Genomic DNA, 82,845 nt, shown 5'->3' on the forward strand with positions numbered 1-82,845 from the left:
AGCATAGAAAAACTGTTGATTGCTCCAACCAAGTTCTCCATACATTCGTGGTGATAGTTGTTGGTAAACACTAGTGTTGAATCTTATTTGGTTGTAATTGTATTGAGATTGATCTAGATAACGAATTATATTTCCATCAATTGATGCATTTAAATAAGTTTTAGGACCAAGGCGCAAAGGTGCAGAAGCTAGCGACAATCCTGTATAGATTAAGCCATCTTGTTTTGGATCGACTTCTGAGGAAAAAATATTACTGGTTTGAAAGTAGCCAACTCGACCAAAGAGGAAACCTACTGGTTTTGGTTGAATTATACGCGTGGGTTGGGTTTGGCTTGGAAGTGGTAATTGTTCTAATGGCTTTTCTCGAACCAACAGTCTACCCAATTCTCCATGATCTCCTTCAGATTCTTGATTTTTTTGCAGTCGTTGCTGTAGCCTTTCCAATCGTTGTGTACGTTCTATTTCAGGTGATTGCAGGCGTTGCTCTATTTGCGGTGAACTGGACGGATCGGTAAAATTGCTCGGTTGTCCTTCAAGTTGAGGAGGAGCGACTTGTATATTGATTTCAGGAGATGGCGGTTCTTGAGGTCTTGTCTCTGGTGCAGGTACTTGTGGTGGTTGTGGAGGTGCTGGAGATTCTGGTGGTTGGGTTGTATCTGCTTGTGCTTGTGTGTTTGAACTTAGAACCTCACTGCAATGAAGAACGCAAACTTCAGCATCTCCTACTGTTGAAAGTAGAAATTCTGGAGGCGGCAGTTTTTTTTCAATTTCTTTATGAAAACTTTGTAATTGTTCCTGTGATATGGGTTTCTCACTGGTGTCGTACTTTAAATCAGTTACGCGTATAATCTCTAAAGATGATATCTTTAATACTAGCTTGTGATTCTCATCTTGGGAACGAGAATTTGCAGCCAATGCCGCATCTACTTTGTTGAAACAACACCAGGTTGTACTACTGGCTAGTAGAATCAGAAAGAACAAGTTTTTCCAGCCATTGGGTTGCATGCGAAATCTTTTTTGGCAAAATTAGACCTAAATATGCACTTAAAGTTCCTTGGAGATGTCACTTCTCCTTTAAAACTTTCAGTAACAGTGTGTGATAACGATTACCTATTGTTTCATCAGAAGCTATGAATCGTACAACGTATTGTTTAAGATTTGCTTTGTTCTTAAAAAAACTTAACATTTTCCATCATAATGGTATTTACACGTATTTCATAAAATCTAAATAGTTCATTGGATTTAAGGAAATTTACGGAAAAATGCTATAACAGATCGCAGGTTGAAAACCTTACATTAAAATTCATCCTTATTGGTTTGATTCAGTATAAATATCCGAGGTTCCATAAAGATGTTACGCAAGTTTTATATACTATTGGTGATTAGTCTCATGGAAGTTGTGGTACTGCCTTTGCCAAATCGGGCAAGTGCTGCCACTCCTCTAACTCAGGCTGTCATTCAAGAACTCCGCAACTTAGTACAACTCATTCCCCAGAATCGACCAAAGCGTCAAGCACGTCGCTCGGATGCCATGACGCCCGGTGATGGGTTGTCTACAGGAAGATCTTCTTTAGCAGACTTGCGCTTCAACGACGGTTCTTTGGCTCGGATAGGGGAACAAGCCGTATTTCGCTTCTTACCGAGAACACGTAATTTTAGCCTGAAAAACGGAACCGTACTGTTGCTGATTCCACCTGGAAAAGGTCATACACGTGTAAACACTCCAAATGCCGCAGCAGCAATTCGCGGTTCAGCATTATTTGTGCGTTACGATCCAAGCACTGAAACCACAATTGTTGGTGCATTGACAACTAGCGGCATTGAAGTCCTGAATAAGAATGCTTCTCAACGAAAAGAACTTCAGGCTGGGCAATTGATGGTTGTTGTCAAAGGTAAATTTCAAGGTTTGTATGATTTTGATTTAAGAACTTTTTATGATACGAGCGGTTTGGTTCGGGGACTGGATTTGCCCCTGAGAACTGGTGTACCCAGTACAGATCCAGCGATCGCTAGCGTTCAAGCAGAAACTGCAGCGGCTCTTGCGTCACAGCAACCTATCATCGGTCAAGGGGTTGTAGAAAATCCTTCTTTCTTAAGGTCAAGCACTGCTTCTCAAGATCCTCTAAATAATGCTAGTAGAGAGGATGCTCCTGTTGGTACGTTCATCGAAACAGGGCAAGTTGTATCTAATAATGATGAGCGATCTGATAGTGGAGACGGGAAAGATACTGGTACAAACCCACCCGTAACAAACCCACCCGTAACAAACCCACCTGTAATAAACCCACCCGTAACAAACCCACCTGTAATAAACCCACCCGTAATAAACCCACCCGTAACAAACCCACCTGTAACAAACCCACCTGTAATAAACCCACCTGTAATAAACCCACCTGTAATAAACCCACCTGTAATAAACCCACCTGTAACAACACCAACAACAACACCTTCAACACCTTCAAGTATTCCAGCTACTCCTTCGACTCCACCATCAACTAACCCAACTACACCTAGTTCGTCTCAGCCACAACCTGCTACGCCATCACAACCACCTCCACCAGTGTCAACGACACCAGCACCAGCACCTGTAGCGCCCGCACCAGCACCTGTAGCGCCCGCACCGACACCTGTAGCGCCCGCACCGACACCTGTAGCACCACCAGTGTCAACGGCACCAGCACCTGTAGCGCCCGCACCAGCACCTGTAGCAACACCAGTGATAGAACTGCCACCAGCACCTGTAGCACCACCAGTGATAGAGCCGCCAAGTCCATCGGCAATACAACCACCCCCATCATTGCCAATTTCGAAACCAGAGCAAACTTCGTTAAAGCCAAGCACTTGAACAGAAATGTTGAGCGCAGTCCCTACCGATAATTTTAATTTGGGTAGGGCAATCAATTATTTGTTACTATGCCCCATGCCCTATGCCCTAATCCCTAATCTTTACAGTTGATTGTGAACTTTCGTCAGATATTCCTGACCAAGGTGTAGTGGGGGTATCTGAATCTTCTAGATAAAGGGTATCTGTTGGTAATTCTTCGGGTAACCAGGTTGGCGTTCTCTCAGCTATTTCTACCTCTTCTAACGCCTTAAGTGCCTCTGATGCTGATTGGTAACGTTGTTGAAAATCTTCACGCACCATTTTGCTAAGAAAATTTGCTAGTGAAACGTTGACTTGTGCCTTGTCAACCCAGTTTACTTCTCCATTTGCATCTCTGTCGAGATCGTGAGGAGCCATACCAGTTAGGGCTTTAATGCCAATCATGCCAACTGCATAAATATCACTGCTATATTGGGGACGCCCGTAACACTGCTCGCTTGGTGCATAGCCTTTAGTACCAATGCCGATGGTAAAGGCTGTATGCTCTGAACCGTCAAGCAATTGTGTGGTCATTTCTTTGACGGCTCCAAAGTCAATCAAGACTAGTTTACCATCTGAATTTCGCCGGATAATATTGCTGGGTTTAATATCTCGATGAATGACGTTATTTTTATGGACAAAGGTTAATGTTTGCAATAAGTCCTGTAAAATATGAACAACAGCTATTTCATGAAGAGGTCTGCCACTTGCTAATTCCTGACTGAGAGCATGACCTACTATATATTCTTGAATCAAATAAAATTCTTCTTCCTCTTCAAAGTATGCTAGCAACTTCGGTATTTGCTCGTGATCGCCCAATTTTTGAAGTGTTTGGGCTTCTGAGGTAAATAAACGTCTGGCAATTGTCAACTGTTCTGGTTTACTGTTTGCTGGTTTTAGTTGCTTCACAACACATTGAGGATTCCCAGGAAGTTTAATATCTTCGGCAATATAGGTTTCGCTAAATCCACCTGCACCTAAAACTTTGACAATTTTGTAGCGACCATCCAGGATTTTTCCTGAGATTGCCATTTCTCTTTCCTGGAGTAAGTCTTTTAAGTCCTCTTGCTGGCTGATAATTTCTTGAACGACACGGTGCGAGGAATATTTCCGGAAAATATCGAGCAATTGGCTTCTTCTGGCAATTTCCCTGGCAAATTCGGTTCCCAAATAGCAAAATCCAACACTTATAATTCCCATGACGGGTATAGCTGTGGGCAAAATGAATAGCCCAGACACAAAGCTTGCGTAACCAATTCCTCCCCAGATTATGGCAAGACCAATACTAGACAAAAATCTAGTTGCGCCCCTTTGCTTCCAAGAAATAATTGCAGCAGATCCACCTAATAAACAAAGCACAAATAAACCGCGTCCTTCAGGGCTGGGGATTGCTTGTACGATCGCTTTATTTTCCATAAGAGTTGCGATCGCATTTGCGTGAATTTCTCCCCCCGCCATTTTTTCTGGTTGCAACAAATCTCTAGCCGCCGCCGCAGAATGATAGTCATTTGCCAACTGGGCTGTTGCGCCAATCAGGACAATTTTGTCTTCAAAAAACTTTCCTTGCTGTAAATAACTGTTCCAGTTTTTTGGGTCTAGTACGTACCAAAAAGGGATTTGCTCAAATGTTTCCTGTGGTCCGTAAAAATGTATGCGATCGCCCTTTGGTGGAGGATAATTTACTTGGGCTGCTCTAAGAACAGCTTCATCAAAGGAAAGAACTTTCTCGGTTAAAGTATCACCATTCCCTAACGACTGAGAAAACTCGCTAGCCAATTTGTGAACCTTACCATTTATTTCTATAGGAAAATTAACCGAACCAACTCCCACAGACCCCACTTGAAACATCTGTTGGGGTTGCGTCAGTTGCGTAAACGCGCCTTGATGTGTCGCAAAATTTTCGTAGAGTCCGGCTAAAGTGACCTTGCTGCCATAGATTTGCAATACTTGTTGCAAAGTCTTGTCATCATCTACCCCATAAGGACTTGGCGTATCAAAAACGACATCTACTGCAACAGAACGTGCGCCAGCTTGTACTAATTTTGCAATAACCTGGGCGTATGCGGCACGTTTAAAAGGAAAAGACCTAAGTGGTTCCAAGTAAGAGAATTCTTGGGGATTTGTTTTATAATACTGTTCGCCGATAGATATAGACTGTTCATCAATGGCCAAAATCACGATGTTTTTTGGAGGAACTATCGGTCCCCGTATTAAATAAAACAGGCTTTGTGCTTGGTTTTCCGTGAATAGAGTCAAATTAGTATCAAAAGCTGAAAGCAACGCCGCGCTTATAACTGAAGTGCCAGCCAGCACGTGTCCTAAGCGAGCCAACAGTTTCGAGCGATGTACTGCCAGGGTCGAAGTTGCTTCTCTTAGGCGCGATAAAGGTCTATTGGCAGCAGAGACATATTGTTTATTTGTGGATTGAGGTTCTTCTGCCATACTCCAATGCTGATTAATTTACGTATAACATCAAGCTCTTAGTTTCTGCACCGTATAACCCCCAACGACTACTGTCTTCAAATTCAGAACAGCCAGCAGTGACTACTAAGCTACTTTATACGGAATCATACTTCGCTGTAAATAAGAAAAATCTCTACAAGTGTTTATTTGGGGAGCGCTATATAATTAGACCCAGTAGATGCGATTGGAGGGTATTCTCATAAATCCAGATTAGTTTAGACATGGGAAACAAGCAACTCGATCTTTGTTTTGAAAAAGGGAGTGGGGAGTGGTGAGTAGGGAGTGGGGAAGAGGGATTTTCATAATTGGCGATGAAAAAATTTCATCGCGACTGCCTAACCCCCTAGCAGAACCGCGATCGCTTACTTGTTGCTAAAAAACTCAAGTCTCCCCTTCGCCACTCCCTACTCCCTACTCCCTACTCCCTACTCCCCACTCCCTTTTTCAAGGTAGAGTAGCAAGCGCTCTCCTATATTTTAACTTCTATGACAAAAGCTATCAATCCTGTCTTGTTGATACCTCACGACTCCAGTCTATTTCATACCTCTTTAGGAGTAAACTTAACAGGTATATAGCAAATAATGCTGCTATGCCATCTCTTTTCTTGGTAGATTTTAGATTGCGGGTTCTCCTAAGTGTACTTGTGTAAAAAGGTTAGTACCAGGACCACTAAGGGGCATACCTACTTCAATGTTCAGCAAATTTTCTGATATGCGAGAGGTTAAATAAAAGCTATATATGACAATATATTTTATAGATATTAGCAAGATGACCATTTTATAATTGCTATAATCTATTGTTCAATCTAAATTCTTTTATATTATTAGGTGTCACTTTGCTATGGGTTCCCCGATGAATCGTCTGTCTATATTTGTAGACGGAAACAATATGTTCTATGCTCAGCAAAAAAATGGGTGGTTTTTTGACCCGAGGCGGGTATTGGAATATTTCAAAAACGAACAGTCAGAGACAACGTTAATTAATGCATTCTGGTACACGGGCTTAAAAGATCCGCAGGATCAGCGAGGATTCAGAGATGCTTTAATTAGTTTGGGTTATACAGTCAGAACTAAGATTTTAAAAGAATATTATGATGATTCCTCAGGTCGCTACTCGCAAAAAGCGAATTTAGATATAGAAATTGTAGTCGATATGTTTAATACAGTAGATCAGTATGACAGAGTAGTATTATTTAGTGGAGATGGAGATTTTGAAAGAGCTATTGAGCTACTACGTTCTAAAAACACTCATATTACAGTGGTATCCACAGAAGGAATGATAGCGAGAGAATTACGTAATGCTACTGACAGATATATAGATTTGAATGATATTCGAGACCTAATAGAAAAAGTAGATTCTTAGTATTTATTAACATAGTTAGTAGCAGAAAAAGTAAGAAAGACGGTATTTTAAGCCACAAGGAAAAACTTAACAATAAGTTGCAAATGAAGAACAAACCAGAACGAATAATCATTTTTGACACTACACTCCGGGATGGGGAGCAGTGTCCGGGTGCGACTCTGAACATAGATGAAAAACTAGCTATAGCCAAACAACTCGCTCGTTTGGGTGTAGACATTATTGAAGCGGGGTTTGCTTTTGCCAGCCCTGGAGATTTTGAAGCAGTGAGCAAGATTGCTCAAACAGTGGGAACGGAAGATGGTCCTGTGATTTGCAGTTTGGCAAGAGCGCGGCATGATGATATCAAGGCAGCAGCAGAGGCAATTAAACCTGCTGTAAAAGGTAGAATTCACACCTTTATTGCCACAAGTGATATTCATCTCAAGTACAAACTGAAAAAAAACAAAGCAGAAGTCTTGGCAATTGCTGAAGAAATGGTTGCTTATGCTAAGAGCTTCACAGATGATATAGAATTTTCTCCAGAAGATGCAGGACGCTCCGAAGCGGAATTTCTTTATCAAGTGTTAGAACGAGCGATCGCAGCAGGAGCAACCACAGTCAATATTCCCGACACCGTGGGTTACACAACCCCTAGCGAATTTGGCTCCCTAATCAAGGGAATAAAAGATAATGTTCCCAATATAGATCAAGCCATTATTTCCGTTCACGGGCATAATGATTTGGGCTTGGCAGTTGCCAACTTTTTAGAATCGGTGAAAAATGGTGCAAGACAGTTAGAATGCACAATCAACGGTATTGGTGAACGTGCGGGAAATGCAGCGCTAGAAGAGTTAGTCATGGCATTGCACGTCCGGAGGCAATACTTTAACTCCTTCTTAGGACGGCTAGTTGAATCAGAAGAACCGTTAACAAATATTGACACAAGGCAAATTTACAAAACGTCACGCTTAGTGTCCAATTTGACCGGACTGCTAGTTCAGCCCAATAAGGCAATAGTGGGAGCAAACGCTTTTGCCCACGAATCCGGAATTCACCAAGATGGTGTGCTAAAAAACAAGCTCACCTACGAAATTATGGATGCTCAATTGATTGGATTAACACAAAATCAAATTGTCTTAGGCAAACATTCAGGCAGAAACGCTTTCCGCACCCGCTTGAGAGAATTGGGCTACGAACTCACAGAAACTGAATTAAACAAGGCATTTGTTCGCTTTAAAGAGATTGCGGACAAAAAGAAAGAAATTACGGATTGGGATTTAGAAGCTATTGTTAATGATGAAATTCAACAAGCGCCCGATTTATTCCGTTTAGAACTTGTACAAGTTTCTTGTGGTAGTAATGCCCGTCCTACAGCAACAGTGACCATACGCACCCCAGAAGGAGAAGAATTAATGGATGCAGCCATTGGTACGGGACCTGTGGATGCAGTTTATAAAGCTATTAACCGTGTCGTCAACGTACCGAACCAGTTGATTGAGTTCTCCGTACAATCAGTGACAGCAGGTATTGATGCACTTGGGGAAGTGACCATCCGTCTTAAATATGAAGACCGAGTTTTCTCAGGTCATGCAGCCAACACTGATATTATTGTAGCATCAGCACAAGCTTACGTAAATGCACTGAATCGTTTATTCGCAGCTTTGCAAATTAAACAACAACAGCAAGAAGTTGCGAATAATTAGCGATTGGGGAAACGGGGGTTGGGGAGTATCCCAATTTTGTTAAAATACCTGGCGAATAGAATTCGCAGCTATACAAACGAAGTCCGCCTACGCGGACTACTCCCTTCTCTCCAAAAGATTAGAGCGTGAAGGCTGATAAAATTGTATGATATGTATCCCGACCTTGTTCGGGAAGCACAATCAGCCGTTGATTAATAACATCAGGTTGCAACCCCAATTCTTCCAGTGGAATTAAACCAAGAAGTGGATCTTCTGCTCCTGGCAATTCTGTACAGGTGAATTCGCCTTTTCGACCTTCCACTGTCAGACTTACGCGTTTGAAAAGCTTGGTTTTACATATACCTGTGGGAGTTTTAACATCAATTTCTCCCGCCAAAGGCAAACCTAACTGAGTAATAATATCTGATGGCAGACACAGACGTGTTGCTCCGGTATCTACTAAAACATTCTCAAGAGTTACAGAACGAATTTCTTCTTGAGAAATAAAACCTCGCTCTGCTAAAATTTCATCCACTAGATTTGTAACAGTAATTGTAGTCGTAATGATTCCCATGTTAAGAGTATGTATTTTTAGCATAGTTCACCTCTTAAAAAGAACTAACCGCAGATGAACGCTGATGGACGCGGATAAATTCATACCATAGCAGACTAGAAAACGCTGTATTCTTACTAAGAATTTATAAATAATTGCTCATCATGTCTTGATGGTAAGTCAGAATAGTAACTAATACCATTGTAAGTGTGACAAATGAGGCAGCATAATTTTTAGCGACTGTAGCAATAGAAGAGAGGTCGGTCACATTTAGTTACTCTTCTTAATATTTACTACGCTCTCTCAGCAACAGATTGCAAATTTAACTGATAATTGGGAATAGGTTCTTTAGATACAATAGCGTATAGCACATCTGGGTCTAAATCTGCTCCTGATTGCCATTGAATAGTTCCTACCTCATGATTTACCTCAACTTGAGCGAAGTATTCTTGATTTTGTAAGGGAGCAAAAACACCCGTAAATTTAACAATTTTACTGATATCTACGGTTCCTTCGACACCATCTTCAAATCGAATATATAGTTGATGATTTTCTAGTGGTTGAACTGCGACTATATCTTTTAACATAATTTACTCCAGTGGTAAAATTTTGTTGAGAGGTTGGTTATCCCTTGCAAGTTCCCAATCTGCCATTAATTCAGATTCATGTAAAGTAGCCCATTCTAATACCAGTTTAAAGAGCCTAGAGGTTAGCTCACCTTCTAAAATTTCCAATGTTTCAATACTAACTATAGCTTTTTGTTGATTATAGCGAACATGGAAGTGTGGCGGAGGATGGTCGTTATAGTACATGGTAATAATAATTCCAAAAAATCGGCTAATTTCAGGCATTGGCTTTGCTACTGTGTAATCATGAGACTTTTAATAAGAATTATTGTTCAAACTTTGAGCTAGTCTGTCAATACCCTCCACCAACTGCTGCTCTGTCAGTTCACCATAGCCAAAAATAAACTCACCTTTTGAATATGCTCTCAGATAATGAGGTGCAGCAGACATGATTCCTACACCTGCTCGCTCTGCACGTTGCATAATCTCTTCATCACTAAAAGGTGTCTGTAACCGTACCATCAAATGGATGCCTGCTTTTTCTCCTAATATCGTTGCTTTCTCAGCAAAATTCATGTTAAACGCTTTTACTAAAACTTGACGGCGCTTGTCGTAAACGGCTCGCATTTTTCTAATGTGTCGTTCTAAATGTCCTTCCTCAATAAAGTCTGCAAGCACTTGCTGTTCTAGTAATTGTAAATGGCGATCGCTTAACCATTTTGCCCGAGCAAAAACAGAAACTAAACTTTTTGGTAACACTAAATAGCCAATTCTTAGGGAAGGAAACAGTACTTTTGAGAACGTACCGATGTAGAGAACTGAATCACTTTTATCCAACCCTTGTAACGCAGGAATGGGGCGATCACCATAACGATATTCACTGTCATAATCATCTTCTATAATAAATGCCCCAGTTGCACCAGACCAAGTGAGTAATTCTAAACGTCTTGGTAGGGAAAGTATTGCTCCTGTGGGAAATTGGTGAGAGGGTGTGACATACACAAGCCGAACTTGTTCTTTTGCATGGTTTGCCAAGTCTTCAACCACCAAACCAGACTCATCTACAGTAATGGGTAGAAGTTTTGCGCCTTGTGTTTCAAAAATGAGCCTTGCACTCAAATAACCGGGGTCTTCCAAGGCAATAATTTTCCCAGGCTCAATGAACAAACGCATAATTAAATCAAGTGCTTGCTGTGTCCCGTTCACAACTAGCACTTGGTCTGGATCGCAGTTGACAGCACGGGAACGGGAGAGGTATCGTGCGATCGCTTCTCGCAAAGGCTTGTATCCCAGAATATCTGTTGAATAATCCAGCCATTCTAAGTTAGAGCAACAGTAGCGAGAAAGCTGCTTGCGCCACAGTTCTATGGGAAATTGGTCAAAAGCAGGACGCCCGTAACGGAAGTTAATCAACAATTCTGGTTCGGGAACTCTTGGTACATTCTCCGTCTGAGCCAAACTTACTCCATATTTAGAGAGTTGAACTGGCGGACGGGTTGTTGTTCTGGTAGATTGAACTGGTGCGGAACGCAGCAAATCGTCAGGGAGTTGAGAGCAAACGAAAGTACCGGAACCCACAACAGTCTCTAGATATCCCTCACTTAAAAGTTGATCGTAGGTTTGAGTGACAGTCGTGCGGGAAATGCCCAGAGATTTAGCAAGTTGACGGGTAGAAGGAATGCGTCCACCCGGTAACAATCGTCCATTTAGAATGGCTTGGCGCAGTTCCTCGTAAAGCTGTTGGTGGAGGGGTACTGGGGAATTGCTGTTGATTGTAATGGCAAAATCCATAGCGCCAAGAGTTCTTGTTTGAGCCATTGTTAATTATAGATTTTCATATACCTCATCATCATTACGCTTACCAACGCGAAAAACTTCGATAGCATCCTCTGAAATTGTATAAAGAATGCGATACTCACCTTGGTCAACTCGATACACGCCTGAATAACCCTTAAGTGATTTACAATCTTGAGGCTGCGCGTCTTCTAATAGCTGCAAAATTTTAGTCATCACCTGCTTAAAAAACTTTGGCTGCAAATCGACTAAGTTTTTCCGAGCAGATTTTTTAATACGTAAAGCGCGTTGCTGAGATTCAGTCATTCTGAATATTGTCTACTGTAAAATTGGTACCATGAAGTTCGTTATAATGAGTAATAACTTCTTCCACTGAGTAAGACTCCCCATTACTCTCAGCTACAGCACTTTGAAAATCAGCAATATCTCTTGCATTTTCCAAAGTTTCTAAACGCTTTAAGTCAGCATAGCTGATAACAGCTGCGATAATTTCTCCTTCTGACTCAATGACAATACGCTCTTGTCCTTTTTCCACAAGAGCAAGGAGTTCTGAAAATCTTTCTTTTGCTTGATTTGCTTCCAGTTTTGTCATGTTACCGTTTTGCTGTAGCGTTAGCTATATAATTCTAGTTTTAGTATAGCAGTTTTAAATCTTTACGTAGCCAACCGACACTTTCATAATCTTCTGAAATTTGTAACTTAAAGCCCTGGACTATACGTAAGAATTTATTAGCGATCGCCTTTAAGAAAAACTTTTTAGTTTACTGAATTTAGTCAACCCACTAATTTAAATTAGCTAACCTGGGACTAAATAGGGCTTGCTGAAAAAGTCAGAAAACAGCAAGATAAGAATTGATTAGTTACTCAACAAGGGTCTAATATAAGCAGATGCTATCTATGATTTAAGGACTGATTATTTTCAATAATAGTAAATGGGGAAAAAGGTGTAGTTTTAAAAAATAGACATAAAAAAGCATAAAATAGCCGCGAGAGCTGAGTAGAAAGATTCATCACTAAAAAAGTAATAGCAATTGCAGTTTCAGAAGTATGAGCAAGTTTCGTCATCACGCGATTGAGGCTAAATCTTCTTTTCCCCTGTCCAAATTTTCCCTCAATACAATTACGAATTCTCTCAGATTCTAAATCTTGTTTCTTTTTTTCTTTACTAACATTAGCTGGGGGTCTTCCTAAAGGAGGTCCGCTCATTATAATACCTCTTTCTTTACACCAAGCTCGGTTCTCTCTTGTGCGATAAATTTTATCAACATGAACAGATTCTGGATAGTACCCTGTGTAATTTTTAAAGGCTTCTACTTGAGCTTTTAAGTCTCCTGATTCATTAAAATTATCCCAACTTATATGGTCTAAAAATATATATCCTTCAAAGCAACTAGCAGACAATTTTGCCCCAAATTCTACCGATTTACCAGCTTTCCCTCGGACAATTGGACGGATATGTGGTTGGGTTAAACTGACAATGCGGTCGTCAATACTCTGTTTTTTATTTTCATACAACCAGAGTTGTTGACGGTAGACTTCTGCAACTACAAGCAACATCTTATATTGTCTGTGACTTAAATCTTCCAGAGAGGCTCCTGAAATAATTAGCTGTTCAATATGAGATAAGTTTCTTTTGATATATTGAAGTTGTTTTCTAATTGCTTTTCTCCTGTCTTTTTGGGAAACGCGACGTTTTTTAGCGACTGCTAGATAATCCTTTCTAGCCCTCTCTCTATAGGTTCTTGGTTTTTTCTCTAATTGACCCAAAGTCTGTTCGTAAAGTAAGTCTATAATTTTCTCTGTCTGTTTTCTTGCTTGATTGAGTAGCTCTAAATCTGTCGGATAGCTGATATCACCCGGAGCACAAGTTGCATCTATTATTAATTTTCCCCGATTTTTGGGTGTCTCACCTTCTTCTTCTGGTGATTCTGTTTTTTTTTCAGATAGTTTAGAAGATGTTGCTTCTAGCATCTTCTTCACCATTTCTTGATTCACTTTGTTAACAAGCTCCACACTAATTCTTTCCCGAAAATGTACCAACATTGATGCATCAAATGGAGCTTCATTACTATAATATGACATTCCTATAAAGTACTGTAGATAAGGATTTTCTTTAATTTGCTCTACTGTTTCTCTATCGCTTATCCCCAACTTTTCTTTGATTATTAATGCCCCTAATGCCATCCGAAAAGATTTGGCAGGTGCTCCCATCTCTACTGAGAAAAATGAAGAATATTCTTCTTCAAATTCTGTCCAAGGAATGAAAGCAGCCATCATTACCCAACGATTATCTTCTGATAACTTGCCCTCGAACGGGAGTTCAAAGTTTTCAGTTGGGATTGAAGTTTGTCCCTGTTTTCGGTACATGGTTACTAACAGCATACTTGATGCTGCCGCTCGCAGTGATGCAAGCATTTTTGGCTATTCTACCCTCCTCTCTTGCACCTGAATATACTTCTATAGTCTGAGAATTTAGAGACTGTCTCCTTTTTTTCTTTTTCAGCAAGCCCTAAATATACCAATTATTATTGTCTTAGATAACGCTAGATATCAAAAGTGTCAATTGGTTCAAAATTATGCCAAAAAATTGGGCATACAACTATGTTATTTACCAAAATAAGGAAGAAGGAAGAGGAAAGAGGGAAGAAGGTTGGGATTTTCGTTTATATCTCAAAGTCTAACTCTCTTTCTTCTGACAAATGGGTCAAAAGCCCCTCAATTTATTGATGGATTCATAAAGGTTTTTCACTCTGAAAATCCCCTCAATTTATTGATGGGGATACAACGCACGGTCTTCCTTCTTTCTCCTTACGAGCGTTAACTGACTATTCCTCACAGTTAAATTTGATTGAGCAGTTCTGGAAATTTATTATAAATGAATGTTTATACTCCAAGTATTATGCTAACTTTACAGATTTTAAGGTAGCAATCTCTAACTGCATTGCGACTGCAAATACTGATAAGCAGTCAAAGCTACATAGCTTATTAACTTTCAAATTTCAGACCTTTAAAAAAGTCCAGGTTTTAACCGTTTAGAGTATACCCCATCTTGTGAGCTACGATGTACACACAAGTCAGATTTACCCCCCTTAATCCCCCGCAAACTTAAACTTATTCTCGCTCATCTGGCGTTACTTCACTCTCTAGGTTTGACAGTTCGATAAAATGAAAATCAGCACCTCCGACAGCCTCAGAATTTGCTAGCAGTTCATCCAAATTGTCTGGGAATGTTCCTCTCGCCACCATCTTAGTAAAAACCTCGTAACAGTCATTTTTGGCACCCTCTTTACGAGGAAACCCCAACCACAAAATGACGATGGTTTTTAATTGTGGAGTATCAAACGCCCGAAAAAACAAGCGGTATCTTTCAGGCAAACCCATCTTTTTCACTCGTCCATATCGTTTTAATACCCCCGTTAAGGCAAAATGAGATGCCTTAGGGTCTGACGGAATCTTAGTTTCAATTGCAGTAGTAATTGCCGCAAATAGCTTCAAGGTTGCATGGCGTTTAAACTCTTTCTCTGGAAGTTTTTCTCGCAGATTAGAAACACGGTCAAACAACTCTTGATATTGAGTACCAAATAGTTGTGGGTGAAAATAAATCTCCCAACCGTGACTGACCAACTTAGGCATCTTCTAGCAAATCATCCTCTAATTCCACACCCTCAATCAGTTTATGAGCAGCCTCAGACATTTCCGTAGTATAAGGTTGCAACGTATTATTTTTGAGCGCTTCTGTTAGTGCAAAATCAAGAAACAGCCTCATTAATAGTGAGTCTTCTGCATCATCATCAGATTGAGGAACAATCCGTACAATTGCAGTATCAGGCGACAATACCTCTATCCAACCATTTGCATTAGCGAACTGGGGATGTTCGCGGTAAAACTCGGCGGGTAGACGAAATCCCGCACTATTACCAATTTTTGTACTGCGAATACTGTAAGAGTTGCTCATTGTAGAAGTGTATATACAGGATGTACTTACATATTAGCAGTTCATGCGCTGGCAATCTCTTGATCAACATCTTCCTATGTCCAATTTCCAAGTAACACGTATGGTGCCCAGTAATAGGGTAATTTATAATTGCGCTTCGCCGCATTGGTGGGAGAAATTCTGTAGTGGACTTATATAAAACGACAAAAGTGGCTCTTGTTAAAAACCACTTGGAAAAAGTATGAAGGATAAAGGATGAAAACTTTTAATTTCATCCTTCATACTTCTTTATGCTGATTGAACAACAAATCATTATCAAGGAAGCGACTGCATCACAAGACTTTCTCATTGCCGACCATTTTTATAAAATGTGGTTGGATCTGGGGGTTCCGGATGATGAAATCGCTCCCGATTGGATGAGTCTTACCCTTGAGTTTGTAGAACAAGCCCGTCGGGATTTATCTTATAAAGCTTTTGTGGCAGAAGTTGAAGGTGCAGTTGTTGGTTCTGCCAGTTGTCAACTCTATAGCGGTCTCCACCCAAATATTATCAAGCAACAACACCGCAAATACGGATATATTTGGGGCATTTATGTTGAACCTTCATATCGCAGACAAGGAATTGCCAAGCGACTGACAAGTAAAGCGGTAACCTATTTGAAAGAGATTAGTTGTACGCAGGTACGTCTCAACGCCTCTCCATTAGGAAAACCAGTTTATGAGAGTCTTGGTTTTTCCAGCAGTAATGCCATGCAATTAGACTTGTAAATTCTTTAGAAAGGTGGGGGAATGTCCACTCTACTTCGTTTTCTTGCAATTGGAACACACATTTATGACGACATTAAACAACCAAAACGATAAGCCGGGTAAACAGTTGACTGTGACAAAACGCAATCAAATTAAGCGGGTACCTCAACGCGGACATTACGAATCTCAAGTAATCTATGAAATTTTAGATGAAGGGTTAGTTTGCCACGTAGGGTTTGTTGTAGATAACCAGCCCTATGTTATTCCAACTGCTTACGGTCGAGTTGGAGACGAACTGTATATCCATGGTTCTCCTGCAAGTCGCATGCTTCGTTCTTTAATTCATGGTATCGAAGTTTGTGTTACAGTGACTTTACTAGATGGGTTAGTTCTAGCACGATCTGCATTTCACCACTCTATGAATTACCGTTCTGTCGTCATATTTGGTACGGCGACTCTCGTACAAGATACACAACAGAAGTTAGAAGCATTAAAAGCTTTTACCGAGCATATTGTACCGAAACGATGGGCAGAGGTACGACAACCCAATCATCAGGAATTAGAGGGAACTTTAGTGCTTTCCTTGCCCATAACAGAAGCTTCTGCCAAGGTGCGAACAGGACCACCAAAAGATGATGAGGTGGATTATACTTTACCCGTTTGGGCTGGTGTTTTGCCTTTAAAACTAGTCACAGGAGATGCAGTTCCAGACTCACGTTTGGATACTGAAGTGTCTTTACCAAATTATGTGCAAAAATTACGAGATAGCTAGAGATGTAAACGCACTGTTTCTTAAATCGGTCACATAACGCCTGAGTAGAAGCTTCAATAATTGATAGAAATTGCGTATCACATAACTGATACGCAATTGACATATCTCGGTCAAGATAATTATAGATAGAATATGAGAGCAGGAATATGGTTAATGTCAGAAATAGTTCAGGAGGTAATAGATACTGACATTGTAGGTGTAATTAAGGTATTAGCTATTGATAGAGCCAAGAGCTTTTATTTAAGTATAGGTTTTCAAGAAAATCCTGATTACGAGCGTGAAATGGTTCTAACTCGTGAAGAAGCCAGATTATTTTTGTCAAGATATCAAATATATAAGGAAAATTCATCATGACTTATTCAGCTAACAACAGTTCTACACAAGAAGAAATTAATGCTTGGGTTGAGCAATTGCATGAACTTGAAAGCTCTGCGATGGCTGGGAAAATAATGTCAGACGAAGAATATAATGCTAGAATTCAATCGGTGATAGATGGTAGTTGTTTTCAAAAGTATTTAGATAAAATCTTACAACAAAAGGAAGAAACCCTTAAAAAACTAACTGCGTTGTCAGAAACAGAAAAAATGCTTAGAGAAAAAATTGCAGAAATTAAAAGCCAAAAAGGATGATGCCATCGCGGCCGATTGGTTGAATATTACCCTTGAGTTTGTAGAACCAGCCCGTCGAGATTTATCTTATAAAGCTTTTGTGGCGGAGGTTGAGGATGCAGTCCTTGTCTATAACAGAAGCTTCTGCTATAGGCAAGGATTGTTCTACCAAAAGATGATGAGGTGGATTATACTTTACCCGTTTGGGCTAGTGTTTTGCCTTTAAAACTAGTCACAGGAGATGCAGTTCCAGACTCACGTTTGGATACTGAAGTGTCTTTACCAAATTATGTGCAAAAATACACGAGATAACTACAAATGTGAAGAGACAATTGTTGTACAATAGTTAATAATGAATCACATCTTTTTTCTCTCATGCAAAGACGCAAAGGCGCAAATTACTCCCTTCCCACTACAAGATTACGATTTTCTTTTCCTTTTTCTTCTCTTTTCCTGACGGAGACCCTTCGCGAACGTGTTCTTTGCGTCGTTGTGGTTCATTTAAATAAGTAAACTTCGGGAGACAAAAGACTAAGAAAGCATTCTTTGTGGTCTAAATAAATAAAACTTGCTATCATATTTGATCGAGCTACTTCTTGTAGGATGGGCATCCTTGCCCGTCCTACAAGCTAGGTAGCCAAGGACGCCCCCTGCACACACTTATTTGAAGTAAAAAGTCAACAGATGAAAACAGGTGTTTATGCTCAACAACTAGAACTGTTTCAGTTATTGAACCATAATACTATTATCGTAACTCAATTTAAATTTACATTTGTAGATTTATTTGCAGGAATAGGTGGATTTAGAATTCCTCTGGAGGAATTAGGAGGAAAGTGCTTGGGTTATTCAGAAATTGATAAAGAAGCAATTAAGGTTTATCAAAAAAATTTTATAAAATCTTCTAATTTAGATGAAGTGAATTTAGGAGATATTACTCAGCTAGGTAAGCTTCCGTTTGAAATAGATGTCTTGGTTGGAGGCGTGCCATGTCAACCTTGGTCTATTGCTGGTAAACTACAAGGTTTGGACGATCCAAGAGGTAAGCTATGGGTTGATGTTTTTAGAGTCGTTAAATCCAATCAACCTAAAGCATTTATATTTGAGAATGTTAAAGGTTTGACAGAACCTAGAAATAGACCCAGTTTGAAATATATAATTGATAATCTGACAGAAGCTGGTTACGTTGTTAAGTATGAAGTCCTCAATTCTTATGATTTTGGTCTACCTCAAGATAGAGATAGAATTTTTCTAGTTGGTATAAGAAATGATTTAGATAACTGTTGGGGATTTTCGTTCCCTCAACCTACACATAAGCAACCCAAACTGTATGATGTTATTCCAGATATTCAACGTAGTAGTTTTATAAAGAAAAAATTTCTTCCAGAAATCTTATTTGATGGAAAGATCCCAGCTTCTAGAGGCAGATTTCAAAAAATAGATGAATTAAATGATTTTTTTGTATTTGCCGATATTAGAGATGGGCATACTACTATTCACTCTTGGGATTTGATAGAAACAACGGATAGAGAAAAATTTATTTGTCAAGTTATTCTGAGAAATAGAAGAAAGAAAATTTACGGGCATAAGGATGGGAATCCTTTAAGTTTTGAAGTTTTAGAAACGCTGATTCCTCATTTGAGAGTAGAAGAATTAGAACTATTAGTACATAAAAAAATTCTTCGGTTAGTTGAAGGTAAAGGTTATGAATTTGTGAATTCTAAAATTTCTTCAGGAATTAACAATATTTGTAAAATTTTCTTGCCTCATGCTGATGCTGTTTCTACTTTAACAGCGACTGGAACTAGAGATTATGTAGCAACAATATCTATAGAATGTCAAGAACCAGAAATATATAAACAGTTGTTTCTGCAAAAAATTTATAGGGGAAAAAAATATAAGCCTTTCACTGCACAAGATTACGCTAGATTACAAGGTTTTCCAGAATGGTTTGAATTGGCTAAGAATGAGGTGACTGCGAAGCATCAATTTGGCAATGCAGTTTCAATTCCTGTTGTTTATAATTTAATAACAGCTTTACTGAAAGTTATTTGATAATTTTTACTATGAATGCTATAAGCACTAAAACTCGTGAGATAATCAAAGGATATTTAGAAGGCTTTATCAAAGGTCTTATAGATGAGTATAAAGGGCGAGAAATTGTCAAGCCAGACAATGGAGCAGAGTATTTATCGCGATTGTCCTTGAATGGAGAATTGAAACCTTTTCAAGCATCTCTTGTTCCACCAGAATTAATTCGTATTAACCAATTTGAACGAGGGTTGAGTACTAGATTAGGAAGTTCTATTGAAGAATGTGCTCGTTTAATTGCTATTGAGCATCATCAAGATGTTCGTCGAGGGTACGATATTAGATCTGAAGTTAGTGTTGCAGCTTTTGCTGAAGCTGAACGCCAGAAGGAAAATTACGAATCTGCAGCAAATAGCCATCAATCTAAGCCGTCTTTTAAGCAGATGGTAACAGCAGTACTTAATGCTCGGCGTTCTGACGATTTAGAAACCAAGTGTGTTCGGACAGACCTTTATACTCTTGCAAAGGATGGGAGAGAATATTTTTTTGAGATTAAGGCTCCAAAGCCTAATAAAGGACAATGTTTAGAAGTCATACAACGTCTTTTGAGGTTTCACTTGCTACGTGGAGAAAAACGCCCTGACGTACAAGCTTATTATGCTATGCCATATAATCCTTACGGTTTTACAAAAGCTGACTACAGGTGGTCTTATGCTTTAAATTATATGCCATTTGAAGAAATTGTCGTTATTGGACACGAGTTTTGGAATATCATAGGTGGAGCAACTGCATACGAAGAATTGTTAGAAATATATTTGGAAGTAGGACGTGAGAAAAGTAAATATATGCTTGATGCTTTAGCTTTTGGATTTTAAACGTGAGACTCGTACTCATTCTTGATGTGAAACTTTTCCTATAAATTTCGCGATCGCTCATAAAAAAGTAGTTAAAATTTTTACTCTTTTACGCCCAAAGACTACTATTTAAATGAACTGCAAAGACGCAAAGGACACGTTCGCGAACGCGAGTGCGTGTGCTTTGCACATAGCGTCTCCGTGAGGAGAAGAGAAGAAAGAGAAAAAGAAGATGAATAATCTTGTAGCACTGAAGGGAGTAATCCAAAATCTAAAATCTACAATCCAAAATTGATAAACTTCCGGACTCCGTTCTTCAGTATTAGAAAGTGTATTTGGTTACTCTTTCTCTCGATACTACTTATGAATCACCCTGTCACAACATCATGGAACGAAGTCCGCGCTGCATTTCAAAAAATTTGGGGTTATGAGGACTTCCGCCCACCGCAGGGAGAAATTATTCAAAGTTTGTTGGCGAAAAAAGATGCACTGATTATCATGCCTACAGGTGGGGGGAAATCTATTTGTTTTCAGTTACCAGCATTATTACAAACTGGACTTACGCTGGTAATTTCCCCTCTAGTGGCGTTGATGGAAAATCAAGTACAGGAATTACAAGAACGGAATTTAGCAGCTGCTCTTTTACATGGTGAGTTACCAACGTTTCAACGACGCAAGACTTTGCAAGCTTTGGAAAAACAACAATTGAGACTGCTTTACCTGTCACCAGAAACTTTACTCAGTCCACCCGTATGGGATAGATTGTGTAAACCTGAACTTATGATTAATGCTCTCATTTTAGATGAGGCACATTGTTTGGTGCAGTGGGGAGACACTTTTAGACCTGCTTATCGAAGATTAGAAGCTGTCAGACCTGCACTTCTTAAATCTAAACCAGTGGGAACAACGATCGCGATCGCTGCTTTCACTGCGACTGCTGACCCCACAGCCAAAGCAACAATTCAACAAGTCTTACAATTACACGAACCAACAGTTTTTTGCATCAATCCTTACCGTCCCAATATTAACCCCTGTGTTCGCATAGCTTGGACGCCAAGAGGGAGAAAACAACAAATTTTAAAGTTCTTGAAGGATAAAACACAACAAAGTGGGTTAATTTATGTTCGGACAAGACGAGATAGTGAAGATTTAGCTGCATGGCTGCAACAGATGGGTTACTCTACCACTAGTTATCATGCAGGATTGGGAGCAGAAGAACGCCGCGCTGTAGAAGCAAAATGGCTGAGTGGAAAAATATCGTTTGTTATTTGTACGTCTGCTTTTGGTATGGGAATCAACAAGTCTGATGTGCGTTGGGTCATTCACTTTCACTCACCTTTACTGCTATCAGAGTACGTTCAAGAAATTGGACGTGCTGGAAGAGATGGCAAACCAGCCCAAGCGCTGACTTTGATAAGCGAACCTACGGGATGGTTAGATCCAGAAGACAAACAAAGGCAAAAGTTTTTTGAAAATAATTTGCGATCGCTACAAACTTCCGCTCTGCAACTCATGAAAAAACTACCTTCTACTGGTGAAGTGGCGACAGTCACACAACAATTTCCCGAAGCTGCGATCGCACTTTCTTTACTGCACAGTAGTGGTCAACTCCAGTGGCTTGACCCATTTCATTATAAAATTTTTCCCGGTACAAAAACTCCACCCGTCACCCAATTAGGTGCTACCAAGCAGATGAATCAGTATCTTCTAACAAGGCAATGCCGTTGGGGATTTTTATTGAACGCTTTTGGTTTTAATAAAGAATTAAACTGGCGTTGCGGACATTGTGATAATTGTTAGTAGTCATTAGCGCTCTTCCATCACTTTCGCGCTCATAAAATTTGAAACCCTATTTTTAGGTTAGTCCGCGCAGGCGGACTTTGTTTGTATAGTTGTGACTTCCAGTCGCCTCAATTATTCTCTATCTAGAGTCATAAAAGAGCGTTAGTCATTGGTCATTTGCTAAGGACTAGTGACCAAGGACAAATGAAATTATTAAAATTGCCTTAAGAAACGTAAGTCGCTAGCGTAGACGCGGCGAATATCATCGATTTGGTGGAGTACCATGGCAAAACGTTCTACACCAAAGCCCGCAGCAAAGCCAGTGTATACTTCCGGATCGTAGCCAACAGCTTTGAGTACGTTTGGATCGACCATTCCGCAGCCCATAACTTCCAACCAGCGACCATTCCATTGCAAATCAACTTCTGCAGAGGGTTCTGTGAAGGGAAAATAGCTGGCGCGGAAGCGAATTTGCACGTCACCAAACATTTCTTGTAAAAATACTTTTACAGTCCCTTTGAGGTCGGTAAAAGTTAACCCTTCATCCACTGCTAAAAGTTCTATCTGATGGAAAACTGCTGAGTGAGTCGCATCGACATTGTCTCTCCGGTAAACTCGTCCGGGGGCGATGACTCGAATGGGTGGTTCCTCGGTTTCCATATAGCGAATTTGTACTGACGAGGTATGAGTCCGCAGGAGATTTCCATCTGGTAGATAGAATGTGTCCTGCATATCGCGGGCGGGGTGATCGGGTGGAGTGTTGAGCGCTTCAAAGTTGTAGTAGTCTGTTTCCATCTCCGGACCGTTGGCTACCGTGTAACCCATACCGACAAAGATGTCCAATGCTCTATCGATTATCCCATTGAGCGGATGGACGCGACCTTGAGGACGGTAGATTCCTGGCATTGTCACATCCAAATTTTCAGCTTCTAGCTGTGCTTGGATTTGGGCTTTTTCTAAAGCTGCGTGTTGCTGGTCTATACTGGCTTGTAGGGCATCTTTTACAGTGTTTGCGATCGCCCCAATTTTTGGTCTTTCTTCTGCACTCAGTTGACCCATACTTCGCAACAGCGCCCCTAGCTGACCTTTTTTACCCAGGTAGCTGACTCTTAGTTCCTCAAGGCGTTCTAGTGTATTGGCGGCGGCGATCGCCTGTTCTCCTTCCTCTTGCAGTGCTAAGAGTTGAGCTTCTAAATTGTTAGTCATTTGTTATTTGTCATTGGTCATTGGTCATTGGTCATTGGTCATTTGTTATTTGCAAAGAACGAATGACGTTAGTATGGCATCCACGAGCTAAAGACAGCGGTCAAAGCCAAACTGTTGTTTTCCAGCACCCAGGACTAGACTATTATATGAGATTCTTGCTTAATCAGTGACCAGTGACCAGTGACCAGTGACCAGTGTACGGGCGTAACGCCTTGCGCCCCTACTAACTACTAACAACTAACCACTAACTATGAAATTACTAATTAGTAATGATGATGGTATTTCATCTCTAGGTATTCGTACTCTTGCCAACACCTTAGCAGAAGCAGGTCACGATGTGAGTGTAGTTTGTCCGGATCGGGAACGTTCGGCTACCGGACATGGGTTAACCCTACACCAGCCGATCCGTGCCGAAATTTTGGAATCTATCTTTCATCCAACTGTCAAGGCTTGGGCTTGCGATGGCACTCCTTCTGACTGTGTTAAGTTGGCTCTGTGGGCTTTGTTAGAATCACCTCCCGACTTAGTTCTTTCTGGTATTAATCATGGTGCCAATTTAGGGACTGAAATTCTCTACTCCGGTACTGTATCTGCGGCAATGGAAGGATTAATTGAGGGTATTCCCAGTATCGCCTTCAGTCTTGCTAGCCGCAATAGTAAGGATTTTCAACCCTCTGCTGACTTTGCCAAAATTTTAGTAGGGCAAATTGAGAAAAACCCCCTACCGGAGTTGATGTTACTGAATGTCAATATTCCCCCTGTCAAATGGGAAGAAATTGCCGGAGTGACTCTTACCCGTCAAGGCGTGCGGCGTTATGTCGATGTTTTTGATAAGCGAGTCGATCCGAGGGGGAAAACTTATTATTGGTTAACTGGTGAAGTTCTAGAGGACGTTGAACCACCGACTGGTTTAAATCTTTCTCAGAACATACCTATTGATGTGCGCGTTATCCGTGAAAACTACATCAGTATAACACCTTTACAATACAATCTTACTTATGCAAAGGGACTCAATGAATTATCTCAGTGGGAATTTAAGTTTCCGTAAAGTTTATAAAATGTACGGATAACTCCGTCTAGTTGGCGAAATGCAACTGGGCAAAATTTAGGTTATAAAGTGAGGAGTCGATTTTGAGGATAAACCATAAGATAAACCTTAGAAGATATGAAAATTCAGCTAAAAAGTTTTTCATTCCTAAAAACAAAAACAATGTGTTAGCAGGGTGTGCTGTCTTCCTAAGAAGCCCTTCTTTAGAAAAAGCCTTAAGACAGCATAAACTTAATGATTAAAGTAAAAATTCTTTGTATTGATCGCCCACTCAGTCCAGCAAGCAAAACTCATGTCTAGGATAGAGAATTTATTTTCCGTGTATTTTTGGGGCGTTCGCGGCAGTATCCCCTGTCCGGGACCTGATACCGTTCGTTATGGCGGTAATACCCCTTGCGTTGAGATGCAAGTGGGCGGCAAACGCTTAATTTTTGATGGAGGCACGGGTTTACATGTTTTAGGACAATCTTTGTTGTCCAAAATGCCGATAGAAGCACATATTTTCTTCACCCACTCCCACTGGGACCATATGCAGGGGTTTCCCTTCTTTAGCCCTGGGTTTATTATGGGAAACACCTTTCATATCTATGGTGCGATCGCTCCCGATGGTTCTACCATAGAACAGCGTCTGAATGACCAAATGCTGCATCCAAATTTTCCGGTACCGTTGCAAATCATGCAAGCAAATTTATCATTTCGTGATGTGATACCGGGACACGCAATACATATTAATGACATTACTGTGGAGACTTCCCCGCTCAATCATCCTGGTGAAGCTGTAGGATACAGGGTGAACTGGCGCGGAAGATCGGCTGTTTACGTGACTGATACCGAACACTTTCCTGACAGAATAGATGAAAATGTTCTTAAATTGGCTCGTGATGCTGATATCCTCATCTATGATTCTACTTATACTGATGAAGAATATCATTCTCTAACCAGACCTAAAATTGGTTGGGGTCACTCTACGTGGCAGGAAGCTGTGAAAGTAGCCCAAGCTGCTAATGTCAAAACTTTGGTCATCTATCACCACGACCCCTCTCATGATGATGAATTTCTAGATCGTGTCGGTCAAGAAGCAGCAGAGAAATATCCGGGGGCTGTGATGGCACGTGAAGGCATGGCACTTCAGGTTCCCGTACCCATTACATTATCAGAATCTTTTCGGTGTTAGGAAATTCTTTGTTTAGAAGTGCTCTAAGGGAGCAAAGGTGGATTTTGGATTAGATTGGTGATTAGAAGCTTATGCGCTTTCCGCGCACGCTTTGCCAACAGCCCTTCAGCAAAAAACGGTTAACCGCTCACTGCAAGCGGTTTGCCGATAGCCATCAGTCATCAGCCGAAAATTATAATTAAGCTGATATCTGATAGTTAGAGCGCTGATAGCTGAAACATTCCTAAAATCCCAGAATCGACGTGCTAAATCTGTCTCAAAATGGGTTTTCTGTGTGGGTTACTTCTTCGACCGAACTGGCTCTAACACCAACGTGTGTTGCACTAGGCAAATTTGACGGCGTACATCGCGGTCACCAACGGGTTATTCAACCCATATTGCCTGATGTCACGGCATCCTCACACGCCTACTCAACGGTTGTCACCTTTAATCCCCATCCTCAGGAATTTTTCACGGGTCTTGCCCGTACTTGGTTGACACCGTTGGATGAAAAAATTTTTCAGTTGCGATCGCTTGGGGTAGAACAATTAGTACTGCTACCCTTTGATAAGGAATTGTCCGCGTTAACTCCCGAACAGTTCGTAGAAAAAATTCTCATCCAACAATTACAAGCCAAACGGATTAGCGTCGGGCAAGATTTTTGTTTTGGCTCCAATCGTAGTGGGACTGCCAAGGATTTGCAAGTCCTTGCCGCCAAATTTGACATTCCCGTCACCATTGTTCCCATAGAAACTTGTGCATCTCCTGAAAGAGCAGACAACAGTGATGCTAGCGACTCTTCCATTCACCAGACTCGCATTAGCACTTCACTTATCCGTCAAGTCCTGCAAAATGGTGATATTCGTCAAGCAAATAAACTGTTGGGACGACCTTATACCCTGATAGGTGATGTCATCAAAGGTCAACAACTTGGTAGAACAATTGGTTTTCCCACTGCTAACCTACAGTTGCCAAAAGATAAATTTTTGCCAAGCTTTGGGGTTTACGCTGTTCGTGTTTCCACTCTCAGTGAGACACTGAACGCTCCAGAATATACTTACTTGGGCGTGATGAATATAGGTAACCGTCCAACAGTAAATGGTACGTATCAATCCGTAGAAGTCCATTTATTTGATTGGTCTGGCGATCTATACGGTAAAAAACTAGCAGTACAGCTAGAACAATTTTTGCGACCTGAGGAAAAATTTTCTTCCGTGGAAGCCCTAAAACAACAAATTCAACAAGACTGCATTGCTGCAAGAGCATTTTTGGGCGGTTAGTTGGGAATACTGTAATTGGTTATTGGTTAGTGGTTAGTGGTTAGTTGTTAATTGTGCCATTAACTACTAACTACTAACCACTAACTACTAACAGTTCCCTATATTTATATGAGACAACAAATTGACGCTTTAACACAAAACTTAGGACTAGCGATTGTTGGTAAAGCTGAGGCAATACGTTTAGTACTAGTTGCCCTGCTAGCAGGTGGTCATGCTTTATTAGAAGATGTACCAGGGGTAGGCAAAACCCTCCTCGCCAAATCTTTAGCTCGTTCCATTGATGGGAAATTTCAAAGGTTACAGTGTACTCCCGATTTACTTCCAACTGATATTACAGGGACTAATATCTGGAATCCAAAAAGCGGTGAATTTACTTTTCTTCCGGGTCCGGTATTTGCCAATGTCTTACTAGCAGACGAAATAAATCGTGCCACACCTCGCACCCAATCAGCTTTGTTAGAAGTGATGGAAGAACATCAGGTCACTGTAGATGGGGTTTCTCGTACCGTTCCCACGCCATTTTTCGTCATTGCAACTCAGAACCCAATTGAATATCAGGGTACTTTTCCCCTACCTGAGGCGCAGATGGATCGATTCATGTTGTCCCTGAGTCTCGGCTATCCTACTGAAGCAGAAGAACTTCAGATGTTGCAACGCCATCAAGGTAGAATCAATTTTGCCGATTTACAACCCTGTATTTCTTTAGCAGAAATTCAAGAATTACAACGAATCTGTTCAAAAGTCAAGGTAGATACTTCGCTACAACAGTATATTCTTGAATTAGTGCGAGCAACACGACACGATGAGGAAATCACACTTGGTGCCAGTCCTCGCGGTACTGTTGCCTTACAACGAGCAACTCAAGCCCTAGCTTTTCTATTGGGGAGAGACTATGCCATTCCCGATGATGTAAAATTTTTAGCACCTTATGTTCTTTGCCATCGTCTTATACCCAGTGGAGGACGCAGGGGAAAAACTGTGATGGAACGATTATTACGTTCTGTACCGATTCAGTGACCAGTGACCAGTGACCAGTGACCAATCCAAAATCCAAAATCCAAAATCCAAAATCCAAAATCCAAAATCCAATGTCAAAGATTGTCAAACGTCGATTCCGCAATCAAAAATTAAAGGGAAAGCCGCTTGGGTTCCTCTTAGTTATTCTGGCTTGGAGCTTGGCTATGGGTTGGCTTTTAGCAATGGCAACTCAAGCCCAAGGCGCACCTTCTACTACCTCTTCTCACTGGTCACCGATCACCGGTCACCGGTCACTGGTCACTGGTCACTGGTCACTGGTCACTGATTCTGAAATCGGCACTGTTGATGTCGTTCCCGCACAACAGCGACTTGGGCAAGAATTATATTTGGAAAATTGCGCGTCTTGTCATATTGCTTTACCTCCTGCTGTTTTACCCACCCAAACTTGGAGAAATTTGTTGGAGGACTCACAGCACTATGGAGTACAAATCAAACCATTAATCGATCCGCCACGTATCCTAGTTTGGAGGTATCTTTCCGCTTTCTCTCGTCCCCAATTGCTAGAAGACGAACAAATACCCTATCGCGTTGGGAGTTCCCGTTATTTCAGAGCTTTACATCCCAACGTTAAGCTACCAAAGCCCGTCCAAATTGGTAGTTGTGTGACCTGTCATCCATCCGCCTCAGACTTTAATTTTCGTCGCCTTACTCAGGAATGGGAGTAGGGAATGGGGAATAGGGAATGGGGAATAGGATAAAGATTTAATTCCCACTCCCCACTCCCCACTCCCCACTCCCCACTCCCCACTCCCCAAGGAGGGAAATCGCTACCTCTCCTCAGTTGGGCTTTGGTGCTCCAACTCTGAGCAAAATGATACTATTGAGTCAGTTTACATTTAAGATAAAAATTCAATCCAATCATTGAGAAATCTGATTGGCTGTTAATAATGCTGTTTTTGAGCAAGTTTTCACGACTAACCCATCTCAAACTAAGGCTGGGTTTGGTTAAGTGTTTATAATTAATCCCATTCCTTTAATCTCCGTCCCCCTTAATTCTGTTCAATAATCTGCCATGCTAAAAACTTTGTTGGGCGACCCCAACGCTCGTAAACTTAAAAAATACCAACCTTACATTACAGACATTAACGTTTTGGAGGAAGACATAAAAGCCCTTTCGGATGACGAGTTAAAGGGCAAGACAGCAGAGTTTAAACAGCGTCTTGGCAAAGGCGAAACTCTTGATGACATCTTACCAGAAGCGTTTGCTGTGGTTCGGGAAGCAGGACACAGAGTGTTAGGGCTGCGTCACTTTGATGTTCAAATGTTAGGCGGTATTATTCTCCACTCAGGGCAAATTGCCGAGATGAAGACTGGAGAGGGAAAAACCCTAGTTGCAACATTACCGAGTTATTTAAATGCTCTTACGGCTAAAGGCGTTCATGTGATCACGGTGAACGATTACCTGGCTCGTCGTGACGCGGAATGGATGGGACAGGTACATCGTTTCTTGGGATTGAGCGTAGGGCTGATTCAGCAAACCATGACGCCAACGGAACGTAAGAAAAATTACGATTGCGATATCACTTATGTTACCAACAGTGAAGTGGGTTTTGACTACCTGCGGGACAACATGGCGACATCTATGGCGGATGTGGTACAACGCCCATTTAACTACTGTGTCATTGACGAGGTAGATTCAATCTTAGTTGATGAAGCGCGGACACCGCTTATTATCTCAGGACAAGTCGAAAGACCAACGGAAAAATATCTTAAGGCAGCCGAAATAGCTCTAGCATTGCAAAAAGACGAGCATTATGAAGTAGACGAAAAAGCTCGTAACGTGCTGTTATCGGATGAAGGTTTTGCACAAGCAGAACGGCTTTTGGAAGTTAAAGATTTATTTAACCCAGAAGATCCTTGGGCGCACTTCATTTTTAACGCTATTAAGGCAAAAGAACTTTTCCTGAAGGATGTCACATATATTGTCCGTAACGGCGAAGTTGTGATTGTCGATGAATTTACAGGTCGGGTTCTTCCAGGACGCCGTTGGAGTGATGGACTCCACCAAGCCATTGAAGCTAAAGAACGGGTAGAAATTCAGCCAGAAACTCAAACTCTAGCGACAATTACTTATCAAAATATGTTTTTGCTGTATCCCAAGCTATCTGGTATGACGGGGACGGCAAAGACGGAAGAAGCGGAGTTTGAGAAAATTTACAAACTCGAAGTTGCGGTTATTCCTACCAATAGAACAAGAAAACGTCAAGATTTACCGGATATGGTCTTTAAGACTGAAGCAGGTAAATGGAAGGCGATCGCACAAGAATGTGCCGAAATGCACGTGCTTGGTAGACCGGTTCTAGTGGGAACTACGAGTGTAGAAAAATCAGAACATCTCCGACAACTGTTGAGAGAAATGGAAATTCCCCACGAATTGCTGAACGCTAGACCGGAAAACGTGGAGCGTGAAGCAGAAATTGTTGCACAAGCAGGGCGTAAAGGTGCTGTAACTATTGCGACGAACATGGCGGGTAGGGGTACTGACATTATTCTTGGTGGTAACGCTGAGTATATGGCGCGTCTAAAGATGCGGGAGTACTTCATGCCTCGCGTTGTCAGACCAGACGATGAAGATGCTTTTGGTATCCATAGGGCTGCTGGCTTACCTCCGGCGGGAACAGGTGGCGGTCAAGGTTTTGTACCTGGTAAAAAGGTGAAAACTTGGAAGGCTTCACCGCAGGTATTCCCAACTCAGCTAACAAAAGAAGCAGAAAAGTTGCTGAAAGATGCAGTAGATTTTGCAGTGCGGGAGTATGGGGAACGCAGTTTATCAGAGTTGGAAGCTGAAGACAAAGTTGCTGTAGCCGCAGAAAAAGCACCAACTGACGATCTTGTTATTCGACAATTACGAGAAGCTTACAACCGAGTTAAGCACGAGTACGAAGAGTTCACCAAAAACGAACACGATGAAGTCGTACAACAGGGTGGTTTACACGTCATCGGTACAGAACGTCACGAATCGCGACGGATTGACAATCAGTTGCGGGGACGTGCGGGACGCCAAGGTGACCCCGGTTCGACAAGATTCTTCCTCAGTTTAGAGGATAACTTACTGCGGATTTTTGGTGGCGATCGCGTCTCACGTTTGATGACAGCGTTTAACGTAGACGAAGATATGCCTATTGAATCCGGAATGCTGACCCGTAGTTTGGAAGGTGCTCAGAAAAAAGTTGAAACCTACTACTACGACATCCGGAAGCAAGTCTTTGAGTACGACGAAGTGATGAACAACCAGCGTCGTGCAATTTATGCGGAACGCCGTCGGGTTTTGGAAGGACAAGACCTAAAAGAACAGGTGATTAAGTACGCTGAAAAAACGATGGATGACATCACCGACTACTACATCAACCCCGATTTACCTTCAGAAGAGTGGGAATTGGATAAGTTGGTTGAAAAAGTCAAAGAATTTGTTTATCTGCTAGCAGATTTACAGTCAAGTCAGCTAGAAGATATGTCAATGACGGAGATTAAAGAGTTCTTGCACGAGCAAGTGAGGATTGCTTACGACCTTAAGGAAGCTCAAATCGACCAAATTCAGCCCGGATTGATGCGCCAAGCGGAACGGTTCTTTATTTTGCAAAGGATCGATACTTTGTGGCGCGAACACTTGCAGCAAATGGACGCTTTACGTGAGTCTGTGGGATTGCGAGGTTACGGTCAGAAAGATCCGTTGATTGAGTACAAGAGCGAAGGATACGAGTTGTTCTTGGATATGATGGTTAACATCCGCCGAGATGTAGTTTATTCCTTGTTCATGTTCCAACCACAGCCGCAGCCAATGATGCAAACATCTTCTGAGATGGTTTAGGTATTATAAAGGTGTCCAGATCCCCGATTTCTTGAAGAAGTCGGGGATCTGAGCGGGTCAGAAGCAGAATAGCTGTGTATCCTAAAACACATCTAACCGTTACATCCGTTTGTTATCCGTTGCCAAAGTTATCGCTACACTAAAAACGGTGAATACCTTTAGGAATGTAATGAGTTACCTCGAAACAGCGGCGCAGTTCTACAGTGAAGTTGCTCAAGAACCAGAAGTTGGGCTTTGTTGCGTACAGAGTACACCCCTACAACTACCAGGATTAAAAATTCCCTGCAAAATGCAGGAAATGAACTATGGTTGTGGCACTACCGTTCATCCCACCGAACTTGGCAATAATCAACCAACCGTGCTTTATATTGGAGTAGGTGGAGGCGTAGAAGCTTTGCAATTTGCCTACTTTTCGCGCCGTCCCAGTGCTGTTATTGCCGTCGATCCAGTTTTACCAATGCGGGAAGCAGCAGCACGGAATTTGGAAATTGCCGCTCAAGAAAACTCCTGGTTTGACACCAGCTTTGTAGAAATCAAAGAAGGCGATGCCTTTAACTTACCCATGGACGATAGTTCAGTCGATATCGTCGCGCAGAATTGTCTTTTCAATATTTTTGAACCAGAAGATTTAACTTGTGCTTTGCAAGAAGCATACCGGGTGTTGAAACCGGGCGGTAGATTGCAGATGAGCGATCCTATTGCGGCTCGTCCCATTCCACAACACTTGCAAAAAGATGAGCGCTTGCGAGCAATGTGTTTATCAGGCGCACTCACCTATGAAGAGTACATTCAACGCATTATCGATGTTGGCTTTGGCCAAGTAGAAATTCGCGCCCGACGTCCCTACCGATTGCTAAATTCTGATACTTATAACTTAACAGAGAATCTTCTTTTAGAAAGTTTAGATTCTGTGGCTTTCAAAGTTTCTATTCCTGAAGATGGGGCTTGTGTTTTTACAGGTAAAACAGCAATCTATGCTGGGTCTGAACCATTTTTTGATGATGGAGCAGGTCATCTTCTTCAACAAGGAATACCCGCAGTAGTTTGTGATAAAACTGCTGCAAAATTGGCTAAATTCATGCCAGATAAAATCATGATTACTGATTCAAATTGGCACTATAGCGGCGGTGGTTGTTGTTGAAGAAGGCAGAAAGCTTTCTCAATCCAAAATCCAAAATCCAAAATCCAAAATCGTATTAGATGATACAAACAACCGTAACACCTTTCAAACAGAAACTGACTTCACCTTTAGTAAAAAAAGAAATTTCTGTTTTGCAAATTAATTTGGGAAAGCGCTGCAATTTAGCCTGCAACCATTGCCATGTGGAAGCAGGGCCAAAACGTACAGAAGAACTTTCTCCAGAAATTTGCGAACAGTTAATTGAATTGATTCAGAGATTTCCTCAGATCCAGATTGTTGATTTAACTGGTGGCGCACCAGAAATGAATTATGGATTTAAGCCACTGGTAGAAGCCGCAAGAGCAAATGGTAAGCAAGTCATTGTTCGGTCTAACTTGACCATTTATTTTGAAGATGGGTTTAGTGACTTGCCAGAATACTTTGCTCAACACAAAGTTCGAGTTGTTGCTTCTTTACCTTGCTACCTAGAAGACAACGTAGAGAAAATGCGTGGTGTGGGTGTATATAATGCTTCAATTAAAGGACTTCAGTGGCTGAATCAACTTGGTTATGGAAAAGAACCAGACCTGATTTTGGATTTGGTGTTTAATCCTCAAATGCCTACAGGTGAAAAGTTTTCCCTAACTCCAGATCAAGTGAAACTGGAAAGAAGTTACAAAGAGTTTTTACAAGAACACTTTGAGATTGTTTTTAACAATCTGTTCACCATCACCAATCTACCTGTTGGGAGAACAAAACTCTATTTGGAACGGCAAAAACTCCATACTCCTTATCTACAGTTTCTAGAATCAAATTTCAATTCTGGTACAGTGGAACATCTGATGTGCCGAGATGAGCTTTCCATCGATTATCTTGGTAATGTGTATGATTGTGACTTCCATCAAATGATGAATTTGCCAGCCAAAAATCGTGATGGGGAGAACCTGACAGTTGCTAAATTGCTAGAAATTGGTAGTTTGGATGCGATCGCCGAAGTCCAAACTGCTATTTATTGCTATGGGTGTACGGCTGGTTGCGGTTCCAGTTGTGGTGGGGCTTTGGTGTAAAGACTTTCAGTCGGGAACCACATATGACAAATTTATCCGTTACCAAAATTGTTACGAGCGATCTGTTAATGCTGGTATGAGCTTATCATGATGTTTAGTTAAGTCTCCTCACACCATACTTAAACCGTGGGCTAATGTCAGCTATCACGGTTTTTTATTTTTAACAGTGACCAGTAATCAGTGACCAGCGATCCTTTAAAGTAAGTTCTGTAAATACCGAAAAAAAATTTCGTTACCAAAATTGTTACAAGCGTGTTTCTACGGTAAGTAGCGACTATCATGATCAATAGTTAAGCTCCTCACACTACACCAAAAACCGTGAAACATTGTGTTTCGCGGTTTTTACTTAGGAGATTTATCCCGTAAATTTTCAAAAGTATCATTATTAATGCTTTCTAAATCTACCCTTTGTCTGAAGTTTTGTAAAGCTGACCAAAAATCATTAATCTAGTAGTTGTCGTCAAGTACTTTGGCATAGAAAAAGAATGTATATTGAAGTGTACATTTAATATAGCGTTGTCGCGATCGCTAGTTTCCTCTTCCTTGGCATCGGAACAACTTACTACCTCTATACTCATCTTCCATCTGCGTCCATCTGCGTTCATCTGCGGTTCAAATCAAAATAACCAAGCACCCCCACTGCAGTAAATTAACAATAACCAAATTTACCCAGGAGGATACATGAAAGCAGTCCTAATGACAGCAGCCGGAAACCCCGAAGTTTTGCAACTGCAAGAAGTGCCAAACCCAAGCTTTCCTCTAGGCGAAACAGAACTTCTTATACGCCTACAAGCAGCTGGCGTCAACCCCATAGACACAAAACTTCGCAAAAGAGGCACATTCTACCCAGATAAAATGCCAGCCATTTTAGGCTGTGATGGTGCGGGTGTCGTCGAAGCAGTAGGCGCTGCTGTTCAACGCTTTCGGATCGGCGATGAAGTCTTCTTCTGTAACGGTGGATTGGGCGCACACCAAGGCAACTACGCAGAATACACAACAGTTGACGAACGATTTACAGCCCGCAAACCAACTTCTGTATCCTTCGTAGAAGCCGCCGCCGCACCCCTAGTCCTCATCACCGCCTGGGAAGCACTATACGAAAGGGGACGCTTAGAACCAGGAGAACGAGTATTAATTCATGCAGGTGCAGGTGGAGTCGGTCATGTAGCAGTTCAACTGGCCAAACTCAAAGGCGCTAATGTTTGCACAACTGTTGGTTGTCAAGAAAAAGCCGAATTCGTCAGAAAACTAGGTGCTGACCAAGCAATCTTATATAAGCAAACAGACTTTGTACAAGCAGCTTTAGATTGGACGGGTGGAGAAGGAGTCGATTTAGCCTTTGACACTGTTGGTGGAGAAACACTTCATAAAACTTTCCCAGCCGTGCGCGTATATGGTGATTTAGTGACAATTTTAGAACCGGATGCCAATACGGTGTGGAAAGCAGCAAGGCAACGCAATCTTCGCATTGGGTTAGAACTCATGCTGACACCTATGCTTCAAGGTATTGTGGAAGCACAGCAGCATCAGGCAGAAATTTTAGAACAGTGTGCTAAGTGGATGGATGGGGGCAAGTTAAAAATTCAGGTGAGCAAGACGTTTCCTTTGCAAGAAGCAGCAAAAGCTCATCAATTGCTTGAAACTGGTTCAATGACAGGTAAAATTGTCCTACTGGTTGGAGAGAAGTAGTACGAAAAGTCAGGTCATATCTTGCAGTTTATAAAAGGGGTCTTGCAGTTTATAAAAGGGGTCTTGCAGTTTATAAAAGGGGTCTTGCAGTTTATAAAAGGGGGACGGGCAGGATGCCCGTACCACAAGAAGTTTATTCAATTTGTGGGGTGGGCGTCTCGCCTGCCTTTGAAGTACCACAAGAAGTTTATTCAATTTGTGGGGTGGGCGTCTCGCCTGCCTTTGAAACTAGTGCATCTAAACTTACTAACTTGTATCTGGGAACTTCTAAATAAAAAATATCCCAGATGTGACAATATATTTTTTGCAGTTATCTGCACTATCTTATTATTTTTACTCCCCCTACCGGCATGGGGTTTACCAGCACAACCAGAACGTATTCCCCTAACCCTAGAAATATTACAAGAACGACTTCGTACACCGACCATTCGTGAAGGTAATCTCACAGTGGATTTAAGGGAAATGGTCATAGATTTACGACCGGAAAATGCCAGTTTTCGAGATGCTTTTTATCAAATTTTGCGGAAAGAATTGCAAAAAGCAGGCTCGAAACCTTTGGGATTAGATTTAAGTTATTCTGTCATTCAAGGTGATTTTATTGGCAGAGATTTGGGTTTACAAACACCTCTATACGCTCAAGCTATTGCCCCTATTTTTACAGCCTCCGAACAAGAACAATTAGAACACTTGCGAGATGTTTGCTTGCGATCGCTTGCTCTATCATTACCCAGTTCTAAAGATTGTAAATTTCTTTTGGGAAATCAGTCAACGGCATCGACGGCAATTAGTGTTTTCCGTGGTTCGCTAACTCTAGTGGAAACTCGCTTTAATGGAACTGTTCAGTTTACCAATACGTTTTTTCTTCAACCAGTCAATGCCCAAGGCGCTATTTTCACTCAACTAGCTTATTGGGTAGAAACAAGATTCAGCCGTGCTGCGAGCTTTGCCAATACAAATTTTCGGAAAGATAGTTACTTCCAAGGTAGTGTCTTCTTTGATAAACTGAATTTTAAGCAAACTCAATTTCAAGAAACTGCAAACTTTCAAGACAGTACTTTTGAAGACACGGCTAATTTTACTGAAGCAAATTTTAAGCAGGTGGCAAAATTCAGTCGCATACAATGGCTGGGTAATGCTGATTTTTCAAGCGTGCGTTTTTTTGAACAAGCACAGTTTGCGAAAGATATTTTCGTTCGGCTTCTCCTTCTATCAGAAGCAACTTTTGAGCAATCTGTTGCCTTTCGAGAAGCACAATTTAACCAACCTGTCAACCTGCAAGGTGCAAGCATCCTCAACCAAGCAGACTTTAGTGATGCGGGATTTTCTCCAGAAGCTTATTTAGATGTGTCCGGTCTCCTTTTTAACTCCAACCAAGCCAAAATTTTAGGAAATCCTGGTCAAATTGGTAAGAATATTATAGTGCATGGTTTGCAAGGCAATCAAAGTGTTTTGCGTAATTTGGGGCAAAATTTTCGTCAGTTACAGCAAATTGCTGATGCCAATCAGTTGGAGTATACAAAGCAGGAGTTGCGTCTACAGGAGTTAACACACTATCTGTTTGCTACAAATATCAATAGTGCTTCTCAAAAACGTTTGATCGATCTGGGTTTTTCTGCTGTTCAAGCAGATGCTATTGTTCGTCGCCGTCTGATACAGCCATTTCGCAATAAGAGTGAATTACTGACTTTGGCTGATATTGACTCCGATACCTACGCTCAAGTTATCTCTCACATTGTGGTTGGCAATTCTCCTTCAGTAGGGAATTGGTTGCTACAGGCTTGGAATTGGTTGGCGTTGAGTTTACTGCTGCTGCTATCCGGGTACGGTACAAATTTTTGCTTAGCGATTGGTGTAGGAACGATCGCGATCGCATATTTTGGTGTATTATTTTGGCTGATTGACAGTGTTCGTCGTATTGGTCCAAGACCGATTTTACCCACAGCTTACGAAACAACTTGTATGCTCGTAAGTTTTAGCGTGTTAGTTGTACTGGGCTTACTAGCGATCTTTCGTTCAGCAGAACAACCTTGGCTGACATTGGGGTGTCTGTTTGCTATTATTATTCCTGTTCCTGGAATATTACTGTTCCAACTTTACCAACAAGGACGCTATCACGACCTCTTAGACGTTTCCTACTTTACAGAGGAAGGGAGTTTACGACAGTTACGCCTGCTGATTGGACGTTTGCCAGTGATTCCAAGGTATCAAATGTTTCGCGAGCGTTATTTGCCAATTTTATGCGATCGCCGATGGAACTGGCTCAATTACTATGACTTCAGCCTTAACAACTTATTAAGGCTGGGATTTAATGACATTCGATTGCGAGACGAACACCTTCCTGGCATCATTACGACATTGGCATGGTATCAATGGGTTTTAGGTATACTTTACATTACTCTTGTTTTTTGGACTCTCTCCCGCACCATTCCCGGATTGAATTTATTGATTTATTTGAAGTAAAGTTTGTTGTCTTAGCTGTTGCCTAATCGTAACACTAGCGGCAATGAAAATGCATCGAGGTTTTAGGACATGAGCAAATTATTTGAGATTTTGCAAAAAATTCAAACTAAACCAGGGATGTATATTGGACGTGCTTCTGTCAGCGATTTGTTTCATTTTCTAGTTGGTTTTAAAACTGCTTTGAGAGAATTAGGAGTTGAAGCAACTAAGGAAGAAATGGATTTTTTTCGCGAGTTTCAGCCTTGGATACAAAAAAAATATCATGTGTCAACTTCAAATTCTTGGGCAAAAATAATTATGCTCTATTGTGGAAACGAGCAAGAGGGTTTTAATGCTTTCTACAGATTATTGAATGAGTTTAAAATGAGAAATAAAAGTTTAGGTGGGGATGAGTTGGACACAATAGCAACTGATGAGAACACACAAATTGTAGCGTGATTATTTTAGCGGTAAATCAATCATCTAGACTTTTCATAAAGCTGGTTCTGGTGGATGAAAACGTTGACTCTCTCATCATCTTACTACCTTTTTACCCCTATCCCTCATCATTTCGTTTACAATACAAGAGTTCACTTTTGACTTGCAGTAATAGGTTAACCAAAATGCCAATTAACTGGCGCGAACACATTGTAAGCAGTTCAGATATACTTCGAGGTAAGCCCAGGATCAAGGGAACGCGCATTCCGGTCAGCATAATTTTGGGTTATTTGGCTGCTGGTCAAACCGACGATCAAATTCTCCAAGAGTTTCCAGATTTACAAAAAGAGCAGATCTTCGCGTGTCTGGATTATGCACGCGATCTGGCAAATTTTGAGACGATTGCATCATGAGCTTAACATTTTTCATAGACCAATGCGTCCCAGCTTCTATTGGGAAGTTTTTGTGGGATAGTGGTTATAGTGTGTTAGTTTTGAAAGACTATATTCCAATCGAGTCTTCTGATAAAATTGTGATTGCCAAAGCACAGGAATTAAGTGCAATTTTAGTTTCACTGAATGGAGATTTTGCCGACATTGTCACGTATCCTCCTGGTAATTATCGAGGTATTATTTCAATCCAACTTCGGAATCATCCTGAAATCATTCCTCTACTGATGCAGAGGCTGGTGGATTATTTGTCTAACCACAGTGATATGGAACATTATCAAGGCAAGTTATTCGTTGTTGAAGTAAATAGAATTCGCATACGAGAGTAAGGTTGTATGATCGGACGAGCGTTTGTATAGTCGCGATTTTACTCCCGCTAGGGCAAAAAGCGGTAAAACTCTACTGTCATTCATCCAACAGAAAATCACTGTAAACTGCTGCAAGATATAAATAACGCTCATATCTTGCTTACACATGGAGACAAACAAGTGCAAATTACCAAACGCAATGTTGAATTGAGAGTAGACGAAAGCTTAATGCGCGTATATGTTGCAGCCCCCAAAGCCGCAGGAACTTACCCTGGCATTTTGTTCTACACGGATATTTATCAATTAGGCGATCCCATGATTCGTTTGGTAAACTACTTAGCAGGACATGGCTATGTAGTCGCAGCCCCAGAGATTTTTCATCGAACAGAACCTGTTGGTCTCATTATTGAACCAGACGATCTTGGTCGGATGCGGGGTAATGATAATGCTCGTCGAACACCGATAGCTGGTTATGACGCTGATTGCCGTGCTGCGATTGAATTCCTTAAGGGCGAAGGTTCCGTAGCCTTAGGTCAAATAGGGACTTTGGGTTTTTGCATTGGTGGACACCTATCTTTCCGGGCTGCTTTCCAAAGCGAAATTAAGGCAGCAGTTTGTTGCTATCCTACTGGTATTCCAAGTGGCAAACTAGGTCAGGGGGTAGCCGATACTATTCATCGGGTGAGCGAAATTAAAGGTGAAATGCTCATTGTGTTTGGTACTCTGGATCCTCACATACCACAACAAGACCGCCAAACAATTATCACAGTCCTTGAAAATGCAAGTGTTCCTCACCAAATTTTCTTGTATGAAGCAGAACACACTTTCATGCGCGATGATGGTTACCGCTACGATTCGGCTGCTACAACCTCTGCTTGGTCTGAAATCATAGCTTTCTTGAAACGTATTTTTGCAACCTAAGTAGGTCGTCGCTGGTCACTGGTCACTGGTCACTGGTCACTGGTCGGTCATTTGTCATTTGTCATTTGTATCTGTTTTAGATTGGTTTTAGCGACTTCATTTTGATTTGCCATTTCTTCCTGATAGTATTCTTCTCTAAAGTAGTAGCTGTAGCGGTCATTTTTTGGAATAACGCCATTCACGACTTGTCCTAATATCTTCTGACCAGATTTTTCTAAAAGTTCTTTAGCAAGAGTCGCATTGACAGAATCAACCATCCCCGGACGAACTACCAACAAAACACCGTCAGCCATTTGACCCAGGATAGCAGCATCAGCAGCAACAGTTAATGACGGAGCGTCAATGATGACGGAGTCATAGGTGACTCCAAACTTGTCAATCAAACTAGCCATTCGTTTTGAGTCTAATAGAGAAGCGGGAGAAGGAGGGACGACGCCAGAAGGTAGAACATACAAATTATCCATAACTTTTTTGATAGCTGTCCTGCTATCAGCTTGTCCTATAATGACATTACTGAGACCTCGATTATTGCGTAGTTCCCATATTTTGTGCTGAACTGGATGATGCAAATCTGCATCTATCAGTAAGACATTCCGCTCCATCTGAGCCATTGCTAGAGCTAAATTGGCAGCTACTGTTGACTTACCTTCTCTAGGTATGGAACTAGTGACAACAAGAACTTTTAAATCTCTATCAGCTTTCATAAACTTCAAATTCGCTCTCAGCATTCTGAAGGCTTCGCTAATTGGGGAACGAGGAATATCTTTAACAATGAGCTGCTGCGTATATGATTCAGAATCTTGATTGCCGCGAATATATTTTTTAGACTTGCTAAAAGAAGGAATAACCCCCAATAAGGTCAATCCTACTAATTCCTTCGCCTCGTCAACTGTCTTGATTAATTTATCTGTTGCTTCCAAAAAATATACAGTCGCTAAGGAAGCTAGGATACCTAGTAAACCTGCACTTAGGTAAGAAACTATAGGAGAGGATATAGGCTCTTCAGGAACTTTGGCTTCAGATATGATGCTGGCGTTACCTAAGTTCTGATTTTCCGCTATTCGGCTTTCTTGTAGCTTTTGTAACAAAAGAGAATAAGTAGATTGGGCTGCTTGTAATTTGCGTTCTAACTGGCGCTGTCTCTGCTGTAATTTTGGGAGATTTGTCTGCCGTTCTCTGTAGTTAGCTTCTATATTAGTTAAAGTAGACAATTCACTATCTAGACCCCGACGAGTTGACTCTAATTCCACAAGCTTTGCAGTCAGTTGCTGTTGCAAACTTCCAACTTGAAGATTGCTATTTTGTTTTAATTGAGTTGTTCCTATAACCTGTTTTAGTCGCTGTTGTAAAATTGCTTTCAAGGATTCTAACTTCTGTTCCAAATTAATAATTTCGGGATGGCTTTCCTGAAGAATAATGCGCCTATCTGCAAGTTGCGACTCTAGTTGTTGGATTTCTTTGAGGATATCTTGCACGCCAGGAGACTGACTGAGGGAAGTCATAATCACCGCATCTTCCGGGTTCATGCCTAATTGCTGGCGAATGGCTTGTGATTGAGCCTTGACATCAGCTATTCTAGATTTAATACTGTTAATTTGCTGTTGCAAGTTTGCAATCGTTTCTACAGATTGAGATGCTTCTGGTTCCAACGCTATAATGTTATTCTGTTCGTGAAATAAGCGCAATTCAATTTCTATTTTCCGAAGAATCATTTCAGCATTTGGCAACTGTTTTTCCAGGAACTTACGGGCGGCAGAGGCTTCGGCTCGGTGAGATAGTAGATTTTGCTCTAAATAGATAGCCATCACTGTATTGACAACCTGTGAGGCTGTCTTAGGATGCGTATCAGTGTAGGAAACTTTGAGAATATCGGTTTTCGGTATCTCTACCACGGTTAATCGGCTAAGAAATCCCTTAGGTTTTATGAGTGTTCCTGTTTTGTCTTTCAACTTTACTCTGTCTATCGTCTTTTCTACAATAGGTAGAGAACGTATAACTTCAGCTTCTGTGTGTATAGGACTACCTTTGTCTTGTACCAATGATTCTAACTTACCTATTTCTGTTCCCACTCCTGTTAAAGAAGATATAGTATTCGAACTTTGAAAGAGTAGCGTTCCTTCGGCTACATAAGGAGACTTTTTCAAAGAAGAAGAGAATACTGAAATGGCAAAAACTGGAACAAAGATGCCTAATGCGGGCAAGTAACGGCGTTTCAAAACTTGCCAATATTTTTCATATATAGGAGTTTCTTGTGATTCCATACAAATTTTAAATTTTCTATTTATTGATAGGGCTAACTAATATTGCATCAACAATCCTCGCTATCAGTAAAAAAAGATTGTTTTTTAAGTAAAGCTCCTTTAAAAAACTAATGGAAACAGAGAGTGTAGTCCAATTTTGGCTTGTGCTATATAAAACTCAGAGTTAGTTTGAGCAATTCAATTGTTGCCTACTTATAACAAAACGGTGTGAATTTTTTTACTGTTATGGTGAACTGCCACAATTGCACCAATAACCCGTTCTAAATCTTCTTCTGTTAAATTAGAACCAGAAGGCAAGCAGAGACCCCTTTCAAATAAATCTTCTGCTACTATACCACCAATACATTCACAAGCAGCAAATACAGGTTGTAGGTGTAATGGCTTCCACACAGGACGAGTTTCAATTTGCTGTTCTGCTAGTGCTAAACGGACTTGTTCTCGATTTGCGCCAAAAGCGTCTGGATCGATTGTTAAACAGGTAAGCCAACGGGTAACGTGTCCAAAAATGGCTTCTGGCATAAATTCTATTCCTGGCAAATGTCTTAAAGCCGACTCATAAATTTTAAAGTTGCGTCGTCTAGCTGCAACTCGCTCATTCAGAACGCGCAACTGACCGCGACCAATACCAGCTAAAACATTGCTAAGGCGATAGTTGTAACCAATTTCTGAGTGTTGGTAATGGGGAGCTGGATCTCGTGCTTGGGTTGCTAAAAAACGAGCTTTGTCCACCAGTTTTGCTTCATCGGAAACTAACATTCCACCGCCGGAGGTGGTGATGATTTTATTGCCATTGAAGGAGTAAATACCAATGCGCCCGAAGGTTCCGGGAGAACGCCCTTTGTAAGTGGCTCCCAAAGATTCAGCAGCATCTTCAATTAGGGGAATTTCATAAAGATTGCAAGCTGCCAAAATGGGATCTATATCCGCGCTTTGACCATACAGATGCACAAGCACAACCGCTTTGGGCAATTTCCCAACACGTGCGCGTTGTTCTAGCGCTTCCTTCAACAAGTCGGGATTCATGTTCCAAGAAGTGCGATCGCTATCAATGAATACTGGTCTTGCTCCCAAATAGGTGATTGGGTTGGCAGTGGCAGCAAAAGTCAGGGTAGAACAAAAAACTTCATCCCCGCAGTCAACCCCAAGTAACCGCAAAGCCAAATGAATAGCTGCTGTACCTGAACTCAAAGCAGCTGCATGGGTTGCCCCAATGACTTGACAAAATTCTTGCTCGAAAGCATCCACATGAGGTCCAACGGGAGCAATCCAGTTGGTGTCAAAGGCTTCTTTAATAAATGCTAGTTCCTCATCCCCCATATGTGGAGTCGAAAGCAAAATAGTTTTAGACATAATTAGTTTCCCTTTGAATTTTCATTTAGTATGATTTCCAGAATTTTCTAAAAATTCAATACTATAAAACTGGACAATTGTACTCGTTCAATCAATAACATATGGGTATCGTGTCACGGGTATTTATCGCGAACGATAAGCAGGAAAGAAGTTTGATTGCAGTAATTCTGACGCTGTTACCCCCAGAACTTTCGCTCTTAAGTTTACCAATTGATGATATTTCTCCTCATCAGTTATCAAGCGCAATGTCAAAAACTTATGAGTCAGTTGAGAGAAACCTGATTTGAAAGTATACAAACTATCCTCAGTGGAGCCACCAACTCCACCACCCAAGTGCAAAAATTCATAGCCATGTTCCTGTGCCCAGTATCTTGCATAGTCGGTCTCTAAACTACCTGGTGACAAGTGAACAAACTGGTTTCTTGTTCCACCTAATGTGCTCTGTACAATTCCACAACATACTGTATACAAACCTACACAAGCAATCTGATTTTCGTATTCAACAATGCATAGATGAAGAGTAGATCCTAACAAATCATTCATTTGAGTGAAATATTCGGAACTAAAAGAGTAATATCCCGTCGTTGCATTGACACGTTTCATCGTTTCTTTATAGATTGCAACAAACTCGTCCAAATAATCTTGGAATGAAACCATTTTTGCAACCATTTCGAGACGCTTACACTTATTAATAGTGCTGCGATGACCTTTTCTGGTGTGGCTCCACAAGTTAGCAATCTTCAAATCAACCGAGACCGTTTCTCCGTTTAGTGTAAAAGTTTCCGCTTTAAAGATTTCGGTAAAACTTTCATTTAGAATCGGATGCAAACGAAAGAAAGCAGAGCATATCCCCCGAGAGCGAAATTCCTGCTTCATCCTATCTAAAGCAGCATCTGGAAATCCTGGTGCGTTAATAGCTGCTTCATTTAGCAAGATTCCTGGATAGCCATAGGGAGAAATAACATCAAAAGCATCTGCAGCTTTTCCTTCTTCAAACAGTATGTCATTACATTTTCTTAGTAAATAAGGGACAAAAAACTTTTTGTCACCTTCAGTTATTAAAATAGCTTCAGGAATGCCACCAGTTCTTTTAGATTCTAAATATACATACTCAGGTAAATGATAAAAATCATGACGGATCTCTTGCAGCGTTTGCAACCACAAATCGTTTTCTAATTCAATGACTTGTATATTCATATTATTTCTCCAATTTTGCTATTTCAGAATCTGACTATTTGCTACTTATCTTCTGCAGACCATAAAACAGGAAATACTGATGGATCGGTGTAATCCGGCTCGCCGTTGGGTAGTTTTCGGCATACACGGTCAAGAAAGTGATGTATTTGTTGTCCGTTATTCCAAAAAGGTTGATAACGGTTGTCATAGTCCTGTAAATATAAAGCAAATGCCAAGCGGACTGAGCGGCTGTAATTGGGATAGCTACCGTGAATAGTGTGACTGTGGTGAAAGCTAATCTGACCTTTCTTCAAGATCAGGGGTACTTCAATAATCTCTCGTCGCTGTGAAGCGAATTTCTGTTCTATCTCTTTGAGATTTTGGTTGTTAAAGCAGCGCATATGCTCGTTGCTTGGCCACTTATGACTACCATCGATTACAACAAGTGGTGACCCATCCTTATCAATATCATGGAAGGGAATCCAAGCAGAAAGCATTTTATTAGACGTGCAGTTAGAAGAATAAGAGTAATCGGTGTGCCAGCCAACTACCCCTCCTTCATCACCAATGGCGATTGGTGCTTTGTAAACCAACGTATCTTCAAATAGTCGAATTTCTCTAGTCCTAGCGAGCCTGGCAGCGATCGCACCAATAATAGGTTGAAGCAGGAGCTTACGTAGTTCTTTTTTTCGATAAGAAACGTGTTGATTATTGCGTACAGCGTCTCCATCTCCAGGCTTCCAGTCGCTGTAACCAGTGCTGTAGGGAAGCAATGCGTCTCGCTCTCCATGATAAAACTTTTCGCTACCAACTATCGCTTCATCTATCACCTCGTCAGGGATAACTTTTTTGCTGATAAACCAGCCGTGTTCTTCGTAAAATGCAACATCTTCGTCAGTTGGTAAAAGAGCTAACTGCTCTTGTGACAATTGCTGAGTGTAAGTTTTCATGCTCTGTAATCTCATCACTTTGTAGCTTGAAAATAATTGCGCGATCTCTGATGATAATAGTTTCTTACTTAGCTGTTTCACATAGTATGGATATACAGCCTCTAGCTTTAAACTTTATCAGCATGACTTTTCTGCAATTTGAATTGTGAATGACTTATCATTGCACAATTAGAGAGGGAGTCATTTTGTCATATTTTTTGAAAAAGTCAGCAAATTTTTCTGCCACACGAGAAATATCGTCACCAGAATAACGCTGATCTGTTGGTATTGTTAAAATTCGATTTGACAGATCTATTGCTAAGGGATCGTTGGATGTATTGTCTGACGTTTGTTGCCAATGAATAGCCGGAAAAATATTTTGGCTTATTAGATATTTACGTAAAGCATCTCGAATCTCTGTGCTTTGACAGACTATTATGCTGTTCAATGGAACAGAACCAGCAGGCCATGAAGTAAAAAGGGGCGTCCAATTCGGATGTTTTTCCATTAAACTGTCATTGAAAAATTGTTTGACGTTTGTTTCTCTGCTTCGCCTAAATTCTGTAATATCCAAGCAATTTAGAATCGTCGTGGTGAAGGTAGAAACTGTATAATTCGTTTCCTTATCGAGTTCCTCTTCACTTTCAATTTCTAGTCGTCGATATATCTCTTTAGAGATGTGAGCACCGCTAAGATAAGCTCTTTTTAACAGCATTGCAGTCAATTTTTTGTAACTAGCAGGTGACTCTAAGGAAGAAGCTTTTGGTAACTTCATATTTTGAGGAGACCATATAATACCTCCATTTGGTATTGGCATGGTTTTCCGCAGAGACGCTATAGCATAGTGAGATGTACTTTGCAATGCCCAAGATGAAAAAGGGTCATGGGTGTGGTCTTCAATTAAGATAATATGATTTTGCTGAGATAGCCAATCTTGCCAAATTTTTCCTTGCCTAATTCCAAATAAATTAACTGCTAGAACTAAATCACCTGGCAAAGTCTTTAGAGAGTTAAGATCTGGAGAGTCTTTAGTTGGCAAATCTTGATACCAACATATGTCGAAAACTTTTTGGAGTTTGGCCACAAAATGCATACACAAGAACGATGGTAGATGCAGTCTTAAACGACTTAATTTTTCCTGATTCAACAGACATTCGAGAGATAGTAAGCAAGCTGTGCCAGTGGAAAATAACTCGTATGATTTAGGTAGTAAATTGTTGGTTGCCGCTCCCATCACAAACTCATTTGACCAATCAAATTCAGAACCGACTTCCCATCGTTTGTTCATAGTTATTTTTCTGAAATCAATACGATTTCATCATAAATTTTAACTCTTGAATTCCTAGTACACCGATTCACTAATGCCAAAAACCCGGTTTTCGTCCTCATAAAGACCAATTTTTCGTTAACTAAATTAGAAAAAAATCGGTTGTTTCTTCAAAATTATGAAGACTGAATCGTGTTCTAGATTTTGGGACTTTTAGTTAACTATTCTAATTCTTATTTCCTCCATCATTTACTGCTTTACTCAATCTTTACCTTTCATTTTTTTTCTGCCAATTCTTTATATAAGAAGAATATTCCAATTGTCAATACTTTAAATTTTACACCATATTTATGATATAGTAAATCGCACCAAATTTGTGAGAATTGCTGAGAGTCAGAAACCCAGTTTTGTAGCCGCTACCGGGTTTCTCGTTTCCTACAGATGATTTAGGATTGCTATAAAAACCGCACAAATTCTAGCATAAAGACACGTGCTTGTTTTCAAATCATCACAGCGTATTTATTATCTCGTCATAAAATATTTCGGATGAGAACAAAAGCTTCTGCTGCAAAGCATCCAACTGTACTACCACGTAAAGTAGCCAAGGCTCTGAGAGTCTCCTCTGAACGTTCATGAGGAAAAGGTTTAAGCTGAGAAGCATACATTTGCATAGCTTGGATTTTTGTTTCCAGGTAAGCGGAAATATTAACGAAAACATTAGGGACAAAGTTGGGAGTCAAATAAGGAGCATTCCAGTTAGTCTCTGAAAGTGTTTCGTAAGTGTAGATAGTTTTTGGTGCAAAAGTGTTAATGGGTCTAGCAGCCACTAGCGCGGATAAAAAAACTCTTTGATGATCCAGATGAATATCACCATTGAAGGGAATAAAAAGAGTATCTGGTTGTATGTATTTGCAAACCTCAATAAGTTTACTATTTAAATCTCGATGAGGTATCATATCTAATTCAGCTGGTGGGAAAGAAAGGAAGATAGTTTCCTTTACACCCAGTATCCTATGCGCTGCTAGTGCTTCCTGCTTTTCTTGTTCAATCACATCTTGTTCATCTTCGTCAGATGATTGGGTGACAGTGACCACATAAACTTCAGCATTTTCATCTGCAAATCGAGCAATCGTTCCTCCAACTCCTAGAACTTCATCATCAAGATGAGGAGCAATCACAAGAATTTTTTTATTCAAGATATACCTGCCTTTCCATTAGGGATTGATGTAAAGTCAAAACTTTATTACTATATAACGCACAGATGTCTAGACAATAGGGAGTAGGGAGTTGTAGAGACGCGCCATGGCGCGTCTGTAAGGGAGTAGGGAATACTTCTTTGTTAATAGCAAGGTTATGGGATTGTCTCGTGATTAGTTGACTTGAAAATGGGGCATAAGACATAGTAAGAAATAATTTATTGCCCATTGCCCATTACCCATTGACCTTATTGTTTCGATAAAAGAAGGGTGAGGTTTGGGTTCACCTGTTCTAAAATTTGCTTTTTGAGAGTTTTTTCCATATCTTCCAAGCTTGTGAGTGTGCCAGCAGGGGTGTGGCGATGTAAAATTCTTGCAGCCTCTTTAAGACAAGCTTCCAAGCTTTCTAGTTCTTCTCTAGTGATGGCGTTTTCGGTTTTTTCCAGCAAGTATTCTTCAGGATTAATATCTAAAGTAAGTTGAAATGGGTCTCCTCGACCTATTTGCCAGCCATCTTCTCCATAAACACCTTCTTTTAATAGCACGACTGGAATGGTTCTTAGAAGAATCACTAAATCCAACCACCAAGTCCAGTTCTGTACATACCAAACGTCTAGCTTTATTCGTTCGTCGATGTCATTAAGAGCACCACCGTTAACTTGTTGCCATCCGGTGATTCCTGGGGGCATTAATAGGCGTTGTTTTTCCCAGTCTGTGTAAGTAGGGAGCGCTGGCATGAGAACGGGTCTGGGACCGACTAAGCTCATGTCACCACGTAAAACATTGAAAATTTGCGGTAATTCATCAAGATGATATTCGCGCAAAAACTGACCAATAGGTGTGACACGGGGGTCACCCTTAAATGTAGCTAGACCTGCGCCTTGACGAGCCGCACCATCAATCATTGAACGGAATTTGTAGATCTTAAAAGGCTGACCTAGCCTTCCCATACGTTCTTGAGAATAAAAAATTGGACCTGGAGAAGTTAGCCGAACTGCTAAGGCAATGAGAGTAACAACAGGTAATAAGATAAGACACAATATGCCTGAAAGCAGTATATCAAATGAGCGTTTAAAGGCTAAATGAACTCGAATCCCTTTGCGATCGCTTATATAAGCTTGCTCAACTTCTTTCCACTTTTGTACTGTCCAAAGATTAGTAGACATCTGAATCTCCCATTTGAATATTCCAATTGTTGTCAGAGGCTAGGATGGCGTCATTTTGTAAAGAGAGATTGAAATAGCCAAAGTTTGTTTTTCGACCTGTGGGTGATAAGCCAGCATCTGGAAGCAGGTTAAACAGCGATGACAAAGGAAGCGCCCAGCAAGAGACTCGTTCAACTTGCGATTGAGCAAACTCCTTTAAAGCAGATGCCAATAAGTGTTTTGTTGTTGATGCTTGAGCAATAGGTACTTGCCAGTCCACAATATGACCATAGCGGACGCCCGATCGCACATATTCTTTGAGGACAGCATAACCTTGCATCTTATTCAAGGAACCAACTACCAGCAACTTGTATTTGGTATCAGGATTCTGAAAGAAGCGCCAGTGTAGCCAATCTGGTGTTCTTCTGCCACCAATTCCTTTTTGGTTTTCTTCGTTATTTGGCAGTGATAAACTAGGTACAAACTCCAAGGGAAAATCTGTCCAAATCTGGACTTTGGTGTCTGTTTGGCTATCTGGCAAAAGCAATGGGCCTTCCCATTCTGTCAGTTGCGGTAAAGCTTGCCATCCCAGAACCACCTGTCGAACTTTCCAAGCCACATCGTTAGAAAAGGCGTAGAGAAACAACAAACCGCGCTGGCGACAGATATCGTAAGCAAGGTGAGCCATTTCTACCAGCGTTGTCAAATTCCTAGCGGATGGGTGTACCATTGTCCCAATCGCCAGACCAGCCAAGCAGGGTATCCCATGTAACCAGAAGGGGCGCGGTTGTACGGCATAGTGTCCCACAATCCCCTCATTGTTCTCAGCAACCACGATAATTGCTGGTTCTTCAGGCATCTGTTGATAAACCCATTGCCAGTCTTGGTAAGAAATATCTACATTGAAGACAGCATGATAGAGTGCGAAAATTCCTAACTCGTCCCCAGGACGAAAAGGACGAACTGTTGGCTTTTCCATCATCTAATCCTCACAATGCATTGTGCTGGCGTAACGCATCTTCTAGCCGCGCCACCGATACTAACTCAGCTATTTCAGAGGTTTTGAATTTAACATTGTAACTACGTTCAATATTAAGAACGACTTCGAGGTGCTTGAGAGAATCCCATGCTTCGATAGTGTCACTGCTAGCGTCAGAGGCGATCGCTTCAGGAGCTATTTCTAGTGCTTCTGCGATCGCTTGTCTTAATTTAGAGTCGTACATTAGCTTCTGCCTCAATAATTTTGATCCAAGATGGTTGTTGTAGTAATGAAATCGGCACCTTAAATTCCCAAGATTCACCCTGCCAATCTTGCGGAGGTTCCAGACCATATTTCGACAAAAACCCACGCGTAGGAGCGTTTTTCTGAGTCGGTCGAAAGCATCCAGTTAACCTTGCTCCGTTATTTTCTGCTTTACTTACTAAATAGGCAAAAAAAGCATCTTCAACGCTTCTACCTAAGGCGCGACAACTCATGAGAAAATTTTCTAATTCCCAATAGCCCAATTCCTCACGAATAATGGCTGCTCCCACAATTCCTAAATCCCCGAATTTGTCTTGAAGTTGCAAGCTATAAAGCCGATAGTTGGTAGCGATCGCTAGGGCTTGCACTTCATTTTCGCTATAGCGGCGAGTTGTGAAATTAAATTGGTTTGTACGTTGGCTTAATTGAGCAATTCGGGGAAGAGCAAAGTCACTAGCTTCGCGAATAGTAACAACTATTTCTAGGGAAGAATAAAATTCCTCTAGGGAAGCAGATTGGTTTTGTTCCAAATAAATTTCTCTTTGTACTTGTTGGCGGTACATTTCACCGCGCCGAAGATCCTCATCTGTGAGTGATAGGGTATCGAAGCATTCTAGTTCTAAAAGCTGTGTAACATAGTCTGAAGGGTCATCTGGTACATCTACCACCAGTACTTCTGGCAGTTGATGGCTCACTATTTCACGTTCTACAGGACTGTCATCCCAAAAAACTAAGCTGTCCAGACCGATGTTTAGTTTTTTAGCAATGCGGCGCAGATTTTCTGGTTTTGGTTCCCAGTTAATCTCCATACAGGCAAAATGCTCTGGATGCAATATTGTATCTGGGTGTTCCCGCAAGACTGCCATAGCGTCGTCGGGATTATTCTTACTGCAAACTGCCAGAATGACTCCACGTTGTGAAAGTGCTAGCGCTGCCATCTGAAACTCACGATAGGCTAGCCCTATCCCTTCGTGTCCCAGTTGAATTCCTAACAGTCCATCTTCACCAATCACACCTCCCCACAATGTGTTGTCTAGGTCTAAGACTAAACATTTACGCCGTGGTGTAATGAGTGCAGCAATATAACGAGTATATTCATTGGCAAGGAGATTTGACCCTGTCCTTGCGAGTCGAATGCGGCCAAGATGCCAAAGGCGGCGATCGGACCAAGTCTGCCAACCGTGCTTTGCAACTAATCTCGCGTAGTCGAATAGAAGCAACCGTGATTCTGTCTTGCAGCGATCGCGCAGCTTGCGATTGAATGTTTCTGCGGCAATATTGAGAGAATATCCGGCGTTCCCTTCCAATAAACCCAAAGGAGTTACAGGGGCAACAATTGTATTATGACATAGGACAATACTTTGTGGGGGCAAGTTGTGAAGTAAGTGACTCACAACCGTTTCAACTCTTTGCCAAGCCCTCTCGCCGACTTTTTCAGCTTCTTCTAAAAGAAGAATCGAATCAGAGGGCATCAGATCGGAAAACTCGGCGAACAGTACAACAATATCGGGGGCAAATTGGTAGAGTTCAGAAGATGGATTGAGTGCGTTAGCTTCCCACTGACCGTAGCCACTAAAGTAAAGTTTGATATCGAAGCCACGCTGATTTAGTGTAGCTTCCAATTTACGTGCTATCAGTTCCAAGTTAAATGAACAAAGAATAGCTAGACGCAAGGAACGCATTGTAACGCTCACTAATTATTTCCTCCTTGTTCCAAAAATTCGATAATAGTGCCATGCCAGTAAACAAAAGCGATATGCTTACCTTGGAAGGCAACGGCTGGAACTGGAGTACAAGTAATAATTCCTCCTTGTTCTCGCACATACTCACAGCTAGCGTTAATGTCATCAACCAGGTAGCAAAGGTGATGAAACCCCGGACCGCGCTTCTTGAGAAAATTGGAAACTGGACTATCTGGTTCCGCAGGTTCCACAAGTTCAATTAAGACATTTGACCCGGAATTGATAAACTGAACCCGAACTTTTTGAATGGGGTCGTGGTAGATAGGGGTTGCAGCCTCAAAACCCATTCCTGAGTATAAGTTCCAACCAGTACTAATGCTTTGAACAACTATACCTATGTGATGCAGGGCGAGAGTTTTGCCCCGTACATTAACTTGTTCTTTCCCAAGAGCCTCAGCATACAAATTTTCAGTCATAAATCTATCAGCACTCCATATCACCAAAGTTAAACCCCATTCATGTTTGTCAACATTTTTTAGAAAATTTATGGCAATAAAATTCCTAACTCTTGATAAAATTTCATCAGCCGTTGAAATACCATTTCTTCATCATATTCAGCTTCCACGCGCTCGCGGCTTGCTTTGCCATAAGCTTGTCGCAATTCAGGTTTAGCTAGTAATGTTCCCAAAGCCTCAGCTAACTTTTCACTATTTTTAGGTGGCACAATTAAGCCTGTTCTTCCATGCACGACGGCTTCTCGACATCCTCGAACATCTGTGGCGACAATTGGTAAACTCATTGACATTGCTTCCAAGATAGAGCGCGGTAATCCTTCATTAAAATAAGTAGGCAGCGTAAAGATGTCTAAAAGACCTAAAATCTCTGGAATATCTTGGCGATCGCCCGTGAGGGTAACACGATTCTCTAACCCTTGAGTGTGAATTCTTTCCATAAGTTCTTTCTGGAAAGGTTCAGGGTCAGTGTTCAGTTGACCGCCAATTATCACAACGTGCAAATTAGGAAACTGAGGGAGTAGCTTCGCTGTTGCTTCAATCAGATATCCACTCCCTTTCTTCCGAGTTAAACGCCCAATTGTGCCAATTACCAAGTCAGCAGTTTCTGGGATACCTAAGGATTTGCGTAATTCCTTTTGGTGAGTTGAATCAAGGCGATCGCGATTGAAGCGATGAATATCTATACCATTGCCAAGGTAACAGATTTTCTCTGGTTGACAAAGACCAAATTTCTGAGCGGTGGCAGTATCTTCATAATTTTGACTGAGAATGAGGTCAGTGAAGTTAGCACAAATTTTTTCAACTGTGAAGTAAAAAAGGTATTGACTGGGAGGAGATAGATCGTGGAAGGGAAAACCGTGGCTAGTATAGACAATGCGTTTGATTCCAGCTAGTTTTGCAGCAACACGACCCAACACAGCAGCGATTGGTGTGTGTACATGAACCAAGTCATACTGATGCTGTCGCATTAACTTCATCAGTTGATAAATACTCTTCAAGTTTGATATGGGAGAAATCCGACGGTCAATTTGAATTGGGTGGACTATATATCCTTGTTTTTGTAATTCTTCAACATCTGAGTCTAGGGAGCAAGCGATTTCTACTGATAAATTTTGAGACAAAAAGTAATTGATTTGAGGTAGCAAAAGTATTTTGGCAGTTGCTCCGATGGCACAAAGCTGAAGGATTTTCATTGTTATTATCTTTTCCGTTTGTTTATGTATAGGACAATACGGTAGATGCTCAGCATTTTTTCAGCAACTTAGTTTCTTTTTTCCTAAATATCCTTAACTGAACTGTATTGAGGTATAAGAAATTCTTTCAAATTTTGTTTAGTCAAGATATTTTCGTACAAATTCTCATATTCAGTGACAACAGTTTCTAAAGAAAAGGATTTAATGATTCTGTCTCGTGCTGCTTTACTTATGGCTTCTCTAGCCTCCGAATCTAGTTCGATTAACTCTTTCCAGGCGCGAGCTAAGGCTTCTGGATTCTTTGGAGGTACAACCCGTCCAGTATTACTGACAATCCAACCTGAATCTCCCACGTCTGTTACCACGCAAGGTACACCACAAGCCATCGCTTCCCCTAAGATCATAGGAAATGCTTCACCATATGCAGAAGCAGAAGAAGCAATATCTAGAGCAGCACTGAGGCGGGGTATATCAATGCGCTCTCCTAGCAGATGTGTTTGATGACAAATTGAGAGGTCTTTAATTAACTGACGCAATTCCTGATTTTCTTTATCGACTCCTGTTCCAGCCAAAAGAAAGTGTGTATCTGGATAGTCTTTTAACAAAATTGCAGCAGCACGCAAAAAATTAGCATGGTCTTTCATTGGATGATAACGACAAATCAATCCAATCAAAAAAGTTTTTTCTGGTAAACTAAGCTCTTCTCGAACGCTTAATCTAGCTTCAAATGATGGCTTAAATACCGAAAGATCAGAGCCATTTGGAATCACACAGCTATTCTCACGGTGATAACCTAATGCTTCATGCTGTTTTTGACTAATCTGAGAAACAAAAACAATCTTGCTAGGCAATTTAGAAAGCCAAGCCGACAATCTAATAATAGCTGCTGACAATTTTTTTTCTAAAGCCAGTGAGTAAATAGAATGATGAATATTCCAAACAACAGGTATTTTATATGAGGAAAAAATAACAGATACCTGTGCTGCTAAAATACCGTGATACATCCAGCCTTGAATCAAATCGGGTTTGATTTGACGAACTATATGAACTAATCGCCATAATGCTGCTGGTGTAGGTATTCCTGTTTTCATATCAATCGTGTGAACAGGTATGTCTAAGGCGGCGATGCGATCGCCTAAAGCACCACGATCCATCAAAGAAACTACAATTGGCTCAAATCGCATTCTGTTGGTTTTAGATAGTAACTTGTAAAGCATCATTTCTGCACCACCAATTGAAAGTCCAGTAATGATATGCAATATAACTTTTTTACTTGAATTCATATCAGCGTACACAGCTTTTCCTTCCTATTATTTTCTGATTTTGAGGTTTAACTATGGTAATTTTACTGGCTAAAGATAGTAAGAGAGTAACTGAGAATAATAGTCCTAAATTAGGGAAAATTAATATTCTGGGGTCTCCTGCTGTAAAATAATCTAGCCATATTTTTGCTATAACTATATAAAGAAAAGGTACCCAAGGTATTTCAAAAATATTATTCAGTAAAATGTTTTGTAAATAGCGACCAATCCATCCATATGCAAAACAAACAACAATGAGTCCAAACCAAGACATACTATAGACACCAAATGCTAGAAAGCCAGTTGGTATTTCATATTCATTTGTTCCTATGATGTAATAAGTATTATAATAAGAAATTGTTTTTGGAACTTCAATATCATTTAATAAGCGTTCTGGCAAGAGAGTCACAAAAGCGTATATCCAATCGACAAATAATCGGGGTTCATAATGCGTATAAAAAGCTGCGTCTAGGGAATGAAGGGGGTAAACAAAACTACTCATAAATTTTTCAAAACTAAATCCTTCATCTGGAGAATTGTTGAGAAATTCTTGAAATTTCTCCACCATGGCTCCAAAACCATCAGGGAGTGCAGTCAAGCTGAAAAATAACGGTTTGCCATAGACAATAAAGAGGGATATAAAACAGATAAAAGGAATGACAAAACCCCAAGAGAATTTTTCTGTTTGAAGGACATAAACTAAATAAAATACAATGTAGTAGCTTATCCAGCCTCCTCGAGAGCCTATCATAGTAACTGCAATTGTTGAAAGAACGACTGAAAATATAAAGATAAAATATAAAAAAACTCTTCGAGTTTTAGTTTTTTTAATAAATAGGAAACTGGCGACTAAATAAGATGTTAATTGTGATAAACCCATGAAATGTTTAAAAAAAACTAATGCCCCACCAGTATCAACTATCTCTGCTTGTTGTCGAATTAAATTTGCATTAGACAAAGCATATACAAATCCACCATACTGTGAACTATATAGATGAATTGAAACAATTGAAAGTAAAAGTAAAAAACAAGCTAATAAAATAACACTATTATCTTTACTTTTAATGAAGATATTTTTTCCATTTTTTGGAGATGAAGATGAATAAAAACCAATAACGACAACAAAATATCCAATAAATATTGCTAATCCAGTTTGTATGTTGCTTATGTAAAGGGTTGAACGAAAATTCAATATAGAGCTTGAGCTCCTCGAATCAGCATCCAATATTAATGCTGGTAAGGGATACATGAGGATATAAATTATATTGAATAAGCTTAAAAAATCAATGGCTTTTGCTTTTTTTCGGAAAAATTCCAGAAAAATTATGAAAACTATGAGTCCTAAATAAGCTGTAGCTAACATTTACAACTCCTCTGACAGAGTTTACTTTACTTACTTCGTGAAAAGAAAAATTGAGAATATTTTTTAGGTATAGCCTACAAGCGCCAAATATTTCGAGGCTGCTTGTTCAACAGAAAAATTCATTGCCTGCTTTACTGAAAAATCGCGATTCACAGGAGCATCCAACACTTTTAACATTGCTTTTGACAGTTCTGCTGTATCCCCAACCGATACCAAATTCCCATATTTTCCGGCTTCTAAAATTTCTTTTGGTCCGCTAGGGCAATCTGTCGAAATTACTGGAGAACCACAAGCCATAGCCTCAATTAATACAGTTGGTAAACCTTCCCAGCGAGAGGAAAGTATAAATGCACTAGCGTTGAACATATACGCATAAGGGTTTTCAACAAAACCAGGCAGGGAAACATCATCAGCGATTCCCAACAGATGAATCATTCTTTCTAGTTCAGTCCGGCATTCTCCTTCACCTAAAATCAGTAATCGAGCCAATCTTTGTTTTCTAAGTAGTGCAAAAGCTTGAATTAAAGTTGGGAAATCTTTTTGTTCTGTTAACCGTCCGACAGCCAAAAAGACGGGGGGCGCTCCTTCCTGAAACCAGGGATGGTCTAGAGGAGCTTTTGCTTTCTTCAGCAACTCATTATCAACAACTGGATTGTAGATGACACCAACCTTTCCTGCTGCAAGACCCAGTTGTACTTGTAAATCTTCGGCTACACCTTTAGAAACTCCCACAATAGCATCTGCATTCGGATAAAGCCATTTCATAAACATCGGTACAAATCTAGCCCGGAATAATTTTGATTGCTCGACTGATAAGGTGTTGTGTTCTACCAACACCAATTTGGTTTTTGTGCGAGCAAGTCTTTTAGCTAACACTGCTACTACGTTTGCATGACTCATATGTGACACTAGCGCACATGGTTTGTGTTGTTGTAAATAACGAGACAAAGGCAGTAAAGCTTTTATGACTCGTCCCACCTCTAAGTTCACGACACGCACTTGCTTGGGTATGTTATTCAAATACGGTCCTTCTGCACTAGCTATGACTAAGTCTAAAGACACATTGAGACCTAACATACCATTGAGTAAATTCAGTGTGACACGTTCTGCACCACCGCCATGTAAAGTAGGAATAAAGAAAGCAATGCGTTTCATAAATTAACCATGTAGAATTACAGACAAACGAATTGCGAGCGTGCAATTCTATTTGGAATTAACAGGGAAATTAATAGGATTTGGCTACAGCCGTTCTTTTGAGACTTCTATTATTATTTGCTTTGTTATTTAAAACTTCATCAAATAAGTCTTCCCACATACCTATTATCTTTTCTAGCTTAAAACGTTCCGCCCCAGAAGGAGCCTCGGCAGCTAAACGTTTCCGATCTTGCTCGTTAGACATCAAACGATCCATTGCAGTAGCTAATGATGATACATCTTCATTTGGGACTAAAATCCCATCTACACCTTCACGGATAATTTCTCTTGGTCCACTAGGGCAATCGGTAGAAATGACTGGTAACCCACATGCCATTGCTTCGATTAAAACATTCCCAAAACCTTCAAAACGGGAAGACAACACAAAAAGCTTGGACTGTCTTAATACAGGAAAGGGATTGCTTAACAGCCCTGGTAGAAAGACCTGATGAGTTAAACCTAAAGTTTCTCTAAGTTTCTCAAGATCGGAACGATTTTCTCCTTCTCCTAATATTATAAGTTGCCAATCTAAATGTTGTCGGGCAATTTTTTGGAAGGCGGATAATAAAATATCAAAACCTTTTTGATAAGTCAATCGACCCATAGCAATCACCCATTTCTTTTCTGGATCGGCATCTTTAGGCAAGTTGGTCTTACTTGCTTCACCTTGAACATGGGCTAATGGATTATAGATAACTGCTCTTTTCGTTTTTGGCAACCAATCAAAACAATTATCAACTCCTTTACTTGTGCTCACTATTTTAGCAGATGTCGGATAGGTTATACGTCGTAACTTATCCCACCAGCTTCCGCTTGAACTCATATGGGGATTATTTTGCTCGCTAACTATAACTGGATATTCTGACTTTATTAGTGCAAGCAATGTCAATATATTTGGTCGATTTAGAAAAGAAATAACTAGGTCAGGCTGAAATGAGCAAATCGCCCTTCTCAATATCCAAATTCGATAAACATTATTCCATAAACCATGAATTAGTGTTGGTGAGTTACTTGCAATGTTCAAAGCTACTCTTTGAACATTGCTGGGTAGTTTGTAGAAATCAGCTTGTTCACCAAAGAGCGTAACTACTGAAACTTGATGCCCTTTTTTTAAAAAACCTTCAGCTAGCAAAACCACAGCACGCTCAGCACCACCGCCTGCAAGAGATGAAATTACCAAGGTTAATCGCATTGCTTTTGTCATATCCTTTGTTCTTTAAGTAGATTAACTTTTTTCATTCCTCAACAATTTTCCTTAACACAAATGCTTTTATAGAAATTTATGTAAATTCCTGTTAAAGTACTTCATTGAAAATAGAGTATCGATACAGTAATCCCAAAAACCCGGTTTCTTGAAGTTAAGCCAATGAGATATCAAGCTTTGCACCTAAGCGAGAAACCGGGTTTTTCGTCTCCTGTTGAATACTGAACCGATGCTCTAGGGTGTAAAAGAGCTTTTCGACTGCTCTGTCTATCACCAGTTAAGGCACTTTGCAAGAAATGAGCTTAAGGTACCTTAGTTACGACGCCTAAAAAAAGTATTTCCTGAATACCCGCTTTTTCCTGAGTTTTGCTCAACTACAACGCTAGTCAACAAGGAGTTATAACCTGTGGTTTCTTCCCAAACATCTTCATTAGCAAGCCTGATGGAATACTCTGGGCGTTTATTTAATTTGGGAGATGGATCGGCGAGGTTTAAGAAAACTTGATATTTTCCTAGAGGTACGGATTCGGGAATACCGCTTACAATCTCTACTATCTTGGTCTCATCAGGCATCCACATCCGTGGATCTTCTTTTACAGGCAAATAATATTCATTTCCTGTTTCACTGTTACGTAAAACGATTTCGACTGCGCGTGGATTGTAGGGGCTAGCCCAACCATCATTGATAATTTCAAATTTCATAGAAAAAGTATCGCCTGATTTGACTTTCTCTGGAATTTCTGACTTGAGAAGACGAAAGCGGTAGCCTAAACGGCGTTTAATGTCTGCCATGCAGCCTTGAGTTTCCCAATCTTGTAATATTTCTCTTCCGTCATATACGTCCGCGTTTAATACACTCCAGCGCATTCGTGCTAGTTCTTGTAAAGCATTGGGACAATCGTCATATGGGCTGGGATTGCAAACTTCGCCACCTTGAACCACAAATCGATTATCAAGATTTAAAAAGCTCTTTTGTCTGTCCACTTCCTGCGGATCGATACTGTTATACGTACCCCAATCATCAATATCGGCTAAAAAACAATCGTTATGAGCACCAGTTCTCGCACGAAAAGATGCATTGAAAGCTTCTTTAGGGGTGAGAGGGTTCTCATTATTAAATGCATCCCTTTTATAAGGTGCGTATCGTAGCGAAACCATCCGTTCAGGCGGCAAAACGGATAGGGCTTTAAACAAGATTTCTCGTCTAGCCTCAGGGTTTTCGCGCAACCCGTATGTAGATATATTAGACCACTCTCCCCAATAGCCAATAAAACCCGCCTCCATATAGGCAATTGCATTGTAGTTAGCTTTAAAAATTGGCCGCAATTGCTCAAGATGAGAGAGTATTCTCTCCTTAGGAGCATCGTCTCCACCTCCCCGCCAATTGTAAGTGAACCGGATAATCAGTTTAACCCCGGCTTTGCGAGCGGTTGCAAAGTCTTCTGATATCATGTTCAAAAAAGACTCCGACATCGGTTTATGCCTAAATTCTTCAATCAGATAAATACGACGGACTAACGTTATATTTCGCTCTTTTAGCTTTTGTAAATCAGAAAGCTTTAAGGGAGGAGCAGGAACATTCCCCACTGGACTCGATTTAGCCATAAATCCTCTTTCAGGATTAGGAAAAATTTCATCGCTACCTTGATACACTATGGCTTTTTTGGTAGATGGTTTACAAGCTATTGCTGCACAAGAGAAAACCATAGTTGCAATAATAAACATTGAAACTAAATATTTTTTTGAACGGTCTTTACTGCTTTTTTGTATGTTTCTTGATTTTATCATCACCAACTCCTTTGCTTGATTGTACTGCTTTAAAATATTTTTTAAAAGTTAAACATAAAATCTTAATTTCACCAATATAAACCCTTTCTAAAGAATTTCTTGGAAGAAATAAAAAAGTCAAAACTACTCACATAGATTTTTTTTGTAATACCTGATTTTCTTTGATAGTTTTAAGCGCAAATATCAGGACTGTTAAAAAAGAACATAAATAAATACAACTCGTAGATAAAGCTATTCCTTTTATTCCCATCCATTTTATAAAAAAATAATTTAAGGTTATATTGACGAGAGTGTTTAATGCAGAAATCCACACGAGAATATGATTTTTTTGCATTGATGTAATTAACCTAACAACTAAAATATTAGCGACATAAAAAGGTAATTGTAAGCTGTAACAAGCTTGAATTTGAGCTACTAACTGTGTGTTCTCAACCGTGAACGAGCCTCTTTGAAAAAGCGCCTGAACTATCACTTCAGAAAATATGAATAGAAGCACTGTTAATGGCACAGTAGTTAAAAATATGAGTTGCAGGTATTGCTTAAGTGTATGATTTACCCCCTTCCAATCTTGACAAGCAAGCATTTTTGAAAAATAAGGAATAACAGCAGTGCTTAATGCCGTAGTGATTAGGCTAATTGGAGAGGCTATCACTTTGTTACCGTAGTTTAGTGCTGCTACGCTTCCAGGCGACAACATTGCTGCCATAACTTGGTCAATTGAACCAGCACTACATATCAATAACGATCCTGCAACAATTGGGGCATACTGGTTAACAACCAAGCGCATATGAGCATCAAATCCATACCACTTTGGCAGCAATGAAATGCCTTGTCGATGCAGACCAACTCCTAAAATAACCATTTCCACCACTGCACCGAAGACCAGTGATGCGGCTAAAGCAAAGATACCCCATGACTTAAAACCAACAAGCAAAATAACAGTTATAACTGGACTGATGATTGGGCATATAGCAGCAAGTGCAAAACGTTCTCCTGCATTCAAAACCGCACCCCATATGACGATCATTCCGTTCAGTAGGACAATCGGTGCGAGGGCACATAGGAGACGAAAAGTCAGGTCTAACTTTTGGGAACTAAACCCTAATGCAATTAATGGCAAATACAGTGGTGCAGTGCTGACTACCAATATGGTAGTGATTATTAGCAACCCTAAGCTCCAGACTGTTGCTCCAGAAAACAATTTTTGACCTGCTATTTTTCCTTCCTGCTCTCTTACTTTAATATAGGTAGGAATAAGGGCAGCGTTAAAAGAGGCAGCTACTACGTTAATGATAAAACTGGGAATCACCAAGGCAATTAAAAATGCATCTATCTCATCTCCTGTACCAAACCTCCAAGCAATCACCAATTCTTTACCTACAGACGCCACTTTGACGAATGCCGTTAAAAATCCAACAATCACAGCCGCACCAAAAATTTTGCGATTGATAGAACCGCTTGTCAGCTTTTTCCAATCATCAAGCAATCTTTGCATTTTCCAATGTTTCATAGAGGATCTTCCTACTCCATTGCACTCTCATCTTGCACTCTCATCCACTTTTTTGTGTTTTTCATTTCTTTGCTTTTTACATAAAAAATTCGTTATCCTATTTTCTCCCAGTCCTTATGAGGAGTACACAAAAAATTTCGATACAGTTGCTTTTGATCGGGAACAATCTTATCCATAGCTACTGGACCTTCTGTACGCAAATGAAAAAAGTGATAACCAAACTTTGACAGAATATTCTCTACAGCAAGAACTGGACCATCAGGATTACATTCAACAATTATGGTTGGAGATGAATTGGATAAAACTTGCTCCATACCTTCTAACACTTTATCCTCAAATCCTTCTACATCAAGTTTGATTAAGTCAATCTTTCCAGATTTTGAGCAAACGTCGTCGATAGTTGTCACTGGAATATCAATAATCACACCTTCTTGACCTCTAAAACCTTGGAGATTAAGGCTAGCAGATAATGGTACATCGTTAAAGGGAACATGAAACTTTGTTTCACCCACAATATTCGAGACAGCCTTGTTGTAAATCTGACAGCGTTCTTCCCACCCATTTCTCTTCACATGAGAAACCAATTGCTTATAAGTATTTGGAACAGGCTCAAACGAAAGCACTTGTGAATTTGGATTTGCAGACAATGCCAGCATTGTGAATAATCCAGTGTTAGCACCAATATCCAAAACTAAGTTAGATTTTTGAGCCAATTTATAAAAAACTTCAATTGTTTCTGGTTCCCACGAGGACAGACCACGCCAAAAAAGAGCATTACCGACATAATCATCGGAAGTAGATGAATATTGGAAACTTTTTTGAGCGGGCAGCGAGATGATAAATGTTTTCTCGACAGGTAAACGCTTCCAGATAAATTTAGGTAGCCATCCTGCTCTGGCAAGTTTTAACAAAACTTTATTAGTTAAAACATTTTGATTAAGTACATCTAGTATTGATCTGCAAAAAAATTTAAGTTGATTCACGATATGCAGTCTCCTGTAAATTTTCATCCTTTCAAATAAAAAAGCAGAGGGCAGAGGGTAGAAGCGAATATGTGAGTTTTTTTTGCAAAAAGCAAGTCTTCTGTCCTATGGGCTCATGGAGTTTAATGCCCATCTACTTTTAGAGGATGAAAAGAGTAAAGAACTTTAGATAAAATCTTCCAGATTCTCATACCCTTCTTCTTCATTAGAGTAATCCTCATTTTCAAATTATCAATCATTTATGATTTATGAAAAATTTGAAATACTCTAGGTAGTTGCTCTGCTGCACAAAAGCCTCATGTGGTAGGTTTTAGACCTACGGATCTTTCAAAAATCAAATCATAGTTCTATTGTATTCCTCAATCACTTATTTTTTTTATGCATTTCATGTTCCTAAGTTTACCAAACAATCAATCTTTGAATTGCTTATGCAATTACTATTTTTAAGAACATCCAATGCTTGAGCCTTTTGTAAGGATTGAGGTTTGTAACCTGGTACAAGTTTCTCAAGCCACAATAGGATTGAATTAACATCATTCTGATTTGCTGCTTTACACAAATATTCTATATAAGCTCCTAAATATTCTGGAATAATACGGCTGGCATTTTTAACAACAAACAATTTTTCGTGTTCTGTTGGTTCGTACTCTTCTCCTGAAATAAATAGTTCCTCATATAACTTTTCTCCAGGACGCAAACCTGTAAATACAATATCAATGTCTTTATTGACTTCATACCCAGAAAGGTGAATGAGTTCTTTGGCTAAATCCACAATTTTGACAGGTTCGCCCATATTCATCATCAGCACTTCACCACTGCAACCAAGCACTGCAGCCTGCAAAACCAGTTGAACAGCTTCTGGGATAGTCATAAAATAGCGGCAGATGTCAGGATGAGTCACAGTTACTGGACCACCAGCTACAATTTGTTTTTTAAAAGTAGGTACAACACTCCCACGACTACCCAAAACGTTACCAAAACGAACAGCAACGTAAGCTCTGCCACTTTCTCTTGCGGCTTGCAGCACTAACATTTCAGCAGTTCTTTTACTCGCCCCCATGACATTAGTAGGGTTAACTGCTTTGTCTGTGGAAATCATTACAAAATGTTTAACGTCATATTGCAATGCTAAGTTCAGCAAATTTTTTGTTCCAACTACATTGTTAGTAATTGCTTCTGCTGGATTTAACTCCATTAAAGGGACGTGCTTGTGAGCTGCAGCATGAAAGATGACGTCAGGCTGGAATTGCTCAAAAGCCTGTTTTAGACGTTCTTGGAAGCGAATATCAGCTATGAAGGCAGAAAGATGAGGGGTCTGTCTTTGTTCTTTGTTGTCATTTTTGATGGCTTGGACAGCCTGTTCAAGCTCTTGTTGAATGTTGAATACAGAATTCTCTCCATGTCCTACCAGAATCATTTCAGCAGGGCAACATTTGAAAATTTGACGGCAAAGTTCGCTACCAATAGACCCACCGGCTCCTGTAATTAGTACTTTTTTGCCTTGAAGAAATTGAGATACTCGTTCTATCTCTGTCTGTATTGGTTCTCTTCTGAGCAAATCTTCAATCCTGACATCTCTTATGCTGTCTACTCGCACGCGCCCATTAAGGATTTCATGTATCCCTGGTAAAGTGCTGGTTTGAATTCCTGTGGCTTTACAAATATCTACGATTTCTCGAATGACTTGTCCTCGAACTGTAGGCATGGCAATGATAACCTTATGGATATCAAGAGCTTTGACTGTATCAGGAATTTCATAGCGATCGCCTACCACAGGAATACCCCGGATCCTTGCGTGTAATTTTTTAGGATTATCATCGATGAAGGCAACAGGATAAAAACCCTGTTGAGGATTGCTTTGCATTTCTTCTACCAGAGAAACCCCTCCACTACCAGCGCCAACTATCAGCACGCGTTCTCGTGGATTTATGGTTGCACGCCACAGACTAGCTCTTTCCACAACCCTAATACTAAAACGCAGTGCCACAATGAAAAAAAACGAAAGCATACCATCTATTAATGGCAGCAATGGCGGTATTCCATCGCTCATCAAGTTTGTGTAAACCAAAACATTAAATAATAAGGTTTGGCTCGCTACCGCAACTGCCATCAGCATGGCTATATCTACTAGTTCCTCAATACTGGCATAACGCCAATAACGCCTGTAAAAACCAAAACTCCAAAATACACTAATTTTGGCAAATAAAAATAGTGTGGTTACCAGCGCTAGATCTGATATGTAAGTAGCGATATCAAGATTGCCATCCAAACGCAAAAGCAGAGCTAATAATGGCGTAACAGAGAAAATAGTGATATCGCAAATGAACAAGTGACGGTTTCTAAGTTTCAACAGTGCGCTTAATAAACTGTTTTTTGATTTTTGATTGACAGTGTGAGAAGTCATGAACTACCTTTGCGCGATCGCTTTGACGAGAAACAATATTAACTCTAGCCTTGAAAGTTTTTCTTTCTATAAGGTTAGGTACCTGCATCAACTATGCAAGTCTTTGGAAGATCCTAAGAATGCAAAAACCTAAAACACAGTGACAAAATATCTTCTTCCGACACTAGCAACTCATGCGAATTATAGTAGTCAACTGTGTTTGCACCACACATTCAGTCCCCTTGTAGTTAGCAATAAAAGAGTTCCATCAGGACATTTTTATCTATTACGCTTTGTAATAGATAACTTTTTTGGAGAAATAAAGGCAGGTGTTCTTGGGGATTTTAAGCGATTCAAGAGAGGAGCGGTGGTGCAGCCTCGGCGTTTCTCAGTAGCCAGTTAATTTTCACCCTGTTTTGTGTTTTTAAAACACTCAAGCTACTAAGAGTAGATAGATGTCTAGATGTCGCCGAGTTGTTTACAAAACGTAACCCTGGTTTAAAACGGTTTTGAAATTTACATCTACAGATCAAATTACAATGCTTTGAAATTCTCTCAACAGAACTTTATTAAAACATTAAATGTAATATTGCTATAGACTTACATCAATGCGACTAAACTTTCCTAAACACAAGCCTTTGACATCTTAAATTACTTGTGCTCTTTATGAAACTTTGTAAACAGCCTATAAAGTAAATCCTTATAAGTAGGTAGGCATAAATGATTATCGTTGGAAAAAGGCAGCTATGCTGAGGGCATAAGGGAAGAGGGTTTGAACCGTATTTATGTTTCTCCTTATGAAACTTCTTCTTCCCTACTCCCTACTCCCCATTGCCCCTTATCCCCAGAGGGGGCCCCACCTTCCCCACTCCCCACTAAACCTTGACTTCCAAAGACTTGAGTAGCTCTGTATTCACCCCAGACTCACGAGTCAAAGCAATTTTGCCAGTGCGAGCTATTTCTCTCAACCCAAATTTTTGCAACACCTGCACGATCGCTACCATCTTCCCTGGATCTCCGACAACTTCTAAAGTTAGAGAATCCTCTGCCACGTCTACCACTCTTGCTCGGAAAATCTGCGACAATTCCACAATTTCCGAACGGTTACTGCTTGTAGCATTGACCTTAAGCAACATCAGTTCTCGCTCTACACAAGGAATCTCAGTCACATCCTGCACCTTCAGGACATTGATGAGCTTATAAAGCTGCTTGGTAAGTTGCTCGATTACGCGGTCATCTCCTTGGACAACCATCGTAATTCGGGAAATACCTGATTGTTCTGCCGGACCTACGGCGAGGCTTTCAATATTAAAGCCGCGACGGGCAAATAATCCAGAAATACGGGAAAGAACTCCCGCCTCATCCTCTACAAGTACTGAAAGGGTATGTTTCATTTTTGCTAACTATGGCTAGGAGACTTACTAAAAGGGTAACGAAGACACTAGCCACTGCTGCGCTACCCATATTGCTATTCAAAGTTGTAAATTTAGTCTTTCATTGTAAACAAAAAAGGAACCACTGAAAATAGGAATGGGTTAGTGGTTACTTGTTAGTTGTTACTGGTCACTGGTCACTGGTCACTGAAATCAAGATCCTGTGGAGTATTACAGTTAAAAAGCATTTCTGAATTTGGTAATGACAAAGTAAATACGTGATGCTGTTTCAACCACCCTTGGAACGATCGCCCACCTTCATTGATATATTCCATCAAACTTGGTAAACACCCAGCGCGATAAAAACCGCACAATGGTTCCCAGCCCTTAGCATGGCAGACCAATGCTGCGATCGCATCTTCTTCAACGTTTTTTAGTTCAGCCACCCACACTTGCAACACTTCAACCTGCAACTTAGGTAAATCGCAGGCGAGTAGCAATACCCAAGGCGTTTGCACTTGCACTAATCCTTGAGCAAAGCCAACAAGCGGTCCATGAGGTAGAGATTCGCTTAAAGGCACTTCCTGAATAAACTTGCTTTTGGGAGGAAGTAAGTGTTGATAGCGTTCTTGCCAAGGGGTCACCACATAAACAGTATCAGCACAACTTTCCGCTATTTGACAAACTAATTGCAGGAGGGGTACACCTTGAATTGGAATCAAAGCTTTATCTTGTCCCATACGGGAACTCATCCCCCCTGCTAACACAATTGCACTTAAGGTCATTTGTTATTTGTCATTGGTCATTGGTCACTGGTCACTGGTCACTGATTACTAACCCTCGTTAAACTCTTTTGCAATTGCTGCAAAAATTGCTCTACATTCTCTGGTGCTGGTAAACACTTTAACCCTTGGCAGACTAATCCAACGCTTCCGTGTGGTAGTTTTGATGTTGAGACAAATACTGCACTGGGTAAATAGGTTGGTACAAGAGATTTAATTTGTTCTTCTGATGTGCGGATTAATGTACAATTCCGATACCAGTCTAGGGCAGTAAACAAACTGGGACAAGCTTGGGGAGCACGATTCATCACACTCCTGAAAGCATTTAATGCTTGTTCGGCTAAGTCTAAACAATGGAGATCGTCGGTTAGAAGAGCAAGACGGACAAGGTTTGCGATCGCGACTCCGTTGGCAGATGGTGTGGCATTATCGGCATAACTGCGTTCGCGCACAATCAAATCTTGGCTGGCGTCACTTGATGTATTGAAGTATCCTCCGAGTTCTACACTCCAAAGATATTCATGAAACTCGAATTGTACGGCAATTGCTTTTTCCAGCCAGTAGGAAGGGGAGTGGGGAAGGTGGGGCCCCCTCTGGGGATAAGGGGCAATGGGGAGTTGGGAGTTGGGAGAATTATCCTCTCTTCCCAAGGAGACTTGATGTAAATCGAGCAGTGCTTTTATAAAAAAGGCGTAGTCTTCAGATTGCGCCAGTGTTGTTGGCTGACTTTCATAATTGAGACGATGAAAGCGCCCATCTACAAACTGATTGTTCAAAATAAAATTTGCGGCTCTTGCTGCTAGTTCCAAATATTCTTCTCTTTGGAATACCCCGTATGCCCTAGCTAAACCAGATATCATCAAGCTATTCCAAGCGACAATCATTTTTGTATCTGTCACTGCGGGAATGCGTCCTTGCCAGTTACGAGTTTTTGCTTCTTGATTGTTGCGAGCGGGGGGAAATGTAGCATCAGATTTTGTAGCGGATATATGTAGGGCTTCATCGGTCATATCCGTTGCAAAACCATAACGAGCAACAAACAATTTTCCTAACGCTGTTTTTAAACTTTCACTCAGCTTGCCTTGATGAAGCCTTTGTAAAACGTTCTTATCTTCAAAGTTCCCGTTAGGCGTTACTGTAAACTCTTGTTGTAATTCTGTTAGTTCATCTGGAGCAAGCAGTTGCTGCAATTCGCTGTAACTCCAAACGTAAAATGCCCCTTCCTCAGGTTCTGCATGTGCTGGATTGGTGAAACTATCAGCATCTTGAGCAGCATAGAAGAATCCGTTTGGTGAGATCATCTCCCGCTTTAACCATTGAACAGTCCCGGCGATCGCTTCTTCAAAAGCAGGTTCTTGTATTCCCGCGCTCCACAAATTTGCCAGATACTCCACAATCTGCCCATTGTCGTAAAGCATCTTTTCAAAATGCGGTACTGTCCATGTGGGATCGACAGTATAGCGATGAAAGCCCCCCGCTACGTGGTCGTAAATCCCCCCAAGTGCAAGATCCAGACCCCTTTGGGCGGACACTTGCTTGCCATCATAACGAGATTCTTGCCATTCAAATCGAGTTCCTCGCAATGCCAATTCTGCATAAGGAATCATTGGGAAGCTATTGCCGTATTGATTGGATGTAATAATTCCAGTACAAGTCTCCCAGCCTTTGTGCAATAACTCAATATCTTGAGTTTCTGTTACGCCTCCCGATTCCAACACTGCTGAAGTTAAGAGTGACTCAAGAATAGTGGCTTTGCGATCGCGCAAATCATCTTTTTCTGTATCGTAATAATGGCGGATTGCTTGCAGAACTTGTAAAAAGCCAGGGCGACCGTAGCGTGGTTCTAATGGAAAGTAAGTCCCTGCATAGAAAGGTACTAAATCCTCTGGTGAGATAAACACGTTTAAAGGCCAACCCCCTTGACCGCTCATCATTTGCAAAGCTTGCATATAGATGCTGTCAATATCAGGTCTTTCTTCCCTATCCACCTTAATAGGAAGAAAGTTGGCGTTCATATACTCAGCTATTGCTAGGTCGGAAAATGCTTCTCCTTCCATCACAGTACACCAATGGCAACTAGAATAGCCAATGGAAAGAAATATTGGTTTGTTCTGCACTTTTGCAGTGAAGAGTGCCTCATCACACCAAGACCACCAATCAATGGGGTTTTCAGCGTGTTTGCGTAGGTACAGGCTTTGAGCTTGAGCAAGACGATTAGTCATGAGTGAAGATGCATGAGAAAAAACCCTTATTCGCCTAGTCTAGCTTGTTATAAGTAGAGTCATGCATTCTTCCTCTGGTAACTCTGTCCACAGAACAGGGCGTAAGTCAGAGCAAAGCTTAAATTCTCTATGAGTCAGTCATCTCTACCTAGCAATTTTACCGTGCAGAAAGAGGTAGCGCGTTTGCAATTGGCAATGGAGCGACGGTTGAAGGCTGTTCTACCTTTGTCTCAATAATAGTATTTGGGCTAAGACCTGCAATGAGGTGGAGTAAGAAGGTGATTACGGCAGCTTGTAAAAGTTTTTCGAGCATGGCGGGCTCCTCTGGCTTTAGGGGGATGGCAATTCTTCTTTAGTTTGTTAATTAAACGCACCCTGTATTATGTATCTACTCGTAATGGTAAATCCATTCCGGAAAAGTACTTGTAAAAATGCAGACAAGTTTAATAGTTAGTGGTTAGTGGTTAGTGGTTAGTGGTTAGTGGTTAGTTGTTAGTTGTTAGTTGTTGGTGGTCACTGCCCACTGGTCATTGATAGAATATACGTAAAGTAAGTACAACCAGCTTTCGTCAGCACCCCTGCTTAAAGGCTAGGGGCTTCATGCCTCAAGCTTTTAGGATTAGCAGACCCGATGGCGTGGGAGAGGTTCGTACTCACTATTACCACGCAGCCGTTACAGAGAAGTGTTCAAGTTCTCACCTTCGGATACGTGATGCCAGTCCGTCGCTCTGAAACCAAACAATTAAACAGGTTTATAAGGGTAAGCCAGTGTTGTTTGGAAAGTACCGCTCTGTAACTCGTCTAGGCTCACATTACTCCCGCAAGGGAAGGCATAAAGCGTGCAAAACCATTACGCGTACAGAGGGAAAAATGCCAGTTCATAATTGTCTGAACGAAAGTGCAACACAAAAGCACCCGGCATTTAGTACCTCCAAGGCGGTAATGGACTCCAGTTAAAACTGGACGTGTCGTGTTTCCTATGCAGGGCTAAAGTCACAAAGTTTCCACACTCCCGGAAGTTTTTAGATGATTCCAATTGTTATAGAACAATCAGGTCGTGGCGAACGCGCCTTTGATATCTACTCACGTCTTTTACGCGAGCGCATCATCTTTTTAGGACAACAAATTGATGACACTGTGGCTAACTTGATTGTTGCCCAACTGCTGTTTTTAGACGCAGAAGACTCGGAGAAAGATATATATATGTACATCAACTCTCCTGGTGGTTCGGTAACGGCGGGAATGGGTATGTATGATACTATGAAGCACATCCGCCCAGATATCTGTACAATTTGTACAGGATTGGCGGCAAGTATGGGCGCTTTCCTCCTCAGTGCTGGTACAAAAGGTAAGCGGATGAGTTTACCTCATTCCCGAATTATGATTCACCAACCATTGGGTGGTGCTCAAGGACAAGCAACTGATATTGAAATTCAGGCACGGGAAATCCTTTACCACAAGCGCAAGCTAAATGAATATTTAGCCGAGCATACCGGTCAACCATTAGAAAAAATTACTGAGGACACAGAAAGAGACTTCTTTATGTCACCTCATGAAGCAAAAGACTATGGCTTAATCGACCAAGTGATTGATCGCCATTCTGCTGGTAGCCGCCCAATGGCTGTGGTTAGTCAGTAAATGATGCCCTCACCCTAGCCCTCTCCCAAAGGGAGAGGGGACAAGAATTCTGTCTCCCTTCTCCCTTTGGGAGAAAGGATGAGGGCAATTTACCTTCAGCGAATGCTTCACTCAAAACCCAGCCAATGGATCTATAGGTGTAGGCTGCGACTCCAAGTACTTTAAGAAATCCTTTAATTCTTCTGGAGTCAGTAAGTGACGCGATCGCTTAGAGTAAGTTTTGACCAAATAGTCACGCCCTTGGTCTGTGTTCCAACCCAAACGCTGCATTTCACTGCCAATCTTCGCGATATCATCGGAATGATCCACTGGTTCAGCCTTTTTCTTGCGCTTGCTTGTTGTTGCTTGTGTTGTCGTATCCTCTTGCAAGTTGGGACTGCGTGAAGGAAATGGCGTTACATTACTAGGAACTCCAGAAAAAGAGTTGTTCTCAGTTGTGTCAGGGGACACTATGCCAAAATTTTCTAACGCAGCATCGAATTGTTCTTCTTGCTTGTTAGTTGTTGCAAATCCACCGTTACTATCTTGAGTTTTGGAAAATGGAATTTCCTGCTTATCAATAGTAGGAATGAATTCGCCAATGTCTGGAGTTTTGGTCTCAAAATTGGTTTCTGACTTGTAAGTTGATGCAAAGCGATCGCCAATGTCTGGAGTTTTGGTCTCAAAATTAGTTTCTGACTTGTGAGTTGATGCAAAGCGATCGTTAATATCGGGAGTTTTAGTCTCAAAATTAGTTTCTAACTTGTTAGCACCCGTCAGGCGATCGCTATAAGCTTTTTGTTTAGTCTCGTTTGCAGCTACTGGTGGTGAAACTACTGAAGTTGAGGGAATTGCAGGTGCTTCTGTGTGAGAAGGAGAGTTCAGCACAACAGATGGTGCTGCCTCATTCAATCCATTCGCAGTTACAGAGGATACATTGGGCTGAACCTGCTTTGTTGGTTCTGGAGAAATAACCGTCGCTCCTTGGGGGATGTCTGTTATTCCTAAAACCATCAGCGCTCTAGTTCTCGCTTTATCTTCTGCATCCTCTAATATTTCTGCTGCTGCCATACCAGTAGCGCGAGTTGTGCCATCAATCTGCACGCTCGCACGGACAATATACTTGCCGTGATAAATTTGCACTAATTCAGTAATGAGATTGCCTTGGGGGTACTTGCTCTGAAATTGAGCCAACATAATGCTGTCACCAAATCTTGCTCTGTTTAATAAAGGGGTTGGAAACAATTTATTGAACTCTCCCCCACCTAAATCTACTTAATTATAGATGGGGACTGCACTCAACATTTTTGTTCAAACCTATGTTTAGTAGTACAAATGCACCTAACCCGTATACATTATCATATGTTCTCAAAGGTTTATAAGTTTTAAAACAGTATTAATACTTGAAAATAGGGCATGAGACAATGGGCATTGTTGAAAGCTATTCAATTCTCATGCCCATTGCCCATTGCCCATTGCCCATTGCCCCATAAGGTTATTCAAAGAATTTTTTTAGCTAGTGCTGGTTATTTTTAAATAATTTTACTGAGAATGCTACCATAATTACGCAATTGGTGTTCTAGAACTATTTTCTGCAAGCACACTCTATATCTACAATAATGTAGTAATGGTTCGTCCTCACAGCTCGTTAAGCTGCTGACCTAATTGTTTCCGATCCTACATATGGGTCAATTAGATTTGTCGGCAGTTTCTCCTAGTTAAAAAACAGAGTCTAGTGGCGTAAAAGAACCTTCGCTTAAGACAATCTAACACCTGCGGTTTCCCTAAACAGTGCTTTTGGGCAGCGTGGAGAGTTCTCCAAAGTGCGTCTTATAAAAAACCCGTTGCGTAATTACCGAGGGGGCAAAACACTAAACGGGCGTACTTTTGAAGATTGACTGGAGTTAAGGAACCACATAAACCACTAAACTCTGAAATGCTCCTGTGGTCCCCTTTATTATGGGCAATTCGTTTCCGGCTAGTGTCTGTAGTCGTGAGGGTACACAGCACGCGAACCAGATAAACAACAAATGACGTTTTGACCAAAGGTCGGTTCACTGCATGGAATTTTCAATCGCTACACTTCTCGCCAATTTTACTGATGATAAATTGGTTGCTCGTAAACTGTTAGAAAAGAAACTTGGTTGCGAAGATGAACCCAATTTAGAAAAACTTCACATCGCCTTGGAAGTACTAGAAAGAATTGGGATTTTGGCCAAAGAACGAGGTAAGTATCGCCGTGTCTCGGAAGAGGGGGTGATTGAAGCAAAACTTCGCTGTTCCAGCAAAGGTTTTTGTTTTGCCATCCAGGATGTAGAAGGAGCAGAAGACATCTACATTCGCGAAAGTCATCTGAGCAATGCTTGGAATGGAGATCGCGTTTTGGTCAAAGTGCTTAAAGAAGGCAGTCGTCGGCGATCTCCAGAAGGAGAAGTCAAACTAATCCTAGAGCGGTCAAATCACACTTTACTAGCACGGATCAAGCAGGTAGAAGGGGGCTACCGCGCCGTACCTTTAGACGATAGATTGCTTTTTGAACTGAAACTGCTCATCAATAACAATAAACTGGAACAAGCAATTGACCACTTGGCTCATGTGGAGGTTTTGCGTTATCCATTAGCCCAATATCCACCATTGGGTAGAGTCGTGCAAATTCTAGGTAGCGATGCTGAAGCAGCAGCCGACATAGATCTAGTCACCTGCAAACACGATCTGGCGCGTACTTTTCCAGACCCCATTCAAGAAGCAGCTTCAAAATTACCTAAAAAGCTGCTAAAAGCAGATTTAAAAAATCGTTTGGACTTGCGCCCAAAGTTTACACTCAGCATAGTTCCCAACAATGGTGATTCCAAATTTGTAGAAAATGCTTTTTCTCTGGAAAAAAATAACGAGGGCAATTGGCGACTGAGCTTTCACATTGCCGATGCTACCCACTACATTCAACCAGAAGAAATTCTTGACCGGGAAGCACTGAAGCGGGGGCGCTCGGTGTATCTTGGTAATTTAGTACTGCCCATGTTCCCAGAAGTAGTTGGCGAACGTTGTTCTTTATTACCTGGAGTCGATCGATTAGCACTGTCTTTTTTAATTACAGTTGACTCAAAATCGGGAGAAATAGAAGATTGGGAAATTCAACCCAGTGTTGTTAAAGTCGATACCTCACTCAGTGAATCGGAAGCAGAAACTATTTTCGCCAACAAATCCACGAAAACAAGTAGCGGCGTTGTCCAGATAGTTCAAGACCTGGAAACTGTACGTCAATTATTGAAAAAGGTGCGTCTCAATCGGGGTTGTTTGCAATTGAATCTGCCACCCAATCAAAACCCATACTGCGATGAAGGTGCTTTGGGGTGTGTTGTCACCAACGATTTACCCGTGCGAGCTTTGCTTACAGAGTATACGTTACTGGTAAATCAATTGATGGCAACTCATTTGAATGCTCTTGGAGTTCCTGCCATTTGGCGAGTGCAAGGTGCGCCCGATCCCGAAGATGTTCAAGAGATGCTAAAATTGGCAATTAACTTGGGTGTTGAACTGTCCCTCGATCCGGAATTAGAAATTCAGCCTCTTGATTACCAACAGCTGACCAGGGTTTTTGCAGAATCGGCATCCGAGCAAGTGTTAACTTACTTATTACAAGATACCCTCAAACAAGCTACGTACAGTACAACCAAAGGTTCTCACTTTGGTTTGGCATTACCAGAATATATCCATTTCACTTCCCCCTTGCGGCGTTACCCAGATTTGGTTATGCAAAGGGTCTTTTATGCACTCACCGAACACGGACGCGATCGCCGTAACACTCGTGTTAAAGATCGGGTTAACCTTCGCCACTCCTCGAGCCATGGCGAAATTAACTGGAACGTTCTCCCACCAGAATTGCAAAGTGAATTGCAAAGTGAATTGACGAGAATTATTGTTCAGCTTAACGATCGCGAAAAAGAAGTTCAAGAAGCTGAAACCGATCTGGCTGGTTTGCAAAGGGCTTCGCTGATGAAACAACGCATTGGTGAAGTTTTCACTGGTGTCATCACGGGGGTTCAATCCTACGGATTCTTTGTAGAAATAGAAGTTCCACCCACCGAGTCAGATGGTGGAAATACGCGAGTTCCTTTACGGGTAGAAGGGCTAGTTCACGTCAGTTCTCTCAAAGACGATTGGTATGAATACCGCGCCAGACAACAAGCGCTGTTTGGTCGCAAAAATCGCGCTTCCTACAGATTGGGCGATCGTGTAGCCGTACAGGTAAAGAGTGTTGACTATTACCGCCAACAAATTGATTTAGTCACTGTTGGTAGCGATGGTATGGTCATGGGTAAGGATATGAATGGCGAAGATCCGGGTATGTATATGCGCCATGACGATCTTGAGCCTGATGACTTAGATCCCTATGCTGATGATGAATAGCGAGTTGTTAGTTGTTAGTTGTTAGTTGTTAGTTGTTGGTTGTTAGTTGTTGGTTGTTGGTTGTAAATAACCAATAACCACTAACCACTATCCACTAACCACTATCCACTAACCACTAACCAATAACCACTAACCAATAACCACTAACCAATAACCACTAACCACTAACCAATAACCACTAACCAATAACCACTAACCACTAACAATGTCAAAACCTCTCATAATAGGCGTAACAGGAGCATCTGGTTTAATTTACACTGTTCGTGCTATGAAATTTTTGCTGGAAGCTGACTGTGAAATTGAATTAGTTGCTTCTAAATCAACTTACATGGTTTGGCAATCCGAGCAAAATATTCGCATGCCCTTAGAATCCCTTCAACAGGAACAATTTTGGCGACAGCAAGCCCTTGTTGAACAAAGAGGCAAACTACACTGTCATCATTGGGGTGATGTAGGAGCTAACATTGCTAGTGGTTCGTTTCGCACTCAAGGAATGATAGTTATTCCTTGTAGCATGAGTACTGTAGCAAAGCTAGCAGCTGGTATGAGTTCAGACTTACTGGAACGGGCTGCAGATGTCCAACTCAAAGAAGGTCGGAAACTGGTTATTGTTCCGCGTGAAACTCCTTTGAGTTTGATTCACCTACGTAACTTAACAGCTTTAGCAGAAGTTGGCGCAAGAATTGTTCCTGCGATTCCTGCTTGGTATCACAATCCCCAAACTATCGAAGATTTAGTTGACTTTGTCGTCGCTCGTGCTTTGGATCAGCTAGATATTGACTGCGTTCCAATTCAACGATGGAGGGGGTAGGGACTAGGGAGTAGGGGGTAGGGAGTAGAGAATAGGAATTGGAAAAAAGTTTCCCTAACTCCTAACCCCTAACTCCTAACCCCTACCTACCCCCTACCCCTTACCCCCTACCCTTTAATTACTATGGCACTCATTCGCTTAATTCTATTAGTGGCAGTACTTGGAGGAATTACGCTGCTACTCCTACAAAATTGGTCTCCTGTCCTACCGCTTGTGTTTTTAGGTATGCGATCGCAACCATTACCACTGGCAATTTGGATTTTGTTTAGCACAGTTGCTGGTGGATTAACAACTATCTTACTGACGATTTTGTTCAACTTATCTGGTTCTCTTAGGAGACAGCGCCAAACTCCTTTGCGATCGGCTCCTGAATCATCCCGTCAGAACAAAACTCGTGTTGAAGAACCAACATCTAGTCCGCCAAATCCTCCATCTTCTGGCGATCGAGAATCCCGAACCACTGATACTGTTGATGACTGGGAAACAGGTAGCGGACTTTACGAGGATTGGGAGTTTAACAAGTCGGATTCCCAAAAAACCCAAGTCAAAGACCCTAATACCTACGATCGCTCTTCAGAACCTCAAGACAGACCAAAAACTGACTCATCGTATTCCTATAGCTACCGCGAACCAAAAAATTCTGGCGTAGGAAAAACAGAATCAGTTTACGATGCGGACTATCGGGTTATCATTCCCCCTTATCAACCACCCAAGCCTGAACCAGTAGAGGAGGATGATTGGGGGTTTTTGGATGATGATGCTGAGGACGAGGATAAGCCCCCTCGACGTTAACTTGAGACTTAGCACGGTACTGGGTCTCTATACAAGATTACAACGTTCGCGGGACTCCTGCTTGACATCTCCAGTCATAGCAGCTTCTTGTAAGGTCATGAAAGCGTTAAAGTCCTCTAAATCGTACCGAGTTGTCAGCAGCTGTCGCAGTTGATTTTCTGCTTCAACGGTAAGATAGCCAGTGGCTAAAGCCTTTTTTACAACGTCTCTAATCCGAGTCATGGTTGAAACCTCTAACGACCACACATAAAACACACTTATATATACGAGTTGCTTCAGAGAAGATATGCAATGGTTTGGTGCTTCAACCCTTCTATTAGCAAAGTTTTTGTGCATTTCGTCAAACAATAAGTCATACTTTACACCTTGAACAAAAACACTAACTTGTCTATTCCAGCTTGCAGCAACCGATTGCTGGCTCGGCAACAATGTGTCGGTAGAAACACAGTGTTGCCTAAATACGTAATAGTCTCACTCACTAAGTGAGTCACGCTTGCTGATGTTGACCGATAAAGTCAAGATAAAGTTTCGCTCAAACTATATAAATTTTCTGTTAAGCATAAAGATACCTAAGTCACAATTACCAAGTCACCTAACGAATGTTATGAATTTCGTTATAAATTTATTGTTTATTTAATTTGGCTTCATACAAAACTCAGTATGATATGGGAAATTTGGTATTGAAAATAACGGTAATGACACCTCATAATTCAAGTCAGGTAGAAGAAGAATTTATAGAAGCTAGAAACAATTGGGAACTAGAAAAATTATATATAGATTTAGGTTTGGTGAAAGGAAAATCCCTGACACCTGTTGAAAAAAAATTCTTGAGGGGTTTACTTTGCGGTTGTAGTCCTGCAGAAATCGCTAGTACTGTGTATCAAAGTCGTAGTAGCAGTACCGTTAGAGTTTACCTTTCTAATGGGTTGTATAAGTATATAGAGGAAATGCTGACTAACCAAGCAGGATACTTAATTAAAGTGAAAAACTGGAGCCGTGTGACTCAATTGCTAGAAAAAGCAGGTTATAAAAAAGCACGGATTCAATTAGAGCCTCTTGGTAACCAACTAAAGATAGATACAAAACAAGAGATTGTTTCAATAGATATGAGTTCAGCAACAATAGAAGATTGGGGCGAAGCACCTGATGTGAGTATTTTCCATGGAAGGATAACAGAACTTTCTCAACTTGAACAATGGATTGTTGGAGAACGCTGTCGTTTAGTGATGGTTTTGGGTATGTCTGGCGTTGGAAAAACAGCTTTTTCTGTAAAGCTAGCAGAACAATTGAAGGATAAGTTTGAATGTGTAATTTGGCGGTCTCTACATCTTAATCCATCTCCAGAAATTCTGCTCAATCAACTCGTAAAAATTTTATCACCAAATCAAGAAATCAATCTTACAGAATCATTAGAAAGCCTCATATCACGACTTATTGATTGTTTGCGTTCGTCCCGATGTCTCATTGTCTTAGATAATTTTGATTCAATTTTGTACAGTCAATATATGGGTATTGAAGATACATCTCTTCAGAGATTGATCAGTCAATTAAGTACAAACTCTTTTTCGTCCTATCTTCTGCCGCATATTAGCTATTGTCAAGGATATGAGATTTATGGAGAAATTCTGAGAAGAGTAGGGGACTCCCAGCATCAAAGCTGTTTAATTGTAACAAGTCGAGAAAAACCCCAGGAAATTTCAGTACTTGAAGGAAAAATATTACCTGTTCGTTGCTTAAAATTAACGGGTTTAAATTATTTAGAGAGTAAGAATATACTCCAATCTAAAGGTTTAATGACTTCCCAAGATGAAGAATGCAAAATTTTAATAGATTGGTATGCAGGCAATCCCTTATTTATTAAATTAGTTGCAACGGCAATTGAAGAATTATTTGGTGGGAGCATCAACAATTTTTTAGAACAAGGTACAATCGTTTTTGGAGATATTCGAGCTATTTTAGATAGACAATTTAATCGTCTATCAAGTTTGGAAAAGCTGATTATGTACTGGTTAGCCTTGAACCAAGACTTGGTTTCAGTACGTAAGTTACAGAGAGATATTGTCCCTCGCGTGTCACAGAGATTAATTCTAGAGGCTATGGAGTTATTGCAAAAACGTTCTCTGATTGAGAAAAACGCAGCAAATTTTTCTCAAATTCCTATATTGATGGAATATATAGGGGAACGATTAATTGAGGAAAATTTTCAAATGATTGGAGAAACGGGAGGTTATCTGTTGATGAGTCATACAATCTTGGAGACCAAAATAAAGAACTACATTCGAGAAACTCGTCTAAACTCGCACTCTTTGGAGTAAATTGGTTAATGACCAGTGAACAGTGACCAGTGACCAGTGACCAGTGACCAATGACAAATGACAAATGACAAATAATTTATTAAAAGGAGTCAACCTATACTTGGTTGGCATGATGGGTGCAGGTAAATCTACTGTAGGGCAAATACTAGCACAGCATTTGGGCTATGGGTTCGTGGATACGGACAGTGTAATTGAGAAAGCAGCTGGTGGGAGATCCATAACTCAACTGTTTGAAGATGAAGGAGAAGTTGGGTTTCGCCAATTGGAAACTCAGGTTTTGGCACAAGTGTGTGCTTTCACTAAGCTTGCGATCGCAACAGGTGGAGGTATTGTTATAAAACAAGAAAACTGGAGTTACCTTCACCACGGCTTAATTGTTTGGCTGGATGTACCCGTCGAAATTCTTTACGCCCGTTTAGCGGAGGATACAACTAGACCCCTTTTACAAGATAACGATCCCAAAGGGAAACTGCGATCGCTTCTCGAACAAAGACAACATCTTTACTCACAAGCTGATTTGAGAATTACTGTCAGTGAAGGAGAGACACCAGAGCAAATTGCTACACGAGTCCTAGATGAGATTCCCGGTGTTTTAAAACCTATAGAAAAGTGAAGATATGTAGCTAAATATTGAATATTATGGATTTTTGTATGACTAGTATTTTCAAAATGTAAATTTATATCTAATCAGCAACTGCCCCAAGTACCTATGACAGTCAGCGAAACTGAGTATATCAAGCAAGATGCAGCCACCCGCGTACAAGTGCTAAGCGAAGCACTACCCTACATTCAACAATTTATTGGTCGCACCATTGTTGTAAAGTATGGTGGTGCAGCCATGAAAGACAGCAATCTCAAAGATAAAGTGATTCGCGACATTGTGTTTTTATCTTGCGTTGGCTTGCGACCAATTTTGGTACATGGTGGAGGACCAGAGATTAACAGTTGGCTGGATAAACTGGGAATCGAGCCTCAATTTAAAAATGGTTTGCGAGTGACTGATGCCCTGACAATGGATGTTGTGGAGATGGTATTAGTGGGTCGTGTCAATAAAGAAATCGTCGCTTTGATAAATCAAGCTGGTGGTTCAGCAGTGGGGTTGTGTGGCAAAGATGGTAACTTAATCAAAGCTCGCCCTCAAGGTGATGAAGGCATTGGCTTTGTAGGGGAAGTCAACAGTGTCAGTATAAAAATTTTGGAGACACTAGTTAGCAATGGCTATATTCCGGTAGTGTCCAGCGTTGCCGCAGACGAAACAGGACAACCGTATAATATCAACGCCGATACTGTAGCCGGAGAGATAGCAGCTGCATTGGGCGCAGAAAAGTTAATTTTACTAACTGATACGCGGGGGATTTTGACAGATTACAAAGATCCATCTACCCTAATTCCTAAAGTAGACATTCAAGAAGCCAGGGAACTCATCTCAACAGGTATAGTCAGTGGTGGAATGATTCCAAAAGTCACTTGCTGCGTGCGTTCTCTTGCACAAGGAGTGAAAGCAGCACATATAATTGATGGTCGCATTCCCCACTCGCTACTGCTAGAAATTTTTACTGATGTTGGTATTGGTACGATGATCGTTGGTTCCCAGTTTTTAACTTAGGATAAGTTGACTCAGATCCCCGACTTCTTAAAGGATACAGCTGGCGAATGGGGGGTCAGACCCCCTATTCTTTAATGAGAATATAGAATCAGGATTTACGAAACTCGAATCAAGTGCGGGCGGGCTACCTTGGCAAACGCATTCTTGATATGACTTGCGCGGTGGTGGGGATGTGCTCAATACCCAATCCGATAGACAGGCGATCGTACTCAACCCAATCCGATAGACAGGCGATCGTACTCAACCCAATCCGATAGACAGGCGATCGTACTCAACCCAATCCGATAGACAGGCGATCGCTATGCAGTTATTGAAATGAGACCAAATAGAGATGAATGTCTGTCAGCCAACTCAATTTCTGGTCACGAATAACTTAAGCAGGCTCAACACGTAAAGTAGCAAATGAACTAGTACGAGTTTTTGCTTTAATGGGATGATTTGACCAAGCAAAAAAACGCGTTAAATTGATTGCACAAGCAGTGGCAACGTGTTGTAAATGTGTTTTAGCTAGTCCAAAATATCGCGTTCGTCGCAAATCAAATCTACCAACAGCTTGGGAGATGGTACCCTCAACACCAGATCTGCGTGCGTAGTGTTGCTGAAACTCTGGAGTTTGTTGTTGATCGCGACGCTGTTGGAGTGCATCATATTCTTCACGAGGTCGCAACTTAATTTTTCTGGGAGCAGTTTGAGCAGAAGTACAATCACTTCTCACAGGACATTTCGCGCAAGTCTTGCGCTCAAAGACAACTTCAATTAAAGGATTGTGATTGCTGTCACGAGTTTTGCGCCAAATTCGACTCCAAAAACCTTGTGGACATTGAACAACTTGATTGTCCCAATCAATGACAAACGCACTTACATCAAACCCTGTGTTTAACTTGGCTTGCCAAGAAGTATCAACAGCCACAGGTCCAACAACAGAAACTTGATAAACCTGATGACTTTCAACCCCACCATGTTGCTCGTCTAGGCTGAGATTCCATACATTCGCCTTTTCAAACAAATCAAACTGTTGTTCCAATCGCCCACAACTGACGCGTTTCTTGTTCCGTTTATCCTCTAAATTTCTCATGATTGAATTCAGCAATGATAATTTCCCGACTTCAGACTCTATTTGCTCTCATTTCATTTGCTCTCAGGTGCCCTCTTGTCTGTCAGAATCTGATGTTGACTCTGGTGTCTCTCAAAATCGGTTGAGTACGATCGCCTGTCTATCGGATTGGGTTGAGTACGATCGCCTGTCTATCGGATTGGGTATTGAGCACATCCCCACCACCGCGCAAG

The 82,845-nt window shown here is 40.9% G+C and carries 72 protein-coding genes and 1 pseudogene (1 of these 73 running past the window's edge); 33 read left to right on the plus strand and 40 right to left on the minus strand.

Annotated features, from left to right (window positions below):
• Window positions 1-1,005, minus strand: partial view of a porin family protein gene (locus tag WA1_RS29385; protein ID WP_017750116.1) — the 5' portion only. The gene continues 441 nt to the left of window position 1, outside the view; only the first 1,005 of its 1,446 coding nucleotides appear in the window; the start codon lies at window positions 1,003-1,005; its stop codon lies off the left edge, out of view.
• Window positions 1,006-1,351: 346 nt separating this feature from the next.
• Between WA1_RS29385 and WA1_RS29390 the strand changes: the two genes are divergently transcribed.
• On the plus strand, window positions 1,352-2,845 hold the full coding sequence (locus tag WA1_RS29390) for a FecR family protein (protein ID WP_272819253.1): 1,494 nt from the start codon (window positions 1,352-1,354) through the stop codon (window positions 2,843-2,845).
• Window positions 2,846-2,932: 87 nt separating this feature from the next.
• On the opposite strand, the gene WA1_RS29395 is transcribed toward WA1_RS29390, so the two are convergent.
• Window positions 2,933-5,305: a serine/threonine-protein kinase gene (locus WA1_RS29395; RefSeq protein WP_066613057.1), complete on the minus strand. Its 2,373-nt coding sequence runs from the start codon at window positions 5,303-5,305 to the stop codon at window positions 2,933-2,935.
• 861 nt (window positions 5,306-6,166) lie between these two features.
• Here WA1_RS29395 and WA1_RS29400 point away from each other — a divergent pair.
• A complete protein-coding gene (locus WA1_RS29400) occupies window positions 6,167-6,688 on the plus strand; it encodes a LabA-like NYN domain-containing protein (protein ID WP_026135387.1) in 522 nt (173 codons plus the stop codon).
• A gap of 83 nt (window positions 6,689-6,771) precedes the next feature.
• Window positions 6,772-8,370, plus strand: a complete 1,599-nt coding sequence (locus WA1_RS29405) for a 2-isopropylmalate synthase (protein WP_017750120.1) — start codon at window positions 6,772-6,774, stop codon at window positions 8,368-8,370.
• A gap of 118 nt (window positions 8,371-8,488) precedes the next feature.
• Here WA1_RS29405 and WA1_RS29410 read toward each other — a convergent pair whose 3' ends face one another.
• The 7 genes from WA1_RS29410 to WA1_RS29440 all read right to left on the minus strand — a co-directional run bounded on the left by WA1_RS29410 (window position 8,489) and on the right by WA1_RS29440 (window position 13,629).
• Window positions 8,489-8,947: a pepsin/retropepsin-like aspartic protease family protein gene (locus WA1_RS29410; protein ID WP_033336829.1), complete on the minus strand. Its 459-nt coding sequence runs from the start codon at window positions 8,945-8,947 to the stop codon at window positions 8,489-8,491.
• 248 nt (window positions 8,948-9,195) lie between these two features.
• Window positions 9,196-9,489, minus strand: coding sequence for a DUF2442 domain-containing protein (locus WA1_RS29415; RefSeq protein WP_017750122.1), 294 nt, complete (start codon window positions 9,487-9,489; stop codon window positions 9,196-9,198).
• Window positions 9,490-9,492: 3 nt separating this feature from the next.
• Complete coding sequence (locus tag WA1_RS29420; protein ID WP_017750123.1) at window positions 9,493-9,753, minus strand: DUF4160 domain-containing protein; 261 nt, start codon at window positions 9,751-9,753, stop codon at window positions 9,493-9,495.
• Window positions 9,754-9,783: 30 nt separating this feature from the next.
• Entirely contained in the window at window positions 9,784-11,259 is a 1,476-nt protein-coding gene (gene pdxR, locus WA1_RS29425; protein ID WP_026135388.1) for a MocR-like pyridoxine biosynthesis transcription factor PdxR, read from the minus strand.
• Window positions 11,260-11,292: 33 nt separating this feature from the next.
• A complete protein-coding gene (locus tag WA1_RS29430) occupies window positions 11,293-11,568 on the minus strand; it encodes a type II toxin-antitoxin system RelE family toxin (RefSeq protein WP_017750125.1) in 276 nt (91 codons plus the stop codon).
• Window positions 11,561-11,854: a type II toxin-antitoxin system Phd/YefM family antitoxin gene (locus WA1_RS29435; protein ID WP_017750126.1), complete on the minus strand. Its 294-nt coding sequence runs from the start codon at window positions 11,852-11,854 to the stop codon at window positions 11,561-11,563. Before WA1_RS29435 ends, WA1_RS29430 begins: the two co-directional genes overlap by 8 nt.
• 299 nt (window positions 11,855-12,153) lie before the next feature.
• The gene (locus tag WA1_RS29440) at window positions 12,154-13,629 is read right to left on the minus strand and encodes an IS5 family transposase (RefSeq protein WP_026135401.1); all 1,476 of its coding nucleotides are present in this window, start codon (window positions 13,627-13,629) and stop codon (window positions 12,154-12,156) included.
• Between the two features lie 142 nt (window positions 13,630-13,771).
• Here WA1_RS29440 and WA1_RS60365 point away from each other — a divergent pair.
• Window positions 13,772-13,876: pseudogene (locus tag WA1_RS60365) on the plus strand (IS630 family transposase); the annotation flags it as partial.
• Between the two features lie 497 nt (window positions 13,877-14,373).
• Here WA1_RS60365 and WA1_RS29445 read toward each other — a convergent pair.
• The gene (locus WA1_RS29445; protein ID WP_017740742.1) at window positions 14,374-14,895 is read right to left on the minus strand and encodes a type II toxin-antitoxin system YhaV family toxin; all 522 of its coding nucleotides are present in this window, start codon (window positions 14,893-14,895) and stop codon (window positions 14,374-14,376) included.
• A complete protein-coding gene (locus WA1_RS29450; protein ID WP_017740741.1) occupies window positions 14,888-15,217 on the minus strand; it encodes a hypothetical protein in 330 nt (109 codons plus the stop codon). Before WA1_RS29450 ends, WA1_RS29445 begins: the two co-directional genes overlap by 8 nt.
• A 269-nt stretch (window positions 15,218-15,486) precedes the next feature.
• Here WA1_RS29450 and WA1_RS29455 point away from each other — a divergent pair, with 269 nt between their 5' ends.
• From WA1_RS29455 to WA1_RS29490, 7 genes are all read left to right on the plus strand, one after another.
• Complete coding sequence (locus tag WA1_RS29455; protein ID WP_017740740.1) at window positions 15,487-15,963, plus strand: GNAT family N-acetyltransferase; 477 nt, start codon at window positions 15,487-15,489, stop codon at window positions 15,961-15,963.
• Between the two features lie 64 nt (window positions 15,964-16,027).
• Window positions 16,028-16,714: a pyridoxamine 5'-phosphate oxidase family protein gene (locus tag WA1_RS29460; RefSeq protein WP_017740739.1), complete on the plus strand. Its 687-nt coding sequence runs from the start codon at window positions 16,028-16,030 to the stop codon at window positions 16,712-16,714.
• Between the two features lie 153 nt (window positions 16,715-16,867).
• The gene (locus WA1_RS29465; RefSeq protein ID WP_017740738.1) at window positions 16,868-17,068 is read left to right on the plus strand and encodes a hypothetical protein; all 201 of its coding nucleotides are present in this window, start codon (window positions 16,868-16,870) and stop codon (window positions 17,066-17,068) included.
• A complete protein-coding gene (locus WA1_RS29470) occupies window positions 17,065-17,343 on the plus strand; it encodes a hypothetical protein (protein ID WP_017740737.1) in 279 nt (92 codons plus the stop codon). The genes WA1_RS29465 and WA1_RS29470 overlap by 4 nt, the downstream gene beginning before the upstream one ends.
• Before the next feature lie 663 nt (window positions 17,344-18,006).
• Window positions 18,007-19,374, plus strand: a complete 1,368-nt coding sequence (locus WA1_RS29480; protein ID WP_017740735.1) for a DNA cytosine methyltransferase — start codon at window positions 18,007-18,009, stop codon at window positions 19,372-19,374.
• A gap of 11 nt (window positions 19,375-19,385) precedes the next feature.
• A complete protein-coding gene (locus WA1_RS53430) occupies window positions 19,386-20,225 on the plus strand; it encodes a TdeIII family type II restriction endonuclease (RefSeq protein ID WP_017740734.1) in 840 nt (279 codons plus the stop codon).
• A gap of 342 nt (window positions 20,226-20,567) precedes the next feature.
• On the plus strand, window positions 20,568-22,004 hold the full coding sequence (locus WA1_RS29490; protein ID WP_017740733.1) for a RecQ family ATP-dependent DNA helicase: 1,437 nt from the start codon (window positions 20,568-20,570) through the stop codon (window positions 22,002-22,004).
• A 195-nt stretch (window positions 22,005-22,199) separates the two neighbouring features.
• On the opposite strand, the gene pheS is transcribed toward WA1_RS29490, so the two are convergent.
• On the minus strand, window positions 22,200-23,192 hold the full coding sequence (gene pheS / locus WA1_RS29495) for a phenylalanine--tRNA ligase subunit alpha (RefSeq protein WP_017740732.1): 993 nt from the start codon (window positions 23,190-23,192) through the stop codon (window positions 22,200-22,202).
• Window positions 23,193-23,442: 250 nt separating this feature from the next.
• Between pheS and surE the strand changes: the two genes are divergently transcribed.
• From surE to arsS, 8 genes are all read left to right on the plus strand, one after another.
• Window positions 23,443-24,240, plus strand: coding sequence for a 5'/3'-nucleotidase SurE (gene surE / locus WA1_RS29500; RefSeq protein WP_017740731.1), 798 nt, complete (start codon window positions 23,443-23,445; stop codon window positions 24,238-24,240).
• 292 nt (window positions 24,241-24,532) lie between these two features.
• Window positions 24,533-25,414, plus strand: a complete 882-nt coding sequence (locus WA1_RS29505) for an MBL fold metallo-hydrolase (RefSeq protein ID WP_017740730.1) — start codon at window positions 24,533-24,535, stop codon at window positions 25,412-25,414.
• A gap of 242 nt (window positions 25,415-25,656) precedes the next feature.
• Window positions 25,657-26,673: a bifunctional riboflavin kinase/FAD synthetase gene (locus WA1_RS29510; RefSeq protein WP_017740729.1), complete on the plus strand. Its 1,017-nt coding sequence runs from the start codon at window positions 25,657-25,659 to the stop codon at window positions 26,671-26,673.
• Window positions 26,674-26,781: 108 nt separating this feature from the next.
• Complete coding sequence (locus WA1_RS29515) at window positions 26,782-27,690, plus strand: AAA family ATPase (protein WP_017740728.1); 909 nt, start codon at window positions 26,782-26,784, stop codon at window positions 27,688-27,690.
• A gap of 71 nt (window positions 27,691-27,761) precedes the next feature.
• Window positions 27,762-28,376, plus strand: coding sequence for a diheme cytochrome c (locus WA1_RS29520; RefSeq protein ID WP_026134389.1), 615 nt, complete (start codon window positions 27,762-27,764; stop codon window positions 28,374-28,376).
• 347 nt (window positions 28,377-28,723) lie between these two features.
• Window positions 28,724-31,519, plus strand: coding sequence for a preprotein translocase subunit SecA (gene secA / locus WA1_RS29525; RefSeq protein WP_017740726.1), 2,796 nt, complete (start codon window positions 28,724-28,726; stop codon window positions 31,517-31,519).
• A 169-nt stretch (window positions 31,520-31,688) separates the two neighbouring features.
• A complete protein-coding gene (gene arsM / locus WA1_RS29530; RefSeq protein ID WP_017740725.1) occupies window positions 31,689-32,660 on the plus strand; it encodes an arsenosugar biosynthesis arsenite methyltransferase ArsM in 972 nt (323 codons plus the stop codon).
• A gap of 59 nt (window positions 32,661-32,719) precedes the next feature.
• Window positions 32,720-33,706, plus strand: a complete 987-nt coding sequence (gene arsS / locus WA1_RS29535; RefSeq protein ID WP_017740724.1) for an arsenosugar biosynthesis radical SAM (seleno)protein ArsS — start codon at window positions 32,720-32,722, stop codon at window positions 33,704-33,706.
• 401 nt (window positions 33,707-34,107) lie between these two features.
• Here arsS and WA1_RS57380 read toward each other — a convergent pair whose 3' ends face one another.
• Window positions 34,108-34,311 (minus strand): hypothetical protein, encoded by a 204-nt coding sequence (locus tag WA1_RS57380; protein WP_017740723.1) that lies wholly within the window; start codon window positions 34,309-34,311, stop codon window positions 34,108-34,110.
• 76 nt (window positions 34,312-34,387) lie between these two features.
• Between WA1_RS57380 and WA1_RS29545 the strand changes: the two genes are divergently transcribed.
• The 6 genes from WA1_RS29545 (at window position 34,388) to WA1_RS29570 (ending at window position 39,950) form a co-directional block, all read left to right on the plus strand.
• A complete protein-coding gene (locus tag WA1_RS29545) occupies window positions 34,388-35,395 on the plus strand; it encodes a zinc-dependent alcohol dehydrogenase family protein (protein WP_017740722.1) in 1,008 nt (335 codons plus the stop codon).
• Window positions 35,396-35,707: 312 nt separating this feature from the next.
• Window positions 35,708-37,855 (plus strand): pentapeptide repeat-containing protein, encoded by a 2,148-nt coding sequence (locus WA1_RS29550; RefSeq protein WP_026134388.1) that lies wholly within the window; start codon window positions 35,708-35,710, stop codon window positions 37,853-37,855.
• Between the two features lie 69 nt (window positions 37,856-37,924).
• Window positions 37,925-38,293 (plus strand): hypothetical protein, encoded by a 369-nt coding sequence (locus tag WA1_RS29555; protein ID WP_017740720.1) that lies wholly within the window; start codon window positions 37,925-37,927, stop codon window positions 38,291-38,293.
• A 164-nt stretch (window positions 38,294-38,457) separates the two neighbouring features.
• Window positions 38,458-38,685, plus strand: a complete 228-nt coding sequence (locus tag WA1_RS29560; protein WP_026134387.1) for a DUF433 domain-containing protein — start codon at window positions 38,458-38,460, stop codon at window positions 38,683-38,685.
• On the plus strand, window positions 38,682-39,050 hold the full coding sequence (locus WA1_RS29565) for a DUF5615 family PIN-like protein (RefSeq protein WP_017740718.1): 369 nt from the start codon (window positions 38,682-38,684) through the stop codon (window positions 39,048-39,050). The genes WA1_RS29560 and WA1_RS29565 overlap by 4 nt, the downstream gene beginning before the upstream one ends.
• Window positions 39,051-39,209: 159 nt before the next feature.
• A complete protein-coding gene (locus WA1_RS29570) occupies window positions 39,210-39,950 on the plus strand; it encodes a dienelactone hydrolase family protein (RefSeq protein ID WP_017740717.1) in 741 nt (246 codons plus the stop codon).
• Between the two features lie 47 nt (window positions 39,951-39,997).
• Here the strand turns inward: WA1_RS29570 and WA1_RS29575 are convergent, their stop codons facing one another.
• The 24 genes from WA1_RS29575 to WA1_RS58260 form a co-directional block, all read right to left on the minus strand.
• Window positions 39,998-42,211 (minus strand): GumC family protein, encoded by a 2,214-nt coding sequence (locus WA1_RS29575; protein WP_017740716.1) that lies wholly within the window; start codon window positions 42,209-42,211, stop codon window positions 39,998-40,000.
• 192 nt (window positions 42,212-42,403) lie between these two features.
• Window positions 42,404-43,561, minus strand: coding sequence for a DegT/DnrJ/EryC1/StrS family aminotransferase (locus WA1_RS29580; RefSeq protein WP_017740715.1), 1,158 nt, complete (start codon window positions 43,559-43,561; stop codon window positions 42,404-42,406).
• A 123-nt stretch (window positions 43,562-43,684) separates the two neighbouring features.
• Entirely contained in the window at window positions 43,685-44,758 is a 1,074-nt protein-coding gene (locus tag WA1_RS29585) for a GNAT family N-acetyltransferase (protein ID WP_017740714.1), read from the minus strand.
• 41 nt (window positions 44,759-44,799) lie between these two features.
• Window positions 44,800-45,687, minus strand: coding sequence for a phytanoyl-CoA dioxygenase family protein (locus WA1_RS29590; RefSeq protein WP_017740713.1), 888 nt, complete (start codon window positions 45,685-45,687; stop codon window positions 44,800-44,802).
• 157 nt (window positions 45,688-45,844) lie between these two features.
• Window positions 45,845-46,954 carry an aspartate aminotransferase family protein gene (locus WA1_RS29595; protein ID WP_017740712.1) on the minus strand — a complete coding sequence of 370 codons (1,110 nt, stop codon included), beginning with the start codon at window positions 46,952-46,954 and terminating at the stop codon, window positions 45,845-45,847.
• Between the two features lie 509 nt (window positions 46,955-47,463).
• Window positions 47,464-48,129, minus strand: a complete 666-nt coding sequence (locus WA1_RS29600; protein ID WP_017740711.1) for a PIG-L deacetylase family protein — start codon at window positions 48,127-48,129, stop codon at window positions 47,464-47,466.
• A 248-nt stretch (window positions 48,130-48,377) separates the two neighbouring features.
• Window positions 48,378-49,295: a sugar transferase gene (locus tag WA1_RS29605; RefSeq protein WP_017740710.1), complete on the minus strand. Its 918-nt coding sequence runs from the start codon at window positions 49,293-49,295 to the stop codon at window positions 48,378-48,380.
• The gene (locus WA1_RS29610; protein ID WP_017740709.1) at window positions 49,285-50,253 is read right to left on the minus strand and encodes a GNAT family N-acetyltransferase; all 969 of its coding nucleotides are present in this window, start codon (window positions 50,251-50,253) and stop codon (window positions 49,285-49,287) included. The genes WA1_RS29605 and WA1_RS29610 overlap by 11 nt, the downstream gene beginning before the upstream one ends.
• Before the next feature lie 10 nt (window positions 50,254-50,263).
• Complete coding sequence (locus WA1_RS29615) at window positions 50,264-50,497, minus strand: acyl carrier protein (RefSeq protein WP_017740708.1); 234 nt, start codon at window positions 50,495-50,497, stop codon at window positions 50,264-50,266.
• Window positions 50,484-52,211, minus strand: a complete 1,728-nt coding sequence (locus WA1_RS29620) for an HAD-IIIC family phosphatase (protein WP_148662792.1) — start codon at window positions 52,209-52,211, stop codon at window positions 50,484-50,486. The genes WA1_RS29615 and WA1_RS29620 overlap by 14 nt, the downstream gene beginning before the upstream one ends.
• Window positions 52,211-52,675, minus strand: a complete 465-nt coding sequence (locus WA1_RS29625; RefSeq protein ID WP_017740706.1) for a VOC family protein — start codon at window positions 52,673-52,675, stop codon at window positions 52,211-52,213. The genes WA1_RS29620 and WA1_RS29625 overlap by 1 nt, the downstream gene beginning before the upstream one ends.
• A gap of 68 nt (window positions 52,676-52,743) precedes the next feature.
• Complete coding sequence (locus tag WA1_RS29630) at window positions 52,744-53,907, minus strand: glycosyltransferase family 4 protein (RefSeq protein WP_017740705.1); 1,164 nt, start codon at window positions 53,905-53,907, stop codon at window positions 52,744-52,746.
• 83 nt (window positions 53,908-53,990) lie between these two features.
• A complete protein-coding gene (locus WA1_RS29635; protein WP_272819254.1) occupies window positions 53,991-55,202 on the minus strand; it encodes a glycosyltransferase family 4 protein in 1,212 nt (403 codons plus the stop codon).
• The gene (locus tag WA1_RS29640) at window positions 55,192-56,571 is read right to left on the minus strand and encodes a hypothetical protein (RefSeq protein WP_017740703.1); all 1,380 of its coding nucleotides are present in this window, start codon (window positions 56,569-56,571) and stop codon (window positions 55,192-55,194) included. Before WA1_RS29640 ends, WA1_RS29635 begins: the two co-directional genes overlap by 11 nt.
• Window positions 56,572-56,634: 63 nt before the next feature.
• A complete protein-coding gene (locus WA1_RS29645; RefSeq protein WP_017740702.1) occupies window positions 56,635-57,726 on the minus strand; it encodes a glycosyltransferase in 1,092 nt (363 codons plus the stop codon).
• A gap of 70 nt (window positions 57,727-57,796) precedes the next feature.
• The gene (locus WA1_RS29650) at window positions 57,797-58,969 is read right to left on the minus strand and encodes a glycosyltransferase family 4 protein (protein ID WP_017740701.1); all 1,173 of its coding nucleotides are present in this window, start codon (window positions 58,967-58,969) and stop codon (window positions 57,797-57,799) included.
• A gap of 312 nt (window positions 58,970-59,281) precedes the next feature.
• Window positions 59,282-60,757: a DUF4832 domain-containing protein gene (locus WA1_RS29655; RefSeq protein ID WP_201789127.1), complete on the minus strand. Its 1,476-nt coding sequence runs from the start codon at window positions 60,755-60,757 to the stop codon at window positions 59,282-59,284.
• 127 nt (window positions 60,758-60,884) lie between these two features.
• Window positions 60,885-62,252, minus strand: a complete 1,368-nt coding sequence (gene murJ / locus WA1_RS29660; protein ID WP_272819447.1) for a murein biosynthesis integral membrane protein MurJ — start codon at window positions 62,250-62,252, stop codon at window positions 60,885-60,887.
• Between the two features lie 107 nt (window positions 62,253-62,359).
• Window positions 62,360-63,250, minus strand: coding sequence for an FkbM family methyltransferase (locus tag WA1_RS29665; protein ID WP_017740697.1), 891 nt, complete (start codon window positions 63,248-63,250; stop codon window positions 62,360-62,362).
• 385 nt (window positions 63,251-63,635) lie between these two features.
• Entirely contained in the window at window positions 63,636-65,654 is a 2,019-nt protein-coding gene (locus tag WA1_RS29670; RefSeq protein WP_017740696.1) for a polysaccharide biosynthesis protein, read from the minus strand.
• Window positions 65,655-66,508: 854 nt separating this feature from the next.
• Window positions 66,509-67,027: an acetolactate synthase small subunit gene (ilvN, locus tag WA1_RS29675; RefSeq protein WP_017740695.1), complete on the minus strand. Its 519-nt coding sequence runs from the start codon at window positions 67,025-67,027 to the stop codon at window positions 66,509-66,511.
• Between the two features lie 176 nt (window positions 67,028-67,203).
• Window positions 67,204-67,791, minus strand: a complete 588-nt coding sequence (locus tag WA1_RS29680; RefSeq protein ID WP_017740694.1) for a molybdenum cofactor guanylyltransferase — start codon at window positions 67,789-67,791, stop codon at window positions 67,204-67,206.
• 38 nt (window positions 67,792-67,829) lie between these two features.
• Window positions 67,830-70,010: a thioredoxin domain-containing protein gene (locus tag WA1_RS29685; RefSeq protein WP_017740693.1), complete on the minus strand. Its 2,181-nt coding sequence runs from the start codon at window positions 70,008-70,010 to the stop codon at window positions 67,830-67,832.
• A 157-nt stretch (window positions 70,011-70,167) separates the two neighbouring features.
• Window positions 70,168-70,323 (minus strand): hypothetical protein, encoded by a 156-nt coding sequence (locus WA1_RS58260; RefSeq protein WP_017740692.1) that lies wholly within the window; start codon window positions 70,321-70,323, stop codon window positions 70,168-70,170.
• A gap of 713 nt (window positions 70,324-71,036) precedes the next feature.
• Between WA1_RS58260 and clpP the strand changes: the two genes are divergently transcribed.
• Complete coding sequence (gene clpP, locus WA1_RS29690; protein WP_017740691.1) at window positions 71,037-71,648, plus strand: ATP-dependent Clp endopeptidase proteolytic subunit ClpP; 612 nt, start codon at window positions 71,037-71,039, stop codon at window positions 71,646-71,648.
• 111 nt (window positions 71,649-71,759) lie between these two features.
• On the opposite strand, the gene WA1_RS60370 is transcribed toward clpP, so the two are convergent.
• The gene (locus WA1_RS60370; protein WP_017740690.1) at window positions 71,760-72,824 is read right to left on the minus strand and encodes a hypothetical protein; all 1,065 of its coding nucleotides are present in this window, start codon (window positions 72,822-72,824) and stop codon (window positions 71,760-71,762) included.
• 864 nt (window positions 72,825-73,688) lie between these two features.
• Here WA1_RS60370 and WA1_RS29700 point away from each other — a divergent pair.
• The 3 genes from WA1_RS29700 to WA1_RS29710 all read left to right on the plus strand — a co-directional run bounded on the left by WA1_RS29700 (window position 73,689) and on the right by WA1_RS29710 (window position 77,637).
• Entirely contained in the window at window positions 73,689-76,034 is a 2,346-nt protein-coding gene (locus WA1_RS29700; RefSeq protein ID WP_017740689.1) for a ribonuclease R family protein, read from the plus strand.
• A gap of 205 nt (window positions 76,035-76,239) precedes the next feature.
• Window positions 76,240-76,845, plus strand: a complete 606-nt coding sequence (locus tag WA1_RS29705) for a flavin prenyltransferase UbiX (RefSeq protein WP_017740688.1) — start codon at window positions 76,240-76,242, stop codon at window positions 76,843-76,845.
• Window positions 76,846-76,968: 123 nt separating this feature from the next.
• Window positions 76,969-77,637, plus strand: a complete 669-nt coding sequence (locus WA1_RS29710; protein WP_017740687.1) for a LapA family protein — start codon at window positions 76,969-76,971, stop codon at window positions 77,635-77,637.
• A gap of 27 nt (window positions 77,638-77,664) precedes the next feature.
• On the opposite strand, the gene WA1_RS29715 is transcribed toward WA1_RS29710, so the two are convergent.
• Window positions 77,665-77,859, minus strand: a complete 195-nt coding sequence (locus tag WA1_RS29715; RefSeq protein ID WP_026134385.1) for a hypothetical protein — start codon at window positions 77,857-77,859, stop codon at window positions 77,665-77,667.
• Between the two features lie 473 nt (window positions 77,860-78,332).
• Between WA1_RS29715 and WA1_RS29720 the strand changes: the two genes are divergently transcribed.
• The 3 genes from WA1_RS29720 to argB all read left to right on the plus strand — a co-directional run bounded on the left by WA1_RS29720 (window position 78,333) and on the right by argB (window position 81,558).
• Window positions 78,333-79,952, plus strand: a complete 1,620-nt coding sequence (locus tag WA1_RS29720) for an NB-ARC domain-containing protein (protein ID WP_017740685.1) — start codon at window positions 78,333-78,335, stop codon at window positions 79,950-79,952.
• Between the two features lie 64 nt (window positions 79,953-80,016).
• Window positions 80,017-80,565 (plus strand): shikimate kinase, encoded by a 549-nt coding sequence (locus WA1_RS29725; RefSeq protein ID WP_017740684.1) that lies wholly within the window; start codon window positions 80,017-80,019, stop codon window positions 80,563-80,565.
• A 96-nt stretch (window positions 80,566-80,661) separates the two neighbouring features.
• Entirely contained in the window at window positions 80,662-81,558 is an 897-nt protein-coding gene (gene argB / locus WA1_RS29730) for an acetylglutamate kinase (RefSeq protein ID WP_017740683.1), read from the plus strand.
• Between the two features lie 373 nt (window positions 81,559-81,931).
• Here argB and WA1_RS29735 read toward each other — a convergent pair whose 3' ends face one another.
• Window positions 81,932-82,633 (minus strand): transposase, encoded by a 702-nt coding sequence (locus WA1_RS29735; protein WP_017750206.1) that lies wholly within the window; start codon window positions 82,631-82,633, stop codon window positions 81,932-81,934.
• Here WA1_RS29735 and WA1_RS58820 point away from each other — a divergent pair.
• On the plus strand, window positions 82,632-82,845 hold a 214-nt coding region (locus WA1_RS58820; RefSeq protein ID WP_201789128.1), incomplete at its 3' end, for a hypothetical protein. The genes WA1_RS29735 and WA1_RS58820 overlap by 2 nt on opposite strands.

The sequence above is a fragment of the Scytonema hofmannii PCC 7110 genome (assembly GCF_000346485.2).
Classification (GTDB): domain Bacteria; phylum Cyanobacteriota; class Cyanobacteriia; order Cyanobacteriales; family Nostocaceae; genus Scytonema; species Scytonema hofmannii.

Bases quoted from the DNA above. Each gene is read 5' to 3' on its own strand.
- WA1_RS29545 (WP_017740722.1), top strand. From the start codon at position 34,388: ATGAAAGCAGTCCTAATGACAGCAGCCGGAAACCCCGAAGTTTTGCAA.
- WA1_RS29400 (WP_026135387.1), top strand. From the start codon at position 6,167: ATGGGTTCCCCGATGAATCGTCTGTCTATATTTGTAGACGGAAACAAT.
- WA1_RS29640 (WP_017740703.1), bottom strand. From the start codon at position 56,571: ATGTTAGCTACAGCTTATTTAGGACTCATAGTTTTCATAATTTTTCTG.
- pheS (WP_017740732.1), bottom strand. From the start codon at position 23,192: ATGACTAACAATTTAGAAGCTCAACTCTTAGCACTGCAAGAGGAAGGA.
- WA1_RS58260 (WP_017740692.1), bottom strand. From the start codon at position 70,323: ATGCTCGAAAAACTTTTACAAGCTGCCGTAATCACCTTCTTACTCCAC.
- WA1_RS29420 (WP_017750123.1), bottom strand. From the start codon at position 9,753: ATGCCTGAAATTAGCCGATTTTTTGGAATTATTATTACCATGTACTAT.
- murJ (WP_272819447.1), bottom strand. From the start codon at position 62,252: ATGCAAAGATTGCTTGATGATTGGAAAAAGCTGACAAGCGGTTCTATC.
- ilvN (WP_017740695.1), bottom strand. From the start codon at position 67,027: ATGAAACATACCCTTTCAGTACTTGTAGAGGATGAGGCGGGAGTTCTT.
- WA1_RS29710 (WP_017740687.1), top strand. From the start codon at position 76,969: ATGGCACTCATTCGCTTAATTCTATTAGTGGCAGTACTTGGAGGAATT.
- WA1_RS29700 (WP_017740689.1), top strand. From the start codon at position 73,689: ATGGAATTTTCAATCGCTACACTTCTCGCCAATTTTACTGATGATAAA.
- WA1_RS29560 (WP_026134387.1), top strand. From the start codon at position 38,458: ATGCCAATTAACTGGCGCGAACACATTGTAAGCAGTTCAGATATACTT.
- WA1_RS29445 (WP_017740742.1), bottom strand. From the start codon at position 14,895: ATGCCTAAGTTGGTCAGTCACGGTTGGGAGATTTATTTTCACCCACAA.
- WA1_RS29605 (WP_017740710.1), bottom strand. From the start codon at position 49,295: ATGTCTACTAATCTTTGGACAGTACAAAAGTGGAAAGAAGTTGAGCAA.
- WA1_RS29520 (WP_026134389.1), top strand. From the start codon at position 27,762: ATGTCAAAGATTGTCAAACGTCGATTCCGCAATCAAAAATTAAAGGGA.
- WA1_RS29450 (WP_017740741.1), bottom strand. From the start codon at position 15,217: ATGAGCAACTCTTACAGTATTCGCAGTACAAAAATTGGTAATAGTGCG.
- WA1_RS29680 (WP_017740694.1), bottom strand. From the start codon at position 67,791: ATGACCTTAAGTGCAATTGTGTTAGCAGGGGGGATGAGTTCCCGTATG.
- WA1_RS29650 (WP_017740701.1), bottom strand. From the start codon at position 58,969: ATGACAAAAGCAATGCGATTAACCTTGGTAATTTCATCTCTTGCAGGC.
- WA1_RS29575 (WP_017740716.1), bottom strand. From the start codon at position 42,211: ATGGAATCACAAGAAACTCCTATATATGAAAAATATTGGCAAGTTTTG.
- WA1_RS29610 (WP_017740709.1), bottom strand. From the start codon at position 50,253: ATGGAAAAGCCAACAGTTCGTCCTTTTCGTCCTGGGGACGAGTTAGGA.
- WA1_RS29580 (WP_017740715.1), bottom strand. From the start codon at position 43,561: ATGTCTAAAACTATTTTGCTTTCGACTCCACATATGGGGGATGAGGAA.
- WA1_RS29590 (WP_017740713.1), bottom strand. From the start codon at position 45,687: ATGAAAACTTACACTCAGCAATTGTCACAAGAGCAGTTAGCTCTTTTA.
- secA (WP_017740726.1), top strand. From the start codon at position 28,724: ATGCTAAAAACTTTGTTGGGCGACCCCAACGCTCGTAAACTTAAAAAA.
- WA1_RS29415 (WP_017750122.1), bottom strand. From the start codon at position 9,489: ATGTTAAAAGATATAGTCGCAGTTCAACCACTAGAAAATCATCAACTA.
- argB (WP_017740683.1), top strand. From the start codon at position 80,662: ATGACAGTCAGCGAAACTGAGTATATCAAGCAAGATGCAGCCACCCGC.
- WA1_RS29465 (WP_017740738.1), top strand. From the start codon at position 16,868: ATGTCAGAAATAGTTCAGGAGGTAATAGATACTGACATTGTAGGTGTA.
- WA1_RS29630 (WP_017740705.1), bottom strand. From the start codon at position 53,907: ATGAAAATCCTTCAGCTTTGTGCCATCGGAGCAACTGCCAAAATACTT.
- WA1_RS29480 (WP_017740735.1), top strand. From the start codon at position 18,007: ATGAAAACAGGTGTTTATGCTCAACAACTAGAACTGTTTCAGTTATTG.
- clpP (WP_017740691.1), top strand. From the start codon at position 71,037: ATGATTCCAATTGTTATAGAACAATCAGGTCGTGGCGAACGCGCCTTT.
- WA1_RS29565 (WP_017740718.1), top strand. From the start codon at position 38,682: ATGAGCTTAACATTTTTCATAGACCAATGCGTCCCAGCTTCTATTGGG.
- arsM (WP_017740725.1), top strand. From the start codon at position 31,689: ATGAGTTACCTCGAAACAGCGGCGCAGTTCTACAGTGAAGTTGCTCAA.
- WA1_RS29410 (WP_033336829.1), bottom strand. From the start codon at position 8,947: ATGCTAAAAATACATACTCTTAACATGGGAATCATTACGACTACAATT.
- WA1_RS29715 (WP_026134385.1), bottom strand. From the start codon at position 77,859: ATGACTCGGATTAGAGACGTTGTAAAAAAGGCTTTAGCCACTGGCTAT.
- WA1_RS29440 (WP_026135401.1), bottom strand. From the start codon at position 13,629: ATGTACCGAAAACAGGGACAAACTTCAATCCCAACTGAAAACTTTGAA.
- arsS (WP_017740724.1), top strand. From the start codon at position 32,720: ATGATACAAACAACCGTAACACCTTTCAAACAGAAACTGACTTCACCT.
- WA1_RS29725 (WP_017740684.1), top strand. From the start codon at position 80,017: ATGACAAATAATTTATTAAAAGGAGTCAACCTATACTTGGTTGGCATG.
- WA1_RS29655 (WP_201789127.1), bottom strand. From the start codon at position 60,757: ATGATAAAATCAAGAAACATACAAAAAAGCAGTAAAGACCGTTCAAAA.
- WA1_RS29395 (WP_066613057.1), bottom strand. From the start codon at position 5,305: ATGGCAGAAGAACCTCAATCCACAAATAAACAATATGTCTCTGCTGCC.
- WA1_RS29515 (WP_017740728.1), top strand. From the start codon at position 26,782: ATGAGACAACAAATTGACGCTTTAACACAAAACTTAGGACTAGCGATT.
- WA1_RS29460 (WP_017740739.1), top strand. From the start codon at position 16,028: ATGACGACATTAAACAACCAAAACGATAAGCCGGGTAAACAGTTGACT.
- WA1_RS29455 (WP_017740740.1), top strand. From the start codon at position 15,487: ATGCTGATTGAACAACAAATCATTATCAAGGAAGCGACTGCATCACAA.
- surE (WP_017740731.1), top strand. From the start codon at position 23,443: ATGAAATTACTAATTAGTAATGATGATGGTATTTCATCTCTAGGTATT.
- WA1_RS29405 (WP_017750120.1), top strand. From the start codon at position 6,772: ATGAAGAACAAACCAGAACGAATAATCATTTTTGACACTACACTCCGG.
- WA1_RS53430 (WP_017740734.1), top strand. From the start codon at position 19,386: ATGAATGCTATAAGCACTAAAACTCGTGAGATAATCAAAGGATATTTA.
- WA1_RS29685 (WP_017740693.1), bottom strand. From the start codon at position 70,010: ATGACTAATCGTCTTGCTCAAGCTCAAAGCCTGTACCTACGCAAACAC.
- WA1_RS29430 (WP_017750125.1), bottom strand. From the start codon at position 11,568: ATGACTGAATCTCAGCAACGCGCTTTACGTATTAAAAAATCTGCTCGG.
- WA1_RS29555 (WP_017740720.1), top strand. From the start codon at position 37,925: ATGAGCAAATTATTTGAGATTTTGCAAAAAATTCAAACTAAACCAGGG.
- WA1_RS57380 (WP_017740723.1), bottom strand. From the start codon at position 34,311: ATGAACGCAGATGGACGCAGATGGAAGATGAGTATAGAGGTAGTAAGT.
- WA1_RS29595 (WP_017740712.1), bottom strand. From the start codon at position 46,954: ATGAACAAACGATGGGAAGTCGGTTCTGAATTTGATTGGTCAAATGAG.
- pdxR (WP_026135388.1), bottom strand. From the start codon at position 11,259: ATGGATTTTGCCATTACAATCAACAGCAATTCCCCAGTACCCCTCCAC.
- WA1_RS29720 (WP_017740685.1), top strand. From the start codon at position 78,333: ATGACACCTCATAATTCAAGTCAGGTAGAAGAAGAATTTATAGAAGCT.
- WA1_RS29470 (WP_017740737.1), top strand. From the start codon at position 17,065: ATGACTTATTCAGCTAACAACAGTTCTACACAAGAAGAAATTAATGCT.
- WA1_RS29505 (WP_017740730.1), top strand. From the start codon at position 24,533: ATGTCTAGGATAGAGAATTTATTTTCCGTGTATTTTTGGGGCGTTCGC.
- WA1_RS29390 (WP_272819253.1), top strand. From the start codon at position 1,352: ATGTTACGCAAGTTTTATATACTATTGGTGATTAGTCTCATGGAAGTT.
- WA1_RS60370 (WP_017740690.1), bottom strand. From the start codon at position 72,824: ATGTTGGCTCAATTTCAGAGCAAGTACCCCCAAGGCAATCTCATTACT.
- WA1_RS29670 (WP_017740696.1), bottom strand. From the start codon at position 65,654: ATGACTTCTCACACTGTCAATCAAAAATCAAAAAACAGTTTATTAAGC.
- WA1_RS29490 (WP_017740733.1), top strand. From the start codon at position 20,568: ATGAATCACCCTGTCACAACATCATGGAACGAAGTCCGCGCTGCATTT.
- WA1_RS29645 (WP_017740702.1), bottom strand. From the start codon at position 57,726: ATGAAACGCATTGCTTTCTTTATTCCTACTTTACATGGCGGTGGTGCA.
- WA1_RS29705 (WP_017740688.1), top strand. From the start codon at position 76,240: ATGTCAAAACCTCTCATAATAGGCGTAACAGGAGCATCTGGTTTAATT.
- WA1_RS29585 (WP_017740714.1), bottom strand. From the start codon at position 44,758: ATGAATATACAAGTCATTGAATTAGAAAACGATTTGTGGTTGCAAACG.
- WA1_RS29735 (WP_017750206.1), bottom strand. From the start codon at position 82,633: ATGAGAAATTTAGAGGATAAACGGAACAAGAAACGCGTCAGTTGTGGG.
- WA1_RS29615 (WP_017740708.1), bottom strand. From the start codon at position 50,497: ATGTACGACTCTAAATTAAGACAAGCGATCGCAGAAGCACTAGAAATA.
- WA1_RS29625 (WP_017740706.1), bottom strand. From the start codon at position 52,675: ATGACTGAAAATTTGTATGCTGAGGCTCTTGGGAAAGAACAAGTTAAT.
- WA1_RS29435 (WP_017750126.1), bottom strand. From the start codon at position 11,854: ATGACAAAACTGGAAGCAAATCAAGCAAAAGAAAGATTTTCAGAACTC.